Annotated in this window: 98 protein-coding genes, 1 tRNA gene and 8 pseudogenes (2 of these 107 only partly in view); 47 read left to right on the top strand and 60 right to left on the bottom strand. The window is 60.3% G+C overall.

Annotated features, from left to right (window positions below):
• From istA (P5704_010450) to P5704_010430, 5 genes are all read right to left on the bottom strand, one after another.
• Positions 1–364: the 5' portion of an IS21 family transposase gene (istA, locus tag P5704_010450; GenBank protein WOF80853.1), read on the bottom strand. 1151 nt of this gene lie to the left of the window's left edge; 364 of the gene's 1515 nt are visible here — the first part of the coding sequence; it begins with the start codon at positions 362–364; the stop codon falls past the left edge of the window.
• Between the two features lie 167 nt (positions 365–531).
• The gene (locus P5704_010445; protein WOF80852.1) at positions 532–2292 is read right to left on the bottom strand and encodes an AAA family ATPase; all 1761 of its coding nucleotides are present in this window, start codon (positions 2290–2292) and stop codon (positions 532–534) included.
• 164 nt (positions 2293–2456) lie between these two features.
• On the bottom strand, positions 2457–3104 hold the full coding sequence (locus P5704_010440) for a hypothetical protein (protein WOF80851.1): 648 nt from the start codon (positions 3102–3104) through the stop codon (positions 2457–2459).
• A gap of 9 nt (positions 3105–3113) precedes the next feature.
• On the bottom strand, positions 3114–3500 hold the full coding sequence (locus P5704_010435; GenBank protein WOF80850.1) for a hypothetical protein: 387 nt from the start codon (positions 3498–3500) through the stop codon (positions 3114–3116).
• 506 nt (positions 3501–4006) lie between these two features.
• The gene (locus tag P5704_010430) at positions 4007–4690 is read right to left on the bottom strand and encodes a hypothetical protein (protein ID WOF80849.1); all 684 of its coding nucleotides are present in this window, start codon (positions 4688–4690) and stop codon (positions 4007–4009) included.
• 561 nt (positions 4691–5251) lie between these two features.
• Here P5704_010430 and P5704_010425 point away from each other — a divergent pair.
• Positions 5252–6214: a hypothetical protein gene (locus P5704_010425; GenBank protein ID WOF80848.1), complete on the top strand. Its 963-nt coding sequence runs from the start codon at positions 5252–5254 to the stop codon at positions 6212–6214.
• A 22-nt stretch (positions 6215–6236) separates the two neighbouring features.
• On the opposite strand, the gene P5704_010420 is transcribed toward P5704_010425, so the two are convergent.
• Positions 6237–6659, bottom strand: a complete 423-nt coding sequence (locus tag P5704_010420) for a very short patch repair endonuclease (GenBank protein ID WOF80847.1) — start codon at positions 6657–6659, stop codon at positions 6237–6239.
• Between the two features lie 29 nt (positions 6660–6688).
• Here P5704_010420 and P5704_010415 point away from each other — a divergent pair, with 29 nt between their 5' ends.
• From P5704_010415 to P5704_010390, 6 genes are all read left to right on the top strand, one after another.
• Positions 6689–8362, top strand: coding sequence for a DNA cytosine methyltransferase (locus tag P5704_010415; protein ID WOF80846.1), 1674 nt, complete (start codon positions 6689–6691; stop codon positions 8360–8362).
• Between the two features lie 4 nt (positions 8363–8366).
• Positions 8367–9818, top strand: coding sequence for an ATP-binding protein (locus tag P5704_010410; GenBank protein WOF81205.1), 1452 nt, complete (start codon positions 8367–8369; stop codon positions 9816–9818).
• A gap of 6 nt (positions 9819–9824) precedes the next feature.
• A complete protein-coding gene (locus tag P5704_010405) occupies positions 9825–12665 on the top strand; it encodes a Z1 domain-containing protein (protein WOF80845.1) in 2841 nt (946 codons plus the stop codon).
• Positions 12649–13662 (top strand): PD-(D/E)XK motif protein, encoded by a 1014-nt coding sequence (locus P5704_010400; GenBank protein ID WOF80844.1) that lies wholly within the window; start codon positions 12649–12651, stop codon positions 13660–13662. The genes P5704_010405 and P5704_010400 overlap by 17 nt, the downstream gene beginning before the upstream one ends.
• Positions 13662–15476, top strand: coding sequence for an AIPR family protein (locus tag P5704_010395; GenBank protein ID WOF80843.1), 1815 nt, complete (start codon positions 13662–13664; stop codon positions 15474–15476). The genes P5704_010400 and P5704_010395 overlap by 1 nt, the downstream gene beginning before the upstream one ends.
• Positions 15477–15552: 76 nt before the next feature.
• Positions 15553–16365, top strand: coding sequence for an HNH endonuclease (locus P5704_010390; protein WOF80842.1), 813 nt, complete (start codon positions 15553–15555; stop codon positions 16363–16365).
• A gap of 895 nt (positions 16366–17260) precedes the next feature.
• Here the strand turns inward: P5704_010390 and P5704_010385 are convergent.
• Positions 17261–17707: pseudogene (locus P5704_010385) on the bottom strand (integrase).
• Between P5704_010385 and P5704_010380 the strand changes: the two are divergent.
• The 4 genes and pseudogenes from P5704_010380 to P5704_010365 all read left to right on the top strand — a co-directional run bounded on the left by P5704_010380 (position 17708) and on the right by P5704_010365 (position 19397).
• Positions 17708–18019, top strand: a pseudogene (locus P5704_010380) (transposase). It abuts the pseudogene before it with no gap.
• Positions 18020–18130: 111 nt separating this feature from the next.
• The gene (locus P5704_010375) at positions 18131–18469 is read left to right on the top strand and encodes an inositol monophosphatase family protein (GenBank protein ID WOF80841.1); all 339 of its coding nucleotides are present in this window, start codon (positions 18131–18133) and stop codon (positions 18467–18469) included.
• Between the two features lie 101 nt (positions 18470–18570).
• Entirely contained in the window at positions 18571–18897 is a 327-nt protein-coding gene (locus P5704_010370) for a type II toxin-antitoxin system PrlF family antitoxin (GenBank protein WOF80840.1), read from the top strand.
• Positions 18894–19397 carry a type II toxin-antitoxin system YhaV family toxin gene (locus tag P5704_010365; protein ID WOF80839.1) on the top strand — a complete coding sequence of 168 codons (504 nt, stop codon included), beginning with the start codon at positions 18894–18896 and terminating at the stop codon, positions 19395–19397. The genes P5704_010370 and P5704_010365 overlap by 4 nt, the downstream gene beginning before the upstream one ends.
• 645 nt (positions 19398–20042) lie before the next feature.
• Here P5704_010365 and P5704_010360 read toward each other — a convergent pair.
• From P5704_010360 to istA (P5704_010350), 3 genes are all read right to left on the bottom strand, one after another.
• Positions 20043–20345 (bottom strand): antibiotic biosynthesis monooxygenase, encoded by a 303-nt coding sequence (locus P5704_010360; GenBank protein ID WOF80838.1) that lies wholly within the window; start codon positions 20343–20345, stop codon positions 20043–20045.
• Positions 20346–20624: 279 nt separating this feature from the next.
• On the bottom strand, positions 20625–21428 hold the full coding sequence (gene istB / locus P5704_010355; protein WOF80837.1) for an IS21-like element ISPst3 family helper ATPase IstB: 804 nt from the start codon (positions 21426–21428) through the stop codon (positions 20625–20627).
• Positions 21421–22920 carry an IS21-like element ISPst3 family transposase gene (gene istA, locus P5704_010350; GenBank protein ID WOF81204.1) on the bottom strand — a complete coding sequence of 500 codons (1500 nt, stop codon included), beginning with the start codon at positions 22918–22920 and terminating at the stop codon, positions 21421–21423. The genes istB and istA (P5704_010350) overlap by 8 nt, the downstream gene beginning before the upstream one ends.
• 124 nt (positions 22921–23044) lie before the next feature.
• On the opposite strand from istA (P5704_010350), the gene P5704_010345 reads away from it, so the two are divergent.
• The 5 genes and pseudogenes from P5704_010345 to P5704_010325 all read left to right on the top strand — a co-directional run bounded on the left by P5704_010345 (position 23045) and on the right by P5704_010325 (position 31099).
• Positions 23045–23848, top strand: a complete 804-nt coding sequence (locus P5704_010345) for a LysR substrate-binding domain-containing protein (protein ID WOF81203.1) — start codon at positions 23045–23047, stop codon at positions 23846–23848.
• Positions 23849–24416: 568 nt separating this feature from the next.
• Entirely contained in the window at positions 24417–25556 is a 1140-nt protein-coding gene (locus tag P5704_010340) for a glutathione-independent formaldehyde dehydrogenase (protein WOF80836.1), read from the top strand.
• A 668-nt stretch (positions 25557–26224) separates the two neighbouring features.
• Positions 26225–27864: pseudogene (locus P5704_010335) on the top strand (VRR-NUC domain-containing protein).
• Positions 27861–28400, top strand: a pseudogene (locus P5704_010330) (ATP-dependent DNA helicase). The pseudogenes P5704_010335 and P5704_010330 overlap by 4 nt, the downstream one beginning before the upstream one ends.
• 47 nt (positions 28401–28447) lie before the next feature.
• On the top strand, positions 28448–31099 hold the full coding sequence (locus tag P5704_010325) for an excinuclease ABC subunit UvrA (GenBank protein WOF80835.1): 2652 nt from the start codon (positions 28448–28450) through the stop codon (positions 31097–31099).
• 79 nt (positions 31100–31178) lie between these two features.
• Here P5704_010325 and mobH read toward each other — a convergent pair whose 3' ends face one another.
• From mobH to P5704_010290, 7 genes and pseudogenes are all read right to left on the bottom strand, one after another.
• Entirely contained in the window at positions 31179–33038 is a 1860-nt protein-coding gene (gene mobH / locus P5704_010320; GenBank protein WOF80834.1) for a MobH family relaxase, read from the bottom strand.
• 178 nt (positions 33039–33216) lie between these two features.
• Positions 33217–33708: pseudogene (locus tag P5704_010315) on the bottom strand (IS66 family transposase).
• 270 nt (positions 33709–33978) lie between these two features.
• Complete coding sequence (locus tag P5704_010310) at positions 33979–34284, bottom strand: helix-turn-helix transcriptional regulator (protein ID WOF80833.1); 306 nt, start codon at positions 34282–34284, stop codon at positions 33979–33981.
• A 138-nt stretch (positions 34285–34422) separates the two neighbouring features.
• Entirely contained in the window at positions 34423–35406 is a 984-nt protein-coding gene (locus P5704_010305) for an LLM class oxidoreductase (GenBank protein ID WOF80832.1), read from the bottom strand.
• 66 nt (positions 35407–35472) lie between these two features.
• Positions 35473–36597, bottom strand: coding sequence for an alkene reductase (locus P5704_010300; protein ID WOF80831.1), 1125 nt, complete (start codon positions 36595–36597; stop codon positions 35473–35475).
• Positions 36598–36660: 63 nt separating this feature from the next.
• A complete protein-coding gene (locus P5704_010295; GenBank protein WOF80830.1) occupies positions 36661–38160 on the bottom strand; it encodes an aldehyde dehydrogenase family protein in 1500 nt (499 codons plus the stop codon).
• Between the two features lie 576 nt (positions 38161–38736).
• Positions 38737–38988: a hypothetical protein gene (locus P5704_010290; protein ID WOF80829.1), complete on the bottom strand. Its 252-nt coding sequence runs from the start codon at positions 38986–38988 to the stop codon at positions 38737–38739.
• A 920-nt stretch (positions 38989–39908) separates the two neighbouring features.
• On the opposite strand from P5704_010290, the gene P5704_010285 reads away from it, so the two are divergent.
• The 7 genes from P5704_010285 to P5704_010255 all read left to right on the top strand — a co-directional run bounded on the left by P5704_010285 (position 39909) and on the right by P5704_010255 (position 47975).
• On the top strand, positions 39909–40313 hold the full coding sequence (locus tag P5704_010285; GenBank protein WOF80828.1) for a hypothetical protein: 405 nt from the start codon (positions 39909–39911) through the stop codon (positions 40311–40313).
• Complete coding sequence (locus P5704_010280; GenBank protein WOF80827.1) at positions 40313–40627, top strand: hypothetical protein; 315 nt, start codon at positions 40313–40315, stop codon at positions 40625–40627. Before P5704_010285 ends, P5704_010280 begins: the two co-directional genes overlap by 1 nt.
• A 50-nt stretch (positions 40628–40677) precedes the next feature.
• Entirely contained in the window at positions 40678–41049 is a 372-nt protein-coding gene (locus P5704_010275; GenBank protein ID WOF80826.1) for a hypothetical protein, read from the top strand.
• A gap of 94 nt (positions 41050–41143) precedes the next feature.
• Entirely contained in the window at positions 41144–41797 is a 654-nt protein-coding gene (locus P5704_010270; protein ID WOF80825.1) for a 3'-5' exonuclease, read from the top strand.
• Positions 41798–42005: 208 nt separating this feature from the next.
• Positions 42006–44489, top strand: coding sequence for a TerB N-terminal domain-containing protein (locus P5704_010265; protein WOF80824.1), 2484 nt, complete (start codon positions 42006–42008; stop codon positions 44487–44489).
• Positions 44486–45781 carry an ATP-binding protein gene (locus P5704_010260; protein WOF80823.1) on the top strand — a complete coding sequence of 432 codons (1296 nt, stop codon included), beginning with the start codon at positions 44486–44488 and terminating at the stop codon, positions 45779–45781. The genes P5704_010265 and P5704_010260 overlap by 4 nt, the downstream gene beginning before the upstream one ends.
• A complete protein-coding gene (locus P5704_010255; GenBank protein WOF80822.1) occupies positions 45756–47975 on the top strand; it encodes a DEAD/DEAH box helicase in 2220 nt (739 codons plus the stop codon). Before P5704_010260 ends, P5704_010255 begins: the two co-directional genes overlap by 26 nt.
• Positions 47976–48300: 325 nt before the next feature.
• Here the strand turns inward: P5704_010255 and P5704_010250 are convergent, their stop codons facing one another.
• Entirely contained in the window at positions 48301–48735 is a 435-nt protein-coding gene (locus P5704_010250; protein ID WOF80821.1) for a hypothetical protein, read from the bottom strand.
• Positions 48736–49305: 570 nt separating this feature from the next.
• On the opposite strand from P5704_010250, the gene P5704_010245 reads away from it, so the two are divergent.
• Entirely contained in the window at positions 49306–50199 is an 894-nt protein-coding gene (locus P5704_010245) for a site-specific integrase (protein WOF80820.1), read from the top strand.
• Positions 50200–50523: 324 nt separating this feature from the next.
• On the opposite strand, the gene P5704_010240 is transcribed toward P5704_010245, so the two are convergent.
• Complete coding sequence (locus tag P5704_010240; protein ID WOF81202.1) at positions 50524–51894, bottom strand: IS1182 family transposase; 1371 nt, start codon at positions 51892–51894, stop codon at positions 50524–50526.
• A 218-nt stretch (positions 51895–52112) separates the two neighbouring features.
• Here P5704_010240 and P5704_010235 point away from each other — a divergent pair, with 218 nt between their 5' ends.
• Positions 52113–52379, top strand: a complete 267-nt coding sequence (locus tag P5704_010235) for a hypothetical protein (protein ID WOF80819.1) — start codon at positions 52113–52115, stop codon at positions 52377–52379.
• Between the two features lie 45 nt (positions 52380–52424).
• On the opposite strand, the gene P5704_010230 is transcribed toward P5704_010235, so the two are convergent.
• The 10 genes and pseudogenes from P5704_010230 to P5704_010185 all read right to left on the bottom strand — a co-directional run bounded on the left by P5704_010230 (position 52425) and on the right by P5704_010185 (position 63346).
• Positions 52425–54215, bottom strand: coding sequence for a TonB-dependent receptor (locus P5704_010230; GenBank protein WOF81201.1), 1791 nt, complete (start codon positions 54213–54215; stop codon positions 52425–52427).
• Positions 54216–54332: 117 nt separating this feature from the next.
• Positions 54333–54452: pseudogene (locus tag P5704_010225) on the bottom strand (LysR family transcriptional regulator).
• A gap of 38 nt (positions 54453–54490) precedes the next feature.
• The gene (locus P5704_010220; GenBank protein WOF80818.1) at positions 54491–55360 is read right to left on the bottom strand and encodes an IclR family transcriptional regulator; all 870 of its coding nucleotides are present in this window, start codon (positions 55358–55360) and stop codon (positions 54491–54493) included.
• Between the two features lie 144 nt (positions 55361–55504).
• Positions 55505–56182 (bottom strand): aminomethyltransferase family protein, encoded by a 678-nt coding sequence (locus tag P5704_010215; GenBank protein WOF80817.1) that lies wholly within the window; start codon positions 56180–56182, stop codon positions 55505–55507.
• Between the two features lie 2 nt (positions 56183–56184).
• The gene (locus P5704_010210) at positions 56185–59091 is read right to left on the bottom strand and encodes a 2Fe-2S iron-sulfur cluster-binding protein (protein WOF80816.1); all 2907 of its coding nucleotides are present in this window, start codon (positions 59089–59091) and stop codon (positions 56185–56187) included.
• On the bottom strand, positions 59088–59396 hold the full coding sequence (locus P5704_010205) for a sarcosine oxidase subunit delta (protein WOF80815.1): 309 nt from the start codon (positions 59394–59396) through the stop codon (positions 59088–59090). The genes P5704_010210 and P5704_010205 overlap by 4 nt, the downstream gene beginning before the upstream one ends.
• 10 nt (positions 59397–59406) lie before the next feature.
• Positions 59407–60648 carry an FAD-dependent oxidoreductase gene (locus P5704_010200; GenBank protein ID WOF80814.1) on the bottom strand — a complete coding sequence of 414 codons (1242 nt, stop codon included), beginning with the start codon at positions 60646–60648 and terminating at the stop codon, positions 59407–59409.
• Positions 60630–61550 (bottom strand): bifunctional methylenetetrahydrofolate dehydrogenase/methenyltetrahydrofolate cyclohydrolase FolD, encoded by a 921-nt coding sequence (gene folD / locus P5704_010195; GenBank protein ID WOF80813.1) that lies wholly within the window; start codon positions 61548–61550, stop codon positions 60630–60632. The genes P5704_010200 and folD overlap by 19 nt, the downstream gene beginning before the upstream one ends.
• The gene (gene purU, locus P5704_010190) at positions 61547–62407 is read right to left on the bottom strand and encodes a formyltetrahydrofolate deformylase (protein ID WOF80812.1); all 861 of its coding nucleotides are present in this window, start codon (positions 62405–62407) and stop codon (positions 61547–61549) included. The genes folD and purU overlap by 4 nt, the downstream gene beginning before the upstream one ends.
• Positions 62408–62746: 339 nt before the next feature.
• The gene (locus P5704_010185; GenBank protein WOF80811.1) at positions 62747–63346 is read right to left on the bottom strand and encodes a helix-turn-helix domain-containing protein; all 600 of its coding nucleotides are present in this window, start codon (positions 63344–63346) and stop codon (positions 62747–62749) included.
• Between the two features lie 251 nt (positions 63347–63597).
• Here P5704_010185 and glnT point away from each other — a divergent pair, with 251 nt between their 5' ends.
• From glnT to P5704_010135, 10 genes are all read left to right on the top strand, one after another.
• Complete coding sequence (gene glnT / locus P5704_010180; GenBank protein ID WOF80810.1) at positions 63598–64932, top strand: type III glutamate--ammonia ligase; 1335 nt, start codon at positions 63598–63600, stop codon at positions 64930–64932.
• Between the two features lie 97 nt (positions 64933–65029).
• A complete protein-coding gene (locus tag P5704_010175) occupies positions 65030–65929 on the top strand; it encodes a glutamine amidotransferase family protein (protein ID WOF80809.1) in 900 nt (299 codons plus the stop codon).
• An 85-nt stretch (positions 65930–66014) separates the two neighbouring features.
• A complete protein-coding gene (locus P5704_010170; protein ID WOF80808.1) occupies positions 66015–66698 on the top strand; it encodes a protein glxC in 684 nt (227 codons plus the stop codon).
• A 64-nt stretch (positions 66699–66762) separates the two neighbouring features.
• A complete protein-coding gene (locus P5704_010165) occupies positions 66763–68085 on the top strand; it encodes an FMN-binding glutamate synthase family protein (protein ID WOF80807.1) in 1323 nt (440 codons plus the stop codon).
• Between the two features lie 157 nt (positions 68086–68242).
• Positions 68243–69553, top strand: a complete 1311-nt coding sequence (locus tag P5704_010160) for an ammonium transporter (GenBank protein WOF81200.1) — start codon at positions 68243–68245, stop codon at positions 69551–69553.
• Between the two features lie 339 nt (positions 69554–69892).
• Complete coding sequence (locus P5704_010155) at positions 69893–70453, top strand: dimethylamine monooxygenase subunit DmmA family protein (GenBank protein ID WOF80806.1); 561 nt, start codon at positions 69893–69895, stop codon at positions 70451–70453.
• On the top strand, positions 70450–71394 hold the full coding sequence (locus P5704_010150; protein WOF80805.1) for a 2Fe-2S iron-sulfur cluster-binding protein: 945 nt from the start codon (positions 70450–70452) through the stop codon (positions 71392–71394). Before P5704_010155 ends, P5704_010150 begins: the two co-directional genes overlap by 4 nt.
• A gap of 9 nt (positions 71395–71403) precedes the next feature.
• Positions 71404–72429, top strand: coding sequence for a DUF3445 domain-containing protein (locus P5704_010145; protein ID WOF80804.1), 1026 nt, complete (start codon positions 71404–71406; stop codon positions 72427–72429).
• Positions 72430–72480: 51 nt separating this feature from the next.
• Positions 72481–73614 (top strand): aminomethyltransferase family protein, encoded by a 1134-nt coding sequence (locus P5704_010140; protein WOF80803.1) that lies wholly within the window; start codon positions 72481–72483, stop codon positions 73612–73614.
• 81 nt (positions 73615–73695) lie between these two features.
• Positions 73696–74034: a multidrug efflux SMR transporter gene (locus tag P5704_010135; GenBank protein ID WOF80802.1), complete on the top strand. Its 339-nt coding sequence runs from the start codon at positions 73696–73698 to the stop codon at positions 74032–74034.
• A gap of 68 nt (positions 74035–74102) precedes the next feature.
• Here P5704_010135 and P5704_010130 read toward each other — a convergent pair whose 3' ends face one another.
• From P5704_010130 to P5704_010115, 4 genes are all read right to left on the bottom strand, one after another.
• A complete protein-coding gene (locus P5704_010130) occupies positions 74103–74279 on the bottom strand; it encodes a hypothetical protein (protein ID WOF80801.1) in 177 nt (58 codons plus the stop codon).
• A 55-nt stretch (positions 74280–74334) separates the two neighbouring features.
• Positions 74335–75702 (bottom strand): ammonium transporter, encoded by a 1368-nt coding sequence (locus tag P5704_010125; protein WOF80800.1) that lies wholly within the window; start codon positions 75700–75702, stop codon positions 74335–74337.
• Between the two features lie 240 nt (positions 75703–75942).
• Positions 75943–78288 (bottom strand): DUF1989 domain-containing protein, encoded by a 2346-nt coding sequence (locus P5704_010120; protein ID WOF80799.1) that lies wholly within the window; start codon positions 78286–78288, stop codon positions 75943–75945.
• A 72-nt stretch (positions 78289–78360) separates the two neighbouring features.
• A complete protein-coding gene (locus P5704_010115) occupies positions 78361–79731 on the bottom strand; it encodes an NAD(P)/FAD-dependent oxidoreductase (protein WOF80798.1) in 1371 nt (456 codons plus the stop codon).
• Positions 79732–80052: 321 nt separating this feature from the next.
• Between P5704_010115 and P5704_010110 the strand changes: the two genes are divergently transcribed.
• The 5 genes and pseudogenes from P5704_010110 to P5704_010090 all read left to right on the top strand — a co-directional run bounded on the left by P5704_010110 (position 80053) and on the right by P5704_010090 (position 83708).
• Positions 80053–81141: a histidine kinase gene (locus P5704_010110; GenBank protein WOF80797.1), complete on the top strand. Its 1089-nt coding sequence runs from the start codon at positions 80053–80055 to the stop codon at positions 81139–81141.
• Entirely contained in the window at positions 81138–81800 is a 663-nt protein-coding gene (locus P5704_010105; protein WOF80796.1) for a response regulator, read from the top strand. The genes P5704_010110 and P5704_010105 overlap by 4 nt, the downstream gene beginning before the upstream one ends.
• Complete coding sequence (locus tag P5704_010100; protein WOF80795.1) at positions 81797–82606, top strand: PAS domain-containing protein; 810 nt, start codon at positions 81797–81799, stop codon at positions 82604–82606. The genes P5704_010105 and P5704_010100 overlap by 4 nt, the downstream gene beginning before the upstream one ends.
• A 2-nt stretch (positions 82607–82608) precedes the next feature.
• Complete coding sequence (locus P5704_010095) at positions 82609–83319, top strand: GNAT family protein (protein WOF80794.1); 711 nt, start codon at positions 82609–82611, stop codon at positions 83317–83319.
• A gap of 245 nt (positions 83320–83564) precedes the next feature.
• Positions 83565–83708: pseudogene (locus P5704_010090) on the top strand (DUF4113 domain-containing protein).
• 142 nt (positions 83709–83850) lie between these two features.
• Here the strand turns inward: P5704_010090 and P5704_010085 are convergent.
• From P5704_010085 to P5704_010075, 3 genes are all read right to left on the bottom strand, one after another.
• Positions 83851–85713, bottom strand: a complete 1863-nt coding sequence (locus P5704_010085; GenBank protein WOF80793.1) for an NERD domain-containing protein/DEAD/DEAH box helicase — start codon at positions 85711–85713, stop codon at positions 83851–83853.
• Between the two features lie 98 nt (positions 85714–85811).
• Positions 85812–86228 carry a topoisomerase DNA-binding C4 zinc finger domain-containing protein gene (locus P5704_010080; GenBank protein WOF80792.1) on the bottom strand — a complete coding sequence of 139 codons (417 nt, stop codon included), beginning with the start codon at positions 86226–86228 and terminating at the stop codon, positions 85812–85814.
• A 629-nt stretch (positions 86229–86857) separates the two neighbouring features.
• A complete protein-coding gene (locus P5704_010075) occupies positions 86858–87301 on the bottom strand; it encodes a hypothetical protein (GenBank protein WOF80791.1) in 444 nt (147 codons plus the stop codon).
• Between the two features lie 401 nt (positions 87302–87702).
• Here P5704_010075 and P5704_010070 point away from each other — a divergent pair.
• Positions 87703–88203: pseudogene (locus P5704_010070) on the top strand (transposase).
• Between the two features lie 169 nt (positions 88204–88372).
• Here P5704_010070 and P5704_010065 read toward each other — a convergent pair.
• Positions 88373–89086 carry an SOS response-associated peptidase family protein gene (locus P5704_010065; protein ID WOF80790.1) on the bottom strand — a complete coding sequence of 238 codons (714 nt, stop codon included), beginning with the start codon at positions 89084–89086 and terminating at the stop codon, positions 88373–88375.
• Positions 89087–89168: 82 nt separating this feature from the next.
• Here P5704_010065 and umuD point away from each other — a divergent pair, with 82 nt between their 5' ends.
• Both umuD and umuC read left to right on the top strand, forming a co-directional pair.
• Positions 89169–89600, top strand: a complete 432-nt coding sequence (umuD, locus tag P5704_010060; GenBank protein ID WOF80789.1) for a translesion error-prone DNA polymerase V autoproteolytic subunit — start codon at positions 89169–89171, stop codon at positions 89598–89600.
• The gene (gene umuC, locus P5704_010055) at positions 89587–90867 is read left to right on the top strand and encodes a translesion error-prone DNA polymerase V subunit UmuC (GenBank protein ID WOF80788.1); all 1281 of its coding nucleotides are present in this window, start codon (positions 89587–89589) and stop codon (positions 90865–90867) included. Before umuD ends, umuC begins: the two co-directional genes overlap by 14 nt.
• Positions 90868–90992: 125 nt before the next feature.
• Here umuC and P5704_010050 read toward each other — a convergent pair whose 3' ends face one another.
• The 7 genes from P5704_010050 to P5704_010020 all read right to left on the bottom strand — a co-directional run bounded on the left by P5704_010050 (position 90993) and on the right by P5704_010020 (position 96386).
• The gene (locus P5704_010050; protein ID WOF80787.1) at positions 90993–91358 is read right to left on the bottom strand and encodes a histone-like nucleoid-structuring protein, MvaT/MvaU family; all 366 of its coding nucleotides are present in this window, start codon (positions 91356–91358) and stop codon (positions 90993–90995) included.
• A gap of 937 nt (positions 91359–92295) precedes the next feature.
• Entirely contained in the window at positions 92296–93297 is a 1002-nt protein-coding gene (locus P5704_010045; GenBank protein ID WOF80786.1) for an IS5 family transposase, read from the bottom strand.
• Positions 93298–93589: 292 nt separating this feature from the next.
• On the bottom strand, positions 93590–93949 hold the full coding sequence (locus tag P5704_010040) for a hypothetical protein (protein WOF80785.1): 360 nt from the start codon (positions 93947–93949) through the stop codon (positions 93590–93592).
• A gap of 60 nt (positions 93950–94009) precedes the next feature.
• Positions 94010–94375 carry a hypothetical protein gene (locus tag P5704_010035; GenBank protein ID WOF80784.1) on the bottom strand — a complete coding sequence of 122 codons (366 nt, stop codon included), beginning with the start codon at positions 94373–94375 and terminating at the stop codon, positions 94010–94012.
• A gap of 281 nt (positions 94376–94656) precedes the next feature.
• A complete protein-coding gene (locus P5704_010030) occupies positions 94657–95103 on the bottom strand; it encodes a hypothetical protein (GenBank protein WOF80783.1) in 447 nt (148 codons plus the stop codon).
• A gap of 317 nt (positions 95104–95420) precedes the next feature.
• Positions 95421–95819 (bottom strand): hypothetical protein, encoded by a 399-nt coding sequence (locus tag P5704_010025; protein WOF80782.1) that lies wholly within the window; start codon positions 95817–95819, stop codon positions 95421–95423.
• A gap of 111 nt (positions 95820–95930) precedes the next feature.
• Complete coding sequence (locus tag P5704_010020; GenBank protein WOF80781.1) at positions 95931–96386, bottom strand: hypothetical protein; 456 nt, start codon at positions 96384–96386, stop codon at positions 95931–95933.
• Between the two features lie 76 nt (positions 96387–96462).
• Here P5704_010020 and P5704_010015 point away from each other — a divergent pair, with 76 nt between their 5' ends.
• Positions 96463–96723: a helix-turn-helix transcriptional regulator gene (locus P5704_010015; GenBank protein ID WOF80780.1), complete on the top strand. Its 261-nt coding sequence runs from the start codon at positions 96463–96465 to the stop codon at positions 96721–96723.
• A gap of 785 nt (positions 96724–97508) precedes the next feature.
• On the opposite strand, the gene P5704_010010 is transcribed toward P5704_010015, so the two are convergent.
• From P5704_010010 to rpsU, 6 genes are all read right to left on the bottom strand, one after another.
• Positions 97509–97585: transfer RNA gene (locus tag P5704_010010), tRNA-Ile, on the bottom strand.
• A gap of 59 nt (positions 97586–97644) precedes the next feature.
• Positions 97645–97941, bottom strand: coding sequence for a N(2)-fixation sustaining protein CowN (gene cowN, locus P5704_010005; protein ID WOF80779.1), 297 nt, complete (start codon positions 97939–97941; stop codon positions 97645–97647).
• Positions 97942–98019: 78 nt separating this feature from the next.
• Positions 98020–98673 (bottom strand): Crp/Fnr family transcriptional regulator, encoded by a 654-nt coding sequence (locus P5704_010000; protein ID WOF80778.1) that lies wholly within the window; start codon positions 98671–98673, stop codon positions 98020–98022.
• Between the two features lie 102 nt (positions 98674–98775).
• A complete protein-coding gene (gene rpoD, locus P5704_009995; protein WOF80777.1) occupies positions 98776–100629 on the bottom strand; it encodes an RNA polymerase sigma factor RpoD in 1854 nt (617 codons plus the stop codon).
• Positions 100630–100696: 67 nt separating this feature from the next.
• A complete protein-coding gene (gene dnaG, locus P5704_009990; GenBank protein WOF80776.1) occupies positions 100697–102640 on the bottom strand; it encodes a DNA primase in 1944 nt (647 codons plus the stop codon).
• Positions 102641–102778: 138 nt separating this feature from the next.
• Positions 102779–102994, bottom strand: coding sequence for a 30S ribosomal protein S21 (gene rpsU / locus P5704_009985; GenBank protein ID WOF80775.1), 216 nt, complete (start codon positions 102992–102994; stop codon positions 102779–102781).
• A gap of 196 nt (positions 102995–103190) precedes the next feature.
• Between rpsU and tsaD the strand changes: the two genes are divergently transcribed.
• The gene (tsaD, locus tag P5704_009980; GenBank protein WOF80774.1) at positions 103191–104216 is read left to right on the top strand and encodes a tRNA (adenosine(37)-N6)-threonylcarbamoyltransferase complex transferase subunit TsaD; all 1026 of its coding nucleotides are present in this window, start codon (positions 103191–103193) and stop codon (positions 104214–104216) included.
• A 15-nt stretch (positions 104217–104231) separates the two neighbouring features.
• On the opposite strand, the gene plsY is transcribed toward tsaD, so the two are convergent.
• The gene (gene plsY, locus P5704_009975) at positions 104232–104801 is read right to left on the bottom strand and encodes a glycerol-3-phosphate 1-O-acyltransferase PlsY (protein ID WOF80773.1); all 570 of its coding nucleotides are present in this window, start codon (positions 104799–104801) and stop codon (positions 104232–104234) included.
• Between the two features lie 75 nt (positions 104802–104876).
• On the opposite strand from plsY, the gene folB reads away from it, so the two are divergent.
• Positions 104877–105230, top strand: coding sequence for a dihydroneopterin aldolase (gene folB, locus P5704_009970; GenBank protein WOF80772.1), 354 nt, complete (start codon positions 104877–104879; stop codon positions 105228–105230).
• A complete protein-coding gene (folK, locus tag P5704_009965; GenBank protein WOF80771.1) occupies positions 105221–105763 on the top strand; it encodes a 2-amino-4-hydroxy-6-hydroxymethyldihydropteridine diphosphokinase in 543 nt (180 codons plus the stop codon). The genes folB and folK overlap by 10 nt, the downstream gene beginning before the upstream one ends.
• Before the next feature lie 6 nt (positions 105764–105769).
• On the opposite strand, the gene P5704_009960 is transcribed toward folK, so the two are convergent.
• The 9 genes from P5704_009960 to pdxA form a co-directional block, all read right to left on the bottom strand.
• Positions 105770–106939, bottom strand: coding sequence for a multifunctional CCA addition/repair protein (locus tag P5704_009960; GenBank protein WOF80770.1), 1170 nt, complete (start codon positions 106937–106939; stop codon positions 105770–105772).
• An 83-nt stretch (positions 106940–107022) separates the two neighbouring features.
• Positions 107023–108570: a SpoVR family protein gene (locus P5704_009955; protein WOF80769.1), complete on the bottom strand. Its 1548-nt coding sequence runs from the start codon at positions 108568–108570 to the stop codon at positions 107023–107025.
• Between the two features lie 10 nt (positions 108571–108580).
• Positions 108581–109852 (bottom strand): YeaH/YhbH family protein, encoded by a 1272-nt coding sequence (locus P5704_009950; protein ID WOF80768.1) that lies wholly within the window; start codon positions 109850–109852, stop codon positions 108581–108583.
• A 106-nt stretch (positions 109853–109958) separates the two neighbouring features.
• A complete protein-coding gene (locus P5704_009945) occupies positions 109959–111881 on the bottom strand; it encodes a PrkA family serine protein kinase (GenBank protein WOF80767.1) in 1923 nt (640 codons plus the stop codon).
• Between the two features lie 270 nt (positions 111882–112151).
• Positions 112152–112484 (bottom strand): thiosulfate sulfurtransferase GlpE, encoded by a 333-nt coding sequence (gene glpE / locus P5704_009940; GenBank protein WOF80766.1) that lies wholly within the window; start codon positions 112482–112484, stop codon positions 112152–112154.
• Entirely contained in the window at positions 112481–113308 is an 828-nt protein-coding gene (locus P5704_009935; GenBank protein ID WOF80765.1) for a symmetrical bis(5'-nucleosyl)-tetraphosphatase, read from the bottom strand. Before P5704_009935 ends, glpE begins: the two co-directional genes overlap by 4 nt.
• Complete coding sequence (apaG, locus tag P5704_009930) at positions 113305–113688, bottom strand: Co2+/Mg2+ efflux protein ApaG (protein WOF80764.1); 384 nt, start codon at positions 113686–113688, stop codon at positions 113305–113307. The genes P5704_009935 and apaG overlap by 4 nt, the downstream gene beginning before the upstream one ends.
• Positions 113689–113728: 40 nt before the next feature.
• Entirely contained in the window at positions 113729–114523 is a 795-nt protein-coding gene (gene rsmA / locus P5704_009925; protein ID WOF80763.1) for a 16S rRNA (adenine(1518)-N(6)/adenine(1519)-N(6))-dimethyltransferase RsmA, read from the bottom strand.
• Positions 114524–114639: 116 nt separating this feature from the next.
• Positions 114640–115343, bottom strand: the 3' portion of a protein-coding gene (pdxA, locus tag P5704_009920) for a 4-hydroxythreonine-4-phosphate dehydrogenase PdxA (GenBank protein ID WOF80762.1). The gene runs 289 nt beyond the window's last position; 704 of the gene's 993 nt are visible here — the last part of the coding sequence; the start codon falls outside the window, past its right edge; it ends in the stop codon at positions 114640–114642.

Here is a 115343-nt window from a genome sequence, read left to right as displayed (position 1 = left end):
CCAGCTTGCCCTGCCAGGCCCGGTAGTGCTCGCAGAACCAGCTGTACTGAAAGCCTTTCGGCTGGCTCAGGCGATACTCCTGCCAGAGCAGCGCCAAGGTCACGCCCGGCCGGCGTAGCTCGGCATGCACCCAAGACCAATCAGGCAGTGGCCGCTGCTCGCTGGGCACTGCCGGCGCCGGTGGGAACAGCTGCTGTTCCAGCTCGGAATCGGACAACGAACAGGGCCAACTGAGGCCGCTGGCGGCAAAGCGGTTGAGGTAATCGCCGACGGTGACACGACCGATCTGCACGCTGACCGCAATCTGGCGAGCCGATAGCCCGACCTCGAACTTGAGACGAAGTACTTCGCGAATCTTACGCATGGATAAACGCTCCACGACGACCTCTCTGCTTCGAAAAAGAGGTCGATGGTAGTGAAGAAATCCTGCGTAGCTGCCTACCCGGTTGGGTGGCCGGATGGCCGTGGAATCAGTGGTCGGATACGCGTGGAATGGGTGGCCGGATCACCGTGGAATCGGTGGTCAGATGCTCATGGAATGGGTGGCCAGATGACCGTGGAATCCGCACTATAGCGTGCCTTTCGGCGGTCTTGCAGGAAGCTATCAACCTCATCTAGGAGCAATACAGCACCATCATCGTTGGCCTGCTCAAATGCTCGGGCGAAGTTCTGCTCGGTCATGCCGACGTAAGGCGAGATGAGGTCGGATGCCCGACGAGTCAGAAGCGGCTTACCGAGTTGAATCGCCAACCAATGAACAAACGCAGTCTTACCTGTGCCCGGTGGGCCATAAAAGCACAGGCGCGCCTCACCATGGTTGCGCAACCCGGTAAGCAGTTGGTCGAGAGGCATGTTGGTATTGGCCAAGTTTGGGCTGTAGAACTCAGGCAATGCCTGCATACGATTCTGCCCTAGGCGCGCAAACCCTTGAGCTTGCAGTGTGGCGTTGACCAGAAATTCGACTGTCGTGTCCAAGGTCGCAGATGCGTCTTGACCTTGGCCGTTTGCAACGTCCATGGCCCGCGTGATGATGGCGGGCATCAGCTGTTCGTGATCAGCGAGCTTTTCGACTAGCGACTGAGTCAGGCGGTTGTCACTGGCGCTGCGGATAATGCCTTCACGCTGAAGCCGAGGTGGATTTTCCAACTTGAGCACAAGGTCGAAACGCCGGATGTAGGCATTATCCAAGGCCCTGATGTTGTTGGTCAGCCAGAAGCAGGGGATTGGATTCTCCTCAAGCATTCGGTTAATCCAGCCTTTTTGCCGTTCTTGGCCTCCCATAAACATTTCCAACTCATTGCTGCCACTGAATAGGTCCTCGATCTCATCAAGTACCAGCAACGTTTTCTGCTGGCTGAGTACGCACATGGCCGACCTTAAGGCGCATAGGCGTCCGCGCCGATCAATCGGATCACCACTGTTATCGGTGCAGGCAATTTCAAATAGTTCAGCTTGTAGCTCGCTCGCAAGCAGGCGTGTGAGCTGGCTCTTGCCGGTACCGGGCGGGCCGTAGATAAGGATGTTAGCCCCGACTTTTTTCGCGTCGAATGCGTGCTGCAGATAGGGACGGGTAATGTTGAGTGGGGTGTCAAGGTGAATAAAATCTTTGGCTTCCAGCTCGCTTTCGGGGGCAGGGCGAAATGCACTTTGGAACAGCCCAATAGCGCTACCTTGGTGATGACGAACGGAGAACAGTAGATCCTTGTTGTTAAAGTCCAACAGGTCCGACATGTGATTGCGCACGCCGCTGCGCAGGTTCGCCTCAAGCAACCCTGACTGCACCAGGCGGCCTTCTGCTGAAAGACGTAAGCGCAGCTCATTCTGCGGGATGTCCAACAATGTGCTCAGCACTCGGATAAGGCGGTTAAAGCCGATGTGACCGAGTTCATTGCAACAGTCATCCAGCAGGGTGTCTGTATTCATCACCGAGCAGAAACTGATCAGCTTTTGCTCGATTTCATCCAGGCCAATCAGCTGTGCAAGTTTTGTCAGATTCGCCTGAAGGTTGTCTGGTAGTTCAGGGGAAGGAAACGCTTTGTCGAAGAGCTTGCGCTCTTTGCGCAGCTCAGCCAGTGATCGCTCCTGAAAGCTGGATTTTCTGGCGAGGTTCGAGTGTCTAGCTCTACCAGGTAGAATCCCGGGGAAAGGGGAGTCGTCCTCATCTTCTTCACCACTCTCAGCAGCGTCTACCAGCCAGTAGATCCCAAGCTCGCGAGCGACATCGTCATCACTGAAGCAACCGTGATTGATGAAATCCCGATGGCCGCCGCAATCAATCATCAGCTTAAACATCCACCTCAGAGCAAGCGGGCATGTGTCCTGGTTATGTGGGCCAGATTTGCGAGCGGCTTTCGGCATCTTAAGTCCCTCCAGAGAGTGTGGAGGCATTGTGAGTGAGGGGTGCGACTTAATGTGTCGCATGCTTTGCGCGCAGGGCTTGCTGGCTTGCGATGACTTTAAGCTTCTAACTCTCCCAAGAGCATCAACGCTGGAAGAGGGTGCGAGTGGAAGGTGGCAGCTAATTTCAGGTTGTCTAAATGCTCATTGATTTTCTCTAGTGCGCCACCCAGCTCTGAGTACATCTGCAGGGATAATTCGTCACCCGCAAAAAGCGCGGCGAAACATTGGTTGAAACGGAAGCGCTGTAGTTGTGCCCATGGCACTTGCCGACAATCCTCGTAAGGGATGATTTCCAAAACTAGCTTTCGGCTTTCACAGGCTTTCAGAACGCTGAGCAGGTCCGTAATGTCGATGCAGGCTAGGCCCGCATGCATCAAGGTTGCGCGAATCATGGCAATAGCTTGCTCTGCCCACAGCATGAATTCAGACGGACTAAGTTGACTGGTGCATATGATCTGATAGCTATTATCTGGCAGCGTGCGCGATGTGTTGGCATTGTCGAAATAAAGCGTCGCAAGCGCGCCATTCGCTGGCCGGCAGTAACCCAGCGGTGCACTAATGACAAAGTTTAAGTCACTTTCGCCTAGGCAAGGCACTGGGTAATCCGGGGAGAAGCTCGTCTGCATGGCCTCTGTAAATGTACAGAACTCCATAACGCTTAAGCGTGTCCAGTACAGCGGGTGTTCGGTCTCTGCTTGCGACATCCCATGGCCTCACTCTGCTGATTTGAGGCGAATGATTTTGCGGCCTACGGCCAAGCTGACCAACCAGCTGATAAGTTGGGCGTAGTTGATATCCTCCAGCGCCGAGATTTGCTTACGCGCCTCTTCCAGACTGGCGAGCATTGCGCGCATGGCGTGAGCATCCAGCGTGTGAGTCAGCCCCGCTCTGGAGATCAGCGTGACGGGTTCAAGCAAGGCATCAAATGCATCTTGCTGGATCAGCAGGCGCGACAGATTGCTCAGTTGCTCTTGCAGATGCTCCGGTGGTTCAGAAGGGCTTAGAAAGCCGGCCAGGCTGATAATTCGACGACCCAGGCGCTTGGTGTTCGAGGTTTCCTGCAGAAGAGATTCGAGGTTTTCCTTTATGAGGCGATCCATGGTGCATCCCCTAAATACAATGAGCACCAATGGTGAATTATGCTTGCGACGAAATGCGTCGTGAGCGCAGCTTTTCGTCATTGATATGTGGGGCATCGAGGGCCCCTATGGTAACTGGCATGAACTCATTCGCCGGTTTGCCAGTGAGTGGATTGAGCGTAATCCAGATCAGGAGCCTGCAACATTATGGTCGGTAGTCAGGGACTGTGACATTTTTGACAACGGTAAGTCCTGCTACATGACATCCAGCGCCAAACTGTCAAAAGTGTTTTTTGAACACTTGGCCGTGTTCATGGCAAAGCATTGTGGGCTCCATGTCAAAGTATTGGATGAGGTCTATGACATGCCGTTTGGCGACGTCAAAGGGTGGAGAGCCTACCTGCATTTTGAGTAGGCCAAATTGTGGGAGCCGGATGATGAAGGCGGTTGGTGCGTGGTCACGTTTTAGGCTCAAGACCTGAGGTTTAGCATGAAAGGGGCTTGGTCATCCAGCCCCCTCCGCGCGATTATTTGCGCAGTACGCTATCTCGGAAGCGCTGGCTTACGCTGGGTATTTCAAGAAGTACCTCGTCGTCAGTGAAAACTTCAAGGCTGTGATCTTCCATCCGTTCGCTGGTGTGGCCCTTGATCCAAAACTTACGAGTGTCAGCATTAAAGACATAGCCAGCGTTGTATTCATTACCTGCCAAACGATCAGGTATGGCATTCCCCCTGCGGCTTAAACCCGTGATTGTGATCGTCAGGTGCGCCATCTGGTCCATTTCGGGGCAAACCAAGTCATGAAGGTCTGGCCAGTATTCAATGTCACCTTCTGATGCGCGCCACCCACGTACCTCATTCACCTCATCAAGGCTGTTGTAGGGGTGGGAATGAAAGGTGCCGATCAGTTCAAGTTGAGGCCAGTACTCAGCAAAAAACTCTCGCTTATTGCTAATTGATTCAGCGGAGGGGCGTACCCAGTCGGTATGGCGAAGTGCAGAGGTTTCCACCGTAGCGGTTACTGCCACCAACCGAGGTGGAACGCCGTTCTCGCGCGCAGGTAGTGCATAGCCCCAGAGCAGTCCAAAAGTCTCAAGATTGGTTTTGCCTGGACCCTTGGCATGCGTGCGATGTTCCATTTCATAGGCTTCAATCGCAGATGTTAAAAGCTGAGGAACAACATGATCTTCAATGATTATCTGGGTGCGCATACCAATTCAGCTCCTTGATTTTGAGGGCAAAGGATAGGTCAGGCGTCCTGCGAAGGCATCAGCGCCATCGTAAATTTTTCTCTAGACGATTCAGTAAAACACACAGATCGCACTTCCGTTTCGGAGGCCTGGATTGCCACCGAGAGGAGCTTCATACGAGTCTGCACCGACTCGTCTACGGTCACGCTCGTTTGCTCGTAGCGGTGCTCTCCGGATAGCAACCGCTCATGCTTTCGCGGGGCTTGTCTAATGGGCCCGCGTATTTACCTCTCTTCTGTCGCGCTAGTTACGGTAGTGCCTCTGGACTGGCCCGGAGGAAGTCGAGCAGAAGCCTCTCAGTTTCATATATTCTCGAGTAGGCGACCCAGCGCCCTAGCGCGCTTAAGGAGCTTCTGGCCGGTCGGGGTACGGCATTCCGTACCTAGGCGGCGGCCAGGCAGGTCGTCTGCCGTCCAACGGGTACCGGTGACGAAGTGCCGGAGAACGGGGCTCTCGGCGGGTGCGGTATGTCAAAATGCCATTCTTGAAAGTGTTGGTCCGGGTATTCGAAGTGGCAGGGCAATGGGATTGACGGTCAAGGTGATGTCGCGGGGCAGGGTGATCGATCGCATTGCCAGCTCCGTACGAATGGAATCGGGTAGTCCGGTCGTTTCCTATCGGGAGCGCCTGTGGCCGGTCGTGGACGGCTGCATCGATTTGGACGAGGGTCATTCCGGGCATGATGCGCACCGGCACGAATGGGCGCAGCTTGTGGAGCGTCTTCTGCCGCAGCCGCTTCCCGAGCGGATCGAACACTGCAATGCTCTGCTGGAAACGCGCTTCAGGGCATCCCTGCCCCGGGGCGTCGTGCAGGCAATCTGCTCCCTGGCATCGTTGCGCCTCGAACGGCAGGCGCGGGAGCTGCTGGTCGACTTTCTAAGCGAGAAGCACGACTCGACGCGCCTGCGCAGGCTTCTCCAGCTTCAGCTGCTTTTCATGGAGCGTACCGGCAGGCCCGAGAAGCCTGCGGTCCCTTCGGCAGCTTCCATCCCGGACGCGGCTGCGAAAGCTCCGCCGGAGGATTCCGACTGGCTATGGGCGGCGGCCGAGGACCCGGTGAAACCGGAGGTTGACGACACGGCACTCAGACGGGCTGCGCAGCAGATGCAGGCGGACATCGGCCGCCACATCGCGCTCGAGTCGGGAGAGGCCATACCGGGCTTCGACGATACGGGCGACGCGTCATGGCCGCAGGAACCGTCCGACACCCCGGCGGCTGAGAGCGGATCGGAAAGCGAAAGAAGACTCCTGGAGAGAACCGCGAGGCTCGGCCCGGTGGCGCTGGATCTGCTGAGGTACTTTTCGGACAACCCCGGGGACCATGCGTCCCATGCACAGCAGGTGCTTGGCCACCCGCTCGCGGAAATCAACCGTCTTCTAGCCGGCAGTCTCGGCCACTACGTAAAAAGGGGCTCCGCCGGCGGATGGGAGTGTCACCCATGGACCAGCGATGTGCTCGACGCACTGGACGGAGCGCCCTCATGACATGTGCCGGAATGAGCATGCGTCATTCATTCGGGGATGCGGCCGTCAGCGCCTGCAGCAGTTCGGGCAGCGCGGTCTCGGGTTTGCGCAGCTCGCACTCCCAAACGACGATTACCCTCCAGCCGGCCCCGCGCAGCGCCGCAACGGCGTGTCGGTCCCTCGCCGCGTTGCCTTCGAGCTTGGCCGCCCAGAACTCGGGGCGGGTCTTCGGAAGGACCGCGTATCTACACCCTGCATGCCTATGCCAGAAGCAGCCGTGTACAAATATACAGGTCCTCAGCCGAGGCAGTACAATGTCCGGCTTTCCGGGAAGGTCCGTGCGATGAAGCCGGAAGCGGAATCCCTGGGCATGCAGAAACCTGCGCACCAGCATTTCGGGCTTCGTGTCCTTCCCCCGTATGGTCGCCATCATGCGCGACCTGCGGGCGGGATCAACTATGTCCATTTCGCCCCATTTCGATACAGCGTGGTTTCATGAGCCGTACTCCACCCATTCAGGTTGTAGATCTCTTTGCCGGCCCCGGGGGTCTCGGGGAGGGCTTTTCTTCGCATGGCAGCGGTGAAACCTTCGAGATCAGGGTTTCCGCCGAGATGGAGGCCTCCGCCCGGTCCACGCTGCGTCTGCGGGCATTCTACCGTCTGCTCAGGCGCGACAAGCCCGAGGCTCTGGACGACTACTACGACTTCTGCGAAACCGCGAACGCAAGTCAGCCCCATACGGCGAGGTCGCGCGATGCCTGGATGCAGGCGGATCATGAGGCCCAGCAGCTCGAGCTCGGCACGGAGGAGGGCAATGCCAGGCTCGACAGGATGCTGGAGTCGAGACTGGATGAAACCAAGCCCTGGGTTCTGATCGGGGGCCCGCCGTGTCAGGCCTATTCGATTGTTGGTCGCGCGAGAAATCGCGGCAAGCGCGACTACAGGGCGGAGGACGACCGGCGCCATTTCCTCTACCGGGAGTATCTCCGGATCATTCAGCGCAAGCGACCGGCGGTCTTCGTGATGGAGAACGTGAAGGGCATTCTTTCGTCTCGCGTGGCAGGTGAGCAGATCTTCCCCAAGATCCTAAAGGACCTGTCGGATCCGGAAGCTGCGCTGGGACTGAGCACCAGCGGGCCCAAGTATCGGATTTGTTCGCTGGTGGCGGACTACGTGTACGAGAATGGCGCCGATGCGGACAGCATCGCGCCCGAGAACTTTATCATTCGCGCTGAGGACTACGGCGTTCCGCAGGCGCGACATCGAGTGATCCTGCTTGGGGTTTCCGAAGAGTACGTCGGCGCGCTCGGCGACCATCAGCTCGAGCCGTCGGCCGGTCCATCAATCGAACAGGTAATCGGACGGCTCCCGCCGCTCAGAAGTACGCTGACGCGTCTCAAGGACTCGCCGGACGCCTGGGCTGCAGTGATCCGTGACCATCTCCGAGAGTTGCATCTCGAATGTAAATTGCGGGTATCCGAGACGCCAGAGCGGATTGGGCTCGCATCGCTGCTCGGCATACTTGCCGACACCTACTCCTCGAATTCGTTGTCCAGCGGTGCGCTTCGCGTTCTCAAGCGGGGGGATTGTGACGGCATTACCGGAACCCGTCTGGACGGCTGGCTGGGAGACGAGCGGCTGCGCTACTGGCTGAATCACGAGGCCCGTGGCCATATGAGTTCGGACTTGCGTCGCTACGTCTACGCGGCGGCGTTTGCCGAGACCTACCGGTATTCGCCGAAGGGCCATCGCGACTTCGACCTTCCCGGTCTCGAGCCTGATCACAAGAATTGGAAAAGTGGAAAGTTCAGCGACCGTTTCCGTGTCCAGCGAAAGGGTCATCCCTCGACCACGATTACGAGCCACATCGCCAAGGATGGCCACTACTTCATCCATTACGATCCCAGGCAGTGCAGAAGCCTAACGGTTCGCGAAGCCGCCAGGCTTCAGACGTTTCCGGACAACTACTTCTTCCTCGGGAACCGCACGCAGCAGTTTCATCAGGTAGGCAATGCGGTGCCGCCGCTTCTGGCGCACCAGATAGCCGACGTGGTCGCTCGCATCATCGGTGCCGGGAAGGCGCGCGCGATCGGCGCAGAATCACATGCAGACAGGGAGTCCAGCCTTGCATTCCACCTACAAGAGCCGAAGTGCGCCGCCCAGGGCTAGCGCGATGATCGAGGCGTTGCGCGGCCTCGGTTACAACACCCAGACCGCGCTCGCCGACATTATCGACAACAGCATTGCCGCCGGCGCGACGGAAGTTCGAATCGATTTCGTATGGGCCGAGCGGGATAGCCGCATCCTGTGCCTCGACAACGGTTCGGGCATGTCCGCGAGCCAGCTGGATCGCGCAATGCGACTGGGTGAGCGAAGTCCGCTCGAGGAAAGGGCGGAGAGCGATCTCGGCCGCTTCGGCCTGGGGCTCAAGACCGCATCGTTTTCCCAGTGTCGACGCCTGACGGTTGCGACGATGGGAGACGACGGACTCCAGTCGCTTCGCTGGGATCTGGATTACCTCGCAAGCAGTAGCGATGACGGCTGGCATCTGCTCGAAGGCCCCCATCCGGGCTCGGAAGGCTTTCTGGAGAGTCTTTCCGGTGGGTCGAGCGGAACGCTGGTGCTATGGGAGGATCTCGATCGCATCGTCACGCCCGGTTCGACCGTGCAGGACTTTCTCGACCTTGCGGATCGGGTTGAACAGCATCTCGGCATGGTGTTTCACCGCTTCCTGGAGGGAAGTCGACCGCGGCTGCGGATTCTTCTGAACGGGGCGCCCGTCAGGCCATGGGATCCGTTCATGACCGACCACCCCGGGAAACCGTACAACCCTCCGGTTTTCACGCATCCAAGCCGTGGCGGGATCGAGGCGGAATGCCACGTGCTGCCTCACAGGGACATGCTGACGCCTGATGCGTTCGAGCGCCTCGCCGGTCCGGAGGGGTGGACCGCACAGCAGGGCTTCTACGTCTATCGGAATGAGAGGCTTCTGGTCGCGGGCAGCTGGCTGGGGCTTGGGACCGGTCGCGCCTGGACCAAGGATGAGGCGCATCGGCTCGCCAGAATACGTCTGGACATTCCAAATTCGGCAGACGCGGACTGGAAGATCGACATTCGCAAGTCGACGGCGAGGCCGCCGGTGTATCTGCGCCAGTGGCTGACCGGTCTAGCAGAGGCGACCCGCTCCCGCGCGCGCAGGGCGTTTGCGCATCGGGGGCGGCCAACGCTGATCGGCAACAGGCAGGTCGTGGAGGCCTGGAAGGTCGAAAGGCTCGCGGGCGGAATGCGCTATCGGATCGACCCGGAGCATCCGGCCGTCAGGGCCGTACTCGACGAGGCGGGGCCGCTTCTTCCGATGGTTCGTGCCATGCTGCGCGTGATAGAGGAGTCCGTGCCGGTACAGCGCATCTGGATCGACACGGCGGAAAACCGCGACACCCCCCGTACCGGCTTTGACCAGAGTCCGCCCGACGAAGCGCGCGAGGTGCTGCTGGTCATGTACCGCAACATGATCGAGCGAAAGGGGTACTCCCCGGAAGCAGCCCGAGAGCTTCTGAGGTCGACCGAGCCGTTTCATGCCTTCCCCGCACTGATCGATGGGCTGCCAGACAGTCTGAAGGAGTAGTAAGCGATGTCCGACGACAACAAATGGAGCGTGGTGAAGTTTGTCCAGGAAATGCTCGCCGGGGTGGCGGACAAGTCGACAATCACCCCGACGCTGATTTCCGGCAAGATCGACATGGTCCTGGCGCTGATGCCGCAATGGGGCGCCGGCCTTGATCGCGCGGCGGTGACCGAGGAGCTGATCCGACGGTTCAGCATCTGGGTCGGGGACGATTCCTCGCTTGTCGATACGGCCGGTCACATTCCGTGGCTGACCCCCGAGCGAAAGGCCGACTGGCGCTACTGGCGACGGTACCGGGAGTGGCAGGAGCAGAAGCTGTCCTGGGAGATTGCCGAGAAGCTCGATCGGAGCACCGACAGCATCCTTTCGAAACTGGAGGACCCGCGCCGTGACGGCCACTGGGATCGCAGGGGCATGGTGGTTGGTCACGTCCAGTCGGGCAAGACCGGCAGCTATACCGGGCTCATCTGCAAGGCTGCCGATGCCGGCTACAAGATCATCATCGTTCTTGCAGGTCTGCACAACAACCTGAGGGCCCAGACGCAGATGCGGCTGGACGAGGGGTTTCTTGGCTACGAGAGCAGTCCGGTGGAGGGGGCAGGCAATGTCGCCATTGGGGTCGGAAAGATCGATTCCTCAGCCGCACTCCGTCCACAATACGTGACCAACCGCTCCGAGACGGGCGACTTCAACACCAGGTTCGTGAGGAATCTCGGCGTGTCTCCGGAGCAGAAGCCGTGGCTGTTCGTCGTCAAGAAGAACAAGACGGTCCTGACCCGGCTGCTGGCCTGGATTCACAAGCACGTGGCCGAGAGCAGCGACCCGGAGACCGGCCGGCCGCTCGTTACCCATCTGCCCCTTCTGATAGTCGACGACGAGGCTGACCACGCATCGGTAGATACGGGAGAGAACGTGGTCGACGAGAACGGGGTTCCGGATCTGGATCACCAGCCAACCGCCATCAACAGTCTCATTCGCCAGATTCTTCATTCCTTTTCCCGCAAGGCCTACGTCGGCTATACGGCTACGCCGTTCGCCAACATCTACATCCATGAGCATGGCGAGACGGTGAAGGAAGGCCCCGATCTGTTTCCGGCGGCTTTCATTACCAATCTCGCTGCGCCCTCGAACTATGTCGGACCGTCCCGCGTCTTCGGGCTGGCCAGCGAAGAGGGCCGTTCCGGTGCGCTCGATCTCGTTCGATGCGTAAGCGACCAGTGCTCAAAGGACGGAAAGTCCGGATGGATGCCGGTGAGCCACAAGAGCACGTATGTACCCGCGATTGACGGTTGCGACCGGATACCCGATTCGCTGCAGGAAGCCATCAACGCCTTTATCCTCTCGTGCGCCATTCGACAGCTTCGAGGGCAGGGCGGCGAGCACAGCTCGATGCTCATCCACGTCACGCGCTTCAACCTGGTTCAGCAGCACGTCCACAGGCAGGTGGGCGACTATGTACTGCATCTCAGGCAGCGGCTGAGGCGCCGGATCGACCATGAGAAGTGCCTGAGCGCCCTTCGCGACCTCTGGAACAGGGATTTCGTTTCCACTACTGCCGCCATCGCAGCGCAGAGCGGGCTGGACATTCATCACTCGGCGGACGACTGGACGGCGATCGAGGCAATCCTGGCCGATGTGCTCGAGCAGATCGATGTCCGGATGATCAACGGAACTGCCAAGGATGCGCTCGACTATGCGGACAGCCCTACGGGTCTGAAGGTAATTGCCATTGGCGGCGACAAGCTGGCACGGGGGCTTACCCTGGAGGGGCTCTGCGTGAGCTACTTCCTTCGCGCATCAAAAATGTACGACACGCTGATGCAGATGGGCCGCTGGTTTGGCTATCGGCCCGGCTACCTGGACCTGTGCCGGCTGTACACCACGGACGATCTGATGGAGTGGTTCGAGCACATCGCCGATGCAGCCGAGGAACTCAGGGCCGAGTTCGACTACATGATCGAGAGCGGATTGACGCCCCGCGACTACGGGCTGAAGGTCAAGTCGCACCCGGTGCTGATGGTGACGTCTCCGCTGAAGATGCGAACGGCCAGGACGCTATACCTTTCGTTCAGCGGCGAGGTGGTGGAAACGGTGGCCTTCTTCACGGATCGGGAGAAGGTGGAGCGCAATCTGGCAGCCTTCCGAACGCTCGAGGCCTCCCTCGGGGCGGCAGGGGCAATTCCCGACCAGGGTCGAGACGGCAGGACCGACAGCTGGAGCGGTGCCTGCTGGCTCGGCGTATCCGCGCAGCCGGTAATAGAATTCCTCCGTTCCTACGAGACCCATCCGGACTCCCGGAAGGTACGAAGCGATCTGCTGGCCGACTTCGTCGATGAAATGAGCCGTGCCGGCGAGCTCACCGAGTGGACAGTGGCGGTTGTCGGCGGCGGCGTGGAGAGGATCGAAGTCGTCGGAGGGCAGGAGGTGAGGAGGATGAAGCGACAGAACAATGCGTCCGAACCGGACAAATACTCGATCGGACGTCTGCTGTCGCCAAAGGACGAGGCACTGGATCTGGATGAGGCGAGCTGGATGGCAGCGCTCGAGCTGACTCGAAAAAACTGGAAGCCCGATCCGGGACGGTCGAGGGGACGAACGCTGCCGGATAGCCCGAGCGGGCCGTATCTGAGGCGCATCAGGGGGCTCGGTGCGGAAGGCATTCCGCCACATCCCGAACGCGGACTGCTCCTGATCTCGCTGCTGGATCCAAAAGACTCCGGAGTTGCGAACCTCGACCAGCCGGTGGTTGCCTTCGCCATCAGCTTCCCTTCCAGCAGCAAGGGCAAGTCAGTGCCCTATGTCGTCACCAACCTTCTTTGGGAGCAGCAGTATGGCGGCAGCGACTAGCAGGGAGATCGAGGCGGTCTGGCGCGCGCTGTCGGGCAACCGGTCGACACCGGGGTGGCATTCGATCGAGCTTCTCGGTACTGGCAGCTGCCGCGTCAGGGCCGCCCGGCATTCGCCCGGCAACGAGGAGGCCGTTCTCGTTGGCTTCTCGAAGACCAGAATTGCCCCGAGTGCGCAGCTTCCTCAGGGCCGCGGCTTTCGCATGGAGCGCGCGACACTGGGCGAGGCGGGAGGGACGCATCAATGGCTTTCGGTTGTTCGGCAGCCCGCCGGTAGTCTCGAGCTTTTCGCGGCGGTCGCGGCCGACATCTGTGGACTGGTCCTTTCTCTCGCAAGCCTTCCCGAGGATGTCGTGTATCAGCGGCTGCTCGGGCGTGTGCGCGGCTGGCAGGAGTTCATGCGCAGGGGGACCGAGGGGCTAGGTGCCGAAGCCGAGCTGGGACTGGTTGGGGAAATCCATGTGTTGCGGGATCTGCTTGACGAGGGAATGCCGCTCTTCACGGCCGTGGATGGCTGGAAGGGCCCTCTGGACGGACTGCACGACTTCCAGCTTGGAAGCGGGGCCATTGAAGTCAAGTCCACCCTGGCCGCCGAGGGGTTCCCAATCCGCATCGCATCACTGGATCAGCTTGACGACGCCCAGTGTTCCCCGCTGCATCTGTGTGCGTTGCGGTTCGCTCAGGATGACGCTGGTGCCTCGCTGCCCGAGCTTGTGATGCAGTTGCGCAACCGCCTGGACCCCGACCCGACAGCGCTAAGGTTGTTCGAGCGGGCGCTGGACCATGTCGGTTATCTGGACATGCATGCGGAAGGCTATACCCGACGCTTCTCCGTCATCGAGGTTCGGCTTCATCTCGTGAACGGCGATTTTCCCCGCCTGACGCCCTGCAACGTGCCGCCAGCCGTGCGACGCGCAAGCTACGATCTCGACCTCGGTCTTGTCCCGGCCGGCAAGGACAACCTTGCGGCGGTGCTGACCCAACTTGGAGCAGTCTGATGGAGCTTCTGGACTTTCTTCTCGATACGCAGGCCTCTATACGGGACGAGGTCGCAAAGGAACTCGTTCCCGGCGAGGCTCCCGTACCGGCGGAGGCCGTGTTTTCCGCCCACATCATGACCCACATGGCCGACCAGGGCATTACGTTCGAGCCCACGTCGTGCCACTACGAGGCAAGGATCGGCAACAGCAAGGTAAAGGTTAGCGGTTACTCGGTTTCCGATACGACGGATGAACGGGGCAACCCGGATAGACTGGATCTGTTTGTAAGTCTCTACCGCGGAGCCGAAACGCTTGAGCCGATCGCTGATGCGGAGGTCGGCCGGGCCGCCAGGCTCGGACTGCAGTTTCTGAAGTTCTCGGCCTCGGGAAAGCTGTCGCGGGAGCTGGACGAGACCAACGACGTCTATCCGCTTGTGGTCGAAGTTGAACGAATATTCGAGTCGCTGGACGACATTCGGATCTTCGTCATCACCGATGCCCTTGCGAAAACAAGAAGCTATGCGCCTCAGGCTGTCGAGGGAAAACAGGTCCGGCTGGAGATCATGGACCTGCAGCGGCTGTACAACCACTGGCAGCAGGGCCGGGCGCGTGACGAACTCGTGGTGAACTTCCGCGATCTGTGCGGGACGGCTCTGCCCAGCGTCTGGGTGCCCGGCGGGGAAGGGGACGAGTACGACTATGCGCTGACGGCCATACCGGGCGAGGCATTGCGTCACCTGTACGACAGGTACGGCCCACGGATACTCGAGGCCAATGTTCGTTCGTTTCTGGGAGTCAGCAGCAAGGGCGTCAACAAGGGAATTCGGGATACCCTGCGGGACTATCCGGACCGGTTCATGGCCTACAACAACGGGATCGTCGTCGTGGCGGACGCCGCTCAGCTGGATCGCGCGTCCGACGGATCCGTTGGGATTCTCTGGTTACAGGGCATGCAGATCGTCAACGGAGGCCAGACAACCGCATCCATCTACTTTGCGAAAAAGAAGAACGCCGATATCGACCTGAGCAATGTCCGCGTTCCTGCCAAGATCATCGTGCTGCGTGACGGGCAGGCCGATGACGAGGAGCTGATTGCCAACATCTCCCGATATGCCAACAGCCAGAACGTCGTAAGACAGTCCGATCTGTCCGCGAACAAGCCATTCCACCGGGAACTCGAGCGAATCTCCATGCGTACCTACTGCCCGGACGGCGTCGGGCGATGGTTCTATGAGCGATCTGCTGGCAGCTACAAGGTCATGCTCGAGAAGGAAGCGGCGACGCCGGCACAACGCCGGAAGCTCCAGGCCGCCATTCCTCCCTATCGTCGCCTTACAAAGCCGGACCTGGCCAAGTATCTGTTCGCCTGGGAACAGAAACCCCATGTGGTAAGCCTTGGCAGCCAGAAGAACTTTCAGGCATTCATGGATTCGCTTGCCGACCGGGAGCTGGCCGGCGAGAACGTGGTTCCGGATCAGGACGACTTCAAGCGGATGATTGCCAAGGCCATTCTGTTCAAGGCCGCGCACAAGGCGATTCGACCGCTTTTTCCGGCGTTCCAGGCGAACATCACCGCCTATACGGTCTCGGTACTTGCCATGAAGGCCGAAGACCGGTTCGACTTTCGGCGTGTCTGGCAGGAACAGGCGATATCCCCTCAGCTCCAGCGACAGATTGCTCATTGGGCGGTCGAGGTCAACGAAGCGCTGCACCGCGGGTCCGGCGGCAGGATGATTTCGGAGTGGGCAAAGAAGCCCGAGTGCTGGACCAGGACGAGGGATGCCGGCTACTCGCCCCTGCAGCAGGGCATACCGGAGATTCTCGGCGGCTGAACATAGGTCGGAGCAATAACGGCGGGTCTGCCGGCCTGCACCAAGACCGAGCTGTGGGGCGAGAAGAGAGGTGACAATGGAACTGAAAGGAACGCAGGACCTGTTTCGACTGGCCCCCGGAGATTGCGTATCGAAGCGCAATCTCTTCGACCTCATTCAGCATTCGAAGGTGGCGGGCTCCAGCTTCTGGAGTGGCGAGGACCTGAAAGTCGGGAACACGCCGCAGCAGGGAATCAACTGGGTTGGGGGCCTACCGGCATGTCGAGCCGTTATCCTGAAGGCGCGACCGGGGGCATACGCGGACGATGGATGGTTGGACAATGAAAAGACCGCCTACCACTATTCCTTCAAGGCCCGCGATGGCGTCATTTCACATGCCGAGAAGGCGAACGCCGTTCTGATCCATCAGCCCGTGTACCGATATCCGATCCTTCTCTTTACGGAGGCTGGGAGCTCCTGGTCATACGAAGGGGCGTTCGACGTTTCGGCTATTGACGATCGATTCGTAGTACTGGTCAGGAATCGAATGATCGTTGAATCGGACGCGAGCATTTCGGAAGAGGGAGCCGACTTCCGGGAGGGTGGGCTAAGGTATGTAACGCACCTCATGGCAGAACGGAACAGAGATATCGTCGGGCAGCTGAAGGGACGCTCCGCCTCGGAGTGCGAAATCTGCCGTCAACGCTTCGCGGCGCGCTATGGCGTCGAATGCATAGAGGCACACCACAAGGTGCCCATATCAACCTATTCCTCGGAGCACGCCGTCAGGTTCGAGGATCTCGCACTGCTCTGCCCGAACTGTCATCGCGCGGTGCACATTTACATGAAGAAATGGGATCTCGAGTACCCGGAGATTCGGGAAAGAATGGCGACCCTGCTTGCTGGATAGTCACAGGAGCAAGGTGGCCAACGCCGAGCTTCGCTAGAGAGTGGAAGCGGGGGAACTGGATCGCCAACTGTGGTGCTGCCGTTTTCCGTATAGGGTAAAGCAGCCATGCCTAGCATCGAATCTAACTAGCCATCTACCTGCGGCAAATGAAAAAGCTTTTTTGACAACAACGGCAGCCGCTTCGCGAAGGCAGTTGATCATTTTGGTCTTATTGCTTGGTCTCGCTCCACATTCGTTTCGCTTACCTGCAAACGCCCAAAATGCTCAACTGCCCCATACTTGAAGGTTTCAAGTATGGGGCGCGGGGGCATACTTGAAGGAACGCTTCGCTGCTTCAAGTATGCCCCCGCAATTTTGTTGTCAAATCATAGCCGCCAGGCGTTGCCTGGCCGAAATGGCGATTGTGCACAGACGTGAGCTGCGCCATTCGCGGGCGCTGCCGCCCCGGCCTCAATCATAAGCCCGATCACTGCGGCACACTTGTCTTACGACCGCCATGTCACATGACTCGAGTGCTGCAGTCTCGCCGTGTCACTCGTAGGGCTTGCGGCAGTTAGTGAGTGTCGATGCGCCGGGTGACCGTGCCGTGTGTCTGTCACAGTGGCGTTATGAAGCGGTGTCCGGTCTGATGCCAAAGCGCCCACGCTTCAACTGAAATTTGTGTGGCAGCAGCCGACTGTCACGGAATTCTCGTCGCAGCGGATGCAAGTTCGTGGTGGACTGTGCTCAGCGATAGGGCGTGCCAACCGTCGCCGCAAGCGATGCCCGGAGTTGCGTGAAAATTCGGTTTCTTTCCTGTTGTGTTCAGAACGAAAAAGGCCGCAGATTGGCTGCGGCCTTTTATTCATCCTGTCTCATAATCATCTCCAAGCGATGATCGTTCCCGCTCTATGCATTAGTGAAGCTGCAGCTTACTTTTCCTCCCGCGCTTTCCGCGTCCCGCTTGGCTATTGAGCAGCTTTTTAAAATGCTCCCAGCGAATCTCGTCGGTCTGGATGTTGTAAGTCAGGCCGCGTTCCATCTGCTCCAGTAATCTCAAACTCAGCGGCTTTTCCAAGTAGTGGTCTGCTGTGACCTCTGGAGCACCACCCTCATGGCCGAGCAGATAGGCAATGGTTGAAGGGGGTATACCTGACCGTTCAAGTCTCACGGCAAACGAGCGGCGGAAGCTTTTAAAATTTAGACCACCATTTACGGCTGGCGGGCAGTGCTGACCGATGTATCCTGTTCCCGTGCACGGCCCGCAGAAAAACCGACTTGGGTCGCGGGAGTACAGGTGCTTCGGATCGAAGCTCAGCTCGTTGAAAAGCAGTGCATCGTTGCCTTCGGCCTGACGCCGTTCATGATGGGACAGTTACCAGGAGGACAGCAGTGCCTGTTCTACTCGTTCAATCTGGAAGACCACGTTCCGCCCCAACACCTCTTACGCAGCATCGACCAGTGCCTGGATCTCAGCGATCTGCGTGCCTACCTGGCGGATTTCTATAGCCCCATCGGGCGCACCTCGATTGACCCGGAATTGATGGTGCGCATGCTGGTCGTCGGCTACTGCTATGGCATCCTTTCCAAACGGCGATCGTGAGAAGAGGTGCACTTAAACCTGGCCTATCGCTGGTTCTGCCGACTGGGCTTTGAGGATGAAGTACCCAATCACTGGTGATTCCGACTGCGTCGCATGGGCAAAAGGGGCACCGTGTGTGCTTCGCAATGGGAGCCCCATTAAAGCGACACTCGCCAAAAAGAATGGAATCAAGACAGCAGAGTTATGGTCAGCACTGCGGCAACGAACAAGCCCGAAATCAATTCTGAATTGTGCTCACCAGGTTGCTTTGTGGCGATGCCCAGCATCGCCTATCGGTTGGCACGAGTCTCAGCAGGTGATGGGGATGCAGGCGTATCGCTTGTGCCGGTTTCAGCACACGATGTGGCTGCAGGTCATGCGCTGCTAATTGGCGCAGGGGGTGTGCTGATTGACCAGGATGGGAACAGCATCACTTATATCACTGAAGCCGACATGCAGACAGTATCTCGGAGATGTTTTGGCGGCACCTCAGAAGCATGTAAGACGCTGGTTACCCGCAACTGGAGCATGGTATTCAGCTAGCCCATTGCTCGACTATCGCCCCAGCTCAGACAATGCAACCGCATTGACAAGGTAATGCATCCGCATTACCTTGAAGCAACTCACACGAGCCGGAGCAAGTCATGGCCAGAGCACTTGAAGTCGAATCCACCCTTACCGACCGCTATCAGACGACGGTACCAGAAACGGTTCGCCGCGCACTTCAGCTAAACAAGCGCGACAAAATCCATTACTCGATTCGCCCCAGCGGTGAGGTCGTGCTGAGCCGTGCTGAGCCCACTGAGGATGACCCGGCAATCGGCCAGTTTCTCAGCTTTCTTGCACATGACATCGCAGCGAACCCTCAGCACCTGCGAGCCATAGATTCAGATCTCGTGGCACGCATTCATTCGCTGGTCGATAGCAACGATATAGATCTGGATGCCCCGCTGTCGGCAGACGATGAATGAGCCAAGACCAAGGTAAGCCACTGGTTGCTCATGGCTGGACAGTATTTGCGCACCCCTTGTTTCTGGATCAGCTCGAAACCCTCATTCAGCAAGTTGAGCTCTCAAAACAAAAAGACCCCGTGGGTTATCGCAAGAATAATGCAGCCAAGCGGCTGGCAGCCATCACCAAGCTGGCTTTTGACGTTATCCCACAAGACCCGAGCAAGCCCGAATACCGCCAAGGTGGCACATTGGGCGAGGAACATAAGCACTGGTTCCGTGCCAAGTTTTTTCAGCAGTATCGGCTGTTCTTCCGGTACCACGGCCCAAGCAAGGTAATCATCTTGGCGTGGGTTAATGACGAAGACACCAAGCGTGCCTATGAGAGCAGCGATGACGCCTACAAGGTGTTTCGAAAAATGCTCGCAAGCGGACATCCACCTGACTCGTGGGATAAGCTGCTGAATGAAGCCACGCAGGAAAACGCACGATTAAATTCGGCCGCCACCTCGGTCAACTGAGCCCCCAACAAGCTGCCGGTTCAAATCCCTATCGAGGATTTGAACCCAGAACATCCTTCCCGCACCGCGCGGCGCCTTTAAACTGGAAATCGTTTTGGTTGCGCTCTTGACGGAAGGCTCAAGGTTCCTATATTGCTTAAGAGTGAAATCCTACAAATCAGTTTTCAGAGACCAAGTGCCTGAAACGCTGATTTGAGCTGGGTATTTTTGTCTTTGGATTCAAATCCCCCGGCTCCGAGCCCCCGCAGGAGTTCGAATCGTTACGTACGAACCCCCAGAAACCCTCACTAGCCCGCACGGCCCGATGCTAGGTCGTTGATTTTCAACAAACCGCTCTATCGGTCCGCGCTTGCGGACTGCGGACTTTCGATTGGCCGGAAATCTGGCTCGCCCAGACGGCTCTCGGTACCGACACGTTGCAAACAGTCGGTACTTCTCGATAACTACCCGACGAATCGGAACATCACAGCCAGCCCTGATGTTGCCCCTGCTTGCTGACGCAGCTTGGAAGTTCTGGCTGCAATATTGCCCCCCATCGCTGTGGAAAGTAGCTCCCTGGGCAAGTGCAATCGAGGGGGGGGATCGCTGCGTAGAGCTTGTGACCCCCATCCTGCAGCGTGACCTGATTGGGTCAAGGCCGGGTTGTCATGCAGGCAGTTTGGCTGCAAGCAGTTCGACCTTCTCGATATTGGGCGGAGAACTGAGCAAGGTCGCGGCGTTGGCCATCAAGGCCGCGGCGATCTGGCCGTTCAGATGTGCTTGGCGACCTGCCTCATCGGCAAAGGCATCGAACACACCGAACGTCGAAGGGCCAAACTTCAATGCGAACCAGGCAGTGGTGCCGGACTCTGCGTTGGCGAGTGGCAGTGCGCTGGCCAGGAAGTCGGCAAGCGCAGCCTCCTGGCCGGGTTTGGCTTCGAGGCGAACAAACAAGGCGAGCTTGGTCATGCTGTAATCCTTGGGGTAAATGGAAAAGTGGGTGAAGGGATCGACGAGACAGCACGCTAAGTCTTCATGATAGACATCTCTATAGTGTTGGCGCTGATGGAAAATTGACCCACCCTGCCGATTGAAATTTGACCCAGGGCGGATTGCTGATTTTGTTACCAGCAACTGTGGATAAGTCTACCAGCGCAGCTGCTGTTGCCCCCACTCCTTCGCTAGCCCAGTTCAGCTGTTGAAGACCTGCCACATGCAGCCATGCAGCAGGCCGTCGTCACCATGAAATCAGAACGACTCATCGTCCTCCGGTTCCTGGCCGCCCTTACGCTTTCGCTCCCGTGATTTGATCTTGGCCTGGGCCGCCAAGCTACTGTGTTGCAGGCGATAGGACTCGTTACCGGTTTCGACGATGTGGCAGTGGTGGGTCAGCCGATCCAGCAGGGCGGTGGTCATCTTGGCGTCGCCGAACACGCTCGACCATTCGGCGAAGCTCAGGTTGGTGGTGATCACCACGCTGGTGTGTTCGTACAGCTTGGACAGCAGGTGAAACAGCAACGCACCGCCAGCCTGGCTGAACGGCAGATAACCCAGTTCGTCGAGGATGACCAGATCCATGCGCAGCAGTGCCTGGGCGATCCGCCCGGCTTTGCCGTCGTGTTTTTCGCGCTCCAGCAGATTGACCAGATCGACCGTGGAGTAGAAGCGCACGCGCTTACCGTGCCGGGTGATGCCGGACACGGCCAGCGCGGTGGCTAGGTGGGTTTTACCGGTGCCTGGCCCACCGATCAGCACCACGTTCTGCGCGGTGTCGGTAAAGCTCAGATTGGCCAGCTCGCTGATCAAGCGAGCGTCGGCGCTGGAGGCGCTGAAGTCGAAGCCGGCCAGATCGCGGTGCATCGGCAGCTTGGCCATGTTCATCTGGTGGCTCACCGAGCGCATGGCGCGATCTGTGTGCTCTTGTTCCAGCAGGTGTTCGAGCAGCCACTTGGACGAGGCTGTGTTCGACTCACCCTGTGCAGTTAACTCCGCCCAGGCCGTGGCCATGCCGTGCAGGCGCAGCTCCTTGAGTTCCGCCATCAAATCACGCATGACCGACCTCCTCGGCCTGGCCACGCAGGCGGTCGTAGCGCGCCGTGTTAGCGACGGGGGCTTCCTTGAGCGACAAGTGGGTTTCGACGCTGGGTGGTGGTTCGGTCGCGGCCAGGCGCGCCACGACATTGAGGATGTGTTCGGCGCTCAGGCTGCCGCTTTCCAGTACCAGCTCAACAGCCACCAGCACCGCATCGAGCCCGGCGACCGGTACGGCAGCCAGAACTTGCGCCATGATCCGGTCACCGCCGGCATGACGCCCCAGACCGTGCTTAAGCTGACGCAGCGGCGCCGGCAGATCAGCAAAGGGCGCGCCGTTGCGCAGCGCACCGGGCTTGCGTTCGATCAGCGGGAGGTAGTGCTGCCAGTCATAGCTGACCTGGTCGCGATCCAGCAAGCGGACATGGCTGGCGATCAGCGCGTCGTCAGCCACCACCTCGATTCGCGTCGGATACAAACGGCTGCTGACCCACTTACCCGCGTACTCACACGGCACCGAGTAGCGGTTGCGCCCGACGCTGACCAGACAGGTGCTGGAGACCCGCGCAGGCCGCTCGACGTAACCGTCGAATGGCGCTGGCACAGGCATCAGTTCAGCGCGCTCCAACTCCAGCACTTCGGCTACACTCAGCCCGCTGTATTGAGGGTGCGTCAGCTCGTTCCAAAGCGCGCGGCAGCGCTGGCCCAGCCAGGCATTGAGTTCCTCGAAGGAGTGAAAATGACAGTCCTGGGCGTCTAGCCAGATGCGCCTACGGCTGTCTTGCACGTTCTTTTCAACGATGCCCTTTTCCCAACCAGCGGCGACGTTGCAGAAGTCCGGATCGAACAGGTAATGCGCGCACATCACCGCAAAGCGTGCATTCACCGCCCGGCCTTTGCCCTTATTGACCTTGTCGACGGCGGTCTTCATGTTGTCGTAGATGCCCCGGCGCGGCACGCCGCCCAAGGCGCCGAACGAGCGTGTATGGGCGTCAAATAACATCTCATGGCCCTGGCTCGGATACGCCACAAGCCAGAACGCACGGCTGGCACACAGCTTCAGATGTGCCACCTGCATACGCCGGTAAATGCCGCCGACCAGCAAGCCTTCCTCGCTCCAGTCAAACTGAAACGCCTCGCCAAGAGCAAAGGTCAGCGGCACAAAGGCCTGCGACGCCTTGCCCTGTCCCCCTCGCCAGGCACGGATAAACGCGGTGAGCTGGCTGTAGCCACCGTCATAACCATCGGCTTTGATTTGCGCCAACAGCGCCTTGGCACTGCGCCGCTGTTGCTTGGGGCGCAGCGAATCGGCTTTTAGCGCCTGCTCTAGCGTGGCGTGAAAAGGGCTGAGTTTGTTAAAGATCGCGCGGCGTTGGTACACCGGCTGCTTGGCCTCAGGTGCTCTGACCCACTTGCGAATCGTGTTGCGCGCCAGCCCGGTGCGCTTGGCTATCTCATGCAGCGACAGCTTGTCGCGGAAATACATCCGCCGAATTTTGCCCATCATTTCCATACTGATCACCCTGTGTTCTCCTGCTCAAAAATTGAGCAGAAGCAGTTGAACACCTGGGTCAGTTTTCAGTCGGCAGAACAGCCTCTACTGGGTCAGTTTTCGGTCAGCGGCAACAACTCGAGCCATTCAAGCCCTGGAAACTGAGCTTGGCGAATCACTGTTCCACCGCAATACCCGCCAGGTGAGCATCACTGCTTTCGGTCAGGATTACGCCAAAGATGCCAGGTCAGCTCTGGATCATTTCGATACGCTATTCCGGTCGCACAGGATGGAACCTGAGCTGTCAGGTAAGGTGGGGATTACGGCTCCACATGCTATTGGCAGGCGCTTCCTAATACCGTTTCTTCAGCCCCTGGCCGCTGCACATCCTGACCTGCAATTCGATCTCCGCTTGGAAGATCAGATGACTGATGCCGTTGAAGCGCATATCGATATTGGTATCCGGGTGGGGGTTATTCGCGACCGGCGCTACGTTGCACGTGCCTTAGCTCCCGTGCCGTTTTACGTTGTCGCGTGCCCGTCTCTCATAGGCCAAAAGACACCACCTAAATCTTTGGATGCCTTAGCTAAGCTGCCACTTTCAGTCCTGATCGACCGGAAAAATGGCCGCCCTTGGCCTTGGCTATTTGCCGACGGGCAAACGTTCGCGCCCAGGCAGCCAGCTCTTATCTGTGATGATCCAGATACGGAATTGGAAGCCACCCTGGCAGGCATGTGTTTTGGCCAAATTCCTGCCTATCTGGCTGAGCCTCATCTGCGGTCAGGAAAGCTGGTTGCCGTTTTGGCTGATCACGCTCCAGCACCATGGGATCTGTTCATATACCGCCCGCAGCAGGGTCCTGTATCGAAGCGGGTGCGATTGGTGTACGACCACCTTAAGCAGGCTTTCTCAAACCCCAAGCTATTTCCCCAGGGCCTGGGGACATAGCTTGAATACCTGCCAGCAATCGTCCGCTTTTGGCCCAGAGTGTGTAAAAACACTTTCACATCTTGTATGCCCCAGCCCACTGCGCCTGGGCGTAGTGATTTCCCGAGCATTTGCCACGATCAGCGCCGGTGGCGCGTCAGAGCGCTTATAAAGCACTGTGGTACCTCTTGGGACAGTAAAAACCGGGGCTTTTACGCCGTCATCGCCTTCAATAAGCCTTCGGTACCCATGATTTTCATCACCCGCTTCAAATTATAGGCAAGCACATTCAAGCTCATTTCTGCACTCACCCCGTTCAGCTTTCGTGAATGCTTGAATCTTAGCGGTCTCCATTGGGCATCTCGATTTGTCTGCAAAAACGGAAAGTTTAGTCCAGTGCCGAGCAACGGCGACGTGCGCTTCAATAGAGGAAAATGGTCGTTTTAGAGCTGTTGCATCAGCCTCGAACGCGGTACCGCCCGTCAGGCTTTGACCAGTTTTCCTGAACAACGCGCGTTGTATGGGAGACGAACCAAGGTAGGAGCGAAAGCGCAATCGGCGCTCCTTTGAACTGACTTGGAGAACCCAGATGAAAGCAATCGTCTACAACGGCCCGCGTGACGTCAGCGTCCAGAACGTCCCAGATGCGAAGATCGAGAGACCAACGGATGCTCTCGTTCGAGTCACATCCACGAATATTTGTGGTTCCGATCTGCACATGTACGAAGGCAGAACCACCTTCGAGACGGGTCGAGTCTTCGGTCACGAGAACCTCGGTGAGGTGGTCGAGGTAGGTGCAGGAGTTGAGCGCGTTAAGGTTGGAGACATGGTCTGCTTGCCCTTCAACATCGGCTGTGGTTTTTGTGAAAACTGCGAGAAAGGACTTACCGGCTATTGCTTGACCGCCAATCCAGGCAGCGCTGGTGCCGCCTACGGCTTTGCAGAGATGGGCGCTTATGACGGTGGCCAGGCCGAGCTGCTGCGAGTTCCCTTCGCGGACTTCAACTGTCTCGTGCTGCCTGAGGATGCGAAGGAGCGCGAGGACGACTACGTCATGCTCTCCGACATTTTCCCCACGGGATGGCACGCAACAAGGCTGGCGGGGCTGCAACCAGGCGAGTCCATTGCCATCTACGGCGCAGGCCCGGTCGGCTTGATGGCGGCGCACTCCGCGCTTATCCAAGGCGCTTCGCAGGTCTTCGTAATAGACGATCAACCAGACCGCTTGAAACTGGCTGCCCAGATGGGGGCCACGCCAATCAATTCCGTCGAGCAGAAGGCTGTCGATGAAATCCTGAATTACACCGATGGTAAAGGCACGGATCGTGGGTGCGAATGCGTGGGCTACCAGTGCTGCGACAAACATGGCCACGAGGTGAATCACCTGACCATGAACAACCTCGTCGCCTCGACCAAGGCAACCGGTGGTATCGGAGTAGTCGGGCTATTCGTTCCCCAAGATCCGGGTGCCAAGAACGAGTTAGCCAAAGAAGGGAAGATGGCTTTCGACTTCGGTTCCTTCTGGTTCAAAGGGCAGAAAATCGGCACCGGGCAAGCCAACGTCAAGGCGTACAACCGCCAGTTGGCTGAGCTAATTCATCACGGGCGTGCCGCACCCTCGCAGATCGTTTCCCATCGATTGAAGCTGGATGATGGCCCAAGTGCTTATAAGCACTTCGATGCACGAGACAAGGGGTGGACGAAGGTTGTGATGAAGCCTGCGGCTTAGTGTTTTGAGTAGCCGTCTCCTGCTCGGGGCGGCTACTCGGATGCTGTATCGTTCGAATCCATGCGAGCATCAATGATGCTCAGGCAGGATCCAAGTTTCGCCGGTCATGAAACATCGTTCTGAGCGACTCATGGCGACTTTGGAAATCTGCCAATCGCCATGCTGTTCCTAAGCTTGAGTACCGACGGCTTGTGATCCTGATGAGAGAACGAATCGAATCTGCCAACCAGCAGCATCTTGTATTAGTCAGTTAGCAATGGATCTAAGGATTATTGCTGCGTGAGCTCCAGTCGCTGCCTTATGGTGAATCATCTCTATGGTATCGCGACTGACCGCTATTGGCCCAGAGTGTGTAAAAACGCTTCGTCAAAATTGAAGTACTCGCGTCTACGTGAAATCTGGAGTTTATCGGCACGTCAGCAAATGTGGATTTCTCCCAGATGCACGATTTCTAGCTTGTGTTTGAGTACCTGCCGCACTTGAAAACGTTTTTACACAGTCTCGGCCGGTACCTGCCTAACGCGACAGGCAGATACCGGCCGGGAGTCGCCAGTAGCATCGGGCTGGAGTTGGCCACTTTCACCTGCTGATACCGTCAGCTTCTGCGCCAGTTGATCCTCGGCACCGCAACACGGACAATCCTGTACAAGAATACAGTGATCACTACCATGTCCGTCTCGTTAGCCCCTGAGCTTTACTACCTCAGCAATTTCCGTACGGCACTCGCCTGGGTGGCTGAGCGCTATGCAGATCTACTGGCGGATGAAGAACGTGCCTTTCTCGACACCTTCAATACCCTGCCCTGGCCATCCCAGGCCTTGCTGGTGCGCATGATTAGCGCAAGGGCTGTCATTTTCGTCTGAGCAAGCTCGTTTACCCGGAAATCGGCGACTGCCTGGCTGCTGCCGATCCACTGCTTGAACAGGGATGGATCACCGAGCAGGCGCTGCTCACAGCCGATGAGATTGCCGAGCTGCTGCGCAAGGATGAGGTGCTGACTCATATGCCGCTCACAGACCGCCGCGCGGCGCAGAAAAAGGCCGAGCTGCTCGAACAACTGCGCGCAATGGAGCTACCTGCCCAGACCTTCACGGACTGGTGCCCTATGTTGGATGATCAGTTACTCAGCCTGATGGTGGGCGAGTTGTGTGATCGTTTGCGCCTGATGTTCTTTGGCAATCTGGCTCAGGACTGGTCCGAGTTCGTGCTGACGGATCTGGGCATCTACCGTTACGAATCGGTGGATATAGGCCCGGAGTCACGTGGTTTTCAGTGCCGCCAGGATCTTGAGGATTACCTGCACCTGCGCCAGTTACGCGTCAGCGTTGAGCAAGGCGCAGACCTGGCGGACATTGTACCGCCGTTGCTGGCGTTCAGTTCAAGCAACCCATACCTTTGCAGCCGCCAATCGTGCCTGCTGTTTCAGATCGCCCAGCAACTGGAGAGGAGCGGTGAGCTGGAGCAGGCCCTGCTGCTTTATCAGCAAAGCGCGCATGGCGAAGCCCGCTGGCGACAGATTCGCGTACTGGAACAACTGGGGCGCGATGCCGAGGCCTATGATCAGGCCCTGGCCTTTAGCCAAACCCCAGGCAGCTATGAAGAAAGCCAGCGCCTGGAACGAGCCCTCACCCGCCTGCAGCGCAAGCTCGGCCTGCAGATGGTGAAAAAGCCCAAGGCTGCGAGCGAAACCCGCATCGACTTGGTATTGCCGGCGCCGACACATGGCAGTGTGGAGATAGCTGTGCGTGATCACCTGCAGCAGGATGATGCTCCGGTGCACTATGTGGAAAATACCCTGCTCTGCAGCCTGTTCGGCTTGCTGTGCTGGGAGGCGATCTTCGCACCGCTGCCGGGGTCATTTTTTCACCCGTTCCACAGTGGCCCGGTGGACCTGCACAGCCCGGACTTTTATGCGCGCCGCCAACACCTGTTCAAACGCTGTCTACTGCAACTTGAACAACCCGACTACAGGCAATTGGTCAAGGCCCGGTATCAGGAAAAGTTCGGCCTGCAATCACCCTTCGTCTTTTGGGGCATGCTCGATGAGGCGCGCCTGGAACTAGCCCTGCAGTGCATTCCCGCTGCACACCTGCACGCCTGTTTTACCCGCCTGCTGCGAGATCTGAAAGCCAACCGCGCCGGCATGCCCGATCTGATCCAGTTTTATCCGCAGGAACATCGCTACCGGATGATTGAGGTCAAAGGCCCCGGCGACCGCCTGCAGGACAACCAGAAACGCTGGCTCAGTTTCGCGGCTGAGCACGGTATCGCCGTTGTAGTTTGCTACGTGCGCTGGGCTGAGGCATGAGCTATCGGGTAGCGGTGCGGGCACTGTGCGAGTTCACCGCCAAGGAAGGTGACCTGGATCTGCGCTTCACCCCTTCCCCCACCGCTCAGGAAGGCATGGCTGGGCACCAGACAGTGGTTGATCGGCGGGGAGACGGCTATATCGCCGAGTTACCTCTAAGTGGCAGCTACCCCGGCCTGCTGGTCAGCGGCAGGGCCGACGGGTACGATCCGCAAGAGCGGCGCCTAGAAGAGATCAAAACCCACCGTGGCGATATCAGCCGCATTCCGGCCAACCACCGGCTGCTGCATTGGGCGCAGGTCAAGGTCTACGGCTGGCTGCTCTGCCAGCAGCTTGAGCTGGAAGAGTTGGAATTGGCTGTGATGTATTTCGACGTGATGAGTCACGCCGAGCATGCCTTCAGCGACCACTTCACAGCCGCTGAACTGGAAGACTTCTTCAATCAGCAGTGCCAATTGTTTCTGAGCTGGGCTGAACAGGAAGAAGCACACCGCATCAAGCGTGACGAGCATCTGCAGAGCATCAGTTTTCCCTACCACTCAGGAAGTCCCGTCCTGAGCGGGGCGAACTACAGGATAAGAACATGCCAAACAATTCTTTCGGTGAATCCTCTTGTACCGCTGCGGCCAGCGGCCTCGTGCAGGTGCGTGGCGCGCGCGAGAACAACCTCAAAGAGGTGGACGTCTCCATCCCGCGGAATGCGCTGGTGGTGTTCTCGGGTGTCTCCGGCTCCGGGAAGTCCTCGCTGGCCTTCGGCACCATCTATGCCGAGGCGCAGCGACGCTACTTTGAGTCGGTGGCCCCCTATGCACGGCGCCTGATCGACCAGGCGGGCGTGCCGGACGTAGATGCGATCGACGGCCTGCCACCAGCGGTGGCGCTGCAGCAGCAGCGGGGGTCCAGCAATGCGCGTTCCTCCGTGGGCAGTGTGACCACCCTGTCCAGCCTGGTGCGGATGATGTATTCGCGCGCCGGCGCCTATCCCGCCAACCAGCCGATGCTGTACGCCGAGGATTTTTCGCCGAACACGCCGCAGGGGGCGTGCCCGACCTGCCACGGCTTGGGTCATGTGTACGAGGTGACCGAGGCGATCATGGTGCCCGACCCCTCCCTGAGCATCCGTGAGCGGGCGATTGCTTCCTGGCCACCCGCCTGGCAGGGCCAGAACCTGCGCGACATCCTGGTCAGCATGGGCTACGACGTTGACCGGCCGTGGAAGGACCTGCCGAAAAAGGATCGCGAGTGGATTCTGTTCACCGAGGAAACACCAACGGTGCCGGTGTACGCCGGTTTCACGCCTGCCGAAACCCGCACCGCGCTCAAACGCAAGATGGAGCCGAGCTACATGGGCACCTTCACCGGCGCCCGGCGGTATGTGTTGCACACCTTCGCCAATACCCAGAGCGCGCTGATGAGAAAGCGCGTATCCCGGTTCATGGAGGGCAAGCCGTGCCCCACCTGCCACGGCAAGAGGCTCAAGCCCGAAGCGCTGTCGGTCACCTTCGCTGGGGTGGACATCGGCGCGTTTATGCAGATGCCGCTGGACCACTTGGCGGCATTGCTCGAACCCATCGCACAGGGCGATTTCCGCGCCCATGCAGCGGGTGCGGCTACGGACAAGGAAGCGACCCGGCGTGAGCGTGCCGAACGCGCTGCCACCGGCCGTGCGGTCCATGCGGTATCGCCCGACGTGCGCCGTACCTCCGCGCTGTCGGAAGAAAAGCGCCTCGCCGCACAGCGCCTGGCTGGAGGCGTGATGGCGCGCCTGCGCCAACTGCGCGGGCTAGGCCTGGGCTACCTGACGCTGGACCGGGCCACGCCGACGCTTTCGGCCGGCGAGTTGCAACGCTTGCGGTTGGCCACGCAATTAAGTTCCCTGCTGTTCGGCGTCGTGTACGTACTCGACGAACCCTCGGTGGGCCTGCATCCCTCCGACAGCCAGGCCCTGTACGATGCACTCGACCGGCTGCGCGACGCGGGCAACTCGGTGTTTGTGGTGGAGCACGACCTGGACCTGATGCGCCGCGCGCAATGGCTCGTGGATGTCGGGCCGGATGCCGGGGAGCGTGGCGGCCGCGTGCTCTACAGCGGCGAGCCGGATGGCCTGCGCAAGATTGCCGAATCGCGTACTGCACGTTACCTGTTCGACGAAATTCCCGCACCCGGAAGCCGAGCACGCGAAGCGACCGGCTGGTTGGAGCTGCAGGGCATCCACCGCCATAACCTGCATGGCGTGGATGCGCGCATTCCGCTGGGCGTGCTGACAGCCGTTACCGGCATCTCTGGCTCCGGCAAATCCAGCCTCGTCGCGCAGGCCCTGCCGGAATTGGTGCTGCTGCACCTGGGCCACGAGCCTGAAGTCGATGCCGCCGAAAGCGCCACCAGCGAAGGGCCGGCAGTGGTCGAAGCGACCGGCGGCCATCTGGCGGGCGACGTGGACGCCATACAGCGCCTGGTGCAGGTGGACCAGAAGCCGATCGGGCGCACGCCGCGGTCGAACCTGGCTACCTACACGGGTCTGTTCGACCATGTGCGCAAGCTGTTCGCCGCCACGCCCGATGCTCGACGCCGCCGCTATGATGCCGGACGGTTCTCGTTCAACGTCGCCAAGGGGCGCTGCGAGACTTGCGAGGGCGAGGGTTTCGTTAGCGTGGAACTGCTGTTCATGCCCAGCGTGTACGCGCCGTGCCCGACCTGCCATGGCGCGCGCTACAACGAGGCCACGCTGAAGGTGCAGTGGAACGGGCGCAACATCGCCGAGGTGCTGCAGATGACCGTGGACGATGCCAGCGAATTCTTCGCGGGTGAAGACGCGGTGGCAAGGCCCCTGCAACTGCTGCGCGACATCGGACTGGGCTATCTGCGCCTGGGGCAACCGGCCACTGAGCTTTCCGGTGGCGAGGCGCAGCGCATCAAGCTGGCGACCGAGCTTCAGCGCAGCCAGCGCGGCCGAAGCCTGTACGTGCTCGACGAGCCGACCACCGGGCTGCACGCGTCGGATGCCGACCGGCTGCTGGTGCAGTTGCAGCGCCTGGTCGATGCCAGCAATACCGTAGTGATGATCGAGCACGACATGCGTGCGGTGGCCCAAGCCGACTGGGTGATCGACGTAGGGCCAGGCGCGGGCGCTGCCGGCGGCAGCATCGTGGTGGCGGGTTCCCCTCAGCAGGTGGCCCGAAAGTCTGGCAGCCGAACCGCTCCGTTCCTTGCACGGGAGTTGGCGCGGGTCGAGTAGCTTAGTTCGCCAAATGTTGCCAGCTTCGCGGGGCATTGATCGTCGCCACACGGTGGTGACGGTCGCTGCCCGAGTCGCGTCATCCTTCCTGAGTCAGAGCAAGATAGGGATTGTTGGGCGGTATTTCGGCGAATACCAAGGACCCATTTTCGAGGAGGTAGCTATGCAGTCGGCGGGACTTCCTCGGGCCCGTGACTTCACAGGTCCAAATGTTCAGGCCATTTGGGTGCTTGCGGTGTAGCTGCAGTTTCTCAAAGCGCTTTTGCACCCACTGCCAATCCTGTTGCTTGTCCTGCCTGGCTAGCGCATCCACCTGGGGATGTTCCTGCGCATAGCGCTGGAACACGCCGGGACTGACCAGGTAGGCGGTGTCGCTCACCGTATGCACGAGCGCCTTGGCGTCGTTGATGATGAGTCGCCGCGCGGCGACTCCCTGTTGCAGCCACGTCATGAAATGCTCCCCGGATGGTATCGCGACTATTGGAGTTGATGCAGGTCCAGGCGCAGGGGTAAGTGGCAAGGGAGACGCTGCGGCTGTGGTTGGGGCAGGAACGTCAGGCTGGGCAGGGACTTTCTCCACTGGCTCTTCACTCTTCCCCATGTCGGCCGTGCCATCCAATCCAACCATCGGCAGCATGTCCTCCATGACGTCGGGCACGGGCGGGGCCGCAGTCGGCAAGGCGGTATCGCTGCGAGGGCATTCCCAAGGGGGAGTCTCCTGACCTTCGGGTGCTGGCTGCCCCACGACCGCGGGCGGTGTGCCTGGTGCACTGCCGTTGATTTCCGCTGGCGTCGTGTCGATCGCCACCGTGCCTGCGAAAAGCGCTGGCCGCTCGCCGGATTCCCAGATCAGCGCGGGCGCGAGGCGCAACAGGGTGAACGAGTAGGACCAGCCGGTCGCACTGGTCACGGTCGCGCGCCAGACCGCCTTGCCGTCTGAGGTAGGCTGGAGCATGCCGTGGTCCTGCAGCACGTTGAAGACGGCGGTGTTGTTCGCAGGAATGCCGTCGATCCCCTGAGACAGCAGGTGCGCGCGCAGCTTGTCCGAGACAGTCTTGCTCACCAGCCACAGCCCATCCTCAGTGAGCCAGCCATCGGAGGCTTCCGGCTGATTCAGCTTCAACTGTTCCTTGAGCAGCAAGCGCAGCCCGTCCAGCAGCTTGCGTTGCAGCGCGTGCCTGGGCGCGGCCATGGCGCGCGCGGGATCGCCGCCCAGTTCCTGTGCCACAGAAGCGCGATCAGCCTGCACGACCAGTTCACCCAGCACGCCGGCGTGCTCGTACTGCCCGGCCAAGACGTAGAGCAATGGTGCCCACAGAGACGGATAGCCGCTGAGCCAGTCTAGGAGCGGACCATCGAGCAATTGGCGGTAGAGCAGCCCTGTTGCGGCGCTGTGCAACCGGTACTCGCGGTCTTCGCGGTAGCGGAAGCGGTACGACTGGTGCAGCGGGCCGTGCCAGGGATGCCACAGCGAGCCGTCTGCCAGCTCGACCAGCAGATCGACGGCCACCTTGCCGATGTCGTGCAGCAGCGCGGCGTAAGCAACGGCGGCGGTCCAGGCTTCCGACTGCGCCGCCTGGTCTTCGGGGCTGGCGCCGATGGGCAACAGATGGGACTGCCGCAGCTTGAGCGCATAGGCGACGATCTCCAACCCGTGATCCAGCATGCCGCCGGGGTAAGCGTGATGATGGCTCTCGGAAGCGGGGAATTGCTGGACCAGCTCGGCGTAGCGCTCCAGCGGCGTGCGGTACAGCGTGGCGAACTGCCGGCGCGACAGCGACGTGCGCTGCCAGATGTGTTCCAGCAGCTTCTGTCGGCGCGGTGTCGCCAGCAGCGATGCGGCCGATTCGGGCCGTAGCAGCCCTTTGGGGAGGTCGGTGGCGGGCGCTGGTGATGGTGCAGTGACCGGAGGCCGTTTTCGCTGGAACAGGGAGAGCATGTGGGTGTCCTCTGGGGGGGGCGGCCGGGATGCCTTTTCGCCTTTTCGAGGTAGGGCCTTTCCCCTTGCACCCCCATTCCCTTGCCGTTTCGGCCCTTTTGCCTTTAACCGCTTCGGTATAGCGGGAAATGGGATGCGGCTCCAGCGTCAATGGGGAACCCGCTGGAATGGAATGGTCAGCGTCCTTCAGGTCACGCTCGATGCCGTAGAGCTTGTTGATCAGGCTCAGCGCCACGTCGGCACGCCCAGTCTTGCCCTTGGGCTGCACCTTTTGGGCTTCGACGAACTTGCGTCGCGCATGCGCCCAGCAGCCCAGGCGTTCGATGCCGTCGCGTGCAGCCACGGCGTTGTAACCGGCGTAGTCGTCGGTCATCAGGTAGCCGCGGTAGCCATCGAGCAGGCGTAGCGGCACCTCCTGCGCGCGGCTGGCTGTGTAGTCGAAAAGGATCACCGGCTTGTCCGGCGGCCCACCGCTTTGCACCCACATCCAGGATTGTGCCGAGGGGTCGCGTCCCGGTTCATGCAGCACCTGCAAGCGCGTTTCGTCGCAGTGCAACACGGGGTAGTCCAGCAGCTTGTCGCGCATCAGGTTGAGCAACGGTTGCAGTTGCTCGCCACTTTGGATCACCCAACGCGCCAGGGGCTGGCGTGGGATGTCGACGCCGTGGCGGCTGCCCCCTAAAGAAGGTTGGCCGTAGAAGAGCACTTGAAGGGCTTCGCGTCCCTCTCTGGAGTGTGCTGTCTTTTGCGTGTACAGCCCCTGGTTTCAGCGTTGTCAAGTGGCAGTTTTGCTATAGGAGCGTTTTTTCCGCGCACCGCATCACTGGTAATGCTGTTCGATCACTCGAAGCTTCGGATGATCTGATCGTTATTTGGTCACATTGCTGTTTTTGACATCGGCAAAGACTGAAATCAGTCAGAAATACAAGGGTGTGCAGCCCTAGATTCTTTCTTGCAGCGCCTTGAAGAAGGCATCGATATTCTCATCGTGGCGTTTGTAGTAGGTCCAGGGGCCGATCCGCTGCGATGTCACCAATTGCGCGCGCTGTAGAGCTGCGAGATAAAGCGATGTCGTTGACTGCGAGAGGCCCGTGCGCTCTTGGATGATACTGACGCACACGCCTACCGTTTCTGGGTCGACTTCCTGCTCGGGAAAGACTGTCCTGGGATCCTTGAGCCAATTGAGGATGGCAAGGCGCGTCGGGTTCGCCAATGCTTTCAGGGCTTCGTTGACGTCAATAATCATGAATTTTTTGAGACCTGTTTTTTTCGATATCTAGATATCTTCCTGATTCGCGCATCAAATTGGAAGGCTTCGCCATGATCTCTGCGCGCCAGCCCGTCGCAATGACGGGCTGGTTTGGACTGGAATCCTATTGTCCTGTCAGGTAGGACTATCGGGCACCTGTGCGCCGAATTGCGGGACGATATGTTTGCCAAGTTCCTCGATAACCTCTGCTGCGGGGCGTTTACCATACTTGAGGTTCAGGATGACGTGATCTACACCGATTTCCTGAAGTGTATCCAGCAAGGCCCGCAGGTGGTTACGTCCCAGTCGGAATCCTAGATGGATAGGCGAGGGCGGCGTGGATGGGTGTTCGTCCAGGTCGATATACAGCGATTGCAAGAACGGCTTGTAGATAGTGCCACATTGTTTAGCCGTTTCCTGTCGCCAATCTTCCACGATGAGTTGCTGCATTTTTGGCGGACGTGGATAGTTGATCCATCCATGGCTTTCACGCGCGATCCAATCGAGCGGCTGGCGGCTGTGTCCGGTTACGAATAGCGGTATTTCCCGAGTCGTAGGTTTGGGAACGAGATCGGCCCCCAGTAACTCGCCGTGACTCCAGCGAATGGGCTCGAAGTGTGTTCGATGGGCTTGGCGTATCACATTGAGGTTTTCTTGAAAGGTCTCGCCACGCTGTTCTGGATCAACGCTGAATGCGGGAAACTCCACGGGACGATCGCCAGAGGCTACTCCCAGGAGCAAGCGACCTCCGCTCAACTGATCAATGCTCGCTGCGGCCTTTGCCGTGTGCAAGGGATTACGCAAAGTAAGGGCGATGGAGGCGGTGCCTAGTGCGATTTTTGTTGTATGGGCTGCCATGTAGCCCAGATACACCCAAGGGTCGAAAACCTGGCCGACATCGCCGAAGCTTGGGTCCCTGAGCGGCACGTCGCGAAACCAGATCGCCGAAAAACCAAGTGCCTCTGCACGTTTGGCCAGCGCGACCTGATCTAACATGCTCGGTGTATCACCTTCGAAAGCCTCCAGGGGAAAGAACAGCCCAAGGCTTAGATGACCCTGCCTGAAGGTTCGTTTGAATCCCCTATGCTCTTGGTAGGGGATCGTGCTCGGTTGGTACATGCTTAACTTCCTCGGTCAGCAAACGCAAAGCCACGCCCCTGAGTTATGGGGCGTGGCTCTGAGCGTTTAGGATTTGTAAGTCGGGTAGTCGGTGTAGCCCTTATCGGTACCGCCGTACATGCTGCTTGGATCAACTGGGTTAAGCGGCCAGTTGTTGGCGATACGAGCGGGCAGGTCGGGGTTCGCAATGAAGGGGCGGCCAAAAGCGATCAGGTCGCCCCAGCCAGCTTTTATCACGCGATTTCCTCGTTCAGCGGTGTACTTGCCGGCATAGATAATCTTGCCGCTGAAGGTCTTACGAACAGCTTCCCGGAACGTCTCAGGCAGCTCGGGTGCGTTTTCCCAATCGGCTTCGGCGAGCGACAGGTAGGCAATGCCTACTTCCTCGAGGATCTTCACTGCCTCGATGTAGGTTTGGTGAGGATCTTCTTCGACCAGGCCAAGGTAGACGCGGTCTTCGTCTGTGGTCGCGAACAGCGGGGCGAAGCGAACGCCAACGCGCTCCTTGCCGACGACACCAGCAACGGCGAGGGTGATTTCGCGCAGGAAGCGAAGACGGTTCTGCAGCGAACCGCCATATTCATCATCACGCTGGTTGGTATGCGCCGAAATGAACTGGTTTACCAGGTACCCATTCGCGCAGTGAAGCTCCACCCCGTCAAAACCTGCGTCCAAAGCATTTCGGGCTGCTTGGGCGTAGAGCTCAACCAGTTCCTTTACCTCCTTGGTGGACAGGGCTCGTGGGGTCGAAGGGTCGGCCAGTGTACCCGTGCCGGGGCCAGTTTCGATGAACACCTTGACGTTGTCCGCGCGGATGGCTGATGGCGCGACGGGCGCTTCACCACCGGGTTGCAGCGACGTGTGCGACACGCGGCCCACATGCCAAAGTTGAGCAAAGATCACCCCCCCTTCGGCGTGAACAGCGTCGGTGACCTTACGCCAGCCTTGTATCTGTTCCGGACTATGAATGCCAGGTGTCCAGGCATAACCCTGTCCTCGGGGTTCGATCTGTGTGCCCTCGGTCACCATGAAGCCAGCACCGCTGCGCTGACGGTAATATGTGGCCATTAGGTCGTTCGCAATATTGCCGGGTTGGGAGCTGCGTGAACGCGTCAGTGGCGGCAGAACGATACGGTTCTTGAGGGTGTATGGGCCCAGCTGAGTGGTTTTAAAAAGTTCTGAGTGTGTCATTTTGCTTACCTGCATATCTAAAATATTCGATTTTATAAGTCAAAAAAACATGGTTCAAGGAGGTCAGAAGAGCCCGAGCGGTGCTTCGTTGAGGCTGACGTAGATGTTCTTCTTCTGGCTGTAGGCTTCCAGCATTGACTTGTGAGTTTCCCGTCCTAGGCCAGATTTCTTATAGCCACCAAAGGGGGCATGGGCAGGGATCTCATGGTAGGTATTTACCCACATACGTCCGGTTTCCACCGCGCGTGCCACACGTAACGCCCGGTTGATGTCTTGGGTCCAGACTGCACCGGCTAGGCCGTACTCGGAGTCGTTGGCCATGGCGATGACCTCCGCTTCATCCTTGAAAGGAATGACGCACAGAACAGGGCCGAAAATTTCCTCGTAGGCGACGCGCATATCGTTGCGAACACCGACCAGAATCGTTGGCTGGATGAAGAAGCCGGCATCGTAATTGGCACCTGTGAGACGACCGCCGCCGATCAGTACCTCAGCGCCTTCCTGTTTAGCGATATCGACGTAGCCGAGGATCCGTTCCATCTGGGACTTGCTGACCTGTGCACCCATCATGGTGTCCGGGTTCAGTGGGTCACCCACACGCACAGCTTCGAACTTATGCTTGAGCTCAGCTAGGAATCGTTCGTAGATGGATTCGTGAACGAACAGCCGTGCGCCGGATTCGCAGACTTGGCCTTGGTTCCACAGGATGGCGAGGACTGCGCCTTCCACGGCCTTGTCCCAGTTCGCATCGGGGAAAACGATGTTGGCCGACTTGCCGCCCAGTTCAAGGGTGGCGGGAATGATTTTCTTCGCTGCCGCATTGGCGACGAGTTCGCCGACACGCGTCGAGCCGGTAAAGGCAAGCTTGCGCAGGTCCGGATGATCCAGTAACGCCTGCCCAACTGTGGTGCCTAAGCCTGTGACGATGTTGACCACGCCGGCTGGAAGTACCTTAGCGAAGATCTTCGCCAGTTCGAGGATGGTTACCGGGGTCAGCTCGGAAGGTTTGATGACTACGGTGTTACCCGCTGCGATGGCCGGAGCGATCTTCCAGGCGGCCATAAGCAGCGGGAAGTTCCACGGAATCACTTGGCCCACAACTCCGAGGGGTTCACTGAGAGCGATGCTGAGTGTTTGCTCATCCAGCATGACCGCCTCATCCGATTGGCTGCGGATTACGCCGGCGAAGTAGCGGAAGTGATCAATTGCCAGCGGGATGTCGACGGAGCGACTTTCACGAATGGGTTTACCTACATCAAGGGTTTCCAGAACGGCGAACCGATCGGCATCGGCTTCCAGCAGGTCGGCGATCTTCAACAACGCATTGGCGCGTTCCGCAGGTGAGGTGGTACGCCAGGTCATGAAGGCGCGCTGTGCGGCCTGCACCGCGCGGTCGACGTCGGCAGCTGTGGCGTTTGGGATGTTGGTGAGAATTTTTCCGTTGGCGGGGTTGATAATGTCGAGGGTTTCACCGTATTCGTCCGAAACCCACTGGTTGTCAATAAACAGGCCGTAGCTGCTGTCGGGAAGGTGATTCGGATGGGTATCGCTGGAATCTTTCATGGGGGGTGCCTCCTGAGGTTTCTAGCGCGGGTTACGAGTCCAGGCTATTCGCAATATTCATATATGTCAATATAACGCTATTGGTTCCGGCACGTGTGCATATTTCCACGCCCTTGCAGCTCACTTCTGGATCAGCTGGGAACGCGCCGTGCTTCGCGCCAGGGTTGCCTATGCAGCCAGCTCCCTTGAGCTTTTCATCATGGAGGCTGGCTGCATCAGGTATTGATGTTTGCGTTGATGTGCAGATGAAGTTAGAACGGCGCGTCAATATCGATGACGCTAATCAGCTTGTGATTGACGAATTCCTTGATGCCCAAGCCGATTAGCTCGCGCCCGTAGCCGGAGCGTTTGATTGCGGATTCCACGCTGACTCGGACACCCATTCCACGCACATCCGGACAGTGATTCCACGCTGACCCGGACACTCATTCCACGAGCATCCGGACACTTTTCAGGCAGGCAGACGGCTTGTATGGTCATTAGACATCCCGTTACGACAGGGTATCGAAGGCTGGCGCATTCAACCGACGTGCTTGATTGGCCCCGAATACTTCGCTATAGCATGATTATTGGTTACTAGGATGAAGCCTTCCGAAGCGGCTTGTCCGATGAGCATCCGATCAAATGGGCGCTGTGAAGGAGAGGCGAGGCCGCAGCCGTAATGGCGTGTCGGCTGGTCATGGACAGCTCCTTGTAGTCGCCGTCCAGAAGAGACCTTCTTAGTACTCCTGTATCGAACTGAAAGCTGGCTTTGCCCATCGCGTTTTGGCCGATTTCCCAGATGCTAGCGGCGCTGATGAACAGCTCATTGGCGCGATCCTCGAGCATCTCCACAGCCCCGAGTTAGCTAACCTACTTAGTCTATCCCCTCGTTGGAGGGGCAGCTGTCATGGTCAATTGCAGGCTGTAAATAATTGCGGTTTTTCCGTGACGCTGCGGTTATATGGAATTATGGCTCAGCCATAATTATTGCTGAGCCATAATTTCCATCATTTTGTGGCCCCGCCGTACAGCTCGACGCGTGACGCGCTTCGTGCGTGCACTAGATAGGCAGCTAGATGTTAGTGAGCAGATCTCAGCGTACGCAGACTTTCTCGAACCTGCCCCTCGCTACAAATTACTCAGGTCATCCGCTTTCGTTTGCAATTTAAGCAGTCGCGAGGAGTCGCGGTACCCTTCCGCGTCACAGACGCGCCTCGCTTGTGGTGATTACCAACGGTGCGAAATTTCAAAATTCGAAAAGACGACTCCGAGCCGGTTGGATCAGCCTCGCATCGTCCGTGGAGATATGTCTTGATCTCAAATAGTCATTGGCCGCGCCTAGGGTAAGTCCGATAAGGATTATCTTTCTTGCTCTTCTGGTGCGTGAGTTCTGGCAATCCTTGTCAATATATACGTATTACAAATACCGATGGTCAGTGGTTGGCTTTTTCTTTTCTAAAAGTGCTTGACGAGCAGTGGTTGGAGCTGGATTATTTTATTGCATTGGTTTCAGGTTGCTGTTTTTTGTCCAATACTGAGCGTAGTGGGGCGATGCCATAGGCTTGCATCGATGAATAAGGTACTTAGTTTAATAATGGAGGTTGATGGGGTTGCGCTGCTCGCCTTTTAGACTCAGGCCATATATTAATAGTCAGAACTGACGCTCATTGGGAAACAAGCTTTTCATACTTGGTAGGTTTGTCAAGGTAGGGACGTTTTGCCCAGATTCTGCCTCTAGACATCTATGGCTCAGATAGAGAGATGGTATGGACGATTTAAAGAAAGTATCTCATTTGTTATACGCCCCGGGTGAGGTAATGCCTGGTATCGAGATGTCGTTAGCAGAGGCGTGCGCGCGTGGTTCAGCGGCTGCGTTGCTTGACGAGGTGCCTTTCTGTGTTGTGCGTGACTGGATCTGGATCGATCTCATCGTGCCTGACGCGATACGAGAAACGTTACAGGCGGCCGGGCAACAGCCCGCGATGGTGTATGCCGGCCGCGTGTTGTACGACAGTGCCAACCGTTTCCAAGAGGGTGACTGGGTGCGTACAACACAACTGATTGAGTTTGCCGATGGGTGCATTTTCAGAACGCGCAATACGCGATATGTGCTTGCTGGCCCAGGGGCTCGCAAAAGCGCCGAGTTCACTACTGTGTTGAAGATTTTTTGATGCGTCGTCAGATATTGGCGGGCATGGACGTACCAGACAACCGACACCCCGATGTGCCTTGCGACGTCTGTGGTACCTCCATGCGAGTGCCTGGGTACGGCGAACAGTTCGGTGTGCTGCAAGCGCACTGGGGATACGGCGCGCGACATGACGGTGAGCGTTATCGCGTACGGATGTGTGAAACCTGCTTCTTCATGACCTTGGCGTACCTGCGACAGGAGCGACGCATACATCATTTGTTTGGCGACGCCCCGCAGCATGAAGACTACAAGTTTGGGCGTATTGCTCGAGACGATTATTGGTTGGACAGCTAGCCGTTAGTGGGGGGGCAACGAGTTTTGATCCGAATTTGGGTGCTGACGTGATGAGTTCAACTAAACGAAGTATCGACCAAACACGTGATGTATCTGACGCGTTGTCGCGAGCAATGGATATGTGTTTTGGTAGGGAAGTTACGGCGTATCTCACGGACGCTTATTTAATCGCAGGCTGTTGTATCGGCGTGGTTCATCGTCACGTGCGGGCGGATGTGTATGGAAGGTTCCAGGACGGTCACCGGGTTCGGACCTCAGATGTACTGAAAGCTCATGAGCAAGGCGGTTTTTGGGCGCTGTTTACCGCCACGGGCAGCTTGTACGTTATTGTGACTTTCAAAGAAGACGGGCGCCTGTCACTGGATTGGCTGTTGGCACAGAGGGCAAAAGGCATACACGCAACCCCGGTAACGATTCAGTGATCCGTTTCTCGTGTCTCTACTATAAAACTGAGCCCACGGTCCGTGCTGATGCTCGTAAGTTTATATCCTCTGAGGAAAAGAAGGGCGGGGTGTCATGCAGGTAAAGCGTTGGGGGCAGCTTGATGCGCTTCGTCAACAACTTGGAGAAAGTCGCTGGTTACTTTGCGTGGATCTGGAAGCGACTTGCGATGAATACCCTGCCGGCCTAAACGAGGCGGCCCGGAACGCTCACGTATTGAAGGTCCAGCGCGACGAGATGGAGACGATCGAAATTGGCATCGCGCTGTTGGATGTTCAGTTGGAGTACAGGATTGTCGATCATTTCGGACAGTTTGTCCGACCGCTACTTCGCCCCACGCTAACTGAGTTTTGCACGGGGCTGACCGGCATATCTCAATCTGACGTCGATACTGCAAAGCGTTTCGCGGAGGTACAAGATCAGCTTGGTGACTGGCTGAGGCCGCGAAATACAGAAGGCTGGCGCTGGTGCTCTTGGGGCGATTACGACCGAAACCAGCTGAAGGAGGACGCTTTCAGAGCAGGGGTAGATGTATTGCTGGATCCGGCGCGTCATATCAATCTAAAGAAGTGCTTTTGGAAGATTTTCGCTTGCCGTGCGCTAGGGCTGAAGTGTGCAGTGGAAAACATAGGCCTTTCCTGGGAGGGTGAGCATCACAGGGCCATCGACGATGCGCGTAATCTGGCACGGTTAGCGCAGTTACTGCTCAGCGCGAGGCAACCGACGTAGTAGGGCGGACGGCGCTGTGCCTGCTCATCAATTCTACCCCGTGGCCGCCCGGCTCGCATCGAGCCGCCATCTCACCAGTGCATACGGAACACATTTGGATAACATCATAAAGAGATTCAACATGTAGCTTGGCGTGAGGTATTGGCTGATGCACCCGAATTGCCGATACTGCTAAATGGCCAGCATGCTTGTATAGGGAGTCGAAGCGATGGCAGGGAAGCGTAAGCGCAGCAGCAAGTCTGGCGTATCTGGAGCGATGGTTCTGTGTGCCCTAGTGATTGGGGGGCTAGCTTCCGTTCCCAAGGGTGTTTGGGTTTTCTTGGGCGGAGCACTCATTGTCGGCATAGGCGGGTGGCTAGTAATAAAGGCCTTCAGCAAACCGTCAGTCATGTCTTCGGCAACAACTATGCGGCCACCTCAAGGGGGAACTCGTTCAAGTTCCTCGGACCTCGGCATAAGCACCGGCCTGACGTTTTCATTGGATGAGGTCTCGCCACTAAATGAGCCCTCTGCTCCTGCGCAAGTCTCGGCGTCGCCCCGGCAGGTTTCGGCAAAGCGAGACGACTCTGGCTTTTTTACCGTAACTTTGGAGGCCACTGAGCGGTCTTCCCACCGAATTCCGAGCGCGCCGGCGAACCTGAATAGTGCCAACGTGCGGTGGCTTTCTGCTGGCGAAAGCATCGAAGTGGCGGGCGAAAATATCCCAATTGGTCTGATCTACGTCGGCGAAGATAAAAACAGGCGCAATGGACCTTCGGAACCGTCACTGATCAACCCGAAACTGAAGGTCGCACGGGGCATCGTCGATATATCTGAGCGTCTCACCTCTTACTGGCCCAGTTACGACAGCATCTCTCCTGAGGCCCGCCGCGCATATTTGCAATGGCTATCCAGTGGTCGTAAGGCTCCGCATGCCAACATCGGCTACGTGTTCCTATTCTTCTACGGTCTTGAGCGTAGGGTTTTTGTCGACGCCAAGACGGATCAGGCTGCGGCGGGCGACATACCTATCATAATTGCCGAGGTAGAGCGGCTGCTCTCGATCTATGGCAAGAATAACTCCTTCAATAACTACGCCAGTCGCTTCGTAGACTTCCTCCGCCAAGGCCAAATACTCGCCAGGCGCTATCAAAAGGCGCCGCCGGCACCATTACCTTACGGCTACGAAATGCCTGTAGAGCTGCGTATTGGCCTGGGTCAGTTGGCGGCTGACAAGCAACCAATGCCGGCTGACTGGGCGTTGGCCTGGGTGCTGTCTGATCACAACGTCGGGAAGCGAACACCCGTAACCCGTTGTAAAGAAGCGTTCGCCCAGTTGTTCTGCATGCGCTACGAGGAACGTTATGGCGCCGGTATGGTGCTCCCTCAGAACAAGACCCGTCTGAGACTCCAATACAACACCGCTTCTGCGGGTCTACCACCCCAAGAACTGGATGGCCTATCCGGTATTCCTGACGTCACGGCGACTAGCGCAGCTCGGAAGAAGCTGCAGCAGTTGGTTGACGAATGCACGGTGCAGTTGGAGCCCTACAGTCGTTATCTCGGCCGCAACCCCGACACTCCTGATGCACTAGAAGGGCTGTTACAGTTGCCTGTAAACCTGTGGCCGCCAACAGCTCGAACAGCGCTCGCCGAGCTAAAGCAACGCATCGGCGACGGCATGGTGGTCATGAGCTTCGGTGAGCTGGCAGGACGACTGCAGTGTGCAGGTAGCCTGTCGCGAGAAAAGGTTCTGACGCTCGCCCGCGCGCTGGAGTCTTTACACATCGGTATCGAGCCGGATGTGCTGACAGGCAGCCGAACACCCAAGTCTGAGGACAATGTGGCGCTCTTTGCGACCCAGGCTGACGATGGTGATCTGCGGTCTTCGCCGGCTTATAGCGCCGCCTCTGTTACGTTGGACCTTGCTTGTGCTGTGGCTGCGGCCGATGGTGACACGTCGCCGCAGGAAATTATGCTGCTATCCCAGCATATAGACTCTTGGAGTCACCTGAGCGGTGCTCATCGGAAGCGCCTGAAGGCCCACCTGCGCCTGCAGCTTAACCAGCCACCAACCCTGCAGAGCCTGAAGAAGAAACTGGAGCCCCTGGCCGAGCCGGCGAAGAGGGTTGTGGCGGCTTTTCTCGCTCACTTGGCGCAGGTCGACGGCGAGGTTAGTCCCGCAGAGGTGAAGTTGCTGGAGCGCGTCTACAAGACCCTGCAGCTGGATCCGCAATCGCTGTACAGCGACCTTCATGTGGCCTCCAGTGGCAGCTCCGTTGGCTCATCGCAGACAACGCCTTCCATACCCGGAGCAAGTCCGTCCAAGCCCGTTGGCGGATTTGCTCTGGACCAGGAGCGCATCGCTCAGCTGCAGCGTGAAACGGAACAGGTATCTGCGCTGCTGGCTCAGGTTTTCGTTGACGACAAGCCTGCTGAGCCAGATGACGTAGTTGTGGAAGAGACTGTTGAGGATACTTCCTCCATTTGTGGCTTAGACGCCGATCACTCAGCCTTCCTGCGTGTACTCGTATCCCGTACCGAGTGGTCTCGTGACGAGTTGGGGGCCGTAGCAAGCGATATGGAACTCATGCTCGACGGAGCATTGGAGCAGATCAACGACATGGCATTTGAGCATTTCGATATGCCAGTCACCGAAGGGGAAGACCCCTTCGAAGTTAACCCTGACATTATGGACAAACTACCGCTATGAGCAGCATCAGAGCCAAGGACCGCGATGCGGTCATCCAGTCCCTGCGCGCCGGCGTCGTCCCCCGTGCAGGCCAGCACCTGATTCAAGTGGGGCGTGTCGGGGAGCTGGAAGCACTCATCCGTGATGTGGAGCGCCTCGCGGAAAGCGGTTCCGCGTTCCGCGTAGTGATCGGTGAGTATGGTGCAGGCAAGACATTCTTCCTCAACCTGGTTCGCTCTATCGCGATGGAGCGCAAGCTCGTCACCATGCATGCCGATCTGAACCCGGATCGTCGTCTCCATGCTACTGGTGGCCAGGCTCGCTCGCTGTATGCCGAATTGGCCAAGAATATGTCCACCCGGACTAAGCCTGATGGCGGCGCTCTGCAAGGAATAGTCGAGAAATTCGTGGCGCAGGCCAAAACGGAAGCCAAAGCGTCCGGCAAAGACAGTGAGGCCGTGATTCGCGAGCATCTCGACCAACTGGCAGAGATGGTCAACGGCTATGACTTTGCTGATGTAATCGCGGCCTATTGCAAAGGCTTCGAAGAGGGTAACGAGCAGCTCAAGGCTGATGCTATCCGCTGGTTGCGTGGCGAGTTCACTACCAAGACAGATGCCCGCACCGCACTGGGGGTGCGAACCATCGTCGACGATGCTTCGGTCTACGATCAGCTCAAGCTGCTTGCGCGATTCGTTCGGTTGGCCGGCTTTAGCGGGTTGATGGTATGTCTCGATGAGCTGGTGAACCTGTACAAACTTTCCAACACCCAAGCTCGTAACGCTAACTACGAGCAGATTCTTCGTATCCTCAATGACTCCCTGCAGGGCTCTGCTGAGGGGCTTGGTTTTGTGTTGGGCGGTACACCCGAATTTCTCATGGATACTCGCCGCGGCCTCTACAGCTATCCGGCGCTGCAGTCGCGTCTGGCTGAAAATAACTTCGCCAAGTCCGGGCTGGTAGATCTGTCCGGCCCTGTCATACGCCTCACTAGTCTGACACCTGAGGATTTCTACGTGCTGCTGCAGAAACTGCGTCATGTATACGCGGCAGGCGTGAACGAGCGCTATTTGCTACCCGACGAAGCATTGCCGCTGTTTATGGCCCACTGCAACCAGCGGATGGGTGAGGCCTACTTCCGTACCCCGCGGACGACCATTACCGCATTCATCAGCCTGCTAGCGGTGTTGGAGCAGAATCCTGACGCTGATTGGCGGACCCTGTTGGGTGCCGTGGAGATTGCACCGGATCGAGGCGGTGAGGCCGATATCCAAGTGGATGCGGACGATGAGCTTGCCACCTTCCAGCTCTGAATCGGTTGGCTTCGAACTCCTTGAACCGCGAATCCAGCGCTGGATATGGACCGAGGGCTGGACCTCCCTACGCGATGCCCAGGAGCGTGCTATCCCTGCGCTCTTGGGGGCCGACCAGGATGTCATCATCGCGGCGGCTACAGCTGCAGGCAAAACCGAAGCCGCGTTTCTGCCCATCCTTACCAATCTCCTGCAGGACACGGAAAAGCCTGGGGCGGTGCTTTACATCAGCCCGCTGAAGGCTCTCATCAATGACCAGTGGGATCGTTTGGCGAGGCTTTGCGATGAGCTTGAGCTTCCTGTCATTGCTTGGCATGGGGATATCTCAGCGAGCCGCAAACATCGCTTCCTCAAGTCCCCGGAAGGCATTCTGTTGATCACGCCGGAGTCGCTCGAAGCTCTGTTCGTGAACAAGGGAACCAGCCTAGCGGGATTGTTTGCCAACCTGCGGTACCTGGTGGTGGATGAGCTCCATGCCTTTATCGGCAGTGAGCGAGGCAAGCAGCTGCAGTCACTCATGCATCGTGTTGAAACAATCATTGATCGCCCCCTGCCCAGGGTTGGTCTTTCCGCCACGTTGGGCGACATGACGCTGGCTGCTGCCTTCTTGCGTCCCAATGCCCCTCATCATGTGTCGGTGATCGAATCCAAGGGTAGCGGCCAGATACTTAAGGCTCAGATCAGAGGGTATGTGGAGTCCAAGAAAGCGCTCCCGGTACAGCCTGAAGGTGACGATGTTTTTTCTCCGGACCATGCCATCGCAGAGCATCTCTTTCAGGTCCTACGCGGCAGCAATAACCTGATCTTCCCCAACAGTCGAACTCAGGTTGAGTGGTTCGCTGACAATCTGCGGCGCCGTTGCGAGCAGAATGGTGTACCGAACGAGTTCTGGCCGCATCACGGCAGTTTGGCGAAGGACATTCGAGAGGAAACCGAGAAAGCGCTGAAAGCCGGTGACCGGCCTGCCACCGCAGTCTGCACTACCACGCTGGAGCTTGGGGTCGATATCGGCAGCATCAAGACGGTAGTGCAGATCGGGGCTCCGCCATCGGTAGCTAGCTTGCGTCAACGCTTGGGGCGATCCGGACGCCGTCCGGGAGAGGCAGCCATTCTCCGAAGTTACTGTAAGGAGCGTCAGCTAGACGATGGCTCGCCCCTGTCGGATCGACTTCGCCAGGGTTTGCTGCAAAGCATCGCGATGATCCGGTTGTTGATGCAGGGCTGGTTCGAGCCTCCTCGTGTTCATGGTCTTCATTTATCGACGCTGGTACAGCAGTGCCTCTCGGTGATAGCCCAGCGGGGTGGAGCTACAGCTGCAGAGCTGTGGAGCACCTTGATACGCAGTGGTCCGTTCACTGGGGTGGAGCAGGGCAGCTTCCTCAGTTTGCTTCGTGCCCTCGGTGAGCGCGATTTGATAACCCAGGAAACATCGGGGCTCCTGCTGCCCGGCGTAGTGGGGGAACGCCTGATCAACCACTACGACTTCTACAGTGCATTTGTCAGTAATGAAGAGTTCCGCCTGGTATGCGATGGGAAACCACTTGGCGCATTGCCCGTCTCCAGGCCATTGACCGTCGATCAGCGAATCATCTTTGCTGGGCGCCGCTGGCGGGTGACGAGCGTGGACACTGAGGCCAAGGTCGTTGTCGTGAGATCCGATCCCGGTGGTGCTCCCCCGTCCTTTGACGGGCTTGGAGCCCGTGTACATGATCGGGTTCGGCAAGAGATGAGGAGCGTCTTGTTGGAGGCGGACGTCTACCCCTATCTTGATACTACGGCACAAGAGCTACTAGCTCAGGCACGTAGCGCTTTTTCGGACCTTGGACTGGCACATTCGAGCATGACCGAAAGCGGAGGTAAGACTTACCTTTTCAGCTGGCGAGGCGATTGGACAAACGATGCCCTAGCCATCTTGTTGACGCACACCGGACTAGCCAGTGAGAACAGCGGGTTTGTCATCGAGGTTGAGGGAGATCGGACGTCGCTTGAAAGCAAGCTGCGTGAGATCGCCGAGTGGGACGGTATTGATGAATCCGCTGTTCTGGCGGACGTACAGAACATGGCTCAAGAAAAATGGGATTGGGTGCTTCCGCCAGCATTACTCATGCAGTCTTACGCCACGATGCATTTGGACTTGGGTGGAGCAAAGGCCTTGGCATTGGCTCTAGTGAGCCAGCCTGCGGAGACGGCCTGAATCTAGCTTATTTGTGTGGTGCCTGCTTTGTTGAAAGCCGACTTTGGTTCATCTGCTGTAGATGAACCATAATCCATGCGCTTTTGTTGGTGCAATCTTTAAGCGTGCGTCGGTTGTCGGGCATTAGTAAATGAAAGGCTACCGAGACAGTAAAGATTTGAAGTGAGCAGCCTTCAAGTTAATCAGGCGATCTACAATAAAGCCAACGTCTAACCGAGTCGCATTGAAGCCAATTTAGTCAATAAACGTCTTTATCTATAGCGCGCCTCGGTTGCATGCGGCTTTTGATTAGGAATGCAATGGCGGGACATTAGCGCTTGCACGCTTACCGTGGCGCATTGAAATCCAAAATATCCAGTTGCTCGGTCAGCCAGCGATATGCCTGATATGTGCTATTAAATTTACGAACTAGGGTGCGTACACCTTTATCTATGTTACAGTCGCGGAGCGTGAGGCCAAGACCTTCTTCGTCGATTTCGTAGGTCTTTGCTTTCATATCGCCGAGCTGCATCGCAAGCAGCCTAACGTCATCGAGTGAGTGAATGGGGGCGATGCTGTGCTTGCGCACGTAGGAGCGTACCTTCTCTGAAAGCTCATTGAAGTCATCTGCATTAATGCGGTGGACTATATCATCTGAATCTGGGATTTGCTCCGGATAGTCATCATCAAGTGATACGCAGTGTTCCACACCGTGAATGCTTGCTACTAGGTATTGACCGCCGACTTCGTCGCGCTCGCGGTTAAGAATTAGGATAGACATGTTTTTTCCTCAGGTTGTTGTTCTGTTCATTATTCTAAGTTGCTCCGCTTTAAAAAGGCAATAGGCTATACTGTATTTTTATACAGCTTATGGTTAACGCCTCGGAGGCCGTTCGGCTGGCTATCTAATGAGTGTCCGATCCAAAACCCATAATTTAAAAGTGGCATAAGCAGTATGTCGTGGGCAGTGGTGTCTCGGTAAGCGATTGCGCCAGTCCGTCGCCGACCCAGGCTGTGAGCGCAATTTAAAATTACTCTACTTGGTTCTCGCATTTTAAAATGTGAATCGGCTGAAAGAGTGGAAGCACCTGCTCATACCCAGCGCTGTTCAGCCGGTCTATGTGCTGCTCCCGGCGGGTCGTCTTGTGGGGTCAGGTAACATGGTTCGTCCTTGGCCAACGAACCAAAGTCCGGAATGCGATATAGAAAGGATAGAATTTTTGCACCTTTGCAATGTTTGGCTTTTGGGGTTATATAAAAAATAATGCTCTGGTTGTTGTTTTTTTGTTTTCGTATTTGCAATAATTGATTGTGTGGCATGTGTCACGCAAATAATAATTAGAAGAATAATATGAATGCAGAGACTCAAAGCGCCTATATTAGTTTGGCCAGTAATTTTTATGCGACTCGGATGCAGGGCGTTGAGCTTGATGAGCTCAATATTATTGGTGCTTTACTACGGGCGGCCCCTGATTACCGCCCGGATTATTATCGGCGCCTACGTAACGCTTTGGCGTTTGATCAAAAGCATCGAGGAAATTTCTGGGCTGCCCAAGAAATCAATCGTACGCTCAATCCGGTCACTGTGTTAAATCTGCCGCGAAAGAAAAAGCAGCGACGTCCGCAGAAGCTTTCTACCGCTGATTTCGAAGCGTGGCTACGGTGTCTGGCTGAACGAGATATGCCTGTCGAAGCGGGAGCTTTAATGGTGATATCTCTTACCGGAGCGCGACCATGCGAGCTTAACGGAATTTCTATCGATGGCCGGCGCATCCATATATCCGGTGCAAAGCTTAGCCACAACGGTTTACGCGGCGCTAGCCGAACGCTTGAGGCTGATGGAGACGTCTGCAATATCTTGAGAAACGCTCTCGCTGCTTTTAAATGTCAGCCGCGCAGTATGGATTCAATACGCGTTGCGCTTCACCAAGTCGCTACTGAGCTATTCGGTAGGAGGAAGGTGCCGAGTATGTACACACTTCGTCACCAGTTCGGCTCAAATCTGAAAGCCTCAGGCATGTCCGCAATAGAAATGGCATACGTCATGGGGCACCAGGCTACCGATTCGATTAGCCGCTATGGCGATAAAAGATTTGGACGTGCAGAAGCGGTTAAGGTTAAGCCTGCAAGCGATGCTGACTTTTCAAAGGTGAGAGATACAGTGCCTGCTCGAATGCGTGCGGACGCCGTGGCTCTTAATGATCAGCGAGACTTGGATCGTAGGACTGAGGTCGCTGACGGCTGAGGTGATGTGGTCATTTCAGCGGACAATCATGAATTCCTTAGGCTATAGAGCGTTTGTATCTAGCTCTGGTTTTGATAGCGGTTTCCACCTTTACGTCGTCAACGCTCAGGTATCTGTTACGTAATCTTGGACACATGGGTGTCGCTCACCGGCAGCTTGCGGCCGATTCTGTTGAAAAAGTAGGTTTAGCGGCAGCAAGGCGGTCGGATGTACCTGCTGTCGAAGTGGCTGCAAGCCACTTCAAGTTACCTTTCGGCGTTTCACTGAGCGTCCTTGCTCAGGTTTGAGGGTTAATTCGAGGGTTTCTGCTCGCCACAGGCGTACCTATCCCGTGAGCGGTGGCCCTTGAGGCAAAAGCTTGGCCATGCGGCGCAGGTTCTGCACCATCGCAGCCATGGTGAATTCGTCAGTGGCGCCTGTCAGGCCACGCAGTCGTAAACGGTCGAGTTTCATGATCCGTTTAAGATGGGCGAAAAGCATCTCCACCTTCTTCCGTTCGCAACGTGAGACGAGGTATTCCGGTGTCTTGGCGATGCGTCGAGCCACATCGCGGGCAGCCTCATGGATGCTGCGAACGATCTTCCGATTCGGTGTGTTGGGGCAGCATTTCGCTTTCAACGGACAGGTGACGCAGTCGGTTTGGCTGGAGCGGTAGATGATGGTGTTGGCCTTGGTTACCCGCGATCTTTTCTGGGTGAAGGCGCGCCATTCACTGCGTAGCGGTTTGCCGGTTGGGCAGCGATATTCATTGGCTTCCTGATTCCAGTGGAAGTCGTTACTGGAGAGACTGTCGTCCTTGCGCTCAGTCTTGTCCCACACCGGCACATGCGGCTCGATGTCCTTCTCTTCGACCATCCAGGCCAGCATCGGGGCAGTGCCATAGGCGGTGTCGCCGATGAGGCGTTCCGGTGTGAGGTCGAACTGCGCTTCGACACGCTCGACCATCGTCCTGGTCGAGTCGACTTCGGTGGTACGGTGCGCCGGGGTCGCTTCCACATCCATGATCACACCGTGCTCAGTGTCGATCAGGTAATTTGTGGAGTAGGCAAAGAAGGCCGGGCCGCCTGGTGCTGCTGTCCAACGGGACTGAGGATCGGTGAGCGAAATCTTCTTGGGAAGAGCCTCAGCCAACGCATCTTCATCAAGTGCTTCGAGGTACTCGCGCACGGCGCGGCTGCTGAGCTTTGGATCGCTCCAATCGACTTCATCTCCCACCACCCCACGTTGCCGGCTGGCATCCGCCTTGATGATGCTGGCGTCGACGGCGAAACCTTCGCCCTTGACTAGGCCGGCTGCCATGCAGCGCCGCAGCACTTCATTGAACAACCAGCGGAACAGATCGCTGTCACGGAAACGGCCATGGCGATTCTTCGAGAAGGTCGAGTGATTAGGTACTTCGTCTTCCAGACCCAGCCGGCAGAACCAGCGATAGGCCAGGTTCAGGTGCACCTCTTCGCACAATCGCCGCTCGGAACGAATGCCATAGCAGTAGCCGACGACCAGCATGCGCACCATCAATTCCGGGTCAATCGAGGGACGCCCGATGGGACTATAGAAATCCGCCAGATAGGCGCGCAGATCACTGAGATCCAGGCACTGGTCGATGCTGCGCAGGAGATGTTGGGCCGGGACGTGATCTTCGAGATTGAACGAGTAGAACAGGCGCTGCTGTCCTCCCGGTAACTGTCCCATCATGCTGTTCGCCTCCACGCCCGCTGACAAAGCAATTTTGCCAACGGCATGGGGAGGTCGCTACTTTTTCAACAGAATCGGCCACAAGCGGACAGTCAGCCCAATAAATAAATCTGTCCCTGTTTCGCTTGAGCCCGAAGTGGCTCTCGAATCGGCGTTGGTTGGCAGATCGCCAGGGTATCGGCGCGCGACAGCTGTCCGTCTGAATACCCCGAGGCCGTGTGTTCTACGTCACCTTTGTGCCCCAGTTCGTTCCGCCCGGTGCGGATGTGGCGGCGTACTCGTTCCTCTCAGGCCTTCACGTATTACTGACCCTGGGCGGGTTCGCCATCCTGATCGCCGCAACCATTCCGCTCGGCAGACTGCTGCGCCGGCGTGGACTGACTAGGGCGCTGGATCGGCTGACAGGGTGGCGTGCTGGTGGCGTTCGCAGTGAGGCTGATGGCTTCGAATACGGTACCGACGTTGCAGCCGGGCGCGTGAAATGAGGCCCCTGGCGTGACGCCAGGGGATGAGGCAGGACGACTAGGCGATCAGAAGCGGTAGTTCACCCCCAGTGTCAGGGTACGGCCCGGTGCTGGCTGGCGTCCCTCGGGACTGGTGTCGATGCCGCGGAAGTAGTACTGGCGGTCGAACAGGTTGCTGATGCCGGCCGAGGCGGTCAGCACGCTGTCGTCCTGCAGCTTGAACTCGCGCTCGATGGCGGTGTTCCAGATCCAGTAGGCGGGCAGCTCGCCTACTGAGGCGCTGGCATTCTCCTCGGCGCTGTTGGCGTCGTCGGTATAGGCGCTGCTGACGTAGAGGCCATCCAGGCTGTAGGTCCAGAACTCGGCGAAGCGGTAACGACCATCGACGGTGAACTGGTGCTTGGAGCTGTACGGCACCTCGTTGCCCTTGAAGTCGCCGGTGCGCAGCTCGGCATCGAGGTAGGCGTAGCCGGCGTGCAGGTCGAGGGTTGGCAGCGCGGCCGGCGTCCAGAACACCTCGGTCTCGATCCCCTGGTGGCGGGTGCTGCCGAGATTCTGGAAGCGGCTGTTGGCGAACACGATCTGGTCGTCGAAGTCGATGCGGTACAGGCCGAAGTCGATGCGCAGGTTGTCCTGTGGGGTGAAGCGCACGCCGGTCTCGTAGTTGCGCGAGATTTCCGCCTGCACCACGCCATCCCTGACGATCTGGAACACCTGAGGCACCCGCAGCGAGCGCTGCGCGTTGGCGTAGACGAACCAGTCGTCGCTGGCCTGGTAGCCGATGCTCAGACCGGGCAGCCACTCTTCGGCCACGGTCTTGCGCTCGATGCCGCTGACGCCGTCGGCGTACTCCATCTTGGCGTGCTCATAGCGCACGCCGGGGGTGAGGGTCAGGCGGTCGTCGAGCAGCTTGATTTCGTTGCTCACATAGGCGGCCTGGCCCTTGGTATCGAATACCCAGTCGCGCACCACGCTTGTGGCGCCGGTATTCAGGTTCAGACGGTCGACATCGAAGTCGACGTTTTCCTTGACCAGGCGGGCGCCAAGCAGCCAGGTCTGGCTGACGCCATCACCGTCGATGCCGAGGCTCAGGCGCGGCTCGCTGCCCCAGACACGGAAGTCGCGGGGAGCATCCTGCAGGGTGGTCGGCGTGGCATCCGGCGCGAAGGGCAGCCCGACAACAAAGTTGCGATAGCTGTGCTGGGCGAAGTTGGTCCAGCTGAATTCCACGTCGTCGAACGGGCCCATGGCGCCGAGGTATTGAGTATAGGTGCCCCAGACGCGGTCGCTGTCGCCTTCGAAACGATCGAGCTTGCGGGTCGACTGCCGCGGGTCGTCCTTGTAGTCGGCCACGCTGAGGGCGCCGGCCAGGTCCATGTCGGCGATGTAGCGCTGCACGCCGAAACTCAGGCTGCGGCTGTCATCGATATCCCACTGGCCGCGCAGGCGGTAGTTCTGCACATCGGTCTCAGAATGCTCGCGACCGTACTCGCCACTGATGGTGTTGACGTCCAGCTGCAGGCCGAAGTTGTCGGTCAGGCGCCCACCGGTGCCCAGGTAGCTGTCGTACAGCTGGCGCCCGCCGGGCGCGAAGGTGACACGCTCCTGCAGGGTGGTTTCCCACTTATCCGGAATTGGCCGGCTGATGAAGTTGAGCCCGCAGCCGCTGGTGCCGGCGAGCTGGCGACGCTGCTGCTTGAGTGTCCAGAACGCCCGCGGGCTGACCTGCACCTCCGCGCGGCGGGCGCTGCCGTCGCCGAGCAGGCGCAGGTCACGCAGGTCATCGAGTCGCTCGATCAGCCCGCCAGCGAGGCTGAAGCCGACGACGAACTCTTCCAGATCCTGCGGCGTCACCATCATCACGGCATGGTTCAGACCGTTGTAGCTGATGGCCAGCGCGCATTCCTCGGCCAGCAGCGCAGCGTGTGCGTCGTGCGGTTCGGCGGGATCGGTGGTGTTCAGAGTGGCGTAGCGGTCCAGGCTGCGCAGGCGCATCGACAGGGTCGGCTGGCTAACGTGGCAGCGCGCCGCCGTCTGGCTGAAATGCCGCGTTTCGTCGAGCGCCACCAGGAATTCCAGCTGCTTCAAATCCATTTGCCGACATCCAGCACAAGGTTTGTTCAAAGGCCGAATCAGTCTCGCCTCCAGGGGAAAGTCGACTTCGGCGCGCATGGCCTCGTTTCGCTGACGCTCCTGGCGTTCTGACCCGCAAGGCCGTCACCATAACCACTGCCAAGCTGCGCGGAAATCTCGCCTGCGGTATGCAGAAGCAACTGCAAGCACTGTGATCGCACCGCTTCGTTGTCCAGGACTGCCTCGGGACCCGAGAGGTTGATCGCCGCGACGATGCTGCCGGTATGGTCGCGCACCGCGGAGGCAATGGCGGTGGAGTAGTCCGACCGATGCAGGACCCAGCCGCGTTCGCGGTCTTCGCCAAGCAACTGTGCCAGTTCCGGCAGGGATTTGGGCGCGGGTGGTGGGTAGTCGTCCAGGCGCACGCGCTGGTAGAGCTGATCCAGGGTCTCGGCGGGCAGTTCGCTGAGCAGGATGCGGCCCATCGCCGTGCAGTGGCAGGGGATGCGCGTGCCGATGGGGATGTTCACCGACAGGCGCTGGGCGGCGAAGGCGCGGTAAAGGTACAGCGATTCGGTCTGCTCGCGGATGGCCAGGTGGCAGGACAGGGAGGTCTTGTCACGCAGGGTGTTCAGCAGCGGCATGGCGACATCGACGATATCGCGACTGGCGAGATAGCTGAAGCCGTTGCTGATCACCTGGGTGCCCAGTTCGTAGGTGTTGCGGTCGATCTTGCGCAGGTAGCCCATCTCCGAAAGCGTGAAAAGGATCCGGTAGATCGCTGAAACGCTGACGCCGAGGCGGGCGGCGATTTCGTTGGAGCCGAGGGTGCGCTGCACGCCATCGAACATTTCGAGGATGCGCAGGCCGCGTTGCAGCGCAGGCACCCAATAGTCGTTTTCCGGTAACTCGGCGTTTGCGGCTGTCATGGGACCTCCGTGTGATGGCTGTGAGATGGGCGGCAGATGGGTTCCTCGGGCCGGTTGGCTTGGATGATCAATACGGCGCTTGCTGCCGCTGGGTACGGTCGCCGGGCGAACGAGCTTGACCATGGCCGCCCGGCGACAGCTGCTTCATGCCAGAGCGTCCATGCCTACCGGCTTGCCACCGAACTCGGCCATGGCGTCGAGCAGCGCGTCCCAGAGATAGCTCGCCGAGGCGCGGTCGCAGAGGATATGGAAGCCGGGCAGAGCGCAGCTGCCGGTGTTGAGCACCATCACGTTGATCCGCGCCGCCGAGGTTTGCGCCACCGCACCGCGTGCAAAGGCTTCGGCGCGCAGGTCGACGCCGCAGAGCTTGGCCATCACCTCGGCGACGTGCGCTCCAGTCAGCAGCAGCCAGGCATGGCTGTCCTGGCGCGGCAGCAGGTAAACGGCGCTGGTGCCGAAGGTCCAGTCGGCTTCCGCACGCGCGACGCGCTTGCCGGCGTCCGTCAGGCTGCCGAGCAGCAGGTACTCGGTCTGCGACAGCCGCGCTACGTGGCTGCCGTCGGCCTGGGTGACGACCCGGTTGGGTGCGGACGGCAGGCTGAAGCCGCAACGCTCCAGCCAGGCGGCGGCTTCTGCCCCGCGAAAGCCCACCCGTGCCAGGTTGGTGAGGTCGAGCAGGCCGCAGCGCTCGGCCTGGGCGGTTTCGTCGCCGCCGTAGCTGGTAACGATCGCGCTGTCGCCGAGCTGGCCGAAACAGGCGCCGGCATGCTTGCGGTAGAGCGGACTGCGTTCCGTGAAATGCTGGGGATCGAGTGCCTGCATGCTTACAGCTCCTGACGTTGGTTCTGGGGATCGAAGAACGGCAGCTTGACGACGGTCGCCTGGACCACTTCGCCGCCTTCGACGCGAATGGGAATGAGACTGCCGGGCTCGGCCTGGTGCGCGCCGGCATAGGCCAGGCCGATGATCTGGCCGAGGGTCTGGCTGTATTCACAGGAGGTGACGTTGCCGGAAATGTCCGGCCCGTTCAGCACCAGATGCCCTTCCAGTGGCTGGCTGGCGCCCTTGGGCAGGGTGAAGCCGACCAGCTTGCGGCGCAGCGGCTGCTTTTCCAGAATCTCCACCGAGCGTTTGCCGACGAAGAACGGCTTGCTGCGGGCGATGGCCCAGGTCATGTCGATCTCGGCCGGGGTGGTCATGCCGTCGGTGTCCTGGCTGATGATCACGTGGCCCTTTTCCAGACGCAGCAGGCGCTGGGTCTCGACGCCGAACGGGCGGATGCCGTCCTTCTCGCCGGCCTGCATCAGCGAATCCCAGAGGTACTCGCCGTAGCGCGCCGGGACGTGAATCTCGTAGCCCAACTCGCCGACGAAGCCGACGCGCATCAGCCGGGCGGGGATGCCGAGCACGGTGCCCAGGCGCACGCCGAGATAGGGAAAGGCGTCGGCGGACAGATCGACGTCATGACAGACCTTGCGCAGCACCTGCCGGGACAGCGGGCCGGCCAGGTTCACAGCCGCCAGCGCGGCGGTGACGTTGGTGACGTCCACGTTCAGCCGCCATTGGGCGTTCCACTTGAGCATCTGCTGGTAGATGCGATCGACCCCGCTGGTGGTAGCGGTGACGTAGAAATGGTCGTCGGCGAAGCGCGCGCAGACGCCGTCATCGATCACCACGCCTTGCTCGTCGGTCATCAGCGCGTAGCGCGAGCGACCGACCGGCTGCTTGAGAAAGGCGAAGGTGTACAGGCGGTTGAGCAACTCGGCGGCATCCGGGCCGCGCACGTCCAGCCCGCCGAGGGTGGAGACGTCGATCAGGCCGACCTGCTCGCGCACGTGGCGCGCCTCGGCCTGCATGCAGGCGTCGCGCTCCTCGGGCTTGCCGTAATAGGCGGGGCGCTGCCAGACACCGGCAGGCATCATCTTGGCGCCCAGCTCCAGGTGGCGGTGGTGCATCGGCGTCTGCCGGTAGGGATCGAAACCGCGGCCGGCGACGTGGGCGAGCTTCTCGGCCACGAATGGCGGCCGTGCGGTGGTCACGCCGGTCTCGCTGACGCTGCGCCCGGTGGCTTCGGCCACCAGGCGCGCGGTGGGCAGCGCCGAATGGCGGCCCTGGGACGGACCCATGCCGACGGTGGAAAAGCGTTTGACCAGTTGCACGTCGCGATAGCCGTGGCGGGTGGCGTTGACGATGTCACGCACCTGCAGGTCTTCGTCGAAGTCGACGAATTCCTTGCCCTTGGGATGAGCAAAGATCGGCCAGGGAAAGTTCGGCGATACCTCGGCGAGCGGGCTGCCGGTCACCGTTGGCGGGTTCAGGCCCAGGGCGGTGCAGGCCCTGGTCGCAGCCTCCCGGGCTTCGAGCAGCAGGTTGTCGAGGCTGTGGCGGCCGTTGACCGAGCCGGCGGCCTGTAGCCCGGCGGGCAGGCCGCTCAGGGTGAAGGTGGCGCGGCTATCGTCGTAGGCCAGCTTGCCGCCGGCCTGGCAGAGCAACTGGTAGACCGGCATGTAGCCGGCGGACATGCAGACGAGGTCGCAGTCGAGCTGAAGGCTTTTTTCGGCCACCCGGCCCTTGCCGACGATGCGGCGGATGTCCACCCCGCTGACGTGGCGCATGCCCCTGGTGTGCAGCGCCTCGTACACCGTGCTGTTCAGCTCGCATCGAATGCCTTGCGCCTGCACCGCAGCAAGCAGGCTGCTGTCGCTGGGCTGCGGGCGCATGTCCACCAGTGCGGCGACCTGCACGCCGGCCTCGATCAGGTCGAGGGCGGCCAGGTAGCCGTCGTCGTTGCCAGTGAGCACCACGCCGCGGTGGCCCGGCTGGACCGCGTAGAGCTTGATCAGGCGCTGGGCGGCGCTGGTGAGCATGATCCCTGGCAGGTCGTTGTTGCGAAACACCACCGGCTGGTCGAACGCGCCAGCGGCGACGATGCATTGCCTGGCGCGCACCTTGTACAGGCGCTTGCCCTGAATCACCGGCAGGTAGTGCTCGGTAAACCAGGCATTGCAGGTGGCCTCCAGCATGATCTGGATGTTCGGATGGCTCTCTACGGCGCTGACCAGCTTCTGCCGCAGGCTTTCGGCGCGCTTGCCGTCCACATCAAAACGACCCCAGGCCAGGGCGCCGCCCAGATACGCCTGCTGTTCGATCAATAGCACCTTGGCACCGGCGTCGGCGGCGCTCAGCGCCGCTTCCAGGCCGGCCGGGCCGGCACCGACCACGGCAAGATCGGGGAACAGGAACGCCTTGTCGTAGTACTCGGGCTGGAAGTTCACGTCGAGCACGCCGAGACCGGCCTTCTTGCGGATCAAGGGCTCCCAGCGATTCCAGATGCCCTTGGGCTTGTAGAAGCTGCGGTAGTAGAAACCCACCGGCATGAACCGGGAAAACCTGCCGAGGTACGCATCACGGTCGTTGTCCAGGCTGCCCGAGACGTTCTGCGCGGTGACCTGCTGGCCGGCCGCAAGCGGCTCCATGTCGGCCAGCAAGTTCGGCTCGTGGGGCAGTTGCACCAGGGTGTTGGCATCCTGGCCGGCGAGGGTCAGCGGGCCGCGCGGGCGGTGATACTTGAACGAGCGCGAGAGCAGCCAGCGGCCGTTGGCGAGCAGAGCGCTGGCGATGCTGTCGCCCTTGAGGCCTTGGTAGGTCTGGCCATCGAAGCTGAAGCTGACCGGCTGCCCGCGGTCGATCAGCAGGCCCAGCGGGGCGGGTAGGCGATTGAAGGCCGTCATGCGTTGACCTCCTGTCTGGCCGGGGCGGCGCTGAACTCAACGCGGCGGGTGAAGAGTTCCTTCGGGTCGAAGGTGCGGAGGATTTCGTCGCTCACCGTGTGGCGCTCGGCGAGGAACCAGTAGCTGGAGGCGTTGTGCATCCACCACTCGATGACCACGCCGGCGCGGTTCTCCTTGTTGAACACATAGTCGGCCCATTCTTCATCGGAGCAGGTGTTCTGATCGGGCATGGCCTTAAGTTCGCCGCCATAGGTGAATTCGCTGATGTTGCGTGGCCCGTTGAGCGGGCAGGGCATGATCTTCATCGGGATGTCCTCAATGGCTGGCGGCGGTGGCGCCCATCTCGTTGACCTGCTGGAAGCGCGAGAAGCGGGCGAGGCTGAACGGCGCGATCAGCTCGGGCACCTTGCCGCCGTTGGCGACCAGTTCGGCCATGGTCTTGCCGCAGATCGGCGTGGACTTGAAGCCCCAGGTGCCCCAGCCAGCGTCCAGGTAGTAGTTGTCGATCGGCGACAGACCCATGATCGGGCTGTAGTCGGGGGTCATGTCGGTGATGCCGGCCCACTGACGCATCAGCTTGGCGTTGGCGAGGAAGGGGAACATCTCGATGGCGTGCGCCAGCAGACCTTCCTTGAGCTCCAAGGTCGAGCGGGTGTTGTAGAGCGGGTAGGGGTCGGAGCCGCCACCGATCACCACCTCGCCGCGGCCGGTCTGCTGCACGTAGCAATGCAGGGCGGACGAGCTCACCAGCGGATCGAGGAAGGGCTTGAACGGCTGGGTCACCATGGCCTGCAGCGGGTAGCTGTGGATCGGCGCGCGGATGCCCAGCTTGTTCAGCAGCAGCGAGCTGTGGCCGGCGATGGCCTGCACCACGCAGCCGCACTTGATCGTGCCGCGGTTGGTCTTCACCGCGGTCACCCGGCCGTTCTCCACGACGAAATCCTGCGCCTCGGTAAGCGGGTGGATCTCCACCCCGCGCTTGGCGGCTTGTTTGGCGTAGCCCCAGGCCACCGCGTCGTGCCGCGCGGTGGCGCCGTCCATGTGCCAGAGGCCGGCGAGTACCGGAAGGTGGCCGGGGTCGAGATTGAGCGTCGGCACCAGCTCGCGGATCTGCTGGCGATCGATCATCTCGGTGCGCCCGCCGAAGTGCTTGTTGACCTCGGCACGCTGGCGGAAGGCACGCACCGTGGAGTCCGTGTGGGCCAGGGTCAGCTGGCCACGCTCGGAATACATGATGTTGAAGTCGAATTCGTTGGAAAGGCCCTGGAACAGCCGCACCGACTCGGCGTAGAACTTCACGCCCTCGCTGGTGAGGTAGTTGGAGCGAATGACCGCGGTGTTGCGCGCGGTGTTGCCGCCGCCCAGGTAGGACTTCTCCAGCACCGCGACGTTGGTCACCCCGTGGTAGCGGGCCAGGTAATAGGCGGTGGCCAGGCCGTGGCCGCCACCGCCGATGATCACCACGTCGTAGGCCGGCTTCAGCTCCGTCGGCGGCGGCAGGTCGACCTCCGCCGGGTACTCGGAGGACAGCCCGTATTTCAGCAGGTTGAAAGGCATGTCGACTCCTCGGCGGACCGTGCGGCCGCCTGTTTGCGCTGCTGGCGCGCAGCAGTGACGGTGTTCTGCATGAGCAGGGCAATGGTCATCGGGCCGACGCCGCCGGGTACCGGGGTGATGGCCGACACCAGCGGCAGCACGCTGTCGAAATCGACGTCGCCGACCAGCCGGGTTCGGCCGTCTTCCTCGATGCGGTTGATGCCGACATCGATCACCACGGCGCCGGGCTTGATCCAGGCGGCGTCGATCATCCGTGGCCGACCGACCGCGGCGATCAGGATGTCTGCCTGCCGGCTCAGCGCCTGTGGCTCGCGGCTGCGCGAATGCAGGACGGTCACCGAGCAGTCGGCCGCCAGCAGCAGTGCGGCCATCGGCTTGCCGACGATGTTGGAGCGGCCGACCACCACCGCGTGCTTGCCCGCCAGGTCACCGAGTCGATCGCGCAGCAGACGCATGCAGCCGGCTGGTGTGCAGGGCGTCAGCACCGGACGGCCCTGGCTGAGTCCGCCGACGTTGTCGCTGTGGAAGCCGTCGACGTCCTTGGCCGGGTCGATTGCCTGCAGCACCAGGCGTTCGTCGATGTGCGCCGGCAGCGGCAGCTGCACCAGGATGCCGTGCACCCTGGGGTCGGCGTTCAGTCCGGCGATCATCTCCAGCACGGCCTCGGCGGAGCTGTCGGCCTGCATGCGGAACTCCAGCGAGCGAATACCGGCCTGCTCGGCGCGCAGCACCTTGTTGCGCACATAGACGTGGCTGGCCGGGTCGTCGCCGATCAGCACCACCGCCAGGGCAGGCTCCAGGCCTTCGGCCTTGAGCGTCGCGACCTCGGCGGCCACTTCCTCGATCACCTGCGCGGCGGCGGCCTTGCCATCGATGAGTTTGTCGCTTTGCTGAGTGTTCACCGGAAGATCACCGTCTTGTCGTGGTTGAGGAATACGCGGTGCTGGAGGTGGAACTTGACCGCCTTGGAAAGCGCCACGGTCTCGGTATCGCGACCGATGGTCACCAGATCGTCCGGCTTGTACGCGTGATCGACGCGCTGGACCTCCTGCTCGATGATCGGCCCCTCGTCCAGGTCGCTGGTCACGTAGTGCGCCGTGGCGCCGATCAGCTTGACCCCGCGGTCGAAGGCCTGGTGGTAGGGCTTGGCACCCTTGAAGCCGGGCAGGAAGGAATGGTGGATGTTGATCGCGCGGCCGGCGAGCTTCTTGCAAAGGTCGTCCGAGAGAATCTGCATGTAGCGCGCCAGCACCACCAGTTCGGTGCCGGTGTCCTCGATGATGTTCATCAGCTCGGCTTCCTGCTGCGCCTTGTTGTCGCGATTGACCGGCAGGTAGATGAAGCGGATGCCCTCGCGTTCGGCCATGGGGCGCAGGTCGAGGTGGTTGGAGACGATGGCGGTGATCTGCATATCCATCTCGCCCTTGTGGTAGCGATACAGCAGGTCGCTCAGGCAGTGGTCGAACTTGCTCACCATCAGCAGGACGCGCATGGGTTGCGCGGTGCTGTGCAGTTCCCAGTCCATGTCGAACTTGCCGGCGACATCGACGAAGCCGCGCTCGATCAGGTCGATGTCGCCGTCCAGGCCGGTGTTGAAGCGAAACACAGCACGCATGAAGAACCGGCCGCTGAGCTCGTCATCGAACTGGGACATTTCGCTGATGTAGCAGCCGTGTTCGGACAGAAAGCTCGTCACCGAGGCGACGATGCCAGAGGTGGCCGGGCAGCTGATCTTGATGATGAATTGTTCGTGTTGCATGTCGAGTCCTCAGGAAGGGGCGGCAGAGGGCAAGTGCAATGTTCATCGGTGAACAATGTGTTCAGGTGCGAATATTTTTAACTGCTAGGAATATATCTTTCGCTTGAGTGGTTTTATAAGCGAACGGATCCTTCAGGTCCATACCGTTAGGAAAAAAAATATCTCACCAGGAATTTTTCGGGTGCGGCTCTGGGAGCGCAGAAGGCCGGCGGGGCTTGAGGCGAGGAGGGCCAGGAAGGCAGGGCGGGTGCAACCCGCCGACGGGGCGCCGTCCTGAGATATGTCGAGCGGGTGTTACCCGCCCGACGACCGGTAGGGTTCAGGCGTTCCAGCCCATTCCTACTCCTTGTCGTAATTCATGATCGAAAGCAGGCGAATCGGTACCTGGACCAGTTTCTCCGGGCCGTGGGGGACTTCGCCGTCGAAGGTCAGGCTGTCGCCGGCTTGCATCGGATAGAGCTGGTTGCCGTGGCGATAGACGAGTTCGCCATCAAGCAGGTGGATGAATTCGGTGCCGGGATGGGCGAAGGTCGGGAACTCCTCGCTGGCGTCATCCATGGTGATCATGTACGCCTCGAAGCTCTTCTTCGGGCCGCGGGTGTGATTGAGCAGGTGATAGGTGTGGCCCTTCTCCGTGCCGCGTCGCACCACTTCCATGCCTTCCCCCTTCTTGACCAGCAGCGCACTGCCGCCTTGCTGGTCGTACTGGCTGAACAGCTTGGACATGGGCATCCCCAGCACGTCGCAGAGGCGGCTGAGTGAATCGAGGCTGGTGGAGACCTGGGCGTTCTCGATCTTGCTGAGCATGCCCTGGCTGATGCCGGCAATGCGTGCGACATCGGCGATCTTCAGGCCCTGGGCCTGGCGCTGCCGCTTGAGCTGGATGCCTAGGTACTGCTCGAGCTTCAGGCGCGGTTCGTTGTCGGTCGATCTGGTCATGTGAGGCCGTGCGATTTCAGTGCTTCGAATGATCGGCGCGCACCATCAGTGAGCGGTCAGGGCCAAGCCCGTTCGGCCTTTGCAGGCGCCGGTTTCGTCCAATGAAAACATTTTTCCTCTGTATATAGAAGAAACACGGGTTCCAGCGGCTTTTCGCGCGCAGGCGAATCTTGGCAAGCGGCTTGCATTTCCTTTAGCGAAATAAAAATTCTCTTCCGGAATATGTTGGCGATACCAAGGAGCGAACGACGATGTTGCCCAGTGAAACCCAACGAATCATCGATCAGCACGGCATCAGGTATGTGCTGGCTCAGTTTGTCGATATCCACGGTTCGGCCAAGACGAAGTCCGTACCGGTGTGTGGCCTGGAATCGGTCGCCGAAGTCGGCGCCGGCTTCGCCGGTTTCGCCATCTGCGGCATGGGCATGGAGCCCCACGGACCGGACTTCATGGCGCGCGGCGACTTGCAGACCCTGACGCCGGTACCCTGGCAACCGGGTTACGGCCGCGTGCTGTGCATCGGTCATGTGGATGGCAAGCCCTGGCCGTACGACAGCCGCTACGTGCTGCAGCAGCAGGTGCGCCGGCTCAGCGAGCGCGGCTGGACCCTCAATACCGGGCTCGAGCCCGAGTTCAGCCTGTTCCGCCGTGATGGCGAGGGCCATCTGCAGCTGGTGGACGCCAGCGATAACCTGGACAAGCCCTGCTACGACTACAAGGGCCTGTCGCGCTCGCGGGTCTTCCTCGAACGCCTGACCGAGGCGCTGCAGGCGGTGGATTTCGAGATCTACCAGATCGACCACGAGGACGCCAACGGCCAGTTCGAGATCAACTACACCTACAGCGACGCCATGACCTCGGCGGACCGCTTCACCTTCTTCCGCATGGCCGCCGGCGAGATCGCCAACGAACTGGGCATGATCTGCTCCTTCATGCCCAAGCCGGACCCCAAGCGTGCCGGTAATGGCATGCACTTCCACCTGTCGATAGGCAGCGCCAGCAACAAGAACCTTTTTCACGACGCCAGCGACCCGAGCGGCATGGGCCTGTCGAAGCTCGCCTACCACTTCGCCGCGGGCCTGCTCGCCCACGCGCCGGCGCTCTGCGCCTTCGCCGCGCCGACGGTGAACTCCTACAAGCGCCTGGTGGTGGGGCGCTCGCTGTCCGGTGCGACCTGGGCGCCGGCGTTCGTCGCCTACGGTGCCAACAATCGCTCGGCGATGGTGCGCATTCCCTACGGGCGCATCGAGTTCCGGCTGCCGGATGCCGGCTGCAATCCCTACCTGGTCACGGCCGCGATCATCGCTGCCGGCCTGGATGGCATCGATCGCCAGCTCGACCCCGGCGCGCCCTGCAACGAGAACCTCTACGACCTGGGGCTGGAAAGGATCGCCGCGCGCGGCATCCAGACCCTGCCGCAGTCGCTGAAAGAAGCCTGCGACGCGCTCCAGGCCGACCCGTTGTTCCGCGAGGTGCTGGGCGCGGAGATCGTCGACGAATTCCTCAAGCTCAAGCGCATGGAGTGGGTGGAATACAGCCGGCACGTCTCGGACTGGGAAATCCAGCGCTACACCGAATTTTTCTGAAAGCCGCTGGATGCCGGGGAAGGTGACGCCGGACGAAGCATGTCTGCGGCAGCCGATCTCGACCCTCCAGCCTCCCGAATGCAGTGAGGACATCTATATGTGTGGAATCGTGGGGCTCTATTTGAAGAACCCGGAGCTGGAATCCCAGCTCGGTGCGCTGTTCGAGCCGATGCTGCTGGCGATGACCGATCGCGGTCCGGACAGCGCAGGCTTTGCCATCTACGGCGATGAAGTCAGGGAGGGCTGGGTCAAGCTGACCCTGCAGAGCAATGACGCCAGCCTTGACTGGAAAAGCCTGATGGGCGCGCTGGAAGGGCGCCTGGGTTGTTCGCTGGACTGGTTCACCAATGCCAGCGCGGCGGTGCTCAAGGTCGCCGCGGAGGAATCGGCGGTGCGCGCGGCGCTCAGGGAGCTGGCGCCTGGCGTGCGCATCATGAGCGCCGGCCAGAGCATCGAGATCCTCAAGGGCATGGGCCTGCCGCGCGAAATCGCCGAACGCTTCGGCCTGGCGAAGATGAAGGGCAGCCACATCATCGGGCACTCCCGCATGGCCACCGAAAGCGCGGTGACCATGGAAGGCAGCCATCCCTTCACCACCGGCGACGACCTCTGCCTGGTGCACAACGGCTCGCTGTCCAACCACTTCCGCCTGCGCCAGGAACTGCGCCGCCACGGCATCGAATTCGAGACGGAAAACGATACCGAGGTCGCCGCCGGTTACCTGACCTGGCGCCTGCAACAGGGCGACAGCCTGCAGCAGGCGCTCGACCACGCCCTCGAGGAGCTGGACGGCTTCTTCACCTTTGCCATCGGCACCCGCAACGGTTTCGCGGTGATCCGCGACCCCATCGCCTGCAAGCCGGCCATCCTCGCCGAGACCGACGACTACGTGGCCATGGCCTCGGAGTACCAGGCCCTGGCCAGTCTGCCCGGTATCGACAAGGCCCGGGTCTGGGAGCCGGAGCCGGCCACCCTGTACATCTGGGAACGCGCATGAAGCGAGCTCGCCCACAGCCCGCCATGTGCACTGCAAGTGCAACGGAAGGCTGTGTACGACTCCCGACCCTCGGAGTTTGAAACCCATGAAAACCATCGATTTGTCCGTATCCGCCGTGCGCGATCTCAATCAGGCCCTGCATGAGCAAGTCAGCCAACTGGACGACCGCGAATGGGTGGTCACCCACCCGGATGGCAAGCACAACCTGGCCGTCGGCGTGAATGCCGCCCTGTCCATCGATATCCAGGGGCATGCCGGCTACTACTGCGCCGGCATGAACCAGAAGGCCACCGTCACCGTGCATGGCAACGTCGGCGTCGGCGTGGCGGAAAACATGATGTCCGGTGCTGTACGCGTGAAGGGCAGCGCCTCCCAGGCTGCCGGCGCCACCGCCCACGGCGGCCTGCTGGTGATCGAGGGCGATGCCGGCGCGCGCTGCGGCATCTCCATGAAGGGCATCGACATCGTCGTCGGCGGCAGCATCGGCCACATGAGCTGCTTCATGGGCCAGGCAGGCCGGCTGGTGGTCTGCGGCGATGCCGGCGACGCGCTGGGCGATTCGCTCTACGAGACGCGCATCTACGTGAAGGGCTCGGTGAAGTCGCTGGGCTCGGATTGCATCGAGAAGCCGATGCGCGCCGAGCACCTGGAAGAACTGCAGGAGCTGCTCAACCGCGCCGGCTTCAAGGAAGACCCCAAGGCCTTCAAGCGCTACGGCTCGGCACGCCAGCTCTACAACTTCAAGGTCGACAACGCCTCGGCCTACTGACCCCCGTTTCGCCGGAAGCGGCGGTGCAGCTGACGCCTGCCTCTTCCTGCCAAGGAGTACATCCATGAGCGAGAAATTCCCCCCGGTGCTGCGCGAGTCCGCCACCTTCGATCGCCTGACCATCCAGGAAATCCAGCGCGCCGCGGAAACCGGCATCTATGACATCCGCGGCGGCGGCACCAAGCGCAAGGTCCCGCACTTCGACGACCTGCTGCTGCTCGGCGCCTCCATGTCGCGCTACCCGCTGGAAGGCTACCGCGAGAAGTGCGGCACCGACGTGGTGCTCGGCACCCGCTTCGCCAAGAAGCCGATCCACCTGAAGATCCCGGTCACCATCGCCGGCATGAGCTTCGGCGCACTGTCGGCGCAGGCCAAGGAAGCCCTCGGTCGCGGCGCCAGCATCGCCGGCACCAGCACCACTACCGGCGACGGCGGCATGACCCCGGAAGAGCGCGGCCAGTCGCAGCACCTGGTCTACCAGTACCTGCCGTCGCGCTACGGCATGAACCCGGACGACCTGCGCAAGGCCGATGCCATCGAGATCGTGCTGGGGCAGGGCGCCAAGCCGGGCGGCGGCGGCATGCTGCTGGGCATGAAGGTGACCGAGCGCGTCGCCGGCATGCGCACACTGCCGATCGGCGTCGACCAGCGCAGCGCCTGCCGCCACCCGGACTGGACCGGCCCGGATGACCTGGCGATCAAGATCGCCGAGATCCGCGAGATCACCGATTGGGAAAAACCCATCTACGTGAAGATCGGCGCCAGCCGCCCGTACTACGACGTCAAGCTGGCGGTGAAGGCCGGCGCCGACGTGATCGTGCTCGACGGCATGCAGGGCGGCACCGCGGCGACCCAGGAAGTGTTCATCGAGCACGTCGGCATCCCCATCCTCTGCGCCATCCCGCAGGCGGTGCAGGCGCTGCAGGAGATGGACATGCATCGCAAGGTGCAGCTGATCGTCTCCGGCGGCATCCGCACCGGCGCCGACGTGGCCAAGGCCATGGCGCTGGGTGCCGACGCGGTGGCCATCGGCACCGCCGCGCTGATCGCCCTGGGCGACAACCACCCGCGCCTGGACGACGAACTGAAGAAGATCGGCTCGGCCGCCGGCTTCTACGACGACTGGCAGAACGGCCGCGACCCGGCCGGCATCACCACCCAGGACCCGGAGCTCTCCAAGCGCCTCGACCCGGTGGAGGGCGGCCGCCGGCTGGCCAACTACCTGCGCGTGCTGGTGCTGGAAGCGCAGACCATGGCCCGCGCCTGTGGCAAGTCGCACCTGCACAACCTCGACCCCGAGGACCTGGTGGCGCTGACCGTGGAATCGGCCGCCATGGCGCGGGTGCCGCTGGCCGGGACCCACTGGATACCGGGCCAGCAGTTCTGACCGGCAAGGAGGCGCCGGCCGCGTAGCGGCGCCTCTGCACGGTTCTATCCCGCCGTGATTGGGCATCGCACGACAGGATGTTCACGAATTCCGATGACGTTTGAGGAGCTACACCATGACGACCACACTTCACGCTTCGCTCGCACCCGCTTCGCCGCTGCTGCGGCGCCTGCGCGCGGCCCTGCCGCTGCTGCTGATGGCCTTCGCGCCACTGGCGCTGGCCGAGGAGGCGACGCTGGATACCGGCGTCACCGCCTGGATGATGACCGCCACGCTGCTGGTGCTGTGCATGTGCCTGCCGGGCCTCGCCCTGTTCTACGGCGGCCTGGTGCGCGCCAAGAACATGCTTTCGCTGTTCTCGCAGTGCTTCGCCATCGCCGGCGTGATCGGCGTGCTCTGGGTGCTCTACGGCTACAGCCTGGTGATCGACACCAGCGGCATGGTCGAGGGTGAATTCAGCTTCAACAGCTTCGTCGGCGGCCTCGATCGGGCCATGCTGGCGGGCCTGAATGGCGACAGCCTGGTGCTGGGGATGCCGGAAGGGGTGTTCATCACCTTCCAGATGACCTTTGCCATCATCACCCCGGCGCTGATCGCCGGTGCCTTCGCCGAGCGCATGAAATTCGTCGCCGCGCTGCTGTTCATGGCGCTGTGGTTCACCTTCGTCTACGCGCCGATGGCCCACATGGTCTGGGGCGGTCCGGGCGCGCTGATGCACAACTGGGGCGTCCTCGATTTCGCCGGCGGCACCGCAGTGCACATCAACGCCGGCGTCGCGGCGCTGGCCGCCTGCCTGCTGCTCGGCAAGCGCAAGGGCTATCCGCAAGAGATCCGTCCGCACAACCTGCCGCTGGCGATGACCGGCGCGGCGCTGCTGTGGGTCGGCTGGTTCGGCTTCAACGTCGGCTCCGCAGCCGGAGTGGGTGGCATTTCCGGCATCACCATGCTCAACACCCAGCTGGGCGCCTGCGCCGGCATCGTCGGCTGGATGCTCGTCGAACTGCTGAAGACCGGCCGTCCCAGTGCCCTGGGCCTGGCGTCCGGTGCCATCGCCGGGCTGGTCGGCATCACCCCGGCCTGCGCCTACGTCGGGCCGGGCGGCGCACTGGCCATCGGCCTGCTCAGCGGCGTGCTGTGCTACCTCGCAGTCACCTCGCTCAAGCAACGCCTGGGCTATGACGACAGCCTGGACGTGTTCGGCCTGCACGGCGTCGGCGGCGTGGTCGGCGCCATCCTCACCGGCGTGTTCTGCGTGCCGGCGCTGGGCGGCTACGTCGAGGGCAGCGAGATCATTCCGCAAGTCTGGGCACAGCTGAAGAGCGTGCTGTTCACCTTCGTCTACTGCTTCGCCGTCAGTTGGGTGCTGCTCAAGCTGGTCGACAAGCTGGTCGGTTTGCGCGTCGACGAACAATCCGAAGACATCGGCCTGGACCTCGCCGAGCACAACGAGACCGCTTACAACCACTGATGAATATTGTGCTGTGCAAAACGCCGGGCTGTGCCCGGCGTTTCTGCTTCTAGCGCCGCGGCACAAGCTTTCGGGGCCGACCCGCATCAGACCCTGCATCGACATGCTCCTTTTTCGAACCACCCTGCTCGAGCATTGTGCGAAACGCCGCTGCAAAAGTGAGCGGGATCGTGGGCTGAGCCGCTGCCCAACGAGGGAATTCCTTTCTGATCAGTGATTTACCGAACAATGGCATACTCTGTGCTTTCCTTGCAGGAAGAAAAAGTTCTCGTTGGTAAATTTGTGGGCGCGATGCCTTGACGGTTCACCGCTCTCACCGAAGGCAGGGGAGGTCTGGAAATGAATGTCGAAGAGGCTGTAGTGATGCACAGCAAGCCGGTCTACCCGGCGGTTCTATCGCTACTGGGTGCGGGACGACGACTGCTGGTGATTCAGGACGCCAGCCTGGCTGAGGCGGCGCGCCTGCACGGGCAGCTGAGCGCCGACGGCCAGCCGCTGGAACTGGCCAGTCTGCATGGCGAGGCAGCCTGGACTGGCGAGCATCGTAGTTGCGGTGCGTTCGCGCTGCTTGAGGTGCGCCTGCTCAGCCTGCTGTCCTCGGCCCCGGTCGGTACTCGCCTGTACGTCTGCGGCGACGAAAGCTTTCTCTGGAAAATCTCTGGGCTGGCGCGCGACAGCGGTCTGCTGGACGAAGAGATCGAGCGGGTCAAGGTCGGCGCTGCGCGTGAGCTGTATTGCGTGCACTGCGCCACCCAGCAGTGCATCGGTGCCGAAAATGTCGTGGTCTGCAGCGGCTGCGGTGTGCAACTGATGGTGCGCGAGCATTTCTCCCGCCGCCTCGGCGCCTACATGGGCGTCTGCCTCGATGCGCAGCGGCCACATGGGGAGGGCCGGCCATGAGCGCAGCGATAGCCGTCCGCGTCGCGCGGATTCGCCAGCTGACGCCGCTGGTGCGGGAATTCACCTTCGAGCCCGTGCATGGCAGGCTGCCGGGCTTCTCCGCCGGCAGCCATGTGCTGGTGCACCTGCCCGACGCGCAGCGCCCGCTGAAGAATGCCTACTCCCTGCTCGGTGACCCGGCCGATTGGCGCCAGTACCGCATCGCCGTGCGGCTCGCCGAGCGGTCGCGTGGTGGGTCGCGCTACCTGCACGAGAAGGTCGCTGAGGGTGATGAACTGCAGCTGTCGCCGCCGGCCAACCTGTTCGCGCCGAGCAAGCTGGCGCGCCACCACCTGCTGATCGCTGGGGGCATCGGCATCACCCCGTTCATGGCCTACAGCGCCGACCTGCAAGCCCAGGGCGCCAGCTTCGAGCTGCATTACGCCTTTCGCGCCGGGTTGACCGACGCCTACCGGGACGAGCTGCGTGGCCAACTGGGTGAGCGCCTGCACGGCTACGACGCAACGCAGCGCCAGCGCCTGGACGTCGCCGCGCTGCTGCGCGCCCAGCCGCTCGGCACTCATGTCTATGTCTGCGGGCCGCAGCGCCTGCTCGACGAGGTGCGCGAACAGGCCGCGGCGCTGGGCTGGCCGCAGAGTCGCGTGCACTGGGAGGCCTTCGCCACCGCGGAGCCGGGCGAGCCCTTTGTCGCCACCTTGCAGCGCAGCGGCCGCCAGTTGCAGGTGTCGGCCGAGGCCAGCCTGCTGGAAACCCTGGAGGCCCACGGCGTGGAAGTCCCCAGCCTGTGCCGGGGCGGCGTCTGCGGCCTCTGCGCAACGCCCTATGTGGCTGGCGAGGTGGAGCATCGCGACCATTTCCTCTCCGCCAGCGAACAAGCCACCCGCCTCATGCCCTGTGTTTCGCGCGGCCGTTGCGGCAGCGCGCTGACGCTCGATCTCTAGGAGCCCGCCATGCCTGTGACCCTGAAACCCGTCGAGACCTATCGCGACGACTTCACCTTCCGCAACAGCCCCGAGGCCATCGCGCGCTTCCCGTTTCCCTTCCCCGAGGACAGCTACATGTACTCGGTGAACCTCGAGCCGGCCACGCCGCGCGAACCGGGTTCGGTGTTCGAGCACTGGTTCGATATCGACGAGCACTATCGCTCCGAGATGGCCGAACGGGCGCGGGTGCTCGAGCGCGATCCGGATCGCTGCCTGGTCATGCCGCACATGCGGCAGGCGGCCTGGGACACCCTCGAGATGCTGATGACCCACCTGGCCGCCGACTACCCGCAGTGGTTCGAGCTCGAGCGCGACGGCAACCACTGGACCTGGAGCAACCATGCGCTGGACCTGCGCCAGAGCTTCGTCTTCGGCGATCCGGACACGCTGCCCTGCGAGCCGCTGGAGTACATCACCCGCCAGGTGCAGGGCGATTTCGCGCTGCTCGACCAGCGCGACGGCAACCTCTGGATGGATGCCGGGATGGTCACCTGCCCGGCGGACTGGTCGATCAAGTTCGACGCCGGCATGAATTTCACCCAATGGCATTCGCCGGTGCCGATGGCGCACCAGCTGGGCGTGTTCGAGCGGGCGCTGAAGTACCTGCTGAACATCCAGGTCGACCATCCGGTGCGTCGCCTGAACTGGACCATGACGGTCAACCCGCGCCTGGATACCTCCTCGGAAACTTTCCACGAATGGGGCGCCGAGCGCGCCCAGGTCACCGCCGAAAACGTCGCCCGGCTGGTGCACCTGCGCGTCGAGCTGCAGTTCATGCCGCGGCTGCCGCGCAGCAATGCGCTGCTGTTCGGCATCCGCACCTACCTGATCAGCCTCGAGGAGCTGGCCAGCAACCCGGCCTGGGCCTGCCGCCTGCACCGCGTACTGCGCGACCTGCCGGAGGCGATCGCCGACTACAAGGGGCTGACCCTCTACCGGCAGACGGTGGTGGACTGGCTGCGCCAGTTCGACCCGCAGGCCTGCGCCGCCTGACCGACGTTTTCATTCAGGCCTGAGCGCAGGCCTAACCACTGGAGAAAAGACATGGCAAATTCATGGCGCATTTCCGCCCTCGCGCATCGCCACCGTGCCCTCGGCTCGGCGCTGGAAGACTGGAACGGCATGGGCACCGCCTGGACCTATGGCGCGACCTCGTTGAGCGAGGCCCACGAGGCGATCCGCACGCGGGCCGGGCTGATGGACGTATCCGGGCTGAAGAAGGTGCACTACGTCGGCCCGCATGCCGAGTCGCTGCTGGAGTACGCCACCAGCCGCGACATCTCGAAGATCTACCCGGGCAAGTCGGCCTACGCGACCATGCTCAACGAGGCCGGCAAGTTCGTCGACGACTGCGTGATCTACCGCACCGGCCCCAATGCCTTCATGGTGGTGCATGGCGCCGGCAGCGGCCACGAGATGCTGGTGCGCTCGGCGCAGGGCCGGCAGGTCGCGGTGCTCTTCGATGACGACCTGCATGACCTTTCGCTGCAAGGGCCGCTGGCGGTGGACTTTCTCGCCGAGCACGTGCCGGGGATTCGCGAGCTGCCGTACTTCCATCATCTGCAGACGCGTCTGTTCGACCGTCCGGTGATGATCTCGCGCACCGGCTACACCGGTGAGCGCGGCTACGAGATCTTCTGCAAGGCGGCCGATGCCCCGCTGATCTGGGACAGCATCCTGGAGAAGGGCAAGACGCTGGGCATCATTCCCTGCGCCTTCACGGCGCTCGACTGGCTGCGGGTGGAGAGTTATCTGCTGTTCTTTCCCTACGACAATTCCGAGAAGTACCCCTTCGCCGACCAGCCGGCCGGCGACACCCTCTGGGAGCTGGGCCTGGACTTCACCGTGTCGCCGACCAAGGGCGAGTTCCGCGGCGGTGCCGAGCATGCGCGGCTCAAGGGTCGCGAGCGTTTCAGGATCTTCGGCGTGCTGCTGGAGAGCGACCGTCCGGCAGCGGAAGGCGACACGCTCTGGGCCGAGGGGCGGCAGGTGGGCGTGATCACCTGCGCGATGTACTCGAAGCTGAGCAACAGGTCGATGGCCATCGCCCGCCTGGACGTGCCCTACGCCGAACAGGGCGCGCCGCTCGAGGTGCGTGGCAGTCTCACCGCCCGTGCCATCGCCCATACCCTGCCGTTCGACGATCCGGAAAAGAAGAAGCGCACCGCCAAAGGCTGAGCCTTGGCCACCAACGCAAACGGGCGCGCAGCGATGCGCGCCCGTTTTGCCATGGGATCCGTAGACGTCTGGAGCTGACCGATGATGAGTGCCTTGAGTGGTGGCTGGGGACTGTTGATCCTCGCCGGGCTGAGCGAGATCTGCTACGCCGCGGTGATCCCCAGGTCCGATGGTTTCACCCGGCTGTGGCCGACGCTGTACTGCGTATTCTTCATCAGCCTGAGCCTCTGGCTGCTGTCGATGGCCGCGCGCTCGCTGCCGATCGGCACGGCCTACGCCGTATGGGTCGGCATGGGCGCGGTGGGTACCGCGCTCTGGGGCATCGCCTTCTTCGACGAGCCGGCCAATGCCGCCCGGGTCATCTGCCTCGGGCTGATCGTCGCCGGGGTGGTCGGGTTGAAGGTGTTTTCGGCGGGGTAGGTGCGAGGTGGGGGTATCGGCGTGCTGAAGGCTGGGCGGCAGGCTTCAGGCCTGCCGCCCAGCCCTCGTCAGTGCTTGAGCTTTTTCGGTTGCGGATCGGCGTAGCTGTGTTTCTCGTGGATCATGGTCGCCACCAGCGCGAACAGGCTGACGGCGGCGACGAGAAAGGTGATCACCATCAGGATGGTGGGCTTGTCGGCGAAGGTGAAAACCGCGCTGGCGCCTTCGAAGGTACTGATGCTCATGGTCCTGCTCCTGTATGAACGAGGCGCGCCGGTAGCGGCGCGCCTTGGGTGGCGATCAGGCCGGTTTGGCTTCCACGACCAGGGTGGTGACTTCCCGACCATCCGCGGTGCTGGCGTGGCCGTACATGGCGGTCCATTCCGGGTAGGCCTGGGCGGGCACTTCGGTGAGGTCCAGGCCGCGTTCCTCGGCGTTCGCCGGGACGCGCAGCATGCCGATCTTCTTCAGCCCGTAGGAGATGGCGTAGCCGGGAATGAAGCCGAGCGAGGCCATCACCAGCGCGCCGACCAGTTGCCCGGTGAAGCTGATCTCGGCCATGCCGTTGACGTTCGGGTAGCCGGCGAGGAAGACGCCGCTGATCACCAGCCCGGCGAAGCCGCCGAAGCCGTGCACGGCGAAGGCACCTACCGCGTCATCCAGCTGCAGTTTCAGCAGCAGGTTGTTCACCAAGGGTGCGGCTGCGGCGACGCCCATGCCGATCAGGTAGGCCAGGCCGGGGTGGTAGAGGTCGAGTCCCGGCGCCACGGAGATGATCCCGACCAGCCCGCCGGACATCATCCAGAACGGCTCGCGGGTGGTCAGGTAGGCGCCGATCAGGCCACCGGCGAAGCCCATCAGGGTGTTGAAGGCGAAGGCGGAGAGGTTGGTCGGCTGGCCGTAGATGTTGATCCACTGCGCGCCGCCGTTGTAGATGATGCAGCCGCCGAGGAAGCCGAAGAAGCCGACGATGATCAGCATCAGGCCGACCACGCTCATCGGCATGCTGTGGCCGACGATCTGGTTGGCCGAGCCGTCCGGGTTGAAGCGGCCGATGCGCGCGCCGAGGTTGATCACCACCGCCAGGGCGAAGAAGCCTGCGACCTGGTGGACCACGCCTGCGGCGCCGACGTCATGGTAGCCGAACTGCACGGTCAGCCAGCCTTCGGGGTGCCAGCCCCACGAGGCTGCCAAGAGCCAGAGCACGCCGCCCAGGGCAATGGTGAGGATGATGAAGGCGCTCATCCGCGCCCGTTCGATGATCGCCCCGGAGAGGATCGAGCCGGTGGTGGCGGCGAACAGCGCGAAGGCGCCCCAGAAGATGCCGGTGGCATTGTCCGTGAGGTTGGGCCCCATGGATTCGCTCCAGGGCATGGCCGCCAGCAAGGCATCCATGCGCGGCACCAGGCCGTCCGGGAAGGCGTTGTAGATGGCCCAGCCGCAGAGGAACACGCTGGGGATGACGAAGCCGAACGCGAGGATGTTCTTCACCCCGGCGGCCAGCGCGTTCTTCAGGCGCGAGGCGCCGATCTCGTAGGAGAGGAACCCGGCGTGGATCAGGACCATCAGCGCCGTGCACCACCAGTAGAAGATTTCCATGTTCAGCGTGTTGGTCATCTCTATCAGTGCGTGCAGTTCTTCGAGCGTGGGTGTCGTTTGCTCTTCCATCGCGTAACCCTCAAGGCATTGGTCTGATTTGGTGTGGCGGCAGAGTCGAGGAGCTGTCTTGGCGGACAGTCATGATTTTTATCTTTGCTCACTAAAAGTTCGTGAGAGGAAAGGCAAGCCTTGTGCCAGGCCAAGGCGAGGCGCCTGGCTCGCGGCTTGTGCCTCAGGGCTCAGGCGCCGCGGACCCGGTTGCGTGCGGCCTGCGCACCAGCAGGGTGCTCGTTGGCGAGCCGGGGCGCGTCATGCGCGTACCCGGCTCTTGTCCGGGTCGTAGGCGACCGTGCTGCTCGCCACCCGTGCGCCGATGCGTTTCTGCTGGCCGTCGAGCTTGCCCACTTCGAGCCGGGTGCCCGGCGTGCAGCAGGCGATATCGAGCCGACAGAGCGCGATGTTCTTGCCCAGCACGGGCGCGCGCGTGGCGCTGGTGATCACCCCGACCTGGGCGCGGCCGACGAACACGCCGTCGCCGTGCATCGCCACCTCGTTGCCCTCCAGCTCCAGCCCCACCAGCCGGCGCTGCGGCTGGGCGCTGCGCCGCTCCAGGGCGGCGCGGCCGATGAAGTCGTCCTGCTTGGTCTTGAGCGGCACGGTGAAGCCGATGCCTGCCTCGAAGGGATCGGTCTGGTCGCAGAACTCGTAGCCGGCGAAGACCAGCCCGGCCTCGATGCGCAGCATGTCCAGCGCATGCAGCCCCAGCGGCACCAGGCCCAGCGGCTGGCCGAGCTGCCAGACGCGCTGCCAGAGCTGCATGGCGTGGTCCGGGTGGCACCAGATCTCGTAGCCCAGCTCGCCGGTATAGCCGGTGCGCGAGACCATCAGCGGGCAGCCGTCGTAGTCATCCAGGCGACCGAGCAGAAAGCGGAACCAGCCCAGCTCGGCCAGCGCAGGCTGGGTAGCCGGCGCCCAGATCAGCTGCTGCAGCAGTTCGCGGCTGCGCGGCCCCTGCACGGCGATGTTGTGGATCTGCTCGGAGGCGGACTTGATCCACACCTTCATGCCGAGCTTCTGCGCCTGCTCGCGCAGCCAGATCCCGGCGTAGTCTTCGCCGCCGATCCAGCGGAAGGTGTCGGGCCCCAGACGCAGCAGGGTGCCGTCATCGAGCATGCCGCCGTGCTCGTAGCACATGGCGCTGTAGACGACCTGGCCGACCGCCAGCTTGCGTACGTCGCGGGTCAGGCAGTAGTTGAGCAGGGCTTCGGCGTCCGGCCCGATGACTTCGAATTTGCGCAGGGCGGACAGGTCCATCACCGCCACCCGCTCGCGGCAGCCGTGGTATTCCTCGATGGCGCCGAAGCCGTCGAAATGGGTCGGCGTCCACCAGCCGCGGTAATCGACGAAGTGCCGGGTAAGTGCGGCAGTAGCCGGATGGAAGCCACTTTCACGGGTCAGCACCGGATCGGCGTCGGGAGTCTTGCGAGTGGCCATGGCGATACTGAAGCGCTCCTTTTCGGAATACAGGCGAACGTGGATATCGGTGGGCTGCCAGCCGTTGGCCGGGTCGATGTCGTCCGGGCAGCTGCTGCTGGCGCAGACCAGATCGGTCATGGCGCGCAGCAGCACGTAGTCGCCGGGGCGTGACCAGGGCTCGTCGAGGGTGAGCTGCTGGTGGGCGTCGATGGCGGTGTTGAAGAAGAAGTTGATCGCCGGCCAGCCCGGGCGGGCGTGCACGCCGTGGCCGGCCAGCGCACGGCTGATGTTGTCGCTGCAGTTGGCATGGCCGAAGTAGCCCTGCGACTCGTAATAGCGCGCCGTGCAGGCCAGGGCGAAGGTGTCGTGGCGGCCAACGGTGTCGCGCACCACCTCCAGCATCGGCTGCATGTTGCGGTCGAAGAAGCGGCTGAACAGGCCGGGGCCGGGATAGGCATGGCCGTTGAGGGTGCGGGTGACGGTCGGGTCGAGGTCGATCTGGTGACCGGCATCCAGGCCGCGACGGTCGAAGGCGACGAAGTCCGAGCACTGCCGGCCGGCGACGTCGATGACCTGGATGTACTGGCCGGCGCCGACCCGATAGTCGCGGGCGCTGCCGGGCCGGATGGTGAATTCGTCGAGCAGCTCGCCGATCGGCTCCGGCAGCGGCGGACGGAGAGTCTGCCGAGGGTTGGCGCGCTGGATCAGCAGGCGCAGTTCGCTGGCGCGTCGCTGGCCGTCCACTGGCGTGTGCCCACCCGGCGCGGCGACCACCACCAGCAGGTTGTCGCTGGCCTCCAGCCGCCGCGCAAAGCCGGCTGGCGTCGCGGCGGGCCAGAGCCGTGCGGCAACCAGCGTACGGCTGCAGTCGACACGATGCCGGGCGAGGCCGAGGCGCACCCTGGCGGCATCGCTACCGCCAGCGGCGAGCAGGCGGGCGATGAAGTCGGCATCCATCCGGGCTTCCAGGCCCAGGGCGGCCAGCGCGGGCTGGCCGTCGTCGGCGAAGGCGGCGAGTTCGGCCGGCTGGTCGCCCTCGATATCGATCACCTCCAGCCGATCGCCGGCCTCAAGGCTGACCACGGTGAGGCCGCCCGGCGCGACGCGGTGACGTTCAAGCGCAGGCGCACGGGCGAACAGCGCCGGTTCGCTGGGGCGGGAAAAAACGGGAAGGTTCATGGCGGGCTCCGCTGGATTCGATGGGAAAGGCATCGCGGCCGCCCCGCAGTGCTGGCCTGGGGCGGCCGTCGGTCAGCCAACCGTTTTCAGGCGCTGTTCCGGCTCGTCGCAGAGATAGGCCTGCAGGGAATCATCCAGGGCCTGCAGCCATTCGGTGTGGTGGGGGGTGGCCAGCGTGCCGGTCATCAGCGAGCGGTGGCACTTGTCGCGGTAGCCCATGATGTCTTCGTACTTGTCCTGCTTCCATTGCAGGAAGGTTTGGTTGACCGCGGCGATGTCGAAGGACGGGTAGTCGGTGGCTTCGATCAACTGACGGATGTATTCGCCCTGGAACTCGAACATCTGCTGGGCGGTTTCGAGGGTTTCCTCTTCCTGGCGCCAGGCGATGTTTTCGGCGTGCATGTGGACGCGCTCGGGCAGCGGGATGCGCCCGAGGATCACGTCGCGGGCATACCAGGCCTGGGCGTCGAACATGTTGAAGCTGTACCACTGGTCCTGCATGCCGAGGTAGATGAGCTTCGGGTTCGGCTCCCAGAACACCCCCTTGTAGAGGTTCAGCGGCCAGAGGCGGTTACCGGTTTTCAGCCGCAGGCTTTCATCGAGGAAGGGGAAGTGATGCTTGTAGCCGGTGCAGAGGATGATCGCGTCGATGTGCTTGCTGCTGCCGTCGGCAAAGTAGGCGGTGCTGCCCCTGACATGCGAGAGCAGCGGCTTTTCCTCCCAGTTGGCCGGCCACTTGTAGCCCATCGGTGCACTGCGGTAGCAGCTGGTGATCGAGCGGGCGCCGTACTTGTAGCACTGCGAGCCGATGTCTTCGGCCGAGTAGCTGCTGCCCACCACCAGCACGTCCTTGCCCTTGAATTCCAGCGCATCGCGGAAGTCGTGGGCGTGCAGGATGCGCCCGGCGAAGCTCTCGAAACCGCGGAAATGCGGCACGTTGGGCGTCGAGAAATGGCCGCTGGCGACCACCACGTAGTCGAATTCGCGGGTGCTGGTCAGGTCCTCGTCGTAGTTGTGCACGGTGACGCTGAACAGCCCGCTGGCCTCGTCGAAGGTGACCCCGCGCACCGCCGTGTTGAACTGGATGTACTGGCGCACGCCGGCCTTTTCGACGCGCCCCTTGATGTAGTCCCAGAGCACTTCGCGCGGTGGGTAGGAGCCCATCGGCCTGCCGAAGTGCTCGTCGAAGGTGTAGTCGGCGAACTCCAGGCATTCCTTGGGACCGTTGGACCAGAGGTAGCGGTACATGCTGCCGTGCACCGGCTCGCCGTGTTCGTCCAGGCCGGTGCGCCAGGTGTAGTTCCACATGCCGCCCCAGTCGCTCTGCTTCTCGTAGCAGACCAGTTCGGGAAGTTCGGCGCCCTTGGCTGCGGCGGACTGGAAGGCGCGAAGCTGGGCCAGGCCGCAGGGACCTGCGCCGATGATGGCGATACGGGTGCTCATGCTGGGTTTCCTCATGTGTTTTCTGGAAAGTTTGTTTCCTGCTGAGAAATACCTTAGGGCTTTGCCAGCGCCGGGAAACTGCCTTGCTAGGGATACCCCGTTGGGGATAGATGCGCCCCAGCGGGTCGGGATCGCCCAGCGACAGCGCAGCAGGGGCCATCCTAGTGCAGCGTGGCAGCGGCTTGGGCAGCCTCCGCAGCGGATGGCGGGCTGGCCCAAGTTATTGATACTTGGGCGCTATCGTCTGCTATCGCCAGCTACGAGGCGCGTGGTGTGAAAATTGCTGGGTGCTAGCGGGTGGGAAACCTCGAAGGGGCACCAATGCTGCTGCTGATGCGTAACACCGCACGAACCTGGCTCGCCGACCGGCGAACCAGGCCGGAGTCGTGCGAACGCCTGCTCGGCGACTTGCCGCTGCGCCTGCTGCAACAGCCGGACAGCCAGGCGCCGCTGCTGGCGCTGTTGGCCTCCCTGACCAGGCACACGCCGGCGCGCCGCGCCTGGCTGTTGCTGCCCGCTCCGCAGGATGGCGGCTGGCAGGTGCTTGGCGAGGCGCCCGATGCCTGCCCCCACGGCCAGCCGCTGTCGGCCGCTGACGGTGCTCAGCGCTGCGTTACCTGCCTGGCCGCCGGACGTCATCGGCTGATCTGTCCGCTGGAGCTCGAGCGCGGTCGGCTGGCCGTGCTGCTGCTCGATTACCGAAGCCCTCCCGGCTGGTTGCTGCAACGGCAGGCGGCGCAACTGGCCGCGCGCCTGGGTGACGTGCTGCGCGCGCTGCGGCGGGGCAGGGCGCGAGGCCGGCGCGAAACCGCAATGGACCCCGCCCTGCTTGCCCGCGAGCTGCACGATTCGGTGGCGCAGCAGCTGAGTTACCTACAGATCCGCGCCACTCGCCTGCTGGCCGTGCTGGACGAGCCGGAACAAGTCCGCATCATGGCGCACGACCTGCAGGAACAGCTGCGGTGCGTGCATCGCCAGGTGCGCGCGCTGATCGCCACCGCCCGCCCCGGCATGGATGGCCGCTCGCTGCGCCAGGCTCTGGAAGCCTGCGTGGCGGAATTCTCGCGTCGCAGCAGCTGCGTATTCGAGCTGGACAACCGTCTACCGGCCGAACACTTGCCCGATGCGGTGGCGTTCGAAGTCCTGCAGGTCGTGCGCGAGGCGCTGACTAACGTGATGCGTCACTCCCATGCCCGGCAGGTGCTTATCGAACTGCGCGAGGAGGACCGACAGGGTTTCGAGCTGCGCCTGAGCGACGATGGCCTGGGCCTGCGGCAGATGCCGTCGGAGCAAGGCCACTACGGCTTGCGGATTATGCAAGAGCGCGCCACGGCGATCGGCGCCGAGCTTTCGATCGGGCCGGCCGAGCCATGCGGCACTTTGGTGCGCCTGCGTTGGAGTCCGCCATGACAAGGCACCTGCGCGTGCTGCTGGTAGACGATCATCCGCTGCTGCGCCGCGGAGTCGCCGAACTGCTCGATGCGAGCGGGCGCTTCGCCGTGGTCGGCAGCACCTCGACCGGCGCGGAGGGGCTGGCCCTGGCTGCGGTACTGGTCCCGGACCTGGTACTGCTCGATCTGCACCTGCCCGGCATCGGTGGCTTGCAGGTTCTAGCGGACTTCAAGTGCCAATCGCCGGCCAGCCGCGTGGTGGTGCTGACGGCCTCGGCCGCGCATCAGGATCTGCTCGCCGCGTTGCAGGCTGGCGCCGACGGCTACCTGCTCAAGGACATTGATCCAAACGCCCTGCTGGCCGCGCTCGGTGATTGCGTCAGCGGGCGGCTGGTGCTCGACCCGGCGCTCACCGAGGTCCTGGCCTGCGGGTTGCGCGAGCGCGGCCCGCCAGCGGCGGCCCCGGCCGAGTTGACCGAACGCGAGCGGCAGACGCTGGCGCTGATCGCCGAAGGGCTGAACAACAAGCTGATCGCCCGCCGCCTCGGTATCAGCGACGGCACGGTGAAAATCCACGTCAAGCACCTGCTCAGCAAGCTGAACCTGCATTCACGCCTGGAACTGGCGGCCTGGGCCTATCGCAGCGGCCATATCTCTGGTTGGGAGGAAGGCGCATGAGTCTCCTGCAAGGCTGTCGGTTCGCCTTAAACGGCCTCTTGTGGCGCTGGCGGCAGATGCCTGCCAGCGACCCACGCGACGACCTCGATTGTCTCCCGCTGGCGCTGGTACGGCTTGACGAGGCAGGCCGAATGTCACGCCTGAGCAACGGCTGGGAGCGGCTGAGCGGCCACCGGTGTGGCGACTGTCTGTCGCGCCGGCACGTCGACTTCATCCATATCGAGGACCAGCCCCACTGGAACCAGGCACTCGAGGCGTTGCGCACTGGCCAATCCGAGCGGGTCTTCGTGCTTCGCTATCTGACGCATGCCGGCGAATTGCGCTGGGTGGAGGTGCGCTTGTGCCGCCAGCACCAGGGCTTTCTTGCCAGCCTCGCCGACGTCAGTGCGCAAATCCCCGGACACCGGCGGCTAGAGGCCAGTCACCGTAGCCTCAACAACCTGCTCGACGGACTGCCGATGATGGTTTATCGCTGCCGCAACAACCGTGACTGGACCATGGAATACGTCAGCGCCGGCTGCCTCGCCCTGACTGGCTACAGCGTGGAGCGCTTGGTAGACAACCGCAGCTTGACCTATAACAGCCTGATCCACGTTGCGGACAGGGAACATGTCTGGCAGGAGATTCAGCGAGCACTCCGCACGCGGCAGCGATTTACCATCGAGTACCGCCTGGTCGGTGCCGACGCCCACCCCAAGGCAGTCCAGGAGCGTGGTTGCGGCATCTACTCCGATGCGGGCGAAGTGCTCGGCCTCGAAGGGGTGGTGATGGAGCAGGCCCGCACAGTGCGCCAATCAGGACGGTGACGATGGCAAGAACGAATGAATTTGGGCAGACCATCGGTTTGCCAGTTGCGAACTGGACACCGAGACCGCAGCCAGGCGCTGTGGCCTTGACCGGTCGGCACTGCCGCCTGGAACCCCTCGACGCCACGGCTCATGCCGCCGACCTGTTCGCCGCCTATCGGTCTGCAGGCGACGACAGCGACTGGACCTACCTGTCGATGGAGCCTTTCGGCAGCGTCGAGCAATATCGAGAATATGCTGACAAAGCGGCCCGAAGCGTCGACCCCCGGCATTTCGCCGTCATCGATGCGAGTTCCGACAGGGCGATCGGCACCCTGGCGCTGCTGCGTATCGACCCGGCGAACGGCGTCATCGAGGTCGGAAGTGTTGCCTTCTCCCCGTTGCTTAAACAGTCGACGCGCTCGACCGAGGCGCAGTACCTGCTGATGGCCTATGCCTTCGATGTACTCGGGTATCGCCGCTACGAATGGAAGTGCGACGACCTGAACGGACCGTCTCGCAAGGCCGCCGAGCGCCTGGGCTTTCAATACGAGGGAACCTTTCGCCGCGCTGCGATATACAAGGGGCGCAATCGCGATACCGCCTGGTATTCCATCATTGGCGAGGACTGGCCCACCATCAAGGCCGCGTTCGACGCTTGGCTGAGCCTGGATAATTTCGATGTGGATGGAAAACAGCACCGGTCATTGGCGGCAATTAGGGCTACAGCCTAACTGCCGGTAAGTTTCTGTGGCGGCCGCTTAGGTAAGCACTCCATTCGTGATGGGGTGCTTCCGCCCCTCCAGCCGTGCGTGCAGCAGATGTTTCCGCAGCCTTCTGTGGTTCGCTGTGCCCGCGTGCTGTCTTGGTTGGGGTGCTGTTCCGGTCCTCGAACGCTGATTCCGCAAAGCGTTTCAGAGAGGTGATGAAGCGCTACGCGGGATCCTTCGATCGGTTTGTCGTACCGCAGCGCTTCCAGGTATTCGATCGGATCAATGCGCATGAGGGCAGGGGAACCGTTCGCCTTGGTAGGGTTTCGGCAGTGCCGGAGTGGGCAATGAAGCGGGAGATGATGTCGCAGCGGTATACGACTCGATGGGATGAGTTGATGCGGGTGATTTGAGGTCGGCTTGGGCCGCTTTCGACCCATAGCGGTCTGTGGAGATGGGCTGAGATCGGCCATAAGCAGTCAGTACCTAACGCCTGAATTAAGCCGTGCCGCGAAGCGGCGTCGGTTTGAATGAATAGGCCGCAATTAGCACACACTACTTTTCCTCATAGTCTGGCCATGACTTTCCGAACTCAGCAAGAGCGCCTGCGCACGAAACAACCGTTAAATAACTACCTTTTTCATGACGCTTTAGTCGTGTGAGCCCCGTATAAATCAATGCACAGGCTTGACTGTCAATTTTCTTCCCCACAAAAAGAACAATTGCACGAGACTCCCAACCTTTAAAGCTATGAAGTGTTGTTGCCTTGACTCTCGCATCGCCCATATAAAACCCCATCTTCTTCCGACGAGAGTCTTTTTTGTCAGAGCTGTATGTGTGGACTGCGTTTACTCCTTTTGAATCAAGAGCATTTACTACATCTGCGCCCATCGCCTGACTGCCCGTCAGAAAAGTAATATCTGTAATTGCTAGAATATCATCCCTAGCCCTGGGCGCCATTCTTAAGATTTCCTCCGCACAGATTTGCACGGATGATTCAGAGCGTATTTGTACCCATCGCAAGTGGCAGGGATATAGATCAAGCTCTCCCTGAGGCCCGTTGGGCAAATCGACGGTATCACTGGGCAAGTAGCGACTAGCAAAATTGCGCGCAGCCTCCATGGCTCTTGGCGGAAGTCTGTAACAAGTCTGAAGCTCTGCCCATCTACCACCAGGAAAGCCAGCGCCAGTCATAGCCTCGTCGGTCCAAGATCGGGCAGTCCCATAAATATCCTGTGTAGCGTCAGCGACGAGCAGCATCTCTCCATTCCTCTGACATACCTTTCGTAACACACTCCACCAAGCTGGAAGGAAATCCTGACCTTCATCGACAAGTACAGCATCGTATCTTTGTATAATTTCTTCATTGTCTGCGTCCATACAACTTGCGACGAGTGCAGGAAGTTGTGTGCTTAGGATGTGATGTTCCTGTCCTTCGCTTCCTTTCCAAAGATCGCGATACTCACCCTCACGGTCAGATTCTTCGCAGACCCGCTTACACCAAGCGTGAAAGTTAAGCCACGTTATTCCTTGCCTTGTCCGTCCATGAGAGCTTGGCCACCTCACCGCAACATCCATAAGATAGTGCAGCAAAGTTATGTTGAAGGTTACAACAAGGACTTTTTTGCCTTCGCTAAGCAATTGCGCTGCTCGGGCCGCAAGAATTAGAGACTTGCCAGAACCTGCGGGACCTTTGATTCGCCTGTAGCCAGACTGAGTACGTGAAGTCACGTAGCTTCTTTGTGCAGCATCCAGGTCGATAGGCTTTCGTTGCGTGGCAGCGTAATCTGGTTCAACAAGCCAGTTTCTCATGTCGTTAGCCTGATCCTCCGTCATAAATCGTGACGAAGATCGGCGGCTTTCTGGAAAAACCATGTTAATGCTGCTTCCCGCAATTGCTTCAGAACCAGAGATCGGATTGTATTGGGGCCATTCCAGCATTCCTCTATAAGCTAGGCAGGGCTTCAGTAAGCTATTAATCTGCTCTTGCTTCGCAAACGGAAATATAACGCCTGCCGTGATTATGGCAAAGCCTGCATGCCCATCCAACCTTGGGCAGTATAGATTGTATATTTCCTGCTTATACCTAAATATTTTCTCAACGGGGTTCTGGCTTTGAATTGAGAACGATTTATTCCCATCGTTTGCACATAGTTTGGGAGCCTTCCCGTCTCTCTTCTCAGTCCAGTACCGCATTGCATCCAGGCTCCAGTCCTTAACCTCGAATACGGCAATCCCAACCCTAGGGTTAAGAAGAACGAAGTCCGGCCTCAAGCCATTTAGATGCGGCTGGATATAAATCTCCCACTCTGGTGCCAGTTTTTCATGAAAGAGATTGAAAACAAGTCGTTCGCCTGGGGTCAGAGGCTGGCGAAGTCTCTCTAATTGCTCAATCGGTGGTGATACGAAACGTTCCATGTTCCCGCGAATCCTGATCTTGCCGTCTAGATGTGGACTTAACAGCGTCGAGCGAGCTGCGTCAGCTTGAATGACTTGTTATATTTCCTGAGAAAAAGTTATATATTTAGCAGCCCTTTACAATTTGGATATTTTGAGCAGCCCCAAAATTCTTTACCCGAATATGGGCCGCTTTTAGCTATTCGGAGCACCATTAATGAACCACATTTAGGGCAGTACGGTGTTTGAACTTCCTCAAAATCACCATCCTGAACTTCTATTTTCGGCTTGGTAAATTTATAATCCTTGTATTTATCTTTAATAATTGATTTTTCTGATGGGCTCGATTCATTGGCTAGAAAAAAGTAATTAACCAAAAGAGCAATAACAAAGGTGTGCGGTAGCGCGGCCATTAAGCAGTAGGGAGCAAAGCATGCGCCAAAAATAAACAATTGATTGGCAATTATTATAATCACCCATGCAATTAATAGTACTTGGAAGTTATTTAGCGCACTCTTGAATACTTCTTTTATCATGCTTTAGTCCAAAAATATTACTATAAGCTGGAGGCACAAGTGGGTAGTGTTTTCCACCACTTGTGCCTGATAACGTTCCTTGTCCATGGAAAAACTCCTTCAACAGCATGCGGGGCGCCGTGGAGACGCGATATGAGGCGAGAAGAAAAAGCGACATGGCCTGCGCAGAGATTACGAAGTCGGTAGCAACGTGTCCATGACCTGTTTTCACCGTACTACTGCTGCTCGTGACGAGGAAGTAGCCACTTTCCCGAGGGCAGCTTCTGGCCGATCATGCCGGTCGGCCCCGGCCATCGGTAGCTGACGACCCAAAGCAACCGTTCGCCAGGGCGGGAAACCGGCAAATGGAGGTCTCTAGTAAGAGGCCGCTTCTGACCCTCAGCTACCCGTGGGGGCCGTCCGAGATCGGCCGAAAAAGCGGGAGGCGTTGCCCTGCAGCCACCCAGCGGAGTTAGAAAAACCCAACAACGACATACAACTTGCCCGGCGGATGCATGCTCAACGATCCCAGCAGAGCCCTAAATACTACGGTTAAAAAATTGGTGTTCGACGGGTTTTATGTAAAAAGCGATCGGCGCTATGCCCGAGCATTCTTATGAAGATATAGAAGCGATATCGAGGGACCTACATCAGGTCACATCTGTGGTGGCCTTAGATTTCTTGATTTTATAAAGCTCGTATAGCGCAGTTAATCTTTCTTTTGTTATAAAGACGTTGCTGTAGTGAGGCAGCGCAACCGTTTCGCTGTAAAACTCGGAAGAGAATTGATCGCCAGCTAGTTCTGTAAAGACCACATTCATAACCGAATCCGTCATGCCTTTGATACTATCTACAGATTCGCCCGTTAGTGCTGAAAATAAAACTATAGTTTCAAATTTAATGCTTTCTTTTACTTCATAATATTTCTCATAGTCACCATGAACATGTTGAGTAAAATGAGAAACCATCGCCTCGACTAATAGCGTAGCTGAGAACGCAAGAGGCTCTCTTTCTCGCAAATTAAACGGCACTGCCTTTATAAAATTCTTTATGAACTTTTTTAAAATTATTCGTTGAAGCATCCCTAAGGCCATAATACTTCCCTTTATTTTTAACTAACACCACTAAGAGCTTGCGATCAGGGACTGCGCAAGGAACCCGGCATCATTACACGGGTGGGCTTTCAATAGCTGACGTTCTCAGGCCACCCTGACGGAATGCTAGCGTTTTGCCAGTGGCGGCGTCCATCGGTCTTTATACAGGAGCTTTCCCAATCGCTTCCTAAACGCCACGACACTCAGCCTTGCTGATCTGCCGCTTCGCAACGGACAGAAAGCCCAAGCCTCGAATCTCGTTAAGCGATCCGATAAAGCGACCTGCAGCTGTTAGGTGGTGATCTGCCTTTGACCAACGGCGGCTAGTGGCCCAGAGTGTGTAAAAACATCCCGGTAAACCCTTGCTATGATTTCCGAGAATCTCATCGCAAGGGACGCCCATGAAACGGTTTATCCAGGGTGAACATCGAGGTCAAAGCACCTTACTTCCCGAAAGCCTCGACGACTACGTCAGCGATACCAATCCGGTTCGGGTGGTTGACGTTTTCGTCGATGAACTCGATTTGGCCAATCTAGGTTTTGATGGCGTCATTCCAGCCGAAACCGGCAGACCTGCCTACCACCCGGCGATCCTGCTGAAGATCTACATCTACGGTTACCTAAACCGAATTCAATCGAGCCGACGTCTGGAGCGAGAAGCCCAGCGCAACGTCGAACTCATGTGGCTAACCGGGCGTTTGATGCCCGATTTCAAGACCATCGCCAACTTCCGAAAAGACAACAGCAAGGCCATTCGCGGCGTCTGCCGCCAGTTCGTTTTGCTCTGCCAGCAGTTGGGGTTGTTTGACGAAAACCTGGTTGCCATCGACGGCAGCAAATTCAAGGCAGTGAACAACCGTGACCGCAATTTCACCAGCGCCAAACTGAAGCGGCGCATGGAAGCCCCTAAGAGGTGTGTTCAAGCTCGTCGTTTGAGCTTTAGCGAATTTCCCTGGCTCACTTTTCTAAACTGACGACTCACCGTCGCGCGAGCCCATACAGTGGCGGGCCTGAAAGCAAAGCTCGCACTTGATTTAGGTTGTCACCAACGGTCATTGAAGCGAAATGCCTTTATACCAGCGGCTGGGCGATCCTATTGATAAGTTCCGGCCCATCATTCCGCACGTTCCCGACGTCCTTACCCACCGGATGCCACTCGAATTCCTCGACGCATAAACCATGCGCCAGTGCTAGCTCCTCAGCCTTGAGCGGCAAAAGCTCCTGCTGCATCCAGAGCGCAGCGTACTCTGGCGATAGAACCAGAGGACGCCGATCGTGAATATCGAGCATGCCGGCAGCGCTAGATGACGTAATGACAACAAAGCCGTCGCCGTCTCGGGGTTCCAGCGAGGCGCCTCGCTGAAACCGCCCGAGCGCAGCGAAAAACATCGGCTCGCCGCTACGGAGCGTGATGTAGTAGGGCTGCTTGATCTTCGGGTTGGCCGCGTCCATCTTCCACTCGTACCAACCATCAGCGGGCACTATTGCGCGGCCGGTTTGCCAGATATCGCGAAAGAACTTGCTAGTCGCGGCCGTTTCCACCCTGGCATTTATCGCTGGTGGTCGCTTCCCCTGTGCCCACAATGGGGCGTAACCCCACTTGACCGGCTCCATGCGCAGGCCATCATCGTCCTGGTGCAGGAGCTGAACCAGTGATTGCGGACACACGTTGTAGCGTCCGATTGGCTCAGGATTCACGCTGCCACGCAATGGCAAGGGCAGCTGCATCGCGATCTTGTCCAGGTACTCATAGGCGATTCGGTACTGAGCGAAACGTCCACACATGGGTGCCCCCGCACATCTGGTTCAATTGACCGGACTCTAGCTTCAGAATACTGTATATGCATACAGTTATGAGGTCTGTGCCATGCCCGTCCATATGTTGGGACCTGCTGCTCCCGCCACAATTGCACTGCCGTTTTTCAGTTTCTGCGTGCCCGCCGGATTCCCGAGCCCAGCGCAGGACCACATGGAGGGGAGCATCTCGCTCGACGAGCTGATGAACATCCGAGCTCCGCATACCTACCTGGCGCGCGCAGACGGGGAGAGCATGATCCAGGTCGGCATTTTCGACCGAGACATTCTGATCATCGACCGGGGACGGGAGGCAGAAAAAGGGGAGGTGATCATCGCAGCGCTGAATAACGAGCCTCTGGTCAAGATTTTCGACCGAGCCGGCAGCCAGGTCATTCTGCGCTCGGCTAATCCGAAGTTCCCGCCGCGGTACCTCCTCGAAAGCGAAGAACTCTACGTATGGGGCGTGGTGTCATACAGCATCCGAATCCATGGCAAGTACTGAGCGGGCCATCGCCCTCATTGATTGCAACTCGTTCTACGCCAGCTGCGAGCGTGTCTTTCGACCAGACTTGCGCCGTACGCCTATCGTCGTGCTTTCGAACAATGACGGCTGCGTGATCGCGCGCTCGGCCGAGGCAAAGCAGCTCGGTATCAAAATGGGCGTGCCGTATTTTCAGATCCGGCGCGACCTGGAGCGTTGGGGCGTTGTGGTGTTTTCCAGCAATTACGCGCTGTACGGCGACATGAGCGAGCGCGTCATGACGGTCATCGAGAGCCTGGTGCCTGCGGTTGAGGTGTACTCAATCGACGAGTCGTTTGCCGACCTTACCGGTGTGCCAGACGTCGAAGTGCTCGGCAGGCGGATCCGCGCTGAGGTACTGCGCAGCACAGGTATCCCGGTCGGGGTGGGCATTGGGGGGACCAAGACGCTCGCCAAGTTGGCGAACCATTCAGCGAAGCGCTGGCAGAAGCAGACGGGTGGGGTAGTGGACCTTCTCGACCCGGTGCGGCGCGACAAGGTGCTGCGCGTGACTGACGTCGGCGATGTATGGGGTGTCGGTCGCCGGATGACCGAGCACCTGAACAGGTTGGGCATACGTACTGCTTGGGATCTAGCTAGCGCGGATGCCTGGACCCTGCGCAAAAAATTCAGCGTGGTCATCGAGAAAACCGCACGCGAACTGCGCGGGACGCCGTGCCTCGATCTGGAGGAGGTCGCGTCACCCAAACAGGAGATCTGCTGCTCGCGGATGTTCGGCAAGCGCCTGCGCGAGCTTGAGCCAATCAAGGACGCAGTGGCGGCATATGCCGCTCGGGCCAGCGAGAAGCTGAGGGCACAGCAGTCCATGTGCAAGCGCGTCCGAATCAGCATCCGTACCGGCATGTTTAATCCCGACGAGCCCAAGTTCGCGAAAGGCGTCGTGTGTGAGCTGCCGTATCCCACCAACGACACCCGCTACATCATCCGGGCGGCGATCGCTGGGTTGGAACACATCTATCGCGATGGCTTTTCGTTCAGCAAGGCAGAGGTCCTGCTGATGGACCTCTGCCAGCGCGGCGAGTACACCGACGATCTATTCGCCCAAACCCAGCCCGCCGCGTCGGAGCGCGTTATGGGCGTGCTCGATGCAATCAACGCCAAGTGGGGCCGCAATACCCTCCGGCCCGGCCGCGTAACCACCGCGCCGGACTGGGGCATGCGACGGGAGATGATGAGCCAAAGTTTCACGACCAGGCTGGATCAGTTGTGGGTGGTGCGGTGCAACTAGGCGAGTGCATGCGAGGACCGATGAATTCCAGGTACTGGTTGTAGTGCGATCGCTTGCATCCGTTGACCGCTGAAAGCGTAAAGAAAAAGCCAGGCAGTGCCTGGCTCTTGTGTTGGTCGGATAGCTTACTGAAGCCAACCCTCTACCTTTTCGGCGCCGTGCTTTTCTTTCCAAGCTTTCAAAATCTTATGATTGCCACCCTTCGTCTCTACCACCTCTCCAGTTTCTGGGTTTTTGTAAACCTTAACTTGGCGCTGCCGACGAGGCGCTTGAGACGTCGGGGTGGCGCTGATGCTGGTGCGGCTGGGCTGCGGATCCAATATTGAAATAATTTCGCGCAGGCCTACGTCATATTGCCCCATCAAATTGCGGAGTTTTTCCTCGAACTCGATTTCGCGCTTGAGTTTGTCGTCATTCTTAAGAGCATCAAGCTGCTTGAGCTGGGCTGCGAGCTGGGCTTCTAGAGCTTTGAATTCGGCGAGTTTGGACATGGGTAACCTTCGGAGAACGAAACTGCTTTGTGTGTCTCAGTCTACCGCTTGGGCACGGAGGGAGAAAACTAAGGACCGACCGATTTCGTGAGTAATTCAGTCATCGAGAAGGCTGGTACAGGGATGGGCTGCGGAGTGTTTGTCAGCCAGAGAGGTGCGTACTTCCTGACATATGAAGTGGTGGGTTAGCAAAATGGGAGGTGACCAAGCGGCGGCCGTTGCATAGAAACGTCGCGCATCCCGTAGAGGAAGCGGACGTGAGCAGGCTTCTTCTGCTTTAGCAGAGGTAGCCATGCATAGCATCGAAATTGGAGCTAGCCATTTACCTGCGGCAAATGAAGAAAGCTGCCTTTTTTGACAACAATGGCAGCCGCTTCGCGAAGGCAGTTGATCATTTTGGTCTTATTGCTCGGTCTCGCTCCACATTCGTTTCGCTTACCTGCAAACGCCCAAAATGCTCAACTGCCCCATACTTGAAGGTTTCAAGTATGGGGCGCGGGGGCATACTTGAAGGAACGCTTCGCTGCTTCAAGTATGCCCCCGCAATTTTGTTGTCAAATCATTAGCCGCCAGGCGCTGCCTGGCCGAAATGGCGATTGAGCAGCGATTGCAGTTTTGGGCGGGCGTTTGGCTTCAGCGTCATCAACCAATGTCGTTGAAATAGTCATCGCGCTATGAGTGCATAATTGCTCAGATCTTCCGTCTCCCCATTTAACATGGTGTGCATCAGTTCTCCCAGCAAGCCTGAAAGAGTTCTGAAGAAGCAGAGCTTGCAGTGGTGCACTTCCTAATTCTCGCCGTCATACGGGCACCTCTAAAAACACACATCCGGGCTGAGCCAGGATGCGAAAGTGCAGCTCCTTGGCATCCGAACGCCGACTTGGACGCTCGCAGAGCATCGTGAATGGCCGGTTGCATCACGCAACCGGTGCCCGGTTCAGGTCATTTCCAGCAGGCTCGACATCCGCTTGAGGTTGTAAACCGCCGATTTGACTATCAGGCCAAATTGGGCTCGCGCCAGACCAATGCTCCGGATTATCTTGCCGCCCATCTGCGCGAGGCTGGCAAAGACATGTTCGACGCGGGCTCGGGGGCTGGCTATGCGCTTGTTTTGTGCCTTGCCCCGCTCCCCTATAGGCTTGCCAGCCTGGCCCTTGCGCTGGATATGCGGTCGCCAGCCGATCATCCGGAGCCACTGCTCTCGGGGCTTATCGTGATAGCCGCGATCCGCCCAGAAGTCCCGGCTGCTGTTGTTCCGGCCGAGCACATCCACCAGATGCCGGGTATCGGCCTCGCTGGCATCGCTCACCCTCACGCAGCGAATGAGCTTGTGCCGGCGATCCACGCTGACCGAGAGCTTGTAGCCGAAATACGACTTGCCGTGCTTCTTCGTCCAGCGCGCTTGGACATCCTTTTGCCGCCGTTTGGCGGGCGACCATTCGACCGGTAACGCCTGCTCCTTCACCACCGCTTGCTCATCGGCCGTGTTGTGCTGAAGGGGTGCGCGAACGATGCTGGCGTCGATGATCTGCCCCTCGCGGGCCCGGAATCCATGCTGCTGCAACTGGCGCTGCACCTCGGCAAAGATCTGATGCTCGACGTTGGCCTGTACCAGGCGCTCGCGAAAGACCCAGATCGTGTTGCGATCCGGAACTCGCCCGGAGTGCTTCAGCCCGGCAAAACGCTGGAAGCTCATGCGGTCGATCAGCTGGGACTCCATCTGCTCATCGGACAAGTTGAACAGCTGCTGGAGCACCAGAAGGCGGGTCATCAACTCCGTTGGATAGGGAGGCCGACCGCCCTTGGCCCGACTGGGCCTGGGCGCCCAGCGGTCGATCTCGGCTGCCAGGGCCGTAAAGTCCACATGCTTGTCCAGCAGGGCCAGTGGATCGCCCAGGCAGTCCAGCTTCCAGCTTGGCTTCACGTTCCTGGTCGGCAAACAGACTGAGCATGGGCAGGGCTCCGGAGGATCAAGGGCGCGCCGATTTTACCGTGAGGTGGCCGGTTTTTAGAGGCCCCCATACCTCGAGCCGTGCCCCCGAGTGGCGCCGAGCACACCAAATTGCGTGCCGTAACCATCGATAGGGATGCTGCCACGGCATACGTCACACAAAGCAACCTTAGTCGGCTTCACATGCTCCGATGCCTCGTCGTTCATGACCAACACCTCAAGCTCTAGTGTGTCGACTCAAGGCAGATGACTGCCAGGGCCTACGGCTACACCCCTGACATTAATGCAAGCGTGCAGGCCTTGGATGAACGCACTGCGGGAGAATTTTTTTAAATGCCAGCAGTGATTCATATCCGCCTTGTGGGTGCAATGAAGCGACGACGTAGAAGCTTCCGCTGAAAGTACGCAGGACCCAAAACGAGTGTTCGCGGTCAACCCGGACAATGTCTGATGTATGGATAAGATGCCCGTCGCCAAACCGACCTGAATCCGGGTCTGCTTTGGCATGCCGATGTGTAACGCCGACGCAGCAGCCTGCTGCGATGCAGGCGCTGGTGATATAGGCCGTGACAGGCTCGCTGAAACATAAGTCGAAAGCCTTTTGCAGTTGCATGGCGGCATAAAGGGATACTCGGCGCATCGTCGTGTCCTAAAGAGTTAGATCGAGCAACGGCTCTGCTGAAGCGCTTTGCTGCACGTCTTACTCGCCTTCTTTAAGCCGCATAAGCTCCAGCGCGTTCATAGCAGCCACGACATCAGCTTTGCTCGCGCGCTTTGCTCCGAAACCGATTGTGTTTACGAGCTGAGTGCAGATGGTTTCGAAATTAATAGCCGCTGTCGAGGCGGTGGTTGGGGGGGCGTTGGCGAGGATGAAGCAGAGTTCATTGAAAGCAGCCTCTGCCATTGTCAGCGGTACGTCCCCAAAGTCAGCACCGAACGTGTCCTTGAACTGCGTCTTCACAATATTTTTGAATTCGTTTCTGTGTTGCTCTGCGCTTTTCTGTGCGGCCCAGTCTGTGATGGCTTCGAGTGTGTCTCCTAAGTCTGGTGCGGATGTAAGCTCCATATGGGCTCCTATGTTGGTCATTGTGTATCGCTCGGTTTTACTAAGCATGGAGGGCCCGCAGAACTTGCCTTTCGACAGATGACCGATTTTCAATCCGGTGCCCATCTGTAAACCACCCCAACATTGGGTCAGCGCTGATATCGCTATTGTGACGCCCAAGCAGCAGCGGACCGCAATACGGGCGTCGGTTAGGTAAGCCGTGATCGCTTGGCTGAATTTTAGGCTTGAGCCTAATGCAGCATCTGCATGGCAGCGGGGGCACTGAACGCAATTGCTGCTCCTCAGAGGTAAACAATTAGATCTTGATCGAAGCCGGTGTTCTCGTTTGGGTATCCTCTGGGGTTACAGACGATCCGTGTTCCAGCTTTGTAATAGTCAACGACGGTATGGGAGTGGCCGTGTACCCACGCCGCCACTGGCTCACCGTCCATCAGATCAAGCCACTCATTTGCATACGCGGCGTCAAGGTGATTGCCTGCATGTGGGCTTTGCGCTAATGAGCGCAGAATTGGTGCGTGGTGCGTTATCACGACTGTTGGCCCTGAAAATGGCTCGGATAGTTTGTTTAGTAGCCAAACTCTTGTTTTTAACGCTTCGGCAGCGAGGTCACCGGGCTTCATGCGCCGGAAATTCTCTCCTGCACGAATCTGGCGGTAATCGCTCATCAAGCTTTGCAAAGTGATCGACGCCAGAGATTTGTTACTTTTAGCGCTAAAATCAGTCCACATCGTTGCACCTAAGAATCGAGTGCCACCTATTACAATAGAATCGCGTCCCAACACCTGTACATGGGGCCCCAGGCAGGCGCTACGTATCTTCTCCTGCGTGCGTATCATGTGGCCGCGGTAGTACTTATGATTGCCGAGCACGCAAAGAAACAGGAATTTGAAATGCCTATTTGGTCCACTCGACTCTTCGCGCCTTCACATCAATATCACCTGCAAGAATAAAAATATCGGCATCGACTACTGAGGGTATGTAGGTGCTGAACTTGTTGTGCAGATCGGACAACAGATGAATTCGCATTAGCTAGCCCTCCGGGTATTCAGAAAATTCGAGCCATCGTTTCTGCCGTAGCGAGCTTCCGTGTGCCGCCGCCGAGGAGTAGGTATGTAGTGTTGAGCGTTTTGAAGTGGAAGTCCTTTTCGAAAGCGTGCAGCGGCGACGTGCGCACAAAGTCGCCGACATCCCAGCGGCGTTTGCCGTCGAAGACGACGCAGTGTGCATACAGTATTACCGGTTGGCGCTGCCTCTTCGCTAGCGCAGCGCGCAGTTCCTCACTTGCATCAAGATCAATCCAGATCCATTCACGCACGATGCAATAACCGTCTTGTGGGAAGTGGTTCCGTGCATAAGCGATGGCGTCTTCGTCCGACATGTCACTGCCAGCCATGGGCTGACCTGGTGTGTAGAGAAGATCTGTCAGTGCGTTTAGTTCATTCATCCTAACCTTCCTCAATGCGCGATTGCTCAATGGCGCTAATTAGCTCATTAGCTCATTCGGCATTCGTGGATACCGGTGAGGTGAAACCTCGCACGTTACCGAAACGAACTTTCAGAACGCTGTGACTCCCTGCGCAAAGGTCAGCATGTCATCCATATCTTTTTTGGTTGGATAAAAAGGGCGGTAAGGCATACATATTGTCATCAGCTCCATGCTTAACTGTTGTGGCTTATAGAGCAGTCCTTGCCGGTCCATTTTTATTGAAAGTTCGGAGCAATCGAGCTCCATGCACATCTTCCACCTATTGAAGCGAGCATTCTTGGCCGGACGGATCATGTTAAGAAAGCCCGGAATATCTCTGAAATTCAGACACGGCGTGCCGTTTAACGGATCGAAACGGATTTTTAAATCAGAGTCAGCCACACGGTTTAGCACTGCCGACAGCTCGAAGTCGAAGCGGCTGAGGATGCGCTCAACGCTCAAGTACAAAATATGCTTTCTGACGTCTAGCAGTGCAGACCGGTCGACATCAAGAGCGATGAGTGGGCAGATGGAAGCAATTTTCATAACTGAAAACCCGTAATTCAGATAATCGATAAGGTAGATATACATTCGGGCTTTGTCAACCGCTGGAGCGCTTCTCGTGGAAAAATCGATATACCGAGATGAGAACATGGTGCTGCTGCGTTTGCTCAGGCAATGCCGTATTGAGTCAGGTCTGACTCAGGGGCAGTTCGCCGAGGCACTTGGCCGCCCCCAGTCGTTCGCGAGCGACATTGAGCGTGGTCTGCGCAGGCTTGACCTTATTCAGTTGCGAGACATCTGCCGTGTGCTGGGCCTCGGCTTGGTCGAGTTTGTGCAGCGTTACGAATCCGAGCTGTCGCCGCAAGAGGCGCGAGAATAGTCCCGCGCGCTCTGTATGTATCGGACTAGGCTGATTCTTGCTGCGCGCGGTTCCTGGCTGCGGAATAAAGCGCAGCAGCATCGCTGCACAACAAGCTGATCGCCCGAACGCATGCAATCAGCGGTTCGCTTGCGAGCTCACTTGAACTGGGTGTACCGCCGAGGGCGTTGAGCAAACCAAGCACGGCGTGTTGACGCAGAGACGCCTCGTCATAGAGCTCACTAGCGGATGCATCGCTACGAAATCCCAGTAGGCAGCTGGGGTCGTTGGGAGATAGTGGGGCGAAGCCGGCCTGCGGTCGTTGTATGTTCCGGTCGGCCAGTGTGCTGTCTTGATCAGCAGCATTGGGCTGGGATGGGCGGTTGTCGCTAGTAGGGTAGGGCATGGTTGATCCTCAGAACGGAAAGGTTCTGCTCACCAACGCCAATTGGTGAGCAGGCCGCACAGGTTGGCGTACCGGTCTGAGGGCCGGCGCATCCGAAGATGCCCTGCACGGCCCGCCCATAAAGGCACAGCCATGCGTGGTGTCAAGACGCGCTTGCACCGACTCAGAAACCGGGACGCCAATCCCGTCCCACAACAGTGGGAAGACCAAGGTATGGGGCTATCGCTATCCTGTCAATTCTTGCTGTTACGCCGTTCACCTACGCAGGCCAGCGCTATAGGCGCTAAGAACAGGCCTTGCCAAGCAAAACGAAACGGTACGCAAAGCGGTACCCAAAAAGTTTTTTTAGCCAAGAAAAGAAAAGGCCAGCTCGAAAGCTGGCCTAAGTCCTTAACTTTATTGGTGGGCCCACACGGACTCGAACCGTGGACCAAAGGATTATGAGTCCTCTGCTCTAACCAACTGAGCTATAGGCCCCCAGAAGGCCGGCGGATTATACCGGTCGGGTCCCTGGGGCGCCAACTGATTGCTGGGGTTCAGCAGCAGTCGTCTTCCACGCGTTGCAGCAAGAGAGCGATTTCGTGGTCGTCGTTGCGCTCGAAAAGTTCGTGGATGACGTTTATTTGCGCGTGGAGGATGAGTCGGGCATCGGGCTCGAAGCCATTGCGGCTGCCGATCTTGTCGCGCAGGTAGCAGCACAGGGGGCAGTTGCCGTCATCCTGGCTGATGTAGTGCTGAATGCGCGAGTAGAGGGTGCGGATGCCGCGGTCGCATTCGATGTAGGGTAACGGCTGGTCGCCGGCGACGCTGCGATAGGTCACGACGCTGGGCATTGCGCTTCTCCTTGGCCGGTTGGGCGGTGGTCGGTTTGGGGAAGCGCTGATCCTAGGGCGAGACTGGGCCGGCGTCTGTCAGCCAGCCGACAGCTTGCCGGGTTGCCGGCTGCGTGTTTTCAGCAGGTCGGGGCGGTGGATGTCGAAGGTGCCGGGGGCGACTCGGCTGAGGATGCCCTGGCGGGCCAGGCGGTTGATCAACGAGGAGACGGTCTGCCGCGTGGTGCCTAGCAGGTGGGCGATGTCTTCGGTGTTCAGGTCCAGCTCGAGGCGCTGGGCGTCTCCGTGCGGGCGTCCCTTGCGTGCGAGCATGCCGTCGAAGAAACGCGCCAGGCGTCCTTCGACGTCACGAAAGGCAAGGTCTTCGATCAGTTGCATGGAGTTCGCCAGGGTCTGGCCCAGGGCCCGGATGATGGAGGGTGCGGCGTCGGGTAGCGCATCGAGTGTGCGAAGCATCAGGGCGGTTTCGCCAATCAGCACCTCGCTCGCTTTGGCCGCCTGGATGTAGGCGCCGCTGTGGGTGCTGTAGATATCGCCGGCTTCGAGAAAGGTGAGGGTGTATTCCTTGTCTTCCGAGGCGAGGTACACGCGGATTCGCCCGTTGCGCACGATGAACACGCTGTCGCGTGAGGCGCCGGGGCTGCCGATGAGTTCTCCTTCGATCAGGTTGCGCTGACGGAAGCCCTGCAGCAGGGCGGTCTGGAACAGGGGCGAGCTGTCGGATCCGTGCATGGCGATTCGGTCGGTCGTGGGCGAGAGCCGAGGATAGCGCGCTTGGCGGGGTGGTGCAGGTCGCGGATAGCAAAAGCCCCGGCAGGACCGGGGCTCTTGTCATTACTCGTCGAGGAAGGAGCGCAGGTGCTCGCTTCGCGTCGGGTGGCGCAGCTTGCGCAGCGCCTTGGCTTCTATCTGACGGATTCGCTCGCGGGTGACATCGAACTGCTTGCCGACTTCCTCGAGGGTGTGGTCGGTGTTCATGTCGATGCCGAAGCGCATGCGCAGTACCTTGGCTTCACGAGCTGTGAGGCCGGAGAGCACTTCGCGAGTGGCTTCCTTGAGACTTTCCACGGTAGCGACGTCGATCGGCGACTGCATGGCCGAGTCTTCGATGAAATCGCCCAGGTGCGAGTCTTCGTCGTCACCGATAGGCGTTTCCATGGAGATTGGCTCTTTGGCGATCTTCAGTACCTTGCGGATCTTGTCCTCGGGCATCTCCATGCGCTCGCCAAGCTCCTCAGGGGTGGGTTCGCGACCCATTTCCTGCAGCATCTGACGGGAGATGCGGTTGAGCTTGTTGATCGTCTCGATCATGTGCACCGGGATACGGATGGTCCGCGCCTGGTCAGCAATGGAGCGAGTGATCGCCTGGCGAATCCACCAGGTGGCGTAGGTCGAGAACTTGTAGCCGCGACGGTATTCGAACTTGTCCACCGCCTTCATCAGGCCGATGTTGCCTTCCTGGATCAGGTCGAGGAATTGCAGGCCGCGGTTGGTGTACTTCTTGGCGATGGAGATCACCAGGCGCAGGTTGGCCTCGACCATCTCTTTCTTCGCGCGGCGGGCCTTGGCCTCGCCGATGGACATGCGACGGTTGATGTCCTTGATGTCAGCGATCGCCAGGTCGCATTCCTGTTCCAGCTCGATCAGCTTCTGCTGGCAGCGAACGATGTCTTCCTTGCGGTTGCCGATGGCTTCGGCGTACTTGCCCTTGCCGGACGCCAGTTGCTCGGCCCAGTCGAGATTGGTCTCGTTGTTCGGGAACTGACGCAGGAAGTCGGCGCGCGGCATGCGGGCGTCACGCACACAGAGTTGCATGATGGCGCGTTCCTGGGCGCGGATCTGGCTCAGGGCGTTGCGAACGCGCTCGACCAGTGCGTCGTACTGTTTGGGCACGAGTTTGATCGGCATGAACAGGATGGCGAGTGCTTCGAGCTCCTCGACGGCCTGCTGGCTGGCGCGACCATGCTTCTTCAGCGCCTTGTTGGCCTTCTCCAGCTGCTCGGCGACTGCGCCGAAACGCACGCGCGCGACCTCAGGATCCGGGCCGCCATCGCCTTCTTCCTCTTCGCTGTCGGAGTCGTCCTCTTCCTCGTCATCCTTGTCGTCGGCTGCCGGCTTCGCGGTGGTCTGCGGGGTTTCCGGCTCGACCTCCTGGGGCGCGGCGGCGCCATCGTCGTCAGGATCGATGTAACCGCTGAGGATGTCGGACAGGCGACCACCTTCGGTCGTCACTCGCTCGTAATCGGCGAGGATGCTGTCGACGGTGCCGGGGAAGTGAGCGATGGCGCTCATCACTTCGCGAATGCCTTCCTCGATGCGTTTGGCGATTTCGATCTCGCCTTCGCGGGTCAGCAGTTCGACGGTGCCCATTTCACGCATGTACATGCGCACCGGGTCGGTGGTGCGGCCGATATCGGTCTCGACCGCAGCGAGTGCGGCGGCGGCCTCTTCGGCAGCGGCTTCATCGGTATCGGCTTCGGCCAACAACAGGGCATCGGCATCCGGGGCAACCTCGAATACATTGATGCCCATGTCGTTGATCATGCGAATGATGTCTTCCACCTGTTCCGGATCGGAAATATCCTCCGGTAGGTGGTCGTTGACCTCTGCGTAAGTCAGGTAACCCTGCTCACGGCCACGCTGGATCAACTCTTTGAGGCGGGACTGCTGTTGCGCTTTTCCGGACATATAACCCTATCCACTGAAGGTTCTGGCGGGCTGAAAACAAGCTGAGCATTATAGCCGAGCTAGGACCTCACGCGCCAGTTGAGGTCGATGCAGCGGGTGTTGCGTTACGACTCAACAGGTTACGCAGCTGGTCTTTTTCCTCTGCGCTGAGTTCACCCTGGCGAGCCTTGCGCAGCAGGCTTTCGAGTCGGCGTTCCCGCTGTCGGGCGGCAAGGCTATTAATGGTGTCGAAAAACTGCTGTTCAAGGTTATCGGCCGAGATCAGCCATTCTTTCTCTGCAAGTGCACGTAAAAGTCGCCCTTGGTCGGTTCCATGCCAGCGGGCGATCAGTTGCAGGCTGCGCAGTTTCGGATTCTTCTGCAGCGTGCCAAGCAGTGCAACGAGCAATTGCGCGTATGTGTCGTCTTCTGCGGCGAAATGACTGACATCCTCGACCCTCTGTGCGAGGTTCGGATGGTGCAGCAAAGTGCGCAGCGTGGTCAGCGTGGGCGGCTCGACGGTAGCTGGCGTACGCGGGCCACGAGGCTTGAAGTCTGGTCGCTGCCCGGATTTTTTCCAGTCTTTCTTCCATTCCTTCTTGCCGCTGCGCTGTTGCTTCGGGGGCTCGGGAGGCTCGAAGTAATCCGTTTCGGCATAGTGTGCGCCGGTCTCGTAGTACGCCGAATCGTCGTATTCAGGCGGGCTGCTGTCGGGGTTCGGTGTGGGGGCGGCCGCCATGTGCTGCAGGGCTTCGCCATTGAGACCGGTGATTTCGGCGAGACGCTGGCGCATCAATGCGCGCAGATTGGCACCGGGGATTTTTTCGATGAGCGGTGCTGCCAGCGTGGCCAAATGGGCCTTGCCTTCCAGCGAACGGGGGTCGGCTTCGTCGCTCAACTGCTGGAAAAAATAATCGGCCAGCGGCTGCGAATGCTGCTGAATGCGCGCGCGGAAGGCGTCGGTGCCTTCGGCACGAACGAGGGTGTCCGGGTCTTCGCCGTCGGGCAGGAACAGGAAGCGCGCCCGGCGGCCGTCCTGCAGGTTCGGCAGCGTGGCTTCCAGTGCTCGCCAGGCTGCCTTGCGTCCCGCGGCGTCGCCGTCGAAGCAGAACAGCACGCTGGGCACGATGCGGAACAGGCGTTTGAGGTGTTCCTCGCTGGTCGCGGTGCCGAGGGTTGCGACGGCGTTGCGCAAGCCTTGCTGGGCCAGGGCGATGACGTCCATGTAGCCTTCCACCACCATGATCTCATCGAGATCGCGGTTGGCCTGGCGCGCTTCGTAGAGGCCGTAGAGTTCCTGGCCCTTGTGGAATACCGGTGTCTCCGGCGAATTCAGGTACTTGGGCTTGTCGTCGCCCAGAACGCGACCGCCGAAGGCGATGACCCGGCCGCGGCTGTCGCGGATGGGGAACATCACGCGGTCGCGGAAGCGGTCGTAGCGTTTGCCGGTCTCGGCATTCTCGATCAGCAGGCCGGCGTCGATCATCGCCTTGTGCTGCAGCGGGTCGCCGCCCAGATGCTTCATCAGGTTGTCCCAGCCGGGTGGGGCGAAGCCCAGCCCGAAATCCCGGGCAATCACGCCTGAGAGACCACGACCCTTGAGATACTCGACCGCGGACTTGCGGGTCGGGTGGGCCTTCAGTGCCTGGCGGTAGTAATCCGCGGCGGCGGCCAGCAGCGGGTAGAGTGGAGAGTCGACGGGTTGGCGGGGCTTGTGTTTGCGCCCGCTTTCCTCGTGCGGGACCTCCATCCCTGCGCGCTTGGCCAGTTCCTCGACCGCCTGGGGGAAGTCCAGTTGGTCGTGGTCCATGACGAAGCCGAGCGCATTGCCGCCGGCGCCGCAGCCAAAACAGTAGTAAAACTGCTTGTCCGGGCTGACGCTGAAGGAGGGTGTCTTTTCCTTGTGGAACGGGCAGAGCGCGCTGTAGTTCTTGCCGGCTTTTTTCAGCTGGATGCGCGAGCCCACCACCTCGACGATGTCGGAGCGGTTGAGCAGGTCGTCGATGAAGGATTGAGGGATCAGTCCGGCCATAGGGGTATCAGATTACGCTCGCAAAGCATGCGCCGGAAATGAAAAAACTCCGGCCATTCGCCGATTGGCGAAGCGGAGTCTGCATGCAATGCAAAGCCCGGCCTGAGCCGGGCTTGATTCGACGTCAGCTGTGCTGGATCAGTACAGGCGGACGCTGCGGCGCTGCTCGCGCTGCACTTTCTTGGCGTGACGCTTGACTGCAGCGGCAGCCTTACGCTTACGCTCGGCAGTCGGCTTCTCGTAGAACTCACGCGAGCGGACTTCGGCCAGAACGCCTGCTTTTTCGCAGGAGCGCTTGAAGCGACGCAGTGCTACGTCGAAGGGTTCATTCTCTTTAACTTTGACAGCGGGCATCCAGGACTTACCTTCACTTGATTACCGGTGGCAACGCGCTTCGGCAATGACTCGCAAGCACGCTGGTTTTAAGGGTTGCGGATGTTACCCGCTCCAATTGCGGAATGCAAAGCCCCTGATCGAAAAGCGCTGGTCGGTCGGACGGCCCGACGATTAATATGCACGGCTTCATTCGCCCTCCGGAAAGGTTGAACCCATGCTGGTGCTGGGGTTGGAAACGTCCTGCGACGAGACTGGTGTCGCGCTTTACGACAGCGAACAGGGCCTGCTGGCCGACGCGCTATTCAGCCAGATCGACCTGCATCGCGTCTATGGCGGCGTGGTGCCCGAGCTGGCCTCGCGCGATCACGTGAAACGCATGCTGCCGCTGATCCGCCAGGTGCTGGACGAGGGCGATCGCGAGGCTGCGCAGATCGATGCGGTGGCCTATACGGCCGGCCCGGGCCTGGTCGGTGCGCTGCTGGTCGGGGCCTCCTGCGCCCAGGCGCTGGCGTTGGCCTGGGGCGTACCGGCTGTAGGTGTGCACCATATGGAAGGCCACCTGCTGGCGCCGATGCTCGAAGCGCAGCCGCCGCAATTTCCGTTCGTCGCCTTGCTGGTGTCGGGGGGGCATACGCAGCTTGTTCGCGTGGATGGCATCGGCCAGTACGAGCTGCTCGGCGAGTCGGTGGACGATGCCGCCGGTGAGGCCTTCGACAAGACCGCCAAGTTGATGGGCCTGCGTTATCCCGGCGGGCCGGAGATCGCCCGTCTGGCCGAGCAGGGCACTCCGGGACGCTTCGTCTTTCCGCGGCCGATGACCGATCGGCCCGGACTGGATTTCAGTTTCAGCGGCCTGAAGACCTTTACCCTCAATACCTGGCAGCAGTGCCGCAGCGCGGGCGACGAATCCGAGCAGACCCGCTGCGACATCGCGCTGGCGTTTCAGCAGGCGGTGGTCGAAACCCTGACCATCAAGTGTCGCCGAGCGCTCAAGCAGACCGGCCTGAAGTCATTGGTCATCGCCGGCGGGGTCAGCGCCAATCAGTCACTGCGTCAGTCGCTGGAGCGGATGCTCGGCGAGCTCAAGGGTCAGGTCTTCTATGCGCGGCCACGTTTCTGCACCGACAATGGCGCGATGATCGCCTACGCTGGCTGTCAGCGCCTGCTCGCCGGGCAGCATGATGGTCCGGCGATCACTGTGCAGCCGCGCTGGCCGATGGACACACTGCCGGCGATCTGATGAGCGCCAGAGCGGTCAGAAATGTCGTTCCTGGCCGGCGAACTGGTCGCGCACGTTGCTGCGATGGCGCCAGACGATCAGCGTGGCGAGCAGGCTCATCGGCAGCAGCGCGCCGGGTTGCTGCCAGGCCAGCAGCGGCAGGCACAGCGGCAGGGCGATAAGGGCGGCCAGCGAGCTGGTCCGGGTCAGGCGAAATACCAGCAGCCAGGCGACGATGGCCAGCAGGGCGGCGGGCGGGTAGAGCGCCAGCAGGGCACCGGCGGCGGTGGCGACGCCCTTGCCGCCGCGAAAGCGGAAGTACAGTGGATAGAGATGGCCGCAGACCGCGGCCAGGCCGATCCAGGCCTGTTGCTGGATGCTCAGGCCCAGCGAGGCGGCCAGCAGTACGGGCAGCAGGCCCTTGAGCAGATCGCCGGACAGCGTGCAGATCGCCAGTCGCTTGCCTGCCAGACGCAGCATATTGGTGGCGCCGGGGTTGCCGGAGCCGCCGGCACGCGGGTCGGGTATCCCGGCCAGGCGGCTGAGCAGTATGGCGAATGACAGCGAGCCGGTCAGGTACGCGAGCAATGTCAGCAGCCAGAACATGGAATCCATCCGGGGCAGGGAGCCCCTGAGTCTAACGGCGCGTTTCGAGCTTGTCGTGCCGCAGGAGAACGTTGCGTGGATACAGTCTTCATCGAAGGCCTGGAAGTGGATACGGTAATCGGCGCTTACGATTGGGAGCGCGGGATCCGCCAGTGCCTGCATCTGGACCTGACGCTTGGCTGGGATATCCGTCCCGCCGCCGAGAATGATGAGCTGGACAAGGCCCTGGACTATGCCAAGGTCGCTGCGGCCATCGATCAGTTCGCTTCCGAGGCGTGCTTCGAGCTGGTCGAAACCTTCGCCGAGCGCTTGGCGCAGAAGCTGATGAGCGAATTCGGCATCGTCTGGCTGCGACTGCGGGTCACCAAGCCTGGCGTCAATGCGCGCGCCCGTGCGCTGGGTGTGGAGATCGAACGCGGATGTCGCTGACCCCCGTCATGCTTGGCCTGGGTAGCAATGTGCAGCGCGTCGAGCGCTTGCATGCCGGGCTCGATGCGCTGGCCGAGCTGCTGCAGGATATGCGTTGCTCGCCGGTGTTCGAGAGCCTGGCGGTGGGCTACAAGGGCGACAACTTTTACAACCTGGTGGTCGCTGGTCATACCGACCTGCCGCTAACCGAGCTGGACCGCCGGCTCAAGTTCATCGAGGCGGACAATGGCCGCTATGCGCCGGATCGCAAGGGGCTACCGCTGGATATTGACGTGCTGCTGTATGGCGATCTGGTCGGCAACTTCCATGGCCTGCTGCTGCCGCGCGCGGAAATCCTGAAGAACGCCTTCGTGCTCTGGCCGCTGGCGCTGTTGGCGCCAACCGTGAAACATCCCGCCGTGGGCGAGGCCTTCGCCGAGCTGTGGGCGCATTCATCCATCGACCAGCAGCTCTGGCCGGTGCCGTTCCAGTGGCGCGGCAGCGAGCTCACACCTGCCGATCTGATCCGCAGCTATCCTCCACAGCGAGCCTGAATCGCCTTACTCCGAATTTTCCTGGCAGTAGGTGCGCAGGGAATTGAGGCGCGCAGCACTGAGTGCCTCGCCCAACTCGGCGCCTTTGTACCCCTGATCCAGCAGCGGTTTGACCGCGACGGCCCGCGCCGCGCTGGCCGCGCCGCGTAGATAGTCGGCTTCGAAGAGCAACTCGCCGGCGGCACCTGCCAAGGCGTGCATTTCACAAGCCGCGACGAAATGCTCGAAGCGCTCCGGCCGCCGGTAGATATCGAAGTGCTGCAGCATGTCGAGCAATGCAGCGGCTGGCAGCTGCCTGGCGTTGAGCGCGTCATCGTGATATCTGCCGAGCAGCATCGCCAGCTCCTGGCAATCCCTCGGCGCCTTGCAGCGCTGGTTGAGCGCATCGATGGCGGCCAGCCGTGCCTGCTGGCTACCGGCCGGTGCAGTGCAGCCGAGTAGCAGGCAGGCCCAGCGTACCGGCAGTGGCTGGGCATGTTCGGCGCATTGGCGAAGTGCTCGGAGCAGATGCTCACCCGTGGCATTGCCCATGGCGAAGGTCGTGGCCAGTTCCGGGAACAGTTCAGTCAGCGCGTCGCCGTCCTGCAGCACCTGAATGAAGACGTCCGGCCGAGGTTCCATCAGCGCACGGGAGATTTCCTTCCAGCTGCGCTCTGCTGTCAGCGCCGATAGCTCGCCGGAGCGGGCCAGCTGGCGCATCAGCTCGAGCGTCTCGTCGGCGATACGGAAGCCCAGTTCGGCATAGCGTGCGGCGAAGCGCGCCACGCGCAAAACGCGCAGCGGATCTTCGGCGAAAGCGGGGGAAACGTGGCGCAGCAGCCGTGCCTGCAGGTCGCGCTGACCGCCGTAGGGATCGATCAGCTGGTCGTGATCGTCTTCGGCGATGGCATTGATGGTGAGATCGCGGCGCTGCAGATCTTCTTCGAGGGTGACGTCGGGGCTGGCATGGAAGGTAAACCCGCCATAGCCACGACCGCTTTTGCGCTCGGTGCGCGCCAGGGCGTATTCCTCACCGGTTTGCGGATGCAGAAATACTGGGAAGTCGGCGCCGACCGGGCGGAAGCCGCGGGCCTGCATTTCTTCCGGGGTGGCGCCGACCACCAGCCAGTCGACCTCGGTCACCGGACGCCCCAACAGACGGTCGCGTACCGCGCCGCCGACTTTATAGATCTGCATGTTCACCTCCGTTGGCGCGGAGGATAAAGGATATCGGCGCTGAGGCTACAGCGCGGTTGGTGAGGAAAGGCCGCGGCCCGCGGTCAGGCGAAGTTCATGCCGGGAAAGCGGTTGTCGACCTCCGCCTCGCTGCTGGGCCGTGGTGGCATGTGGTGGGTATTGACCAGCTTGTCGTCCTGCATCGACTGCAGATGCACATCGAAGCCCCACAACCGATGCAGGTGCTTGAGCACCTCTTCGGTGGACCCGCCCAATGGCTTGCGGTCGTGCTGCATGTGACGCAAGGTCAGCGAGCGATCACCGCGACGGTCGACGTTCCATACCTGCACGTTGGGCTCGCGGTTGCCGAGGTTGTATTGCGCGGCGAGCAGTTCGCGAATGGTATGGTAACCACTTTCATCGTGGATGGCCGGGACCAGCAGCTCGTCCTTGCGGTCATCGTCGAGGATGCTGAACAGCTTGAGGTCGCGGATCACCTTCGGTGAGAGAAACTGCAGGATGAAGCTCTCGTCCTTGAAGTTGTTCATGGCGAACTTCACCGTGGTCAGCCAGTCGCTGCCGGCGATCTCCGGGAACCAGCGCTTGTCTTCCTCCGTCGGTTTTTCGCAGATCCGGCGGATGTCCTGGTACATGGCGAAGCCCAGGGTGTAGGGGTTGATGCCGCTGTAGTAGGGGCTGTCGAAGCCCGGCTGGTAGATCACGCTGGTGTGCGACTGGAGGAATTCCATCATGAAGCCGTCGGTCACCAGTCCCTCGTCGTAGAGGTCGTTGAGCAGCGTGTAGTGCCAGAAGGTCGCCCAGCCTTCGTTCATGACCTGGGTCTGGCGCTGTGGGTAGAAGTACTGCGCGATCTTGCGCACGATGCGCACCACTTCGCGCTGCCAGGGCTCGAGCAGCGGCGCGTGCTTCTCGATGAAGTAGAGGATGTTCTCCTGCGGCTCGGCCGGGAAGCGCTGGTCGCGTTCGCGCTCGTCGCCCTTGTCGCCGGACTTGGGAATGGTCCGCCAGAGGTCGTTGATCTGCCGCTGCAGGTGCTCCTCGCGATCCTTCTGCCGGCGCCGTTCCTCTTCCGCGGAAATGGGGTAGGGCCGCTTGTAGCGGTCGACGCCGTAGTTCATCAGCGCGTGGCAGGAATCGAGCAGGTCTTCCACTGCATCGATGCCGTGGCGCTCCTCGCACTGGGTGATGTACTGCTTGGCGAACACCAGGTAGTCGATGATCGAACTGGCGTCGGTCCAGGTGCGGAACAGGTAGTTGCCCTTGAAGAAGCTGTTGTGGCCGTAGCTGGCGTGGGCGATCACCAGGGCCTGCATGCACATGGTGTTCTCTTCCATCAGGTAGGCGATGCACGGGTCGGAATTGATCACGATCTCGTAGGCCAGGCCCATCTGGCCGCGCTTGTAGTGCTTCTCGGTGTGCAGGAACTGCTTGCCATAGGACCAGTGATGGTAGCCCAGCGGCATGCCCACCGAGGCATAGGCATCCATCATCTGCTCGGCGGTGATCACCTCTATCTGGTTGGGGTAGGTGTCCAGCGCGTAGCGTTCGGCAATGCGGCCGATTTCGCGGTCGTATTGCCGAATCAGGTCGAAGGTCCATTCCGAGCCGGTGGAAATGGGCTGTCGCTTCATGCTGCACACCTCAGCTGGTCATGCGCCGCTGGAAGAGTTCGCGGAACACTGGATAGATGTCTCCGGCGCTGACCAACTGCTGTTGGGCGAACGCGTCGGAAAAGGCTTCTGCTACCTGGTTGTACTCGTACCAGAGCGCCTGGTGTTCGCGCGGGGTAATTTCGACGTAGGTAAAGTACTGCACGAACGGCATGATCTGGTTGATCAGGATGTCGCGGCACAGCGGCGAATCGTCGTTCCAGTTGTCGCCGTCGGAAGCCTGCGCGGCGTAGATGTTCCACTCGTTGGCGGGATAACGCTCGGCCATGATCTCCTGCATCATCTTCAGCGCGCTGGAGACGATGGTGCCGCCGGTTTCCCGTGAGTAGAAGAACTCCTCCTCGTCGACTTCCTTGGCGCTGGTGTGGTGGCGGATGAATACCACGTCGATCTTGTCGTAGTTCCGCTTGAGGAACAGGTAGAGCAGGATGAAGAAGCGCTTGGCGATGTCCTTGGTGGCCTGGGTCATGGAGCCGGAGACGTCCATCAGGCAGAACATCACCGCCTTGGAGCTGGGGTTGGGCTGCTTGACCAGCAGGTTGTACTTGAGGTCGAAGGTGTCGAGGAAGGGCACGCGGCCGATGCGCGCCTTGAGCCGTTCGATTTCCTCCTCCGCCGCCTTGATGTCGCCGAAGTTGTGCGGCTCCTCCAGGCGCAGCCGTTCCAGTTCGGCCTTCAGCTCGCGCAGCCGCGCACGGCTGCTGCCGGACAGCGCGATACGCCGGGCATGCGCCGAGCGCAGGGTGCGCACGATGTTGATCCGCGCCGGGTTACCTTCGTTGCTGATGCCGGCGCGCACCGTCTTGAAGGTATCGGCGCCGGTCAGGTGGCGCTTGACCAGGTTGGGCAGCTCCAGGTCCTCGAACATGAAGTCGAGGAATTCCTCCTGGGTGATCTGGAACACGAAGTCGTCCATGCCTTCGCCGCTGTTGCTGGCCTGGCCGGCGCCCTGGCCGCCACCGCCACCCTGCGGCCGCGGGATGCGTTCGCCGGCTACGAACTCCTTGTTGCCCGGATGGACGATGGTCTGGCGGCCGCCGCGGCCGTGGTGCAGCACCGGTTCGTCGATGTCGCGACCGGGAATGCTTATCTGCTCGCCATGCTCCATGTCGGTGATGGAGCGCCGGCCGACGGCCTCCTCCACCGCTTTCTTGATGTGCCCACGGTAGCGCTGCAGGAAGCGCTGGCGGTTAACCGTGCTCTTGTTCTTGCCATTCAGGCGACGGTCGATCACGTAGCTCATAGGCCCCTCCGGGGCAGCTGCAAGCCTCAAGCTACAAGCTGCAAGAAGGAGCACGTGCGCGCTTTGCTCTCTCTTGCCGCTTGAAGCTTGCCGCTTGCGGCTGCTGTCACTGTGATTTCCGTACCCGCAGATACCATTCGGACAGCAGGCGCACCTGTTTCTCCGTGTAGCCCCGTTCGACCATGCGCACGACGAAGTCGTTGTGCTTCTTCTGGTCTTCCTTGCTTGCCTTGGCGTTGAAGCTGATGACCGGCAGCAGATCCTCGGTGTTGGAGAACATCTTCTTCTCGATCACCACGCGCAGTTTCTCGTAGCTGAGCCAGGAAGGATTCTTGCCGTTGTTGTTGGCCCGGGCGCGCAGCACGAAGTTGACGATCTCGTTGCGGAAATCCTTCGGGTTGCTGATGCCGGCCGGCTTCTCGATCTTCTCCAGTTCCTCGTTGAGCGCCACGCGGTTGAGGATTTCGCCGGTTTCCGGATCGCGGTACTCCTGATCCTGAATCCAGAAGTCGGCGTACAGCACGTAGCGGTCGAAGATGTTCTGCCCGTACTCGCTGTAGGACTCGAGGTAGGCGGTCTGGATCTCCTTGCCGATGAACTCCACGTAGCGCGGCGCCAGGTACTCCTTGATGAAGCGCAGGTAGCGCTCCCTGACCTCGGCGGGGAACTGTTCCTGCTCGATCTGCTGCTCCAGCACGTAGAGCAGGTGCACCGGGTTGGCGGCGATCTCGTGCGGATCGAAGTTGAAGACCTTGGAAAGGATCTTGAAGGCGAAGCGGGTGGAAAGCCCGTTCATGCCCTCGTCGACCCCGGCGGCGTCGCGGTATTCCTGGATCGACTTGGCCTTGGGATCGGTGTCCTTGAGGTTCTCGCCGTCATAGACGCGCATCTTCGAGTAGATGTTGGAGTTCTCCGGCTCCTTGAGCCGCGACAGCACCGAGAACTGGGCCAGCATCTTCAGCGTATCCGGCGCGCAGTGCGCCTGGGACAGCGAGCTGTTGGTCAGCAGCTTGTCGTAGATCCTGATCTCGTCGCTGACGCGCAGGCAATAGGGCACCTTGACGATGTAGATACGGTCGATGAAGGCCTCGTTGTTCTTGTTGTTGCGGAAGCTGTGCCATTCCGACTCGTTAGAGTGGGCCAGCAGGATGCCGCTGTAGGGAATCGCGCCGAGGCCCTCGGTGCTGTTGTAGTTGCCTTCTTGGGTGGCGGTCAGCAGCGGGTGCAGCACCTTGATCGGCGCCTTGAACATCTCGACGAATTCCATCAGGCCCTGGTTGGCCCGGCACAGGGCGCCGGAATAGCTGTAGGCGTCGGCATCGTTCTGCGGGAATTCCTCCAGCTTGCGGATATCCACCTTGCCCACCAGCGAGGAAATGTCCTGGTTGTTCTCGTCGCCCGGCTCGGTCTTGGCCACGGCGATCTGGTTGAGGATCGACGGGTAGAGCTTGACCACGCGGAACTGGCTGATGTCGCCGCCGAACTCCTGCAGGCGCTTGGTCGCCCAGGGCGACATGATGCTGTTGAGGTAGCGCCGCGGAATGCCGTAGTCCTCTTCGAGGATCTGCGCATCCTCGGCGGGGTTGAACAGGCCGAGCGGCGACTCGAACACGGGCGAGCCCTTGATCGCGTAGAAGGGCACGTGCTCCATCAGTTGCTTGAGCTTTTCCGCCAGGGACGACTTGCCGCCGCCGACCGGGCCGAGCAGGTAGAGGATCTGTTTCTTCTCCTCCAAGCCCTGGGCGGCATGACGGAAGTAGGAGACGATCTGATCGATGCACTCCTCCATACCGTGAAAATCCTCGAAGGCGGGATAACGGCGGATCACCTTGTTGGAAAAGATGCGCGACAGCCGCGAGTCAACCGATGTGTCGACCAGTTCGGGCTCGCCGATCGCCATCAGCAAGCGCTCGGCGGCGCTGGCATAGGTGTCTGGGTCCGCCTTGCACAGATCGAGATATTCCTGGAGGGAATACTCCTCCTGGCGGGTCGCTTCGAAACGTTGTTGGAAGTGGCTGAAAATGCTCATGACTTCACCTCGATCGATGCACGAATAGGCGCGTCATCAGGCACTCTGGGGCCGGCCGAAGTGGCGGCCAGTGGAGTTCCCCCGAACACCTAATGGTCGAAACCCTGAAATCCGTCAGCCGTTTCCCGGCTTCATTTATTTGGATGGCCTGAACTCAAGGATAGTTCGGATTCGGCAAGATCAAGGGCGGGGAGGGGAATTAGGCGCTGCCGTTCGGCTGCTGATAGCGCCTAGCCCGCGGATGGCGGGCGATCGAGAGGAAATAAATTTTTACGCTTGCTCTTCGCCGCGTTCGACATCGGCCGGATAGGTATGCCGCCAGAGCTCGAAGCCACCGTCGAGGCTGTAGACGTCCGAAAAGCCCTGATTGACCAGATAGGCCGCTGCGCTCTGGCTGGAGTGGCCGTGATAGCAGGTGACGATCAGCGGCTGGTCGAGATCGGCAGCGGCAATGAAATCCGGCAGCGAGTGGTTGTCCAGATGCAGCGAGCCACTGATGTGGCCGTTGGCATAGCTGTGCGGGTCGCGGATATCCACGATCACTGCGCCGCTGCTGCGCATGGTCTGCGCCTGTTCCGGTGGGATGCGTTTGAAGTCGGTCATGCATTTTTCCCGTATTCGCATTCGCAGCGATGCATCTCGCCGCTGTCGAGGTTCATTAGAGTCATGGCGTTGCCCCAGACGCAGCCAGTGTCCAGGGCGAAGACGTTCGGCTCGTCGCACTTGCCTTCCAGTGCGGCCCAGTGGCCGAAGATCAGCTTGACGTTGCGGGTCTTGCGGTTGGCGTGGCTGAACCAGGGTGCGTAGCCGGCGGGGGCGCTGTCGGCGCCTTCTTTCGCTTCCAGATCGAGGGTGCCGTCGGCCTTGCAGAAACGCATGCGAGTGAAGTAGTTGGTGATCAGGCGCAGCCGCGGTACCCCATGCAGCTCCTTGTTCCATTTCGATGGTTGATTGCCATACATGCCATCGAGGAAAGGCATCAGCAGCGCGTCGTCCTGTAGCGCCTGCTCGACTTCCGAGGCGCGTTTGAGCGCCTTCTCTAGCGACCACTGCGGCGGAATGCCGGCGTGCACCATCGCGGTATGCCGCTCGGCGTCGTAGTGAATGAGCTTCTGCTGGCGCAGCCAGTCGATCAGGTCGGTCCGATCCGGCGCGTTCAGAATCGCCTGCAAGGTGTCGGACTTGCGCATGCGTTCAATGTTATGGGCCACCGCCAGCAGGTGCAGGTCGTGGTTGCCCAGCACAGTGATCGCGGAGGACTCGAGGTCGCGCACGAAGCGCAGGGCTTCCAGCGATTGCGGGCCGCGATTGACCAGGTCGCCAGCCAGCCACAGACAGTCGCGCGAAGGGCTGAAGTCGACGCGCTCGAGCAAACAGGTCAGCGGTTCGAGGCAACCCTGCAGGTCGCCGACGGCATAGGTCGTCAATGCAATGCTCCGGGTACGGCCAGGCGGAACGGCGCAATGAGCGCATCGAAACTGTGACCATCCTCGGCCAACATCTCATAGCTGCCTTGCATGCTGCCGACACAGGTGGCCAGCAGCGTTCCGCTGGTGTAGACGTGGTGTTCGCCTGGTGCGATCAGCGGCTGTTCGCCAATGACGCCGGCACCGCGCACTTCCTGCACCTGGCCGTCGCCATCCGTGATGATCCAGTGCCGCGACAGCAGCTGTGCCGCCACCTCGCCTTTGTTTTCGATGGTTACGGTGTAGGCAAAGGCATAGCGGTTTTGTTCCGGCTCCGATTGCGCGGCCAGATAGCGAGGCGTGACGCTGACGTCGATGCGGTAGCGGTTATCGTCGGACATGGGACTGCTCGCTGTTGAAGGCAGGGTAGAGGTCGATGCCTCAGCTGCGTTCTGTCAGTTGGTCGGATAGGCGAACGAAGGCCGCCAGATCCAGTTGTTCGGGGCGCAGGCTGCCGTCCACGTCCGCCGCTGCGATGGCGTCGGCGTCCAGCAGCCCCTTGAGGGTATTACGCAAGGTCTTGCGCCGTTGGTTGAACGCCTCGCGCACGACGCGCTCCAGTTGACGGTGATCGCGGGCTGGGTGCGGCAGCGTCTCATGTGGCACCAGGCGAACGATCGCCGAATCGACCTTTGGCGCCGGGTTGAACGCACCCGGCCCGACGTTGAACAGGTGCTCCACCCGGCAGTGATACTGCACCATGATCGACAGTCGGCCCCAGTCGCCACCGCCCGGCTGCGCCGCCAGGCGTTCGACCACCTCCTTCTGCAGCATGAAATGCATGTCGCGGATCAGATGCGCGTGGTCGAGCAGGTGAAAGATCAGCGGGGTAGAGATGTTGTACGGCAGGTTGCCGACGATGCGCAGGCTGTTCGGCTCGGCGCTGAGGCGGCTGAAGTCGAACTTCAGCGCGTCGCCCTGGTGCAGATTGAAGTTATCGCGCCCGGCGAATTTGCCCTGCAGGATGGGAATCAGGTCGAGGTCGAGCTCGACGACATCCAGATGCGCGCCGCTGTCGAGCAGTCCCTCGGTCAATGCTCCCTGGCCTGGGCCGATCTCCACCAGTCGCTCACCCGACTTGGCATGAATCGCCCGCAGAATGCGGTGAATGACGCCAGCGTCGTGCAGGAAGTTCTGGCCAAAGCGCTTGCGTGCGCGGTGCTGATAATCGGACATCGGGGCTCCAGGGAGCAGCTTGAAGCCTGAAGCTCGAAGCTGAAAAACGAATAAGGCGCGTATTTTAGCAGGCGGGGGCGGCAAGTAGCTCGGTCGGGCCGCAACCCGGCCCATGCTTAGCGAGCTGCGCCGACCATCTGATAGGCGGTTTCCAGTGCGACCCGCAGGCTGCCGGTGTCGATTTTGCCGCTGCCGGCCAGATCCAGCGCGGTGCCGTGATCCACCGAGGTGCGCACGATCGGTAGGCCCAGGGTCACGTTGACCGCAGCGCCGAAACCCTTGTACTTGAGCACTGGCAGGCCCTGGTCGTGGTACATCGCCAGCACTGCGTCGCAGTGCTCGAGATTTTTGGGGGTGAACAGCGTGTCCGCTGGCAGCGGGCCGATCAGCTCAAGCCCTTCGTCACGCAACTTGCCCAGCACGGGCTCGATGATCTCGATTTCTTCGCGACCCAGGTGGCCACCTTCGCCGGCATGCGGGTTCAGGCCGCAGACAAGAATGCGCGGTTGGGTAATACCGAACTTGCTGACAAGATCGTGGTGCAGGATCCGCGTAACCCGTTCCAGGCGTTCGTGGGTAATCGCCGCAGCGACATCCTTGAGCGGCAGGTGAGTGGTGACCAGTGCGACACGCAGGCCACGGGTGGCAAGCATCATGACCACCTGCTCGGTGCGGGTCAGTTCGGCGAGAAATTCGGTATGGCCGGAAAACGGGATGCCGGCCTCGTTGATCACGCCCTTGTGCACCGGTGCGGTGATCATGCCGGCGAAGCTGCCGTCGAGACACCCTTTCCCAGCTCGAGTCAGGGTTTCCAGAACGT

The sequence above is a fragment of the Pseudomonas sp. FeN3W genome, assembly GCA_030263805.2.
GTDB lineage: Bacteria > Pseudomonadota > Gammaproteobacteria > Pseudomonadales > Pseudomonadaceae > Stutzerimonas > Stutzerimonas stutzeri_G.
The sequence above is the reverse complement of the archived record's forward strand: the minus strand, read 5'-3'. Positions and strand labels throughout refer to the sequence as shown.

Coding starts and splice junctions, on each gene's coding strand:
- P5704_010445 (WOF80852.1), bottom strand. CDS start 2,292: ATGTTTAAGCTGATGATTGATTGCGGCGGCCATCGGGATTTCATCAAT.
- P5704_010440 (WOF80851.1), bottom strand. CDS start 3,104: ATGTCGCAAGCAGAGACCGAACACCCGCTGTACTGGACACGCTTAAGC.
- P5704_010435 (WOF80850.1), bottom strand. CDS start 3,500: ATGGATCGCCTCATAAAGGAAAACCTCGAATCTCTTCTGCAGGAAACC.
- P5704_010430 (WOF80849.1), bottom strand. CDS start 4,690: ATGCGCACCCAGATAATCATTGAAGATCATGTTGTTCCTCAGCTTTTA.
- P5704_010425 (WOF80848.1), top strand. CDS start 5,252: ATGGGATTGACGGTCAAGGTGATGTCGCGGGGCAGGGTGATCGATCGC.
- P5704_010420 (WOF80847.1), bottom strand. CDS start 6,659: ATGGACATAGTTGATCCCGCCCGCAGGTCGCGCATGATGGCGACCATA.
- P5704_010415 (WOF80846.1), top strand. CDS start 6,689: ATGAGCCGTACTCCACCCATTCAGGTTGTAGATCTCTTTGCCGGCCCC.
- P5704_010410 (WOF81205.1), top strand. CDS start 8,367: ATGATCGAGGCGTTGCGCGGCCTCGGTTACAACACCCAGACCGCGCTC.
- P5704_010405 (WOF80845.1), top strand. CDS start 9,825: ATGTCCGACGACAACAAATGGAGCGTGGTGAAGTTTGTCCAGGAAATG.
- P5704_010400 (WOF80844.1), top strand. CDS start 12,649: ATGGCGGCAGCGACTAGCAGGGAGATCGAGGCGGTCTGGCGCGCGCTG.
- P5704_010395 (WOF80843.1), top strand. CDS start 13,662: ATGGAGCTTCTGGACTTTCTTCTCGATACGCAGGCCTCTATACGGGAC.
- P5704_010390 (WOF80842.1), top strand. CDS start 15,553: ATGGAACTGAAAGGAACGCAGGACCTGTTTCGACTGGCCCCCGGAGAT.
- P5704_010375 (WOF80841.1), top strand. CDS start 18,131: ATGGTCAGCACTGCGGCAACGAACAAGCCCGAAATCAATTCTGAATTG.
- P5704_010370 (WOF80840.1), top strand. CDS start 18,571: ATGGCCAGAGCACTTGAAGTCGAATCCACCCTTACCGACCGCTATCAG.
- P5704_010365 (WOF80839.1), top strand. CDS start 18,894: ATGAGCCAAGACCAAGGTAAGCCACTGGTTGCTCATGGCTGGACAGTA.
- P5704_010360 (WOF80838.1), bottom strand. CDS start 20,345: ATGACCAAGCTCGCCTTGTTTGTTCGCCTCGAAGCCAAACCCGGCCAG.
- istB (WOF80837.1), bottom strand. CDS start 21,428: ATGCGTGATTTGATGGCGGAACTCAAGGAGCTGCGCCTGCACGGCATG.
- istA (WOF81204.1), bottom strand. CDS start 22,920: ATGGAAATGATGGGCAAAATTCGGCGGATGTATTTCCGCGACAAGCTG.
- P5704_010340 (WOF80836.1), top strand. CDS start 24,417: ATGAAAGCAATCGTCTACAACGGCCCGCGTGACGTCAGCGTCCAGAAC.
- P5704_010325 (WOF80835.1), top strand. CDS start 28,448: ATGCCAAACAATTCTTTCGGTGAATCCTCTTGTACCGCTGCGGCCAGC.
- mobH (WOF80834.1), bottom strand. CDS start 33,038: ATGCTCTCCCTGTTCCAGCGAAAACGGCCTCCGGTCACTGCACCATCA.
- P5704_010310 (WOF80833.1), bottom strand. CDS start 34,284: ATGATTATTGACGTCAACGAAGCCCTGAAAGCATTGGCGAACCCGACG.
- P5704_010305 (WOF80832.1), bottom strand. CDS start 35,406: ATGTACCAACCGAGCACGATCCCCTACCAAGAGCATAGGGGATTCAAA.
- P5704_010300 (WOF80831.1), bottom strand. CDS start 36,597: ATGACACACTCAGAACTTTTTAAAACCACTCAGCTGGGCCCATACACC.
- P5704_010295 (WOF80830.1), bottom strand. CDS start 38,160: ATGAAAGATTCCAGCGATACCCATCCGAATCACCTTCCCGACAGCAGC.
- P5704_010290 (WOF80829.1), bottom strand. CDS start 38,988: ATGCTCGAGGATCGCGCCAATGAGCTGTTCATCAGCGCCGCTAGCATC.
- P5704_010285 (WOF80828.1), top strand. CDS start 39,909: ATGGACGATTTAAAGAAAGTATCTCATTTGTTATACGCCCCGGGTGAG.
- P5704_010280 (WOF80827.1), top strand. CDS start 40,313: ATGCGTCGTCAGATATTGGCGGGCATGGACGTACCAGACAACCGACAC.
- P5704_010275 (WOF80826.1), top strand. CDS start 40,678: ATGAGTTCAACTAAACGAAGTATCGACCAAACACGTGATGTATCTGAC.
- P5704_010270 (WOF80825.1), top strand. CDS start 41,144: ATGCAGGTAAAGCGTTGGGGGCAGCTTGATGCGCTTCGTCAACAACTT.
- P5704_010265 (WOF80824.1), top strand. CDS start 42,006: ATGGCAGGGAAGCGTAAGCGCAGCAGCAAGTCTGGCGTATCTGGAGCG.
- P5704_010260 (WOF80823.1), top strand. CDS start 44,486: ATGAGCAGCATCAGAGCCAAGGACCGCGATGCGGTCATCCAGTCCCTG.
- P5704_010255 (WOF80822.1), top strand. CDS start 45,756: ATGAGCTTGCCACCTTCCAGCTCTGAATCGGTTGGCTTCGAACTCCTT.
- P5704_010250 (WOF80821.1), bottom strand. CDS start 48,735: ATGTCTATCCTAATTCTTAACCGCGAGCGCGACGAAGTCGGCGGTCAA.
- P5704_010245 (WOF80820.1), top strand. CDS start 49,306: ATGAATGCAGAGACTCAAAGCGCCTATATTAGTTTGGCCAGTAATTTT.
- P5704_010240 (WOF81202.1), bottom strand. CDS start 51,894: ATGATGGGACAGTTACCGGGAGGACAGCAGCGCCTGTTCTACTCGTTC.
- P5704_010230 (WOF81201.1), bottom strand. CDS start 54,215: ATGGTGACGCCGCAGGATCTGGAAGAGTTCGTCGTCGGCTTCAGCCTC.
- P5704_010220 (WOF80818.1), bottom strand. CDS start 55,360: ATGACAGCCGCAAACGCCGAGTTACCGGAAAACGACTATTGGGTGCCT.
- P5704_010215 (WOF80817.1), bottom strand. CDS start 56,182: ATGCAGGCACTCGATCCCCAGCATTTCACGGAACGCAGTCCGCTCTAC.
- P5704_010210 (WOF80816.1), bottom strand. CDS start 59,091: ATGACGGCCTTCAATCGCCTACCCGCCCCGCTGGGCCTGCTGATCGAC.
- P5704_010205 (WOF80815.1), bottom strand. CDS start 59,396: ATGAAGATCATGCCCTGCCCGCTCAACGGGCCACGCAACATCAGCGAA.
- P5704_010200 (WOF80814.1), bottom strand. CDS start 60,648: ATGCCTTTCAACCTGCTGAAATACGGGCTGTCCTCCGAGTACCCGGCG.
- purU (WOF80812.1), bottom strand. CDS start 62,407: ATGCAACACGAACAATTCATCATCAAGATCAGCTGCCCGGCCACCTCT.
- P5704_010185 (WOF80811.1), bottom strand. CDS start 63,346: ATGACCAGATCGACCGACAACGAACCGCGCCTGAAGCTCGAGCAGTAC.
- glnT (WOF80810.1), top strand. CDS start 63,598: ATGTTGCCCAGTGAAACCCAACGAATCATCGATCAGCACGGCATCAGG.
- P5704_010175 (WOF80809.1), top strand. CDS start 65,030: ATGTGTGGAATCGTGGGGCTCTATTTGAAGAACCCGGAGCTGGAATCC.
- P5704_010170 (WOF80808.1), top strand. CDS start 66,015: ATGAAAACCATCGATTTGTCCGTATCCGCCGTGCGCGATCTCAATCAG.
- P5704_010165 (WOF80807.1), top strand. CDS start 66,763: ATGAGCGAGAAATTCCCCCCGGTGCTGCGCGAGTCCGCCACCTTCGAT.
- P5704_010155 (WOF80806.1), top strand. CDS start 69,893: ATGAATGTCGAAGAGGCTGTAGTGATGCACAGCAAGCCGGTCTACCCG.
- P5704_010150 (WOF80805.1), top strand. CDS start 70,450: ATGAGCGCAGCGATAGCCGTCCGCGTCGCGCGGATTCGCCAGCTGACG.
- P5704_010145 (WOF80804.1), top strand. CDS start 71,404: ATGCCTGTGACCCTGAAACCCGTCGAGACCTATCGCGACGACTTCACC.
- P5704_010140 (WOF80803.1), top strand. CDS start 72,481: ATGGCAAATTCATGGCGCATTTCCGCCCTCGCGCATCGCCACCGTGCC.
- P5704_010135 (WOF80802.1), top strand. CDS start 73,696: ATGATGAGTGCCTTGAGTGGTGGCTGGGGACTGTTGATCCTCGCCGGG.
- P5704_010130 (WOF80801.1), bottom strand. CDS start 74,279: ATGAGCATCAGTACCTTCGAAGGCGCCAGCGCGGTTTTCACCTTCGCC.
- P5704_010125 (WOF80800.1), bottom strand. CDS start 75,702: ATGGAAGAGCAAACGACACCCACGCTCGAAGAACTGCACGCACTGATA.
- P5704_010120 (WOF80799.1), bottom strand. CDS start 78,288: ATGAACCTTCCCGTTTTTTCCCGCCCCAGCGAACCGGCGCTGTTCGCC.
- P5704_010115 (WOF80798.1), bottom strand. CDS start 79,731: ATGAGCACCCGTATCGCCATCATCGGCGCAGGTCCCTGCGGCCTGGCC.
- P5704_010110 (WOF80797.1), top strand. CDS start 80,053: ATGCTGCTGCTGATGCGTAACACCGCACGAACCTGGCTCGCCGACCGG.
- P5704_010105 (WOF80796.1), top strand. CDS start 81,138: ATGACAAGGCACCTGCGCGTGCTGCTGGTAGACGATCATCCGCTGCTG.
- P5704_010100 (WOF80795.1), top strand. CDS start 81,797: ATGAGTCTCCTGCAAGGCTGTCGGTTCGCCTTAAACGGCCTCTTGTGG.
- P5704_010095 (WOF80794.1), top strand. CDS start 82,609: ATGGCAAGAACGAATGAATTTGGGCAGACCATCGGTTTGCCAGTTGCG.
- P5704_010085 (WOF80793.1), bottom strand. CDS start 85,713: ATGGAACGTTTCGTATCACCACCGATTGAGCAATTAGAGAGACTTCGC.
- P5704_010080 (WOF80792.1), bottom strand. CDS start 86,228: ATGATAAAAGAAGTATTCAAGAGTGCGCTAAATAACTTCCAAGTACTA.
- P5704_010075 (WOF80791.1), bottom strand. CDS start 87,301: ATGGCCTTAGGGATGCTTCAACGAATAATTTTAAAAAAGTTCATAAAG.
- P5704_010065 (WOF80790.1), bottom strand. CDS start 89,086: ATGTGTGGACGTTTCGCTCAGTACCGAATCGCCTATGAGTACCTGGAC.
- umuD (WOF80789.1), top strand. CDS start 89,169: ATGCCCGTCCATATGTTGGGACCTGCTGCTCCCGCCACAATTGCACTG.
- umuC (WOF80788.1), top strand. CDS start 89,587: ATGGCAAGTACTGAGCGGGCCATCGCCCTCATTGATTGCAACTCGTTC.
- P5704_010050 (WOF80787.1), bottom strand. CDS start 91,358: ATGTCCAAACTCGCCGAATTCAAAGCTCTAGAAGCCCAGCTCGCAGCC.
- P5704_010040 (WOF80785.1), bottom strand. CDS start 93,949: ATGCGCCGAGTATCCCTTTATGCCGCCATGCAACTGCAAAAGGCTTTC.
- P5704_010035 (WOF80784.1), bottom strand. CDS start 94,375: ATGGAGCTTACATCCGCACCAGACTTAGGAGACACACTCGAAGCCATC.
- P5704_010030 (WOF80783.1), bottom strand. CDS start 95,103: ATGTGGACTGATTTTAGCGCTAAAAGTAACAAATCTCTGGCGTCGATC.
- P5704_010025 (WOF80782.1), bottom strand. CDS start 95,819: ATGAATGAACTAAACGCACTGACAGATCTTCTCTACACACCAGGTCAG.
- P5704_010020 (WOF80781.1), bottom strand. CDS start 96,386: ATGAAAATTGCTTCCATCTGCCCACTCATCGCTCTTGATGTCGACCGG.
- cowN (WOF80779.1), bottom strand. CDS start 97,941: ATGCCCAGCGTCGTGACCTATCGCAGCGTCGCCGGCGACCAGCCGTTA.
- P5704_010000 (WOF80778.1), bottom strand. CDS start 98,673: ATGCACGGATCCGACAGCTCGCCCCTGTTCCAGACCGCCCTGCTGCAG.
- rpoD (WOF80777.1), bottom strand. CDS start 100,629: ATGTCCGGAAAAGCGCAACAGCAGTCCCGCCTCAAAGAGTTGATCCAG.
- dnaG (WOF80776.1), bottom strand. CDS start 102,640: ATGGCCGGACTGATCCCTCAATCCTTCATCGACGACCTGCTCAACCGC.
- rpsU (WOF80775.1), bottom strand. CDS start 102,994: ATGCCCGCTGTCAAAGTTAAAGAGAATGAACCCTTCGACGTAGCACTG.
- tsaD (WOF80774.1), top strand. CDS start 103,191: ATGCTGGTGCTGGGGTTGGAAACGTCCTGCGACGAGACTGGTGTCGCG.
- plsY (WOF80773.1), bottom strand. CDS start 104,801: ATGTTCTGGCTGCTGACATTGCTCGCGTACCTGACCGGCTCGCTGTCA.
- folK (WOF80771.1), top strand. CDS start 105,221: ATGTCGCTGACCCCCGTCATGCTTGGCCTGGGTAGCAATGTGCAGCGC.
- P5704_009960 (WOF80770.1), bottom strand. CDS start 106,939: ATGCAGATCTATAAAGTCGGCGGCGCGGTACGCGACCGTCTGTTGGGG.
- P5704_009955 (WOF80769.1), bottom strand. CDS start 108,570: ATGAAGCGACAGCCCATTTCCACCGGCTCGGAATGGACCTTCGACCTG.
- P5704_009950 (WOF80768.1), bottom strand. CDS start 109,852: ATGAGCTACGTGATCGACCGTCGCCTGAATGGCAAGAACAAGAGCACG.
- P5704_009945 (WOF80767.1), bottom strand. CDS start 111,881: ATGAGCATTTTCAGCCACTTCCAACAACGTTTCGAAGCGACCCGCCAG.
- glpE (WOF80766.1), bottom strand. CDS start 112,484: ATGACCGACTTCAAACGCATCCCACCGGAACAGGCGCAGACCATGCGC.
- apaG (WOF80764.1), bottom strand. CDS start 113,688: ATGTCCGACGATAACCGCTACCGCATCGACGTCAGCGTCACGCCTCGC.
- rsmA (WOF80763.1), bottom strand. CDS start 114,523: ATGTCCGATTATCAGCACCGCGCACGCAAGCGCTTTGGCCAGAACTTC.